The organism is Nocardia sp. CS682 (assembly GCF_004634405.1).
GTDB lineage: Bacteria > Actinomycetota > Actinomycetes > Mycobacteriales > Mycobacteriaceae > Nocardia > Nocardia ninae.
Genome location: NZ_CP029710.1, coordinates 4,920,485 through 5,035,827, shown reverse-complemented (window position 1 = coordinate 5,035,827; position 115,343 = coordinate 4,920,485). Strand labels below are relative to the sequence as shown.

Here is a 115,343-nt window from a genome sequence, read left to right as displayed (position 1 = left end):
GCGCTGACCAACTACCTAGGCCAGTCGCTGATCGGGTTGCTCCTGTTCACCGGCGTCGGGCTCGGTGCGGCGGGCAGCCTGTCTCCGTTGGCCACGCTCGCGGTGGCGCTGCTGGTGTTCGCGGCCCAATTGGCGGTCAGCGCAGCGTGGTTGCGCCACTATCGATACGGGCCCGCGGAGTGGCTGCTGCGCTGGATCACGAATGGCAGTCGCCCCGCCTGGCGAGCGGTCGAAAGCAGCAGGGGGTAACGGACGGGGTCGATTCGGTCGCCCCCGGAATGCATACTGGCTCTGCCGGTCACCCAGCGGCGAATGTGTCTCTGCGGTGGTGGTTTCCGCACAACGGAAAGGCGAAGTCATGAACGCGACCGGCCCGCTCGCCGGCAAGACGGCCCTGATCACCGGTGCGGACGCTGGGATCGGCAGGGCTATCGCCGGCACCCTCGCCAGACAAGGGGCGCAGGTGGTGATCCAGCATCCGCACAGCCCGGAATCCGCCGCCGACGTGGTCAAGGAGATCACCGCAGCCGACGGCTCGGCGCTCGCCCTCGCGGCCGACCTCGGCGATCGCGCCGAGTACGACGAGCTGATCCAGGTCCTGCTCGAGGATTGCGGACATTGGGATTTCCTGGTGCACACCGGGTCCACGGCCCTCACCACGCCGCTGCGGGAGCTCTCCGAGGAAGAGTTCGAGCTCGGTTTCGCGGCGCCTGCCAAAGCCCTCGTCAACGGCGTACGGCTCGCCGCCGCGCATCTCGCCGACGGCGGGCGCATCATCACCGTCGCTGCGGCCACCGCGCCGGGCAACGCCGTCGACAACGCCGCCACCGGAGCCATCGCGGAGTTCACCCGCCTGCTCGCCACCGATTTCGCGGCGCGGGGCATCACTGTCAACGCGGTCACCTCGGCCGCGAATTCGGACGCCCGCGCGGAGAGCGACGACCAGGACAAGCGCGAGCACGAGCCGAGTTACGCACCGGGGGCCGGCGTGCTCGATCGACTCGGCGCGGCGACCGAGATCACCGATGTGGTGGCCTTACTGGCGAGCGCGGACGCCGCAGCGGTGACGGCACAGCACATTCGGGTCGGCGCCGGGACCGCGGGCAGCTGACCCGCAGGTGAGGCAAATTATTCGCAAATGTGCGGCAACTGGAGTGCACGTACGATGGGAAGTAGCAGTATCGCAGGATGGCGCGGCGGCGCGGCGCGGGGAGGCCTAAACTACCTCGATGCGGATCGCGCGAGCCGGGTTCACCTCGACCGGCCGAGCAAACGCCTACGCTGTGGTTTATGACCCGTGTTACCGCGCAAGGGAGCACATTGGACATCGCGACGACGAAAATCGCGACGACGTCACCGACGCCCGTGTATCGGATTGCCGCGCTGTCCGATCTGGACGGCGTCGCCGCGATCGAGACCGAACGCTTCGGCGATCAGTCATACCCGTACTTCGCGCTGCGTCAGCTCTTCGACCTGCACGGGGCCAACTGGCTGATCGTCGAGGTCGACGGCATCGTCCTCGGCCATGTGCTGGTGGCCCTGCTGCCGGATCGGCGCGCGTGGCTGCTCAGCCTCGCGGTTACTCAGGAAAGCTGCGGACGCGGCTACGGGTCGACCCTGCTGACCGAAGCGATCAAGCTGTGCCGCAAGCAGAAGATGCGCAGCGTGCTCATCACCGTGCGCCCGACCAACCAGTCGGCATACAACCTCTACCGCCGCATCGGCTTTCAATGGACCGGACACCATGAAGAGCGCTATTTCGGTGCAGGCGAGCCACGGGACGTGTTGGAGTACAAGCTGTCCAACGCCTGATCAAGGGCTCCAGAAACTCCCTCGAACTCGGTAATCTGGATCAGGCGCGTCCCAGGCGGGTGCCCGAGCCCCCGGGGGAGCTGAATGACCGAGCAGGAACCGCGTTCGGAGTTCGTCGAATCGACCACGACTCGAATCCTGCGCCGGGCAGCCAAATACGCCGACGAGAACTACCGCGACAGCGCACCCGGCGAGTACGCGCTGCTCGACGGGCTCAATGCCGACGTCGAAGCGGTGCTCGGCAGGTACCACCCGCCGAGTCCGTGGCGGCGCGGCGACAGCCTGGTGTTCGCACACCTCTACGCCGACGTCCCGGACACCACGGTCTCGACCGACGAGGACGGACGCGGAGTCGTGGACGTGATCGCCGCGCTGCTCGCCGCCGAGGTCGAGTTCCGCGGGCCGCTGCGGCTCAGCCATACCCAGAACACCCTTCTCGCCCAGGTATACGAGCGACTCGGCGCCCGACTGCGCCCGCTCGGGCTGCCCGCGCACGCCGTCCAGTCCTTCGGCCGGGCGGCCACCCTGCACCGCCTGAACGAGGACATGGACGCGGTGGACCGGTGCGGACTGCAGCAGGCGCGGGCGCGGTGCCAGACGAAGCCACGCGGCTTGCCGCGCGTGGGTTCGCTGCTGTCGGACCTGCTGTGCGGCTACGGATACAAGCCGTTCCGGCTGCTCGGCTGGATCGCGGTGCAGCTGGCCGTGTTCAGTGTCGCGCTGCTGCTGCTGAGTCAGGAGCCGCTCGGTGACACGCTGTATCTGAGTATGACCAGTTATCTGAATCCGATGGGGCTCGGGGATACCAGCACGCTGGCCGATGGTGGACGGGCGTTGCTGGCCACCGAGTCCTGGGTGGGCACGGTGTCGCTGTCGGTGTTCTTCGCGCTGCTGGTTCGCCGCTGGTTCCGTCTATAAAACTGTGCTGCAACGGAATTCGATGTTGCGCCGGAAGCATTCTTGTGAATGCTCCTGTGCACGATCACCACTCGGTGGTGCTCACCTGGATACGACGGGAAAGGTTGTTCCACTGCGCCACTCGCAGCCGATCCCGTACCTGCCCGATCAGCGCGGTCCACTGGCGGGAGAATCCCGGATCGGATTGCAGATCCTTCCACAGGCTGCGCAGGGTGGGCGGGGTATGCGCGCCAGGCATCCACAGGTGCGCGAGGTGCTCCAGCACCGCGGCCAGGATCTCCATCTGTTCCCTACTGGACGGGGGGAACCGATCGGCCTCCTCGATCGCGGTGTCACCGACCGTCAGCAACCAGTCGTGCGCCGCCAGATCCTCGCAGAACCGCTGTGCCGCATCGAGATCCGACTCGCTCCGGACGATGATCCAGGCCGAGCGCACCGAGTCGTCGTCCAGCCGCAGCCGCACCTTCGGCCCCACCGAGCCGCCCACCTTCGCCGTCCAGCGCAGCCGCGTGGTCGCCGCTTGCAGCGGCGCCTGCTGGTCCAGCCTCGGGTCGGCGCGTAATCGGGCGAGCAGGCGTTCGCTGATCGAGGCGAGGTCGAGGGTGTCCGGTGCGGGGCGGCCGTCCAGATAGCCGTCCGCCAGTGCGTCGCAGGCCGTCTCCCGGTCGCCGATCCGGTCGATCACCTCGGTCACGCCGACCCGGCTCAGGTAGTGCGACCAGGTCTGGCGCCGCCGCTCCCCCGCCCGGATCACCTGGGTGCGCACCGAACTCTGCAGCACCCGCCCGCCCGTCACGACCGCCCGACCCGCGACCGTGCCGACCACGCGCACCGGCGCGGCGTCGGGCAGCAACAGCTTGCAGTCCACCCCGACCGGTGTGGTCGGCGAAACGGCCAGCGTGCAGGGCCGTTGCCGCCACAACACCCGCCGACCCGGCACCAGGGCGAGCAGCTCGCCGGCTTCGGCACGATGCAGAGTGGCGGACGCGGGGACCAGGCAGGTGCGCACCTCGCCGAGGGCGATCAACGGAGTGGTCGACGGCCCCATCACTCAGGATCCGTCGAGTAATAGGTGGGATAGACGTTCGGTGACCTTGCGCGACACCGTCACCGGCACCTCGTCGTAGACGCCGCACCGGATGATCTGATCGACCACATCGCCGTCCAGGTCGATGTGGTCGAGGATGAGCCGTACCGAATGTTCTATGGCCAGATAGCGTTTCGGCAACATCGACAGCGCCTTGTAGGCCGCGAACGGGGTGGCGTCCGGATTCAGCTGCACCACAGCGGGAATCTCGCGCCACCGGCCCGGCCAGCCGTCGCCTGCCCGCCACGGCTGCGGCACCACGACCGCCGCGCCGTCATAGCGCAGCATGCCGAGCCGCAGCAGATGCCACACCGAGGCGAGGAACGCGCACGACCATTTGGTGTGAATCTCGTTGCGCCCGTTGACCACCTCCGGTCGCTTACTCCACAACTGCACGTCCAGGAAGATCGAGTGCTCGCGCCTGCCGAACTCCTCCGGCGGCCGATACGGCTGTACCCGCATGGCCTGCGCCGGTTCGTCCAGCGAGGACCGCCGCCCGTTGCACAGCCAGCCGGATTCGGCGGTCGGCGGCCGACGACCGGTCGATGACGAAATCTCCGGCTCGGCCACGATTCTGGCCGCGACCATCTCGGCCAGCCGGATCGGCTCGTCCAACGGCACTCCGTCGACGAACGGATCCGCCTCCCAGCAGCCGGACTCGCGCGCCAGATAGTCGATGCGCAAACCGGTTTCGTCCGCGGCGGTGAGCAGCTTGCCGAGGATCTCGCGCGGATCGGTGTCCGGCTGGAAGTAGTCGTCGATCAGATAGCAGGTACTCACCCGGGCCCGCGGGCCGAACTGCACCCTGGCCGAGGCGATGAAGGCCTCGACCAGCGGCACGATCCGGCGGAACTCGCGGACCACCTGATCCATGTCGTTGGCGATCTCGTTCATGTAGAAGTGCCCGACCTCGATCGACAGATGCGACAGCGGCACCCGATCGATCCGCGCCCGTTCGGTCTCTTCGCTGTACCCCACGGAGTCCCGCACGGCGGATCAGAACCTTTCCCAGGTCGCGGCGTCCAGCAGGCGCCTGGCCAGGTCGGCATACGCCGCCGTGGTCGACGGGTTGGCGATCTTCGCGTCCACGTCCATATCCATGATCACCTGCTCACGCCACTGCAATACCGGCTCCATCGGTGTCTCGCCGAGCAGCGCGCTCGCGCCGAGCTGATTCGCCGACGCCAGCCGCTTGAGCGCGGCATTCTGCTCCATCAACCAGGCCGTCTGGGCGGGCCTGCGGTCCACCGAGCCGGGCAGCGTCGGCGCGGGCACCGCGGTGCGCACGTAGCGGACCGACTCGAGCAGCTCCACCGGATCGTGCCCGCACTCCTTGCCCGTCTGCTTCAATCCGTGCGGCCCGTGCACCAGCCCGCTCGCCGCCAGAATGTGCTGGCGGGTCCACCGGTGAAAGATCAACCAGCGGGCGGTGAACGAACGCAGCTGCGGCAGCGCGGTGGCCTTCAACACCAACTCCAGCGCGACCGAGCGGCCCGCGCTCAGATCGACCAGCACCACCTTGAACTCCTGCTCCAGCGCGAGCAGCAGTTCCGCGCACCGCGCGACGACCGCGTCGTCGGCCGTGAGGAATTCGGCGCCGCCCTCGTCACCCGGCAACAGCAGCAGCTTGCCCGCCCGCGGCCCCAACCGGCGCAACGCGGGCCGGTCCGACGCGGTGCGCACATCGATCCTGGCGGCAACGCCCGTCTCCCCAAGCAGGAACGAGTGCACGCCGTCCTGATGGGGCGTACCGCGTTCCACCGCACTGATTTCGAACAACGCGCCCGCGGTCGGTGACCCGAAATCGAAGTCGACGTAGGCGACATTGCGACCGCTCGTACACAGTCGATACGCGAGGTTGCAGCTGGTCACCGAGCGACCGGTGCCACCCTTGTCCGAAGTCGAGAACACCAGCATGGGTCAGGCCCTCGTCGCATCGCGGCGCGCGTAGGCCAACTCGTACAACTGCTGCAGCGCCTGCCCGGCCAGGATGAATGCGGTCGCAGGCTGCTCGTTCGACAGCCGCCGCGCCTCGTCGAGCTGCTGCTCGATCCGCGAGAGCATGACCTGCGAGACGTCCGGATCGCCGACCTCCAGCATTTCCTGATTGAGCAGATGCTCGGCCTCACTGCGCATTTCGACGGCGCGCGTGATCATCGACCGCATGGCCAGCGGTGGCTCACGGAAATTACGATCGGCCGAGACCAAGCATTCGACGACACGTTCGGTCAGGTACCAGGAGGGTTGCACCGCAACGTCTTCGGACTCCGACTCGAACTCGGGCTCGACCGCCGTCTTCGCCAGACCGGGCCGCTGGCTACCCGCCACCCGCTCGGCGTCGTCCCAGAGGCCCGTCGCCGGGCCGGTCGAGATCTGGCGCCTGCCGAGGTGATCCATGGTGAGTTCGGCCAGCGACATCAGCCGGTCGCGCATGGCCACGTCGCCGGACAGCTGCCAGGCCTGCAGGGACCGTTTCAGCAACAGCGTCGCGAAGTCCGGCACCACCCACACCAGCGGCGGACCGCCACCGATGCCCTCGCTGCCCGGCAGCGCCATCTGCACGCCGGGGTAGTGCAGCGCCGCGGCCGGATCGCCCGCGGTGAGCCTGCTGATGATGCGCCCGCGCCTGGCGAGCTGGTCGAAAACGGCCACCAGCACCGGTAATTCCTCGGTGGTCTGCCGGTTGGCGAAGTCTTTCAGCACCATGGTCGCGACGGCGAGGGTGTAGTAGTCGGACTCCTCGCCATCGGAGGTGCGCCAGGGAATGTCCTCGAGCGGCCAGCGGCCGGGGCCGTAGCGCGCGGCGGTGGACCAGTAGCGCTGGGTCAGATCCCAGCGCAGCTCCAGTGCGTCCGCGAGTTGGCGTTGCTCGTCGTTGAGCAGGTCCATTTCCCGGGTGCGGCGCCAGGTGAGATCGTCGATGCCGTCCAGCGCGACGATGGTGAAATACAAGTCGGGGCGCGAGACGGCGTAACCCGGCTGGTTGCCGATCCGGCCCGACACGAAGTCGATCGGCGAGGCCTTCTGATCGATGCCCCAGCTCCAGCCGCACTCGAACAGCAGCAGATCGTCCTCGAGATCGATGTCGGGGGTCTGCCCCAGTTTGACGTCGTTGGCCATCTGCACGCGGACCCGGTCGAGCCGGCGCGCAATACCCGCTATCACCGCGTCCTCCGGCGCGCCGGTCTGGTTGAGCATGCCCAGGATCGCTTGTCCCTGATCGGATTTCGGGCTCGGGGTGTGCACGACGAAGCTGCGCACCAGACCCGTCATCGCGGCGGTGAGGCGGGTGCTGACCCGCGGCATCAATACCCGGATCCGGGCCGAGAGTTCCCTGGCCTCGCGCCGCACCTCTTTGTCCACGAACCGCTGGAAGACCCGCAGGAAGCGCAACGACGAGATGCACAGGGTGAGCGACATCGAGTATGCGTCGACCACTTCCAGGCCGTGCTGCTCGGCGCTCGGTTCGCGTTCGTCGGTGGTGCGCAGATAGCTGCCCGCCGCGAAGATCGGTTCCCCGTCGGGCGCGGTGTAGCGGGTGAAATAGTCCTCGAGCACCCCGACCAGCGCGCCGCCGATCCGCGTTTCCTCCCCCAGCGGAATAAGCACCGAACGAATGTCGTCGGACATATCGTCGGGTTGATCCAGTGCGAATGCCTGGATCTCGGTGGCCGGATACAACAAACAAAGCAACTGCTCGGTATCGCTGATCGAGTTCGCCCCGTCGCGCCCACCCCAATGCCACGCCCCTTTGTCGTAGCAAGCGGAAAGCAACGACCGCCACACTTCCAAAAGCTGCTGCCGCGGCTGGATCCTCATCAGCCCCCCGTTCTCGCTACGAACACTGACTGCCTAAAGTGTCCCCCCGTTCCGAGTATTTACCAAGGGTATTGACCGACAACACGATCTACGCACGGTGTAGTAATCGGATATTCGGCGAGGTCACCGCAGTGTTGAAAACCGTTCGAGAGCACCTAGGCACTCATCTCAGCAAGGCAGAACACTGATTCAACAGCCTTCCCTCACGCCGCTCCCGTACCTTCCGGCCCATTTCTCCCCTCCATTCTCGAGCTGGTTCCCATTGCGAAAGACGAAGCATGGTTCAGCCGAGTGAATGTCCCGATGTCTCCAATCCGGAGACAAAAGTCGTGTGCTGGCCCAAGTTTGGTGACATCAGGCCATCGCGGCGACCAAGAGGCAACTAAACGGCAACGCCGAGTTCGGTGAGTAGGTGTTCCACTCGGGTGCGGATGGTGTTGCGGATGGGGCGGATTTGGTGGAGGGGGAGGCCGGCGGGGTCGTCGATGAACCATTCTTCGTAGCGGGGGCCGGGGACGAGGGGGCAGGTGTCGCCGCAGCCCATGGTGACGATGACGTCGGCGGCGCGGATGATTTCGTCGGTCCAGGGTTTGGGGTATTCGTCGGCGATGTCGACGCCTATCTCGGCCATGGCGGCCACCGCGGCGGGGTTGAGGGTCTGCCCGGGGTCGGAGCCGCCGGACCAGGCGACGGCGCGGCCCTTGGCGAGGTGGGCGAAGAAGCCGAGGGCCATCTGGGAGCGGCCCGCGTTGTGCGTGCAGAGGAACAGCACGGTGGGGCGCGGGCGGGCGACCTTGCCCTGAATCTTGGCCAGTGCCTGCAGCCGCTGCCTGCCGAAGCGCTCGGCGAGCAGCGGGAGGTAGCGCGTTACCGTTGCGCGCGAAGCGAATTCGTCGTATGACGAATGCAGGTAGTGGTGGATGGTGGCGAGGTCGAACATGGTCGCGAACTCTTCGCGCAGCCGAGCTTCGGCATGCTCGAGCGCCGTCTCGTGATCGAGGGAGAGCAGGCGGTATGCGGGTGTCGCGGAGCTTTCGGTCGTACCCGACTTTTCAGGCTGAGACACCCACCCAGGGTCTCAGGCGGGCACTGACCTGGGCAAACGAACACCCTGTAAACCACGTCACACCGAGGTGAACGCGGCACCGCGACGAGACGATCCGGCGGTCGGTGAGCAGGCCCTTACACCTCGCTAACCTGTCGTCATCTCGCCGAAACGCAAGGTCCATAGCGTATACATCCATGTCGACACGGTTGGCCACACTCGAAGATGCCGCGGGCCGACCGCTGCGCGATGTGGTGTACGCGGCGCTGCGCCGCGAGTTGATGAACGGGGACATCAAGTTCGGCGAGCGACTCACCGAACCGAAACTGTCGGCGCGCTTCGGGATTTCCCGCACGCCGATCCGCGAAGCGTTGACGGTGCTGTGCGCCGACGGGCTGCTGCAACGCGAAGACTACGGTTTCAGCCCGGTACGCCCGAGCGTGCCGTTGATCCGTGACCTCTACGAACTGCGAATCACGTTGGAGCTCGGCGGAATCCAGCGTGCGATGACCAATCCGGCGGTGTCCCACGACCGCGCGCTGCTCGAGGTCGAGCGCGCCGCCTGGCTGGCATTGCGCGCCGACCCACCCGCGCAGGAACCGGGATTCGTGGTGCGCGACGAGGAATTTCACGTCACCTTGCTCACCGCCGCGGGCAACGCCGAAATGGTGCGGGCGCTGCGCGCGGTGAACTCGCGGATCAGGCACGTCCGCATGTACGACTTCATGGTCAACAACCGCATCGAGACCACCATCGCCGAACACCTCGGCATCCTGGAAGCCGTACTGGCCGAGAACCTTCCGCTCGCCTATCGGTTGCTGCACACCCACATCGGCGAATCCCTCGATGTCGTGCTCGACCGGGTCACCCGCGCCATCGCCGCGATGGCCGCCGAATAACGCCCACCGCAAGAAGCCGGAATTCGCAGCTCCGGGTCGCGCGAATGCCAAGGTAGAACTGCGAACCGTCAAGCAATGATCGGAGTCGACCCATGTCTGCCGACAGCTCAGGCAACAGCCCATCACCCACCGAGCGAGTGCGGGCCGCGTATCGGCGGATCGCCGAGGTGGATCGGCCCGAAGTGTGGATCACTCTGCGACCCGAGCACGAGGTCGCCGCCGACGCGGCGGCGGTCGAGCAGCAACTCGCCGGAGGTGCGTCGCTCGCGCTGGCCGGCGTGCTGCTGGCGGTCAAGGACAACATCGACGTCGCCGGGCTGCCGACCACCGCGGCCTGCCCGGAATTCGCCTACACCCCCGACGTCACCGCGTCCGCGATCGAGCGACTGGTCGCGGCGGGCGCGATCGTGCTCGGCAAGACCAACCTCGACCAGTTCGCCACCGGCCTGGTCGGCGCCCGCAGTCCGTACGGCGCCGTGCGCAACGCGCACGATCCCACGCTGATTTCCGGCGGTTCCAGCTCCGGTTCGGCGGCGGCGGTGGCGCTGGGCATCGCCGATATCGGAATCGGCACCGACACAGCGGGTTCCGGCCGAATCCCGGCGGCGTTGCACGGAATCATCGGTCTCAAAGCCACTTTGGGCATCATCCCGGCCCACGGTGTCGTGCCCGCCTGCGCGGACTACGACGCGGTCACCGTATTCGCCACCGACCTCGCCGACGCGGTGACGGCCGCCGCGATCATGTCCGGACCGGAACCGCGTGATCCGCGCAGCCGCGGCTGGCCCGCCGATGTCCGGTTGGCGGCACCGCAGGCACCGCGCATCGCGATCCCCCGCGCCGCGGACCTCACCGCGTTGAGCGGGCCGTACCGGGACGCCTTCGCTCGAACTGCCGCTGCCGCAGCGGCATCCGGCGCGAAGCTCGACGAGATCGACATCTCCGGCCTGCTCGACGCCGCACTGCTGCTCTACGACGGCGCGATCGTCGCCGAGCGGCACGCCTCGGTCGGCGCTTTCCTGGCTACGGCACCCGCAGGCGCCGATCCCACGGTGGCCGCCATCATCGAAGCGGCGGGGAGGACAACGGGTCCCGAGTTCGCCGCCGATCTCGACGCACTGGCCCGTGCCCGGGCCGCAGCGGCGGTCCTCCTCGCGGGATTCGACGCGCTCTTGTTGCCGACGACCACCGAGCATCCGAGTATCGCTGCGGTACAGGCGGATCCGCTAGGTATCAACAAGAGGCTCGGTACCTACACCAACTTCGGCAACCTGCTCGACCTGGCGGCGATCGCGATCCCCGGCCGACCCACCGCCGACGGTGCGCCGTTCGGCGTCATGCTGGTGACGCCGGCCTTCGCCGATCAGGTCGGCGTCGATCTCGCCGCCCGCCTGCTCGGTGCCGAGTCCACGCCGCTGCTGGTCGAGCGCGGTGTCGAGCTGGCCGTTTTCGGCGCGCACCTGCGTGGCCAGCCCTTGCACTGGCAGCTCGAACAGCTCGGCGCCCGCTTCGCCGGAGACATCCACACCACCGACGCCTACCGCCTGATCGCCCTGGCCACCACGCCGCCGAAACCGGGACTCGTGCGCCACGGCGACGGCCTCGGCGCCCCCATCGCCGGTGAGTTGTTCCGCGTCGCCGAGGCAGGACTCGGCGGGTTTCTCGCCGCCCTGCCCGCCCCCATGGCGCTGACCAGCATCGAATTGTCCGACGGCCGTTCGGTCATCGGCTTCGCCTGCACCTACGAGGCCGCGGCCACCGCGACCGACATCACCGCCTTCGGCGGCTGGAAGGCCTATCTCGAACAGCGCCCGTAGGTAGCACATCAGCGTCGGCCGAGCAGTCTCGCTGCGTCTCGACCTTGGCTACACATTCGTCTTACACATATGTACTAGACATTTGTGCAAGAAGTCTGTAGACATACGTCCAAGACATTCGAGTCGAGCAAGGGAACAGATCATGAGCGCCACCAACACCCAGCCCCGCGTCCTCATCGCCGGCGGCGGCATCGGCGGCAATGCGGTTGCGCTGCAACTACTTCGGGCGGGCATCCGGGCCACCGTGGTGGAGCGCGCCGCGGCGCCGCGGCCGGGCGGCCAGGCGGTCGACCTGAGGGGCCCCAGTGGTGCGGTCGCGGAGCGGATGGGGCTGATGCCCGGGATCCGCAAGTACCAGCTCGACGAGCGTGGCTTGAAGTTCGTGGACGCCGCGGGCCGCGACCTGGTGCGCATGCCCACCGAGCTGTTCGACGGCAAGGGCGGCGTCGCCGAAATCGAGATCACACGAGGCGATCTCAACCAGGTGCTACTCGACGCGCTAGCCGAGGCGGGCGGCGCGGACTACCGCTACAACGAGTGGATCACCGCTATCGGGCAGGACGAGACCGACGTCGAGGTCACCTTCGCCTCCGGCGCGCAGCAGCGCTTCGACCTCGTCATCGGCGCCGACGGCCTGCACTCCGGTACCCGCCGCATGGTGTTCGGCCCGGAAGAGCAGTTCTCCACCTACCTCGGCGGTTACATGTCCTTCTTCACGCTGCCGTCCCCCGACGACGTGGAGCACCACTGGTTCACCATGCACTCGCTGGTCGGCGCGACCAGTATCGGGCTGCGCCCCGACGCCGACCCGGCGACCGCCAAGGCCCTGATCACCATCCGTACCGACGCCGACCCGGCACTTCGCCGCGATGTCGCGGCCCAGCAGGACCTGATCCGGCAGCGGCTGGCCGGTGGCGGCTGGGAGTCGGCCAGGATCGCAGCCGCGATGGGCGAGGCGACCGACTTCTACTTCGACGAGCTGGCCAGGATCGACATGCCGAGCTGGTCGAAGGGCCGGGTCGTGCTGCTGGGCGACGCCGGGTACTGCGGTTCACCACTCACCGGCAACGGCACCGCGATGGCAATGATCGGGGCGTACGTGCTCGCCGGTGAAATCGCCGGGCACGCAGACGATCTCGCGCAGGCGCTGGTCCGCTACGAGGAAGTGCTGCGCCCGTTCATCGCCGCGGCGCAGGAACTCCCGCCGGGCGGGCTGAAGGCCATGACCCCCAAGACCAGCTTCGGCATCCGCGCGGGCCAGACGCTCAGCAGGCTGATGACCACGAAGGCGCTGCGGCCGCTCATGCTGAAGATGCTCGCCAAGACCGAGTCCTATGAACTGCCCGACTACACCACTCAGACCGTCGGCCGGTAGCTCGAAACGCGACGACCGCAGCCGCTCCCGGGCTTCGGTCGTCGCGCACAGCCGTTACTCGATCGTCGTCCGCTGGTCGAGCAGGAACGGCAGCGCGAAGTTGCGAAGCATTGCTCGCTCGTCGTCTTCGGTCGCACCGGGCAAGGTCAGCAGCGACACCATCACGCGCACGAACCATTGGCCGAGTCGGCGGGCCGCCCGCGCGGGGAGGTCCGGCCGGAAGCCGCTGACGAAATCGGTCGCGAGGGCGTCCACCACGTCCGACGAATTCGACAGCTGCGCAACGATTCCCGCGTTGGCCGGCGCGAACCATACGGCCAGATGTGGGGTTTTGCGTACCTCGGCGAGCAGCGCGGTGAGACCGTCGAGCAGTTGCTCACCCGGGTCGGTGGCGGCGGAGACGGCCGGATCGCGCCATACCCGCTCGACCACCTGGCGGGCCTCGCGTCCGGCGAAGGCGACGTACAGTGCCTGCCGGTTGTCGAAGTAGCGGTAGAGCGTCGCCCTGGAACAGCCTGCAGCCTGGGCGACTTCGGCCATGCCGACGCCGCTGACCCCCTTGTCGAGGAACAGCGCGCGGACCGCATCCAGGATGCGCTCGCTCGCCAGCTCGGCGCGGCCGTCCGCCAACCAGTCGCCGGTCATCCGGCACACCGGAACGGAACCGTGGTCGGCCTGCGCACGTACGGCCCGGGTGCGTATTCGACGGCGTCGATATCCACCGCGAAGTTCGGGAAACGATCGAGCAGCTCCGCCAAGGCCACCCTGGCTTGCATCCGGGCCGCGGCCGCGCCGAGGCAATGGTGCGGTCCGTGCCCGAAAGTGAGGATTCGCTGCGGGTTCCGGTCGATGTCCAGCGCTGCCGCGTCGGCACCGAAGGCGCGTTCGTCACGATTGGCGGAGCCGAACACGAGCAGGACCTTGCGCCCCGCGGGAATCGTCTTGCCGCCCAACTCGACCGTGCGCGTCGTCGTGCGCGCCAGACACTGCACCGGCGCCGTCAGCCGCGCGAATTCCTCTACGGCCGTGCGGATCCGGTCCTTGTCGGCGACCAACGCGGCGCGCTGCTCCGGATGTTGTTGCAGCAGTTGCACCGCACCACCGAGCAGGCCCGTCGTTGTGTCGTTGCCGCCGGCGACCATCGTCCAGGTGTAGGCCAGAATCTGCACCAGGCCCCGCACATCCGCGTCGTCCGCCGCCAGGCCGGCCTGCACCAGCAGCGACACCGTGTCCGTCCCCGGGTCGGTGCGCCGCCGCTTGATGAGTTCGGCGAAGTAGCCCATCATCGCCATCGAGGCGGGCAAGGCTTCGGTGCTCGCGCGATCAGTACTGCCCGCGACGACCGCGTCGGTCCACCCGTCGAACCGATCTCGATCCTCGGCGGGTACCCCGAGGTAGTAGGCCACCACCATGCTCGGCAGCGGCTTGAACAGCTGCTTGACGATGTCGCCGCCGCCGTCCGCGGCGATCCGGTCGAGGCGTTCGCGGACGAAGGCGCGCACCACCGGTTCCACCTCGGCGACCTGCCGTGGCGTGAACCCGCGGGCGACGAGCTTGCGAAAGTCGGTGTGCTCCGGCGGATCCTGCATGACCAGCGGCGGATTGTCGGCCAGCCCGATCTGTTCCAGCTCGCCGTACTCCACGGTCAGTCCGTCGCGCGAGGAGAAGGTCTCGCTGTCCCTGGCCGCCGCGTACACGTCCTCGTGCCGGGTGAGCACCCAGTAGTCGTGGTCGGGACGGGTCGGCGGCACCACGTGCTGCACCGGATCGTGTTCGCGCAGTGCGGCATACATCTCCCACGGCGAGGTCCAAGTGGCGCCCGAGCGGAGCTCGAAGACGGGAGCGGGCCGATACGCATCGATCACCATGTAGTGACGGTAAGACAGATACCAGATTATGTCTAGAACGAGTTCTACTTCGGTGGCGCCGGGCCGATCACCCTCCGAAACCGGTCCGGCTGCCCTCCCGAGTCGGGACCGTGCCGCGCACCCGCGGTTACCTTCGGCAGTGGCAACACGGTGATCGTTGCCGGTCAGCTCCCGGAAGAGCCTGCGAAAACGTGTCCGGTACCCGAGTGGCCTGCCAGGCCGGTCACCCCTCGAAGACCGGCCCGGCAAGCACTCTCCCCGAGGCCCGACCTGTCAACCCCTCGAAGACAGGTCGGGCCCCGTTCCCCACCCCCGGCGGTGGATCCAACACCGCCACCGGGCTCCCCCACCCGGCTCCCCGTCCGGGTTTCCCACCCCCGGTGGCGGTGTTGACACAAACAATGCACGGGCGGGCTTAGCACGCACTTAAGAACACCTTGCAGGCGGAAAGTCGCTGATGATGCGGCCATCTGGGCGGCGGATGTGCCGAGCCTGTAGCACCGAGCCTCGGATGGCGGATGATAGAGACGAGTGGCCGAGGAGATTGGGAGCGACGATGGAAACCGCAGTGGTCTGGGTGCTGGCCTGCCTGCTTTATTGGTGGGGCCTGCTGTAGTCATGCTCGACAGCCTGGCCGTAACCGGCCAGGTCTACTACACTCGGTCGTAGAGCTGTCGGCGTCGTAGTCGCCTTCGTCTCTCCTCCGATGGGAGTTACCATGGCTCACCCCGCCGCAGCCACGCCGGATCGCGGCATCGGTCCCGAATTCACCCGATTACGTTGGGCCACCGCCCTGTTCGCGGTCGCCTTACTCACTCACGGCGCTGATCACCTGCGCCGGGGCATGGACACCATTTCCAGCACCATCATGGTGCTCGGTACGGTGCAATTCGTCCTGGCCGTCGGCACCATCGCGCTGGTGTTCGCCGGTCATCGATGGGCGGCGCTCGCGGCCGTCGCCATCGGCTTCGTCAGCGCGGCCGGGTTCGTCCTCGTGCACCTTTTCCCGGACTGGTTCGGCCCGTTCAGCGACAGCTTCATCAATCCGCCCGCCTCGGCGAAGGTCAACGGATTCTCCTGGTTCGCAGCGATTTTCGAGATCATCGCCGACCTGCTCATCGGTGTGGCCGGACTGCGCGCCCGGCGTGCGGTGGCCTGATCGCTCCGGTTGCGTCAGCACCGGATGTCGACGACGGCCGGCAGGCTAACGATTCGCGGGCAAACGGACTGCGGTACATCGCAACAGCAGGTGCGCACCCGAACGGGTGCGCACCTGCTGATTACCTATATAACGTCGGTCAGCCCTGCGAAGGCGGCGGCGTCGGGGCACCGTCGAGCCCGGCGCGGACGCCTTCCTCGACGCGCTTGCCCAGGTCGGGATCCACGTTCGTCCAGTACTCGAAGACGCGGCTCAGCACCGGCTCCCGCACACCGCCGAGCACGTGCCCGACGATATTGCTCACCAGCCGGTCGCGCTGATCATCGTTGAGCACCTCGCGGACCAGCGTGCCCGCCTGGGTGAAGTCGCCGTCCTCGGCGTGCTCGACGTAGCCGGCCCGCACCATCGTCGGGTCGAACTCCCAGAGTCCGCCGTCGGGCGCCAGCGCCGGATCGGCGTGCGGACCGCCGAAGGAGTTGGGCGCGTACACCGGCACGCTCGCGTCGTTGTAGAAGTACCGCATAGCGCCCTCCTTGGAGTAGGAGTTCACCTCAGCGGCCCGCGGCAGGTTCGGCGGCAGCTGCGCGTAGTTGGTGCCGATCCGGTAGCGGTGCGCGTCGGCGTAGGCGAAGACGCGTCCGAGCAGCATCTTGTCCGGCGAGAAGCCGATGCCGGGAACCACATTCGAGGGCTCGAAGGCGGCCTGCTCGATGTCGACGAAGTAGTTGGCGGGGTTGCGGTTCAGCGTCCACTTGCCGACCTCGATCAGCGGGTAGTCCTTGTGCGACCACACCTTGGTCAGGTCGAACGGGTTGAACCGGTAGCCCTCGGCCTCGGCGACCGGCATCACCTGCACGTGCACCGTCCAGCTCGGGAACTCGCCGCGCTCGATCGCGTCCCACAGATCCTTGCGGTGGTAGTCGGCGTTCTCGCCCGCGATCCGATCCGCGTCGGCCTGGGTGAGGTAGTCGACGCCCTGATCGGTCTTGAAGTGGTACTTCACCCAGAAGCGCTCGCCCGCCGCGTTGATCCACTGGTAGGTGTGCGATCCGTAACCGTTCATGTGCCGGTAGGTCTTCGGGATGCCGCGATCACCCATCAGCCAGGTCACCTGGTGCGCCGTCTCCGGGCGCAGGGTCCAGAAATCCCACTGCATGTTGTGGTCGCGAAGTCCGTTGCCGGGCAGGCGTTTCTGCGACCGGATGAAGTCGGGGAACTTGATCGGGTCCTTGATGAAGAAGACCGGGGTGTTGTTGCCGACGAGGTCGTAGTTGCCGTCCTCGGTGTAGAACTTCACCGCGAAACCCCGTGGGTCACGCCAGGTGTCGGGGCTGCCCTGCTCACCGGCGACGGTGGAGAACCGAACCAGCGACTCGGTCCGCGCACCCGGCTGGAACAGCTTGGCCTTGGTATAGCGGCTGACGTCGTTGGTCACCACCAGCTCGCCGTAGGCGCCCGCGCCCTTGGCGTGCACGATCCGCTCCGGCACCCGCTCCCGGTTGAACTGCGCGAGCTTCTCGATGAGGTAGTGGTCGTGTAGCAGGATCGGGCCCTGAGTGCCCGCGGTGAGCGATTCGTTGTCGCTCTCCACCGGCGTTCCGGTGTTGGTGGTTGTCGGCTTGGTCATCGTCGAAGCCTCCTCGGCTGGTGAACAACGTCCCGGGTGGGCTGACCCGGGCTGGTCAGAGATGGCTGCCGCTACGCCGAACGGCAGGTCGGGCACAGCCCCCAGAAGACGACCTCGGCCTCGTCGACCGAGAACCCGTGCGCGTCATCGGGTTCCAAGCAGGGGGCGCTGCCCACGACACAGTCGACATCGACGACCGTGCCGCAGTTCCGGCACACCAGGTGGTGATGGTTGTCCCCGGTCCTGGCCTCGTACCGCGCGGCCGAACCGGCGGGCTCGATGCGCCGCAGCAGGCCGGCGTGCACGCAGGCGTGCAACACGTCGTACACGGCCTGGGTGGACACCGAACCCAACGCTTCGCGCACGGTGGCGGCCACCCGATCCGCATCGGCGTGCGGGGTGGCGGCGACCGCCTCCAGCACCGCGACCCGCGGGGCGGTGACCCGCAGACCGGCCGCGCGCAGCTGCGCCTTGGCGTCGGTGTGGTTGGTGTGCATGCCTCCGATACTCCTCCTTTTCTGGAATTAGTCAAGAAAAGGCGGGCGGCCACCCGCATGGCGCAGATCACATTCGATCGCGCGGAATACATCCGGGCGGATGGTCGTTGATGCTCACTGTCGGCGTCCGGACAGCCCCGGGCCTCACCCCTTTGTCGCTACGAGCGACCACCCGCCGAGAGGCGCTTGTGGGACGTCGACCTCGAGTCGTGACGCTGGCGTGGCGTCCGGCGACTCAGCGCCGCCAGGTTTTGCGACCTGGCGGCGTTTGTGATTTCCGGCCCGGCTCGCCGCTCGGTGGCCGGGGTTGGCCGAGCGACCGCGATAGCCTCGTGCGCATGGGGCGATTCGGTGGGTTTCTCGTCGTGCTCGCTGCGTTATCGCTGGTGGCGGGCAATATGTCCACCAGTAAGGCGCAGGCGGTACCCCATCGCGCACCCGATGAGGTGCGCTGCACGCCGCAGTCCGGGCGCGAGTTCGCGCGGGCGAAGCCGGAGCAGGTCGGCCTCGACAGCGAGCGCCTCGCGGCGGCGTTGGCCTTCGCCAGCACCCGCAACCGGCTGAATGTGCAGGTATTCCGGCACAACTGCCTGATCGGCGAGGGCCCGACGAACGACCAGACCGGCAACGTCGCCTGGAACATCTGGAGTTCCACCAAGAGTGTCGTCTCGCTGGTCGCCGGTATCGCCTGGGACCAGGGCAAGCTCGACCTCGCCGCACCGATCGACCGGTACCTGCCCGCCGAGCTCGGCGACGCCGAGCATCGCTCGATTACCGTGCAGAACCTGCTCACCGAGTCCTCGGGACTGAAGATCGGCGCCCTCACCGAGGGCATCACCGGGGTGGTCCCGATCGATCCGAACAGTGCCGTGCAAGCGCTGGGCATGCCGCTGGAGAATCCACCGGGTATCGAGTTCAGCTACAGCCAGCGCAACGTCGACCTGCTCACCTATGTACTCGAATTGGCCGTCGGTGAGCCGCTGCAACAATTCGCGCAGCGCGAGCTGTTCGACCCGCTCGGTATCCAGCGCGACGACTACTACTGGGCCCGCGATCGGGCCGGGCACACCTACGGTTACGCCCATCTGATGATCCCGCCGAACGATTTCGCCAAACTCGGGCTCCTCGTCAGCAATGCCGGCCGCTGGGGCACGGAGCAAGTCATCTCGGCGCAGTATCTGCGGCAAGCACTGACGCCCTCCTCCGCCAACGACTGCTACGGGTATCTGTTCTGGGTCGGACCCGAGTGCGCGGCAACCCTGTACAACGTGCCGCCCGACCTGTTCATGATGGACGGCCTCGGCATGCAGAACGTCTTCGGCATTCCGAGCCTGGACCTCACGGTGGTGTGGACCGGATTCTTCGGCAATCGCAGCAGCAAGGGCCTGACCGGCACCCTGCAGAACCAGGCCGAGCTGCCGTATGAGTTCTTCCGCAAATTGTTCGCCGCATTCCACCAGCGGCCGCTGCCCGATCCGGGCCCGTTCGTCGAACCGCAGGTGGAATTGGACCCGAACCAGTTCGTCGACCCGAACATCCTGCTCGCCGTATTCGGTATCGGGCCGGATACCTATCCCGGCTGCAATGTCTTCTCCTGCCTGGATTACCCGCTGGCCCCGCCCTTTTGGGATACGGCGCCGGGTTGCGCGATCCTGGTGTGCCTCGGCCCCGGCGCCCCGGGCATCCACTGATCCCCGGCGCACCACAACACGCCATTCGCCGGTCCACGGCGACCTCGCGCGATAGCCTCGTGCACATGGGGCGATTCAGTGGGTTCCTGGTCGGGTTCGCTGCGTTATCGCTGGTGGCGGGCAACGTCTTCATTGGGAGTGCGCAGGCCGCCACCGACCCGGTGTCCTGCGAAGTGCGCTCCGACCGCGAATTCGCCCGCGCGCTGCCTGAGCAGGTGGGCATCGACAGCGCGGGGCTCGCGGACGCGCTAGCTTTCGCCGCCACCCGAAATCGGATCAATGCCCAGGTATTTCGGCACAACTGCCTGATCGGCGAGGGCCCGACGAACGCGCAGACCGGCAATGTGGCGTGGAATATCTGGAGTGCCACCAAGAGTGTCGTCTCCCTGCTCGCAGGGATAGCTTGGGATCAGGGCAAACTCGATATCGCCGCGCCGATCGACCAGTACCTGCCGCCGGGACTCGGTGACTCCGTGCATCGGTCGATCACCGTGCAGAATCTGCTTACCGAAACCTCGGGCATGAAGGTCGGTGTCTTGACCGAGGGCGCCACCGCGGTCGTGCCGATCGATCCGAACAGCGCGGTGCAGGCACTCGGTGTGCCGCTGGACAATCCGCCGGGCACGGTATTCAGCTATAGCCAGCGCAATGTCGACCTGCTCAGCTATGTGCTCGAATTGGCGGTCGGCGAACCCCTTCAGCAATTCGCACAACGGGAACTGTTCGATCCGCTCGGTATCGAACGCGGCGACTACTACTGGGCGCGCGACCGGGCCGGGCACACCTACGGTTATGCGCATCTGCTGATCCCGCCGAACGATTTCGCCAAACTGGGGCTGCTGGTCAGCAATGAAGGGCGTTGGAGCACACAGCAAATCGTGTCGACCCGTTACCTGCGGCAGGCACGTCAACCCTCGCAGGCCAACCGGTGCTACGGATATCTGTTCTGGCTCGGGCCGGGCTGCGCGGAATCCGCGACCAACCTGCCGCCCGACACCTACATGATGGCCGGGCTCGGCTTGCAGAACGTCTTCGTCATGCCGAGCCTGGATCTGACGGTGGTGTGGACCGGGTTCTACGGCAATGTCAGCCGGTACGGACTGACCGGCACCATCCAGAACATCGCGGAGCTGCCGTACGAGTTCTTCCGCAAGCTCTTCGCGGCGTTCCACGAGCAGCCCGTTCCCGATCCCGGCCCGTACGTCGAACCACCGGTGCGACTGAACCCGAGCCAGTTCGTCGACCTGAACTTCGTGCTCGCGGTATTCGGCGCCGGACCGTACGCCTACCCGGGCTGTGATGTGCTGTCCTGCTTGCACTATCCCCTCGCGCCGCCCTTCGCGGATACCGCGCCGGGGTGCACGATCGTGATCTGTCTCGGCCCCGGCGCACCCGGCATCCGCTGAATCACACGCCGAGGAAAGGCAATTCGCCGTCTTCGGCGCCGTGGGCGCGGAAATGATCCGGCGAGACCACGATGAACAGCGCGTCGGCCTCGGCGATGAGCTCGCCGTCGAGTTCGAGCCGGGCGTAGATGTGCAGCTTGCGGGTGCCCTCGCGGCGATCCAGGTGCGCGGACACCGTCATCGGGCGGTGCAGCGGAGCGGGTTTGACGTAGTTCACCGTGATTTTCGCGGTCACCGCAGGGATTCCGGCGCCGGTCGGGACGCTGCCGCAGGCCTCGTCCAGCACTGCGGCGACTACTCCGCCGTGTGCCAGACCTGGTGCGCCCTGATGCTTTCGGTCGAAGGTGCAGCTACCGGTGAGGCGGCCGTCCACCAGCGTGGACACCATCGCGACACCGGCTCGATTGCGCGGACCGCAGCCGAAGCAGTGGTCGCCGTGCGGGGACAACGCATCGCCTGCGGCGCGCGGTGCGTCGTGCAGGCCGCGATCGGACGCTTCGGCAAGTCCGGTCATCCGCACTCCTCAATCGGGAATCAACTGTCTCCGGATTGAAGCTAGATTTAGGAAACATCCGTGTCAAGATGGCGTTGTGGCGAAGCAAGCACGAACCTACGGCGGTGTATCCGCCGATCAGCGCCGCGCCACCCGGCGTGAGCAGCTGCTGGAGGCGGCGTTCGAGGTGCTGGCGCTGGACGGGCCGGGCGGGCTGACCATCCGGGCCGTCGCGAAGCAGGCGGGGCTGTCCACCCGATTCGTCTACGAGAGTTTCACCGATCTCGACGACCTGGTGGTTGCGGCGTTCGAGCTGGCGTTCCGGCAGATGGCGGCGGCGGTCGACGCGGCGGTCGCGGCCGCGGGACCGGACCGCCGTGCTCAGGTCACGGCGCTGGTCGAGGCGCTGGCCGACTTCTTCCTGAGCGCGCCCGCCAAGGGAAAGCTGCTGTCCACCAAGGCTTATGGGCATCCGGCCGTGGCGGCGCGCCGACTCGCGCGGTCCGAGGACGTGTCGCGGACCTACGGAGCGCTGCTGCACGGGCTGCTGCCGGACCGCCCGGCCGACGATCCTGCCATCGATCTCACCGCACGATTCCTGGTCGGCGGCTTCGGCGAAACCAGCACCGCGTGGATCCAGCAGTCGCTGCCCTACCCGCGGGACGAATTCGTGCACGACAATGTCGAGCTCTTCCTCGCGGCCATTGCCGCCCTGGAACGGTTGTAGGGCCGAGCACCTCGTCGGCGATGACCTGAGCCGGTCCGAGAACACACGCAACTACGCTCGACCCGTGACGCAGGAACAACGCGGTGGGCGTGCGGGGCAGGCGGATCGGCGCCGAGCGGAGATCCTCGATGCCGCGCGGGAGGTGATCGCGGAGCGCGGGTATCGGGGGGCGTCACTGGGGGCGGTTGCCGAGCGAGTGGGGCTGACGCAGCCTGGGTTGTTGCACTACTTTCCGAGCAAAGAGCACCTGCTGGTCGCGGTGCTCGAGGAGCGGGATCGGTGGGATACCGCGGCATTTCTGGCTGGGCCGTCGGAAAGTTGGCGGTTGTCGCATCTCGAGCAGCTGGTCGAGTACAACGCGATGCGGCCGGGGGTCGTGCAGACGTTCACCGCGTTGGCGGGGGAAAGCGTGACCGGCGGGCATCCGGCTCGGGAGTATTTCATCGAGCGGTACGCGCAGGCCAGGGCGCGGCTGGCCGAGCTGCTGCGAGCGGAGTTCGGGGAGCGCTTGGCCGGTGGACGGACGCCGGAACAGGTGGCGCCGTTGCTGATCGCGGTGCTGGATGGTTTGCAGACGCAGTGGTTGCTCGACCCGGAGGCGGTCGATATGAGTGCGGCGTTCCGGGACTTCGTTGCCCTGCTCGAACCGAGTGCCGACGCCTAACAAAATAACGAGCCGATAACGACACCTACCATTGATTAGGTGAGTGCGGTGGAAGCTGCGGACACCCGCCCGGACTCATGGCACGCGTCAACCCGGTCCGCAACGACATCGGCCGAAAAGGAGTTCTCATGAGTCCAGGCGACGTAACCCGCGAAGCAGCGGTGACGGCGGCCCTCGGCAAGCTCGACCTGACCGCCAAAGCTCGACTGCTGATGGGCCAGGACATGTGGTCACTGCCCGCGCTGCCCGAAATCGGGTTGCGATCGCTGGTGATGTCCGACGGTCCGATCGGGGTGCGCGGGGTGCGGTGGACCGCCGACGACCCGTCCATCGCGCTGCCCTCGCCGACCGCGCTGGCCGCGACGTGGGATCCGGAACTGGCCAGGCGGGCCGGACGGCTGCTCGCACAGGAAGCGCGGCGCAAAGGCGTGCACGTACTGCTCGCGCCGACCGTCAATCTGCATCGATCACCGCTGGGCGGCAGGCATTTCGAGAGCTACTCCGAAGATCCGTACCTGACCGGCCGCATCGGCACCGGCTATGTGAGCGGCGTGCAAGACGGCGGAATCGGCACCACCGTCAAGCATTTCGTCGCAAACGACGCCGAGACCGAACGCTTCACCGTGAACAATGTGGTCTCCGCACGCGCGCTGCGCGAGCTGTATCTCGCGCCCTTCGAGGCAATGGTGCGCGACGCCCGGCCGTGGGGCGTGATGGCCGCCTACAACCAGGTCAACGGCGCCACGATGACCGAGCACGGCGAGCTGCTGAACGGAGTACTGCGCGGGGAATGGGGTTTCGACGGCATCGTGGTCTCCGACTGGATGGCCGCGAGGTCGACGGTCGCGGCGATCACCGCCGGGCTGGATGTCGCGATGCCGGGGCCGCGCGGCGTCTACGGCGACGCACTCGTCGCGGCGGTGCGCAACGGCGAGGTCGACGAGTCCGTGGTCGACGCGGCGGTGCGCAATGTGCTGCGGCTCGCGGCGCGCGCCGGCCTGCTGGAAGGTGCCGAACCCACGGTGACCACGCCGCCGGAACAGCTCGACGGAGTCGCGTTGGCGCGCGAGATCGCCTCGCGCGCTTTCGTTCTGGTGCGCAACGAGACGATCGGCGAACGCCCCGCCCTCCCCCTCGACGGGAAACGAACGAAGGTGGCGCTCAGCGGTCTGGCCGCCCGGGATGCCCGCATTCTCGGCGGCGGTTCGGCCACCGTCTTCCCCGAATCCGTGGTGTCACCGCTCGACGGTCTCACCGCCGCGCTGCCGGAGGGCGCACTGAGCTACGCCATCGGCGCCGCCCCGAGTGACGTCCTCGGCGCCGCGGACCGCGGATTCGACCTGCACGCCCGCGTTTTCGACGCCGGCGGCTCCCTGCTGGGCGAGAGCTCACTGCCCAACGGCATGGTCAACTGGCTCGGCGAACTACCCGAAGGCATCGACTACGACGCACTGCACACCGTCGAGGTGCGCGGCACCTTCACTCCGGTGGAGACCGGCGCGCACGCGTTCGGCACCAAGGGGGTCGGTGATTTCCGGCTCGTCGTCGACGGCACCGTACTGTTCGAGGGCGCCGAAACCCTCACCGGCACAGACCCGTTCGAGGCTTTCTTCGGTACACCGACCGAACGTGGCACGGTCGAGCTGACCGCGGGCACGACGGTCGAGGTGGCGATGACGCATACGCCGATGAAGTTCGCGGACATGCCGATCCAGGCGATCCTGTTCACCCTCGCCCACGGCGACCCCCGCCGTGATCCGGACGAGCTGATCGACGAGGCGGTCGAAGCGGCGCGCGCCGCCGACGTGGCGGTGGTCGTCGTCGCCACCACCGAACAGGTGGAGTCCGAGGGCTTCGATCGCACGAGCCTGAAACTGCCCGGTCGCCAGGACGAACTGGTCAGCCGGGTGGCCGCGGCCAATCCGAACACTGTTGTGGTCGTGAATGCCGGTTCGCCGGTGGAGATGCCCTGGCGGGACGAGGTGGCCGCGATCCTGTTGAGCTGGTTCCCCGGCCAGCAGGGCGGCGCAGCTCTCGCCGAGGTACTGCTAGGCGACGCGGAGCCCGGCGGCCGATTGCCGACCACCTGGCCGGTCGCGCTGGCCGACTGCCCGGTCTCGGAGGTGACCCCGACCGACGGCGAACTGGTCTACCAGGAAGATCTGTTCATCGGCTATCGCGCGTGGGAGCGGGCGGGCACCGCGCCGGCCTTCCCGTTCGGGCATGGATTCGGTTACACCACTTGGGATTACGAGTCGATCGAGCGCACCGGGACAACGGTGACCGTACGGCTGCGCAACACCGGCTCGCGCCGAGGCGCCGAAGTCGTGCAGATCTACCTTGCCCCCGTAGCGGATTCGGTGCTCCGCCCGGCCCGCTGGCTGGCCGGCTTCGCGCGCGTCGCGGCCGATCCGGGTGAGCTGGTCACCGCCGAGATCCGAATCCCGCAGCGCGCCTTCGAGATCTGGGACGACAACGCTTGGCGCTCGGTGCCCGGCTCCTACGAGATCCAGGCCGGATCTTCCTACGCCGACCGCCCATTGACCATCGGGTACGAAGCGGAATAGACGACGACGGCCGTGGATCCGCTCGGGATCCACGGCCGTGTCGACGACGGCTCAGCGATTGCTGAGCAGCACCTCGGCGATTTGAATGGTGTTGAGGGCGGCACCTTTTCGCAGGTTGTCACCGGAGATGAAGAGCGCGAGCCCCCGGCCGTCCGGCACGCCCGGATCCTGGCGGATCCGGCCGACGAGCGAATCGTCGGCACCGGCCGCCTGCAGCGGCGTCGGCACGTCGACCAGCTTGACACCGGGCGCCTTGGCCAGGATCTCCTTGGCCTGCTCGACCGACAGCGGCTCGTCGAACTCGGCGTTCACCGACAGCGAGTGACCGGTGAACACCGGAACGCGCACGCAGGTGCCGCTGACCAGCAGGTCGGGCAAGCCGAGAATCTTGCGGCTCTCGTTGCGCAGCTTCTGATCCTCGTCGGTCTCGCCGGAGCCGTCGTCGACCAGCGAACCGGCCAGCGGCAGCACGTTGAACGCGATCGGCGCGACGTACTTGTTCGGCGCGGGGAAGTCGACGGCGCTGCCGTCGTGGGTGAGCTTCTCCACCTCGTCGATCACCGCACGCGCCTGTGTCGCAAGCTCTTCCACACCGGCCAGGCCGCTACCGGACACCGCCTGGTAGCTGGACACGATGAGGCGGCGCAGCCCGGCGAGGTCGTGCAGCGGCTGCAGCACCGGCATGGCGGCCATGGTGGTGCAGTTCGGGTTGGCGATGATGCCCTTGACCAGGTTGCGGGTCTGCTCGGGATTGACCTCGCTGACCACCAGCGGGACATCGGGGTCCTTGCGCCAGGCCGAGGAGTTGTCGATCACCGTGACGCCCGCCGCGGCGAAGCGCGGGGCCTGCACCCGGGACATGGTGGCACCGGCCGAGAACAGGGCGATGTCCAGGCCGGCCGGGTCGGCGAGCTCGGTGTCCTCCACGACGATCTCGCCGCCGCGCCACGGCAGCGTTGTGCCCGCCGAGCGCGACGAGGCGAAGAAACGCACCTCGTCGGCCGGGAAGTTGCGCTCCTCCAGCAGTTTCCGCATGACGGCGCCGACCTGTCCGGTCGCGCCGACGACGCCTACTCGAATGCCCATGGTTTAACGCCCCGTTCCCGCGTGCACCACGGCGACCTCGTCGCCGCCCAGCTCGAAGGCCCGGTGCAGCACCTTGACGGCCTCGTCGAGCTCGGTGTCCTTGACCAGCACCGAGATCCGGATCTCGGAGGTGGAGATGAGATCGATGTTGACGCCCGCCTCGGCCAGCGCCTCACAGAACTTGGCGGTCACTCCGGGATGGCTCTTCATGCCCGCGCCCACCAGCGACACCTTGCCGATGTGGTCGTCGTAGAGCACCTGGGAGAAGCCGATCTCGTCCTGCTGCTTGGTCAGCATCTCGACGGCGCGCGCGCCGTCGGTCTTGGGCAGGGTGAAGGTGATGTCGGTCTTGCCGGTATCGATCTTGGAGATGTTCTGCAGCACCATGTCGATATTGATCTCGGCATCGGCGACCGCGCGGAACACCTTGGCGGCGTAGCCGGGCACGTCGGGCAGCCCGACCACGGTCACCTTGGCCTCGCTGCGGTCGTGCGCGACGCCCGTGAGGATTGCTTGCTCCAAGGGGATGTCCTCCATCGATCCGTAAACGTAGGTGCCCGGCTTGTCGGTATAGGACGAGCGCACATGCACAGGCACGTTGTACCGGCGCGCGTATTCGACGCAGCGCAGCATCAGCACCTTCGCGCCGCAGGCCGCCAGTTCCAGCATCTCCTCGTAGGAGACCTGCTCGAGCCGCTGCGCGTCCGGCACGATCCGCGGGTCGGCGGTGAAGACGCCGTCCACGTCGGTGTAGATCTCGCAGACGTCGGCCTCCAGCGCCGCGGCCAGCGCGACCGCGGTGGTGTCGGAGCCGCCGCGCCCGAGCGTGGTGACGTCCTTGCTGTCCTGGCTGACGCCCTGGAAGCCGGCGACCAGCACGATCTGCCCGTCGTCGAGCGCCTGACGCAGCCGGCCCGGGGTGACGTCGATGATCTTGGCGTTGCCGTGTGCACCGGTGGTGATCACCCCGGCCTGCGAACCGGTGAACGAGCGGGCCTCGGCGCCGAGCGAGTGGATGGCCATGGCGACCAGCGCGTTGGAGATGCGCTCACCCGAGGTGAGCAGCATGTCCATTTCCCGCGCGGGCGGCGCGGGCGCTACCTGCTGGGCCAGGTCGAGCAGTTCGTCGGTGGTGTCGCCCATGGCCGAGCAGACGACCACCACGTCGTGGCCCGCCTTCTTGGTCTCGACGATCCGTTCAGCGACGCGCCGGATGCGCTCGGCGGTAGCCACCGAGGATCCTCCGTACTTCTGAACAACGAGAGCCACGACAGGGTCCTCCAAGATCGACTACCAGCTGCTAACAGCCACCCAGCGTACCGGCCGTGGTCCAGCGGATTCCCCCTGCCTCCTCAGGCGACCGGTGCCGAGGACCTGCCGCGCAGGTCGGACTTGGTGGCGAACTTCGCGAAGAGCCAGTGGTACTTGGTGTTCTGGAACGCCGAGATCTGCCACTCGCCGTTGGTGCGAACAACCACGGTGGTCTGCACTTTGGTGTTGCGGCGGTTACGGCGACGCTTGCCCTTGAGTACCGCGCCCTCGGCGTGCACCAATGCCACGTCGGGGGTGAGGAAGCGGAGGCCGGTGATCTCGCCGTCGAGGCGGGTGTTCTTCAGGTACTTCCCGAGGAGCGGGAGGTGGGTCTCGTAGATCTGCCGGCGCCCCCTGGTGTGGGTGCCGAACCAGGTGACGTAGTCGGCGTCCTCGGTGAACAGTGCGGCGAAGGCAGCTGCGTCACCTGCGTTCCACGCCTGGGCTTGGCGCTCGAACAGATCGCGGATGGCGGCTTCGTCGACGTGCTGGGCGGTGGTCATGGTTACCCCTCGGTGAAAGTTGACTCGATCATCAACTGCATCAGTAAATAGTTGATTGAGTAAAATATTGTCCGAGTGAGGCTAAGGTGTCAAGTCATGTCGAAGAAGGGCGAATCCCGGCGGGTGGAGTTGGGTGCGGCGCTGACGCTCGCAGCGCAGCGCAGCGCCACCGACGCGGTGATGATGCACCAGGCCGTGGCGGATCGCCTGGACCTGCACGTGACCGATCTGCGCTGCTTGAACATGCTGCGCCTGGGCGGGCCCGCCACCGCGGGCGAACTGGCCGCGGCCGCCGGGCTGACCACCGGCGCCATCACCCGGATGATCGACCGGCTACTGAAGGCCGGTTACGTGCGCCGCGAACACGACGGGCAGGACCGGCGGCGGGTGATCATCTCCCCAGTGCAGGAGCGGATCGACGAGATCGCGCCGCACTACGAGCTGCTGGCACAGGAATTCGGCACGGTAGCCGCCGACTACACCGAGGATCAGCTGGAGCTGATCCTGGAGTTGTTCAACCGGCTGCACGAGACATCACTTCGGGTGACCCGGGCATTGCGCGCCGACGAAACCGAGTGAATGACGCACCATGGGGTCATGAAGAGCACGGTAATCACGGTGACCACCGGACGGACCGAGGTCGTGCAGGACATCACCGGGCAGTGCGCGTCCTTCGTGCGCGAGGCCTCCGGTGGCGGTGACGGACTACTGAACGTCTTCGTCCCGCACGCGACGGCCGGCCTGGCGGTGATGGAACTGGGCGCGCGCAGCGACGACGATCTGCTCGCCGCACTGCGGGACCTGCTGCCCGCCGACGATCGCTGGCGGCACGCGCACGGGTCGCGCGGGCACGGGCGCTCCCATGTGATGCCCGCGATGATCGCTCCGTACGCGACGATCCCGGTGATCGGCGGCGAGCTGGCGCTGGGGACTTGGCAGTCCGTCGCCTTCGTCGATCTCAATGTGGACAACCCCGATCGCCAGGTGCGGTTGTCGTTTCTGCGCGAGGACTGAGTTACCCGCGACTGTCGCGCCGAAGCCGACTCGGTGAGACGGCGACAGCCCAGCGGCGAGTACCGCTGGGCCGTCTGTGGATTCGGGTCAGGCGCGGGTGAGCCAGGTGACCTGGTTGCCGTTGCTGAATTCCCGGCGCTCGGTCAGGGTGAACAGGGTCGGGCGGAACTCCCCGGCGAAAGCGGGGATACCGGTGCCCGCGACGACCGGGTAGCTCTTGATCACCAGCTCGTCGATCTCACTCAGCAGGGCGGCGGCCAGCTTTCCGCCGCCTGCCAGCCAGATATCCAGGCCCTCTTCCTTTTTCAGCTGTTGCACCAGGGCAAGCGGGTCTCGCTCGACCAGCTCGACGGCCGGGTCATCGATCCGGCCGAGCGTGGTCGACACCACGTACTGGCGCATATGCGCGTACGGGCTGGTCACCCCGATGGCCAGGCCGGGTTCGTAAGTCCCCCGGCCCATTACCAAAGTGTCGAACTTCTGATTCGGCGCGTCCGCCGCGACGCCGAAATATGAACGAGCGTGGGTGGGCAGGTTTCCGGGTAATCCTGTCCGATCCAGCCCGTGAAATCTTCGGGCAGCGGATAGAAATCGATCCCGCCGTCGGGTCCGGCGATGTAACCGTCGAGCGACATACCGACGAAGTAAACGAGTTTTCGCATAGCAGAGCCTCTTTCGTACGGGGTTTGATCAGGCGCGGGTGAACCAGGTGACCTGTGCACCGTTGTCGAATTCTTTGCGCCGAGTGGGGGTGAACATGGTCGGCCGGAACTCTCCGGCGAAGGCGGAGATGCCGCTGCCCGCGACGACGGGGTAGCTCTTGATGATCATCTCGTCGATCTCGCCGAGCAGCGCGGCGGCCAAGGTGCCGCCGCCGCACAACCAGATGTCGAGGCCCTCTTCCTGCTTCAGCCGCTGCACCAGGCCGACCGGGTCGGACTGCACCAGTTCGACGGCCGGGTCATCGACGCTGCCGAGCGTGCTGGACACCACGTACTGGCGCATGTGCGCGTACGGGTTGCTCACGCCGACGGCGTAGGTCGCGCGGCCCATGAGCACCGTGTCGCAGCGCGTGTTCGGCGTATCCAGGGCCATTCCCACCTGCGGCCGGAACTCCGTCGGGACGAAGTCCGGGTACTGCGCGTTCAGCCAAGTAAGCATCTTTTCGTCGTAGGGGTAGAAGTCGAACTCGCCCGCCGGACCTGCGATGTATCCGTCGAGTGATACGGCGACGTAGTAGACAAGCTTTCGCATTCCGGGACCGCCCAACCTGTTGTACTCTGATCGAAGTGGTTGAAATGTAGTACTACGGATGGAGTGGTGTCAAGTGCGGACCAACCCTGAACGTCGACAGGCGCTGCTCGACGCCGCGATCGAGGTCCTGGCCAGCGACGGAGCCCGCGGACTGACCTTTCGCGCGGTGGACAAAGAGGCGGGCGTGCCCGCGGGGACGGCGTCGAACTACTTCGCGAACCGCGACGACCTGCTGACCCAGGCGGGCGGCCGCTTCTACGAGCGGTTGCGGCCGAGCGAGGCGACCATGGCCAAGTTGGCCGAGGGCCCGCAGACCAGGGCGCACATCCTCGAACTGATGAAGGAGACCGTCGGCCGCATCGAGGCGTTCCGCACGGGCTACCTCGCGCTGCTGGAACTGCGCCTGGAGGCGACCCGGCGACCGGAACTGCGGGCGGTGCTGACCGATCGGGTGCGCGCCGACATCGACTTCAATGTGCGCAACCATCTCGACGCGGGCCTGCCCGGCGACGAAAAATCCGTACTCCTGCTCTATCTGGCGTTGAACTGGCTGATCGTCGACCGGCTCACGCTGCCGGATGTGTTCACCGAACAGCAGAGTCAGGAACTGATCGAGGCGGCGGTCGATCGCGTGATCGGCCGGGAAGACCGGGCGGTCTCCACACCGGAAACCTTGTGACCCCTGTCACTCCCGTCCGATAATGGGTCGATGATGGCGAATGTCGGAGATCGACTGCTCGTGCACGGACACGTTGTGGGCCAAGGTGATCGCCAAGCAGAGATCATCGAGGTCCGCGGACCGGAAGGATCGCCGCCCTACCTCGTGCGCTACGCCGACGGACACGAGTCGCTGGTGTACCCGGGGCCGGACGCGATCGTCGAACCGGCGGGCTGACAGCCAGCCTGCCGGCCCGACCAGGCCCGCCGGGGGCGGAATGGCAGTGCCCGCACGGCAACGTGCCAGTGCCCGCGGTACCACGCGGCGGCGTCCGCACGGCGATTCAGCAAGGGACGCCGCACACCTGGCTTTTCGATGACAACTCGCCCGAACACCACCACGATGTTGTCCCAAACCATTCCACCTGCAAGTTGTTCACCGTTCTCCCGAGCTACGTTCTGGACACATACGTCCATGTCGGCCCCTCGACCGACCATTGACCAGGACGTCGAGGTTGACGAATCAGATAACCGATAGAGAGAATCGGGCTGAGTTGTCCATCGGGGGTCGGAAGGTTTTACATGCGCACGAGAACCGATATTCGATTCGTCGTCGACGCCGATTCCGCGCAGGTGATGGATGCGTTGGCAGCTGTCGAAATGCTCCCGGAATGGTCGCCCGGATATACCGATGCCCGCGTCGCCTCCCGCGACAACCAAGGAAGGCCCGTTCGCGTTTTCGTCAAGGCCGAACTGATGAACGGCTCGGATCTGCAAGTGCTGGAATACGATTGGACCGACGTCCGCTCGTCCTGGCAGGTCACCGACAGCACCAGGGGCGTCAAGGGCGGCGGCTGGTTCGAGGTCTCCGAGGGCCGGGAAGGCACCGACGTCTGGTTCCACACCGAGATCTACCTACCCATCCCGGTGCCCGGGCTACTACTCAAGCGCACCGTGCGGAAGCAGAACGAGATCGCGGTGCAGAATTTCATCGAGTTCGCCGAGGGATTTCCCGACCCGGAAACAATCAAGCCGTATAGCTATAACGAATAACAAACGGTAGGCCTACGCGCAGCGCGAAATCGGGCGACGCGGGGCGCGGCTGCCACGCGCCGGGCCGGTCGGGGTGCGACTATGTGCACCATGATGGGTTCCAAACGGGTTCGGCTCCAGCCGGTGGCCGAAGGCGCGTCGGTGACGCAGCTCGAGCTGTTCTTCGACCTCGTCCTCGTTTTCGCGTTCACCATGGTCACCGACCTGGCGGCGGAAGAGACCAGCGCCAAGAACATGCTGCGTGCGGTCCTCGTGCTCGCCCTGATGTGGTGGCTGTGGATCGCCTACTCCTGGCTCGGCAACGTGATCCGCGCCGACGAGGGCTTCGCCAGGGTGGCGATGTTCACCGCGATGGGTGGCGCTTTTCTGGCCGCCCTCACCATTCCCGAAGCGTTCCACGACCTGCCCGGCGGCTGGTACGGGCCGCTGGTCTTCGCGATCGCCTACCTGGTGGTCCGGCTGGTCCACGTCATCATGTTCTGGCTCGCCAGCACGGAGGACGCCCAGTTACGCAACCAGGTGCTGCGCTGGGCCCTCGGGTCGATCACCATCGGCACCACCCTGCTGGTGATCGCCGCGATGACCTCCGGCACGCTGCAGATCGGCTTGTGGATCGCCGCGATCGCAGGCGACTACCTGTGGACCCTGCTCGCGGGCACCGATTGGCGGCTGAATTCGGCGACCCATTTCGCCGAACGCTACGGGCTGATCATCATTGTGGCGCTGGGCGAGTCGATCGTCTCGATCGGTATCGGCGTGGCCGGACTGCCGATTTCGTGGCCGATCACCGTCGGCGCCCTGCTCGGGCTCGCGGTCTCCGGACTGCTGTGGTGGACCTATTTCGATGTCGCCGCGCTGTCGATCGAGCACGAGCTGAAACACGCCGACGGCGCGAAGCAGATCAAGATCGCGCGGGGCGCGTATACCTTTTGGCATTTTCCGATGATCGTCGGGATCATCGGGCTCTCACTGGGTTTGAAAAAAGTTCTCTACTACGTCGGTGACTCTTCCCATCACACGTTGAACGACGCGCTGTACGGAATTCCGTTGTTCGCGTTGTACGGCGGGGTCGTGCTGTATCTGATCGCGTTGGTCGGTGCGAAACACTATGCGACAGGGATGATCAGCGTGCCCCGCGTGGTCACGATCGTGCTGCTGCTCGCCTTGATCCCCCTGGCGGCCGCGCTGCCCGCGCTGGCGTCACTTGCCCTGCTGTGCGCCGTGCTCGGCGCGCTGATCGTCTGGGAGACAATCAAATTGGCGCAGCCGCGCGACGAGATCAGGCACGGGGTATCCGGCTGAGGTGATGGCGCACGCCGTGTTCGTCGGCCGTCGGCCCGTACGCGGACGGCGGCACCCGAATGTCGTGCTGCACCGCCAGCCGGATCTGATCGATGTTCTCCCGCAACACATCCGAGACCAGTTCGTCGGTGCGCGGATCCTCCAGCACCTGGAACAGGATCCGGAAGGTGGTGTCGGCGATCAGCCGGATGATGTCGTCGTGGAACGGGATGTAGCGCACCCGGCCCGCCTGCGGGTCCTTCTTGATCAGCTCCAGGATCATCTCGTCGAGCTCGGACCGGTTCTCCTGCAGCGCCGCCGCGATATTGCGGGTGTAGTGGCCGGTGCGCATCACCTTGGCGACCTCGTCCATCACCGCGATGGTCATCGGCCGCTTGATCGTCTCGACGATCGTCGAGACGAACCGGTTGACCAGCGCGGCGGTCACCCGATCGCCGAAGACGCGGTCGGCGACGCGGCCGAGCCGGACCACGATCACCACGATCCGCAGCAGCCGGAACCCGCGGAAGAACGGGCTGGTCACCGGGATCATGCCGAGGACCTCGTACCAGTAGACGAACGGGAACGTCCACGGCCAGCCCGCCCGGCGCCAGCGCCAGAGGAACTCGACGGCGAACACCGCGCACACCGCCCAGTCGACGATCACGATCGTGCGATAGGTCTGGTCGGACACCGTGAAGAAGGTGATCCAGCCGACCAGCACCACCGAAACGATCGCCAGCGCCAACATCACGAAATCGGTCCACAGGGTGGGCGGCTTACGCGGGTAATCGCCCTCCGGGAGTTCATCGCTCACCGCAGTGGTGCTCGCAGCCATCACCTGGGTTCCCTTCAACGCCGAACGGTCAGGCCGAGGGTAGTCGGCACAACCCCACAGCGGCTGGAGGTCTACTTTCCGGTGCGGATGATCGCCTCGATATTGCGCTCGGCGAGTGCGGCGATGGTCAGCGACGGGTTCACGGTTCCGGTGCTACCCGGAATGGCGGCTCCGTCCATCACATACAGCCCCGGATGTCCGTGCACCCGCCCGTAGCCGTCGGTCGCTTTGCCGAGCACCGCGCCGCCCAGCGGGTGTGCGGTGAACAAGGCGTTCGCGTCGTAGCCGAGGGCGCCGTAATCGAGGACGGCATCGGCGCGTTCGGCGATCCGGTGGTCGACCGCGCGGGCCGCGGCCACCATCTCGTCCCGGTTCTTGCTCGGCCAGGACAGCCCGACCCGGTTGGCCGCCGCGTCGTAGCCGAACCGGGTGCGGGCGGGGTCGAGCACCATGCCGAGCGAGGCCAGCGCACCCGTCTCGAACGGGATGCCGGGGATGTACCAGCTTTCCAGGCTGAGCGGCAGCCCGGACTCGTCGAAGATCCGGCTGGCGCTGGGCACGCCCTGGCCGAGGCCGGCCAGCGCGCTCGCACCGCGGCCGAGGACCACATCACCGTTGGTGCCCCAGCCGTCGCCGATGTGCTCGTTCAGGTTCGGCAGCGCGCCGGTCGCCTGGGCCCGGACCAGCAGCTCCGAGGTGCCCACCGAGCCTGCGCCGAGGAAGAGCCGGTCGCAGGTGAGGGTGCGGGTGCCGAGCACCTCGCCGGTCGGCGCCAGCTTCGTCACCCGGACCGAATACCGGCCGCCCGGCTCCTGGGCGATGGACTCGACCTGGTGACCCGGGAAGATCGCGGACCGGCCGGTGCCCTCCGCGTACTTCAGATAGTTCTGGTTCAGGTCGAACTTGGCGCCGTTGGAGTTGCCGAGGTTGCTGCGGGCGGCGGTGGCCGAGGCCCTGGTGGTGCCCGCCAGCTCGCCGCGCAGGATGTCCCAGTTGAAGATCGAGTCGTTGGGCATCGGCTGGTAGCCGGCCTTGCGGACCTGATCGTCCCAGGCTCGGGAGTGGGTGAACGGCTTGGCGGCGTAGATGTCGCCGGGCATCGAGCTGAGCCGCAGCATCTCCCGCACCCGCGGGTAGTAGACGCGGTCCAGCTCGCCGTACTCGACGGTGCCGCCGAAGAGGTGGTCGAAGAAGCGCCGCTCCGGGGCGACCATCGCGCCGGTGAAGATCACCGAGCCGCCGCCGACCGCGGCCGCGCGCCACACGTCGATGCCGGGGTATTCGGTGCAGTCCAGGACGCCGCCGAAGCTGGCGAACCGCATCGGCACCTTGCTGACACCGGTGAAGCTGGTGCGATGCCAGAAGCCGCGGCCGTCCGGCAGGTCGTCGCCGGTGAAGATCTCCCGCCACGGATCGTTGGGCCAGCGCGACCCGCGCTCCAGCACCGTGTTGGCGATGCCCGCCTCGGCCAGTCGCAACGCGGTGACCGCGGCGCCGAAGCCGGAGCCGATCACGATCGCGGGCGAGTGTTCGGGCGGATCGGGCAGTGGCGCAAAGATTTCCGGCACCCACGACTGGAACAGCAGGTTCCAGGCCGGATCGGCGGACGCCGGTCGGGCGGGCAGCGACGTGCTCGCGGCAGCACCGAACAGCGCGGCTGCACCAACAGCTTTGAAGAAGGCGCGTCTACGCACCCAGCCACCTCCCTCATCACGCATGGCCGAGCGCAGATTACCGGTATTCCTGGCGGCTGAACAGTCGTCGCCCGCCCGTCATCCGTTGTCCCCCTTCCGTTGTCCCGCCGGATGAGCCCGCGGGACCGCCGGGCGGCGGGAACGGCAGGGTGACGAGCAGGCCACGAAACGCCGCGGCAAGTGGACGCCAGGGGCCGGCGGCTCAGTCCGCGAACGGCGGTCGATCGGCTTCGCAGGTCGCGCCGGGGGCGGGAAGTTGCTGGTCGATGAGGTAACGCTCCTGCAGCCGCCGGGTGCAGTCGACGGTGGTGTCGTGCCCGTAGCCGCCGTCGACGACCACCAAGCGCGCGTTGACCAGGGCCTGCTGGGCCTTGCGCGCGGCGGTCAGCGGCGTCGCCGGATCGAACCGGTTGTTGAACAGCAGCGCGGGTACGTCCGAGCGCAGGATCCACGGACCGGCGTAGCGCTGCGGGTAGCCACCCGGCGGGGACGGCCACGCGGCGCACGGTTGCCGCAGGTACAGCCAGAACGCGGCGAACGTGGGCCCCTCCGCGCCCAATTCCGCTGCCAGCGCGGGCCACTGCTCCGGGTCGCGGGGAACGGTGTTGTCCGCGCACGAGATCGCGGTGAACGAGTCGAGGAATGCGGGCGGCAGCGTGCTCTCGCCGAGGATCGCGCGCACGACATCGGGGTTGCCTGCGGCTCCGCGCTCCAGTTCGGCCAGCAGCTGGGCCAAGGCGGGCCAGCCGTCCGCTGCGTCATACAGCAGCAGCGCGTGCGCGGGCATGACCTCGGCGTAGGTGACAGGCCAGGCCCGCTCTCCTTCGCCGACCACTACCGCCCCCTGCCGCAACCGCTCCAGCAGAGCGGTGTCGCGGGCCCGCAAATCCTCACCGCCCCTGGGCTTCTGGTCGCTGCGAATCTGCTCGATCGGGTCAGCGGACGCTTTACCGCCCGCCGCGAAAGCACAGCGCGGCTGGCCGGCCTGAGCGCAGAGCCGGAAGAATTCGGACAGCACCTCCTCGGTGCCCGCCGCCGCGTCGGCGATTTCGGTGCGGGTGTCGGAGGTATACGCATCCGGGTCGATCATCGAGCTGAGGCTCAGCGCGCGCACCCGGTCACCGAACACGGCGCCGTACACCTCGCCGAGATAACTGGCGTAGGAACCACCTTCGTAGGTCAACCGCTTGTCGCCGACGGCACGGCGCAGCAGATCCAGATCGCGCGCGGCATCCACGGTGGTGAGATGCGGCAGCAAGGCGGGACTGTGCGCGGCGCACCCGGCCGCCAGGTCCCGGCTGGCGCGTGCCTGTGCGGCTGCCTGCTCGGCTCCCACCGGCGGCAACCGCACGTCAGACCAGAATCGTTGCGCCGCTTCGCTATCGGCGAAGCAGCGGACCGGCGAGCTGCGGCCGAGACCGCGCTGATCGAAGGTCACCACGTCGAACCGGCGCGCGATCTCCCCCGGGAACATCTCGCCTTTGCTCGCCCAGTCGATGCCGGAGGCGCCGGGTCCGCCCGCCGCAGTGAAGAGAGTGCCGATGCGGCGCGACTGATCGGTCGCGGGTTGACGGACCAGCGCGAGCCCGAGTGTCGGGCCCGCGGGCTGCGCGTAGTCGACCGGCACCGCCGCCGTCGCGCATTGCAGCTTGCTCAGGGCCTTCTCCTGGCACGGCACCCAGTCCAGCCGCGGGGTCGGCGCGGCATCGGCCTGGGCGACCAGGTCGGCCACGGCCTGTTCGTGTTTGGCGGGCGTGCCGCAACCGCTCACTGCCAGCGCCGCGGCCAGTGCGGCAACGACGACGATCCTCCACCCACGCATACCGATCATCTTGTGCCGCAACGGCGCGGCAGTCGTCCGTCGTAGGGATGAATTGCACCCTGAGAATGCCGGTGCCCCCGGCCCTGAGCCCACCACTGCGCCGCAGCCTTGCCCAGACCGCGGTTCCTCGACCCCACGCGCCACCTCCTAAGTCATCAACAATCGGACCACCGCGATGAGGCCGACCACGACGATGACCGCGCGCAACGCGGTCGGCGGCATCCGCCTGCCCATCTTCGCACCGAGTTGGCCACCGATGATCGAGCCGAGCGCGATCAGCAGCACCGCCCGCCAGTCCACGTCGGCGATCACGATGAAGATGACCGCGGCCACCCCGTTGACCAGCATCGCGAGCACATTCTTGATGCCGTTGAGGCGCTGCATGTCCTCGTGCACGAACACCCCGAGCAGCCCCATCAGCAACACGCCCTGCGCCGCGCCGAAGTAACCGCCGTAGATACCGGTGGCGAAGATCGCCACGAACAGAATCGGACCGCCGTGCTTCGGCGCCGGGCTGTCGCCGTTCTCCCGCCGCAGCTTCACCCAGCGCGAGAGCCGCGGCTGCACCACGACCAGCACCAGCGCCGCGATGATCAGCACCGGCACGATCGCCTTGAACGCGCCGGGGGGCAGGGTGAGCAGCAGTATCGCACCGGTGATGCCGCCGAGCAGCGACGCGGTGCCGAAGCGGAGCAGCCGCTCACGCTGCCCGGCGAGTTCCCGGCGATAGCCGTGCACGCCGCTGATCGAGCCGGGGACGAGGCCGATCGTGTTCGACACATTCGCGGTCACCGGCGGCAGCCCGAAGGCGAGCAGTACCGGGAAGGTGATCAGGGTGCCCGACCCCACGATCGTGTTGATGCCGCCCGCGGCGATGCCCGCACCGAAGACCGCCAGTTGTTCTAACCAAGTCATGCCCGAGTCCGTTCGACGTCCCGTCGGATCGCCAGATCCGTACAAGCGTTTGCTTCCGGCGCGAACGCTAGCCGCAACGTCGGATTACCCGACGACGGGACCGGGGTTCCGCAGGTGTATTGCCACACGGTAAACTCGCCGCATCATGCAGCGGGCACTTCTTCTCAGCCGCCGCGACGGGGTCTGATCGGACCGGCTCCCGCCGCGGGGTTTTGCCGCGCCGGTCGACCCACCCTTTGGGAAACACCACACCCTCGGAGAAATCGCCATGTCCCCTGCTGACGCTTTCGTATCCGGCGCGCGCACCATCACGCCGCCGTCCAAGCCTGCCCCCGGCGACCAGCCCGCCTGGAACACGCAGAAGAACTCCTCGATGCCGACCTTCCGGTACCGGCCCTTCGCCGAGGAGGTCGAGCCGATCACGCTGCCCGACCGCAGCTGGCCCGACAAGATCATCGACGTCGCGCCGGGCTGGTGCGCCGTCGACCTGCGCGACGGCAACCAGGCCCTGATCGACCCGATGAGCCCGGCCCGCAAGCGCCGCATGTTCGACCTGCTGGTGCGGATGGGCTACAAGGAGATCGAGGTCGGCTTCCCGTCGGCCAGCCAGACCGACTTCGACTTCGTCCGCGAGATCATCGAGGACGGCGCGATCCCCGACGACGTCACCATCCAGGTGCTGACCCAGTGTCGCGCCGAGCTGATCGAGCGCACCTTCGAGGCCTGCGCGGGCGCCCAGAACGTGATCGTCCACTTCTACAACTCCACCTCGATCCTGCAGCGGAAAGTGGTATTCCGCGCGGACCGGGCCGCGGTCAAGAAGATCGCCACCGACGCCGCGACGCTGTGCCTGGAGATCGAGCAGCGCTACCCCGACACCAACTGGCGCTATGAATACAGCCCGGAGTCCTACACCGGCACCGAGCTGGCGTACGCCAAGGAGGTCTGCGACGCGGTCTCGGAGATCATCGCGCCGACCCCGGCCAAGCCGCTGATCATCAACCTGCCCGCGACCGTCGAGATGGCCACGCCGAACGTCTACGCCGACTCGATCGAGTGGATGAGCCGCAACTTGGCCCGCCGCGACTCGATCGTGCTGTCGCTGCACCCGCACAACGACCGCGGCACCGCCGTGGCCGCCGCCGAACTGGGCTACCAGGCCGGCGCGGACCGGATCGAGGGCTGTCTGTTCGGCAACGGTGAGCGCACCGGCAACGTCTGCCTGGTCACCCTGGGCATGAATCTGTTCTCCCGCGGCGTCGACCCGCAGATCAACTTCTCCGACATCGACGAGATCCGCCGCACCGTCGAGTACTGCAACCAGCTGCCGGTCGCCGAGCGCCACCCGTACGGCGGCGACCTGGTCTACACCGCGTTCTCCGGCAGCCACCAGGACGCCATCAACAAGGGCTTGGACGCGATGAAGGTCGCCGCCGACGACGCGGACGCCGACGTGGACGACATCACCTGGGCGGTGCCGTACCTGCCGATCGACCCGAAGGACGTCGGCCGCACCTATGAAGCCGTCATCCGGGTCAACTCGCAGTCCGGCAAGGGCGGCGTCGCCTACATCATGAAGACCGATCACGGCCTGGCGCTGCCGCGCAGGTTGCAGATCGAGTTCTCCCAGGCGGTCCAGCGGATCACCGACGGCGAGGGTGGCGAGGTCACTCCCAAGGAGATGTGGGACGTCTTCGCCGACGAGTACCTGAGCCCGATCCGGCCGCTGGAGCGGATCCGGCAGAAGGTCACCGCGTCCGAAACCGACGGCGGCACCGACACCATCGCGGCGGTGGTGAAGGTCGACGGCGCCGAGCAGGAGATCACCGGCACCGGTAACGGCCCGCTCGCCGCGTTCGTGGACGCGATCGCGACCGTCGGCTTCGACGTCCGCGTGCTGGACTACTCCGAGCACGCCATGTCCGCCGGTGACGACGCGCAAGCGGCCGCGTACGTGGAGTGCGCGATCGGCGACAAGGTGGTGTGGGGCGTCGGCATCGCCACCTCCATCACCACGGCGTCGTTGCGCGCGGTGGTCTCCGCGGTGAACCGCGCACACCGGTAGCAACCGCATCGGCGCGCGGTGGGCCTCCTCGGTCAACCGCGCCCGCCGATAGCGCAGGTCGAGTACGGTAGAGCCGGATGCGGAGGTCGTTGATCGGCCCGGCATCCGGCTCTCGATCTTGCTGTCGGAGACCAGAAATCGGCGGTGTGTCATCCGGGGCGGCCTCGCGCATTCGCGCTCGCGAGCGCTCCTGCGCCCGCTCTGCATACCGTGACGCGAGCCCGCGAACCCCGTGCTAGCGTTGGTTTCGCACTCAAGCGCCGAGCTCTCTGCTCGTAGTCCCGAGCAGATGGGGGAACTGTGACAACAAACGACCACAACCCGACCTCACCGCCCTGGCTGCAGAGTCAAGCGGTGGACACGGCCGACGCGAAAGAGTCGGAGCCCGCCGCCGATCCGTCGGCGGAGCAGTCCGGCGACGTGGAAGTGACCGAGTCCGAGCCGGCCGAGGCGTCGGCGCAGCCGGAGCAGGAGCCGGCCGAGCCCGACTTCAGCGGCTCGACCGACCAGACGGTGTCCTACCCGCACGCGATGTCGCAGCAGTCCTACGGCCCGCCCGAGGGATTCGCGCCGCCTGCCCAGGCCGAGCAGCAGTACGGCGGCTACGCACCGCCGAACGCCGGACCGTTCGCGCCACCCGGCGCATATGAGCCGTACCAGACCGGCCAGTACCAGCCGGCCGCCGCGCACAGCGGTAGTCACCAGATCGCGCCCGAGCCACAGAACCCGGGCTACGGCGAATACCGCCAGGAGATCGGCCCCGACGGGCTGGTCCGGCGGGTGCCGCAGGAACACTCCGAAGCCGCTGCGCCGCAAGCCGAACAACCGGCCGCGCCCATCTACAGCTGGGCGCCGCCGCCACCGCCGGTGACCCACCAGCCGCCGCCGCAGCCCACCTACCAGCAGCCGCCCGCGCCGATGGGTCAGCAGCAGCCGCCGGCGATGGGACAGGTGCCCCCGCCGAGCTGGCAGGGCGGACCGAACCCGCACCAGCCCGCGCAGCCGTTCCAGCCGCAGCATGTGCCCGCGCCGGGGCAGCCCGGTCATTCGGTCAACGACCTGAACCTGCTCAAGCGGGCCCGCCGGGCACCGCGCAGCGGGTGGCGGCGCGCGGTGCACAAGGCCACCGGTGGTGTGCTCAATCCGGGCGAGTCCGCGGCCGACGTCGTCTACCGCGACCTCGTCGACCGGGTGAATCAGCCGGTGCGTGGCGACTACCGGATCGCGATCCTGTCGCTCAAGGGTGGCGTCGGCAAGACCACCACCACGGTCGGCCTCGGCTCCACGTTCGCGTCGCTGCGCGGTGACCGTGTCATCGCGATCGACGCCAACCCCGACCTCGGCACACTGGCGCACCGGGTGCCCCGGCAGACCCGGTCCACCGTGCGCAACCTGCTCGAAGATCAGCACATCAGCAGGTACTCGGACGTGCGCGCGCACACCTCACAGGCGCCGAGCCGCCTGGAAGTGCTTGCCAGCGAACAGGATCCGGCGGTCTCCGAGGCGTTCAGCGAGGCCGATTACCGCAAGGCCATCGGCATCCTGCAGTCGTTCTACAACATCATCCTGACCGACTGCGGCACCGGCCTGATGCACTCGGCCATGGCAGGCGTGCTGGACATGGCCAGCTCCCTCGTGCTGGTCACCTCGCCCGCCATCGACGGCGCGCGCAGCGCCTCGGCCACGCTGGACTGGCTGGACCACCACGGCTACGGCAAGCTCGTCGAGCGCACCGTCGTCGTGGTCAACGCCTCCCGCCGCGGCGCCTCCACCGTCGACCTGGACCAGCTGCGCAAGCTCTTCCTGGACCGCACCCGCGCGGTCCAGGTGGTGCCCTTCGACGACCACCTCGCCGAAGGCGCGGAGATCGACCTGGAACTGGTGAGCAAGCCGACCCGGCGCGCCCTGCTGGAACTGGCCGCGATGGTCGCCGACGACTTCGGTTACGTCGGCGCGCAGCAGTACCACCACCCCGGACCGATGGGTCACTGAACGACCGAAAGATGCTGCGGCCCCGATGTATTCACATCGGGGCCGCACTCTTTTCGCTAGTACTTCCCGAACAACACGGCGGCATTGTGGCCGCCGAAGCCGTACGAGTTGTTCATCACGTACCGGATGTCGGCGTAACGCGCTGCGCCGCTGACGATGTCGAGATCGATGTCGGCGTCCTGGTTTTCCAGGTTCAGGGTCGGCGGTATCACCCCGTCGCGCAGGGTCAGCACCGAGATGGCCGCCTCCAGCGCACCGACCGCGCCTGCCGAGTGGCCGAGCGCCGATTTGGGCGCGTAGACGGCGGGATGCTTGCCGATCGCGGCGGCGATTCCCTTGGCCTCGGCCAGATCTCCGAACGGCGTTCCGGTGGCGTGCGCGTTGACATGGTCGACCTCGGCGCCGTCGACGCCCGCGGTCTGCAGCGCACGGCGCATGGCGCGGGCGTTGCCGCGGCCCTCGGGATCCGGGGCGACCAGGTGGTATCCGTCGGCGGTCAAGCCCGCCCCGAGCAACCTGGCCAGCGGCCGGGCACCACGCGCCAGGGCGTGCTCCTCGGACTCCAGCACGAGCAGGGCCGCGGATTCACCGAAGACGAAACCGTCCCGGTCGCGGTCGAACGGGCGCGACGCGCGCTCCGGCTCGGCCACCCGCGAACTCAGGGCGCGCATATTCGTAAAGCCCGCCAGCGCAAGGGCATCGATCCGACCCTCGACGCCACCGGCGACAATGATGTCGGCCTCACCGAGGATGATCGACCGCCACGCGTGCACCAGCGCTTCACAGCCCGACGAGCAGGCCGACACCGGCGTGACCACACTCGCTCGCGCGCCGAGTTCCAGCCCGACCACCGCGGCGGGACCGTTCGGCATGGCCATCGGGATGGCGAACGGTGAGACCTTGCGATAACTCTGGTCCCGCAGCAGGTCGTTCGAGTCGACGATGACTTCGGCGCCGCCGATACCGGTGCCGATCGAGATGCCGAGCCGATCCTGGTCCACCTCGGGCGCGCCCAGGGTTTCCCAGACGCGCTTGCCCATCACGTAGGCGACCTGCTGGACATAGGACATGCGCCGCTTCTTGATCCGATCGAGCTCGGCGGTCGGATCGCTCTTGAACTGCGCGCCGATAGTGATCGGCAGTTGCCTGCTCTCGATCTCCGCGTCGTCGAGCCCCCGGACACCACTTTCCCCTGCCACCAACCCCTTCCAGGTGGACTCCGCATCGGCGCCGAGGGCGGAGGACACCTCGACCGCGGTCACCACCACGCTTCGGAATCCGCCGTTGCGGGTGGAGAACTCGGAGATATCACGCATCGTGTCGAAAATCCTTCATCGGTTCGGCTGGACTGTCCTGCAATCTATTTGGCCGTCGCGCGGTCGGGGCATGTGCGGAACTCTCACAGAGCGGGCTCGGATGTTGTGAGAATGTGCCAACGACGCAACGGGATTCAGACCCTAAGCTCTACGACCGACGGCCGTACCAGTGCTTTCGTGCGCCGGCCCGTCGGGTGTCGCAAGTCCGACTGTAGATACTCGACAATGACCTCGGCGGCGAATTATTGCCCGTTCGGCCCGGATTCGGCAGTAACGCCGGCCGCAGCGTTACGGAAGGCCGCGATCACCGCGGCGATGGCGGGGCTGCTTTCGGCGCGGGGGCGGATCGCCAGCTCGAACAGGCGGGCTGCACGGACGCCGGTGAGCAGCAGCACCGAGAGCTCGGGGTGGGCCACCGAATAGCGGGGCATCAACGCGACACCGTACCCACTGGCGACCAGGTTTTCGATGACGCGGAAGTCGTTGAGTCGCTGAGCTATTCGTGGTTGCACCCCGGTCAGGGTGGCGATCGAGCGCTGCACGTCGTCGATCGGGAAGCCGCCACGAACGCTCAGCCAGGTCTCGTCGGCCAGCTCCTCGGGGGTCACCGCGGTACGACCCGCCAGCCGATGGGTCGGCGCGACAACCACATCGATGGGTTCGCGCATGAGCAGGTGCACGGTGACCCGGGGGTCGGCGATCGGCGCGGCGCGCTCGTCCCGATGGGTCAGCACCACGTCGTAATCGGCGAGCAGCCGCGGCACCTCGCTCGGCGGCAGGTCGACATCGCTCGCGACGAGGTCGACACCGCTGTCCGCCATGGCGGACAGCACCGTGGGCAGCAGCAGCGCGCCACCGGAGGGGAAGACCGCGACGCGCACGCGGCCGCGCGGCGAACCGCGGTAGTGCGCCATCTCGGCCACCGCGCGATCCAGCGCGGCCAGCACCTCGTCGGCGCGCACCACCAGCGCGCGGCCCGCATCGGTCAGGCGGACCCGGCGGCCGTCGCGTTCCAGCAGTGCCACGCCCGCCTCCATGGCCAGCACCTTGAGCTGCTGGGAGACGGCCGAGGGCGTCATGGACAGCGCGGCGGCCACCGCGGCGATGGTGCCGCGATCGGCGAATTCGCGCAGCACGCGCAGCCGATCCACCGACAGTGACGGTGCCACGTCAATGCCGGACATCACGCGCTGCGATCATGAAGCAAAACTACCGCAATACTCCACTTCAATTCGATTGTCCTGAACGTTCGTGACGCTAACGATGGACCGCGTGAACACTCGTGACCGCCTGCTCGGGCTGACCGTCGTCCTGCTCTGGGGACTGAACTTCCTCGCCATCCGAGTGGGGCTCGATCACTTCCCGCCCTTCTTCTTCGCCGCGCTGCGCTTCGCGGTCATCGCGGTGCCGGTCCTGCTGTTCGTCCCGCGCCCGAAGGTGCGGATGCGCTGGATCCTGCTGTACGGCACCGGCTTCGGCATCCTGCAGTTCGCCTTCCTGTTCACCGCGATGCGGATCGGCATGCCGACCGGGCTCGCCTCCCTGGTGCTGCAGTCGTCGGCACCGTTCACCGTGCTGCTCGGCACGCTGTTCCTGCGCGAGCGGATCCGGCCGGTGCAGGTCGCAGGCATCGTGGTCGCGATGGCGGGCATGGCGGTGATCGGCTGGGACCGCCTCGAACACGCCAGCTTGCTGCCGGTGCTGCTGACGCTGGCGGGCGGCCTGGGCTGGGCCTTCGGCAATATCGGTGCGCGCCGGGCCACCCTCGAATCGCCGGGGCTGAACACTCTGCACCTGACGCTGTGGATCGCCGTGATTCCGCCGCTGCCGCTGTTCGCACTGTCCGCTGCCACCGAAGGGCCGACCGTCGGACTGCGCGCCGTGGCCGACTCGTTCTCCGCGGCAGGCTGGCCCGCCCTGGTGGCGCTGGCCTACATCGCGGTGCTGGCGACCGTGGTGGGCAGCAGCCTGTGGACCTACCTGATGAGCCGCTACCCCGCGGGCATCGTCGCGCCGTTGACGCTGCTGGTTCCGGTCGTCGGGATCGCCGCGGCCTGGATGTTCCTCGACGAGACACCGACACCGCTGGCACTGGCCGGTGGCGTCATCGTCATCGCGGGTGCATTCGCCGCAACCTCGGGCAACCGTCCGGCGGTGGCCGCCGATCAAGCGGTAGAGCTCGATGCCGCCGCCGGGCGCCGCCCTCCCACAACGCAACTCGTGCAGACCTGAGACTCCCGTCGACAACGTCGCGCGCCTTGTCCACGCGGGGCCGGCCCGGCGACTACCCGCCATGCCGAACACCAAAACAGCGCAGATATTTATGTGTGCCAACGGGTTCGAGAAACCGTCATCACAGGTTCGCCTATCCGAACCCGAATATCGCTATGCTCACATCCGCCGTCCGAATCAGCCTTCACCTCGGGCCAGGCACGGGGCGGGTACGCCGGTGCGGACCTGCCGCTTTACAGTAGTGACAACGTGTAACAAAGGTCCCGAGGCTAGGCACAGTGCGGCGCATGGCAGATGATCGGTGGACCGTATCGCGGAGGACAGTGCTTCGCGGAACGGCTACAGCGGGGGTAGCGACAGCGGGGGCACTGCTGACCGGTGCGCTGAGATCGGGGCCTGCCGCCGGTAGTCCGAGCGGTCGGCGAGTCGCGGTACTCGGCGGTGGCGTAGCGGGCTTGACCGCGGCGCACGAATTGATCGAACGCGGTTTCCAGGTAACGATTTTCGAGCGCCGCGCCTGGGGCGGCAAGGCGCGCAGCGTGCCGGTGCCGGGCACCGCCTCCGGCGGCAGGCCGGAGTTGCCCGGCGAGCACGGTTTCCGGTTCTTCCCCGGCTTCTATCAACACGTGCCGGACACCATGCGCCGGATCCCGTTCGCGGACAACCCCGATGGCGTGTGGAACAACCTGGTCGCGGTGCCGGAGGCGCGCTTCGCCCGGCGCGACGGCGACGATTTCCGGCTGCCGCTGGGCCCACGAGCCCGAATGGCGTTCAACCCGGACAGTTTCCGGGAAACCCTCGGCGCCGCCCTCGCCACCACCCTCAAAATGCCTGGCAGCGAAGGTGTCTACTTCGCCAATCGGCTGCTGGTGTTCAACAGCAGCTGCGATGCCCGCCGCCTCGGCCAGTGGGAACACACCTCCTGGCGCGACTATGTCGGCGGCCACGTGCGCTCCCACGAATTCCGCGCGCTGCTCTCGCGCACGCTGACCAGCATCATGGTCGCCGCGAAGGAGGACGTCGCCAGCGTCCGCACCATCGGCAACATGGGCGAACAGTTCCTGGGCAATCCGGCCGAGATCGGCAACGACGGCGGACTCGACCGAGTGCTGAACGGGCCGACCAACGCCGTCTGGATCGACCCGTGGCTGCAGCGGATGCGCGAGCTCGGCGTGCAGTTCGAGCTCGGCGCCGAGGTGCGCGGGCTCGAGGTGCGCGACCGCCGGATCGCCGCGGCCCGCATCGTGGACCGCACCGGCACCCAGCGCACCATCGACGCCGACTATTTCGTGGTCGCCGTGCCCGCCGAGCAGGCCCGCGCCCTCTGGTCGCCCGACGTGCTGGCCGTGCGGCCCGAATTGGCCGCGATGGACCGGCTTTTCAGCGACTGGATGAACGGCATCCAGTTCTATCTGCGCACCCCCGCCGACATCTCCCGCGGCCACACCGCCTACATCGACGCACCGTGGGCGCTCACCTCGATCAACCAGAACCAGGTGTGGGCCCGCAAATTCAGCGAGTTCGGCGACGGCACGGTGCAGGACTGCCTGTCGGTCGACATCTCCGACTGGAACACACCGGGCATCCTTTTCGGCAAGCCCGCCAAGGAGTGCACGCACGAGGAGATAGCCCGCGAGGTCTGGGCGCAGCTGACCGCACACCTGGACGACCGCGGCGACCTGCTGCGCGAGGCCGACCTGCACTCGTGGTTCCTCGACCCCGGCATCACCTGGCTGCCGGACCAGCGGCGCAACACCAACGCCGACCCGCTGCTGATCAATACCGCAGGCTCGTGGGAGTTCCGGCCGGAACCACACGGCGCGCTCGAAAACCTGTTCCTCGCCGGCGATTACGTGCGCACCAATGTTGACCTGGCCACCATGGAGGGTGCCAACGAGTCCGCCCGAGCGGCGGTGAACGCGCTGCTGGACGTGGCGGGCTCGAACGCGCAGCGTTGCCGGATGTTCACGCTCTACCGGGCAACCGAACTCGAACCGCTGCGCCGCATGGACGCCGACCGCTACGCCGCGGGCCAGCCCAACATGTTCGACCTCCAGCTCTGAGGCGACCGATCGACCCACCGCAGCACCGGATTCGGCACGACGATGCTTGAATCGGGTATGCGTGCGATCACCGACCCGGCCGAACTGCGACAACTGCTCGGCGAGGTGCCACCCCGCGCCGCGAACAAGGAGCGGGTCGCGCTGCACCCCAGGGACCGCGACTGGATCGCCGCCAGCCCGTTCCTGGTGATGAGCACCAGCGACGCAGCGGGCAACTGCGACGCCTCACCGAAGGGCGATCCGGCCGGCTTCGTGCGGGTGCTCGACGACCGCACCCTCGCGATTCCCGAGCGTCCGGGCAACCGGCGGGCCGACGGGTACCTCAACATCCTCAGCAATCCACACGTCGGCCTGATGTTCGTCATTCCGGGCCGCAGCCAGACCCTGCGGATCAACGGCCGCGCCGAGCTCGTCGGTGACGCCCCCTACTTCGACGACATGGTGGTGCGCGGCCACCGCCCGATTCTCGCCGTGCAGGTCGAGATCGAGCAGATTTTCTTCCACTGCGCGAAGGCCTTCCTGCGCAGCCACCTCTGGGAACCGAAGCAGTGGCCCGAGGACGGGTTGCCCTCGTGGGCCCACCTGGTCAAGGAAGTCCAGACCGACACCACCGAGAGCATCGAGGAGCTCGAACACCACTACGCGCCCGCCAACTACAACGCCAAGCTCTACCAGGGCTGAGCGGCCCGGGTGGGCTACGCCACTGGACCGGGCCGCGCCGGGAACCGGCGCCGAACATAGACTCGCGGCGTGGCAGACATTTCGGTGCGTGGGCGTATTGCACTGCGGGCGGCGGCGGCAGCGTCGTGGGCCTCGCAGAAGGCGGGGCGCGGCAAGGGATCGATGATCGGCGGGCTCATCGCCCTGCAGATCGACAAGACGATCATGGGCCAGCTCGGCCGTGGCAAGCGCACGGTGCTGATCACCGGCACCAACGGCAAGTCGACCACGACCAGGATGACCACCGCGGCGCTGAGCACGCTCGGCGTGGTCGCCACCCAGGCCGACGGCGCCAATATGGACGCGGGCATCGTGGCCGCGCTCAGCGTGCATCGGGACGCGCCGCTCGCGGCGATCGAGGTGGACGAGCTGCACCTGCCGCACGTCACCGACGCGCTCGACCCGGCCGCCGTCGTGCTGCTGAACCTGAGCCGCGACCAGCTGGACCGGGTCGGCGAGATCAACATGATCGAGCGCAAGCTGCGCGCGGGCCTGGCTCGGCACCCGAACACCGTGGTGATCGCCAACTGCGACGACGTGCTGGTGACCTCGATCGCCTACGACCACCCGAACGTGGTGTGGGTGGCCGCGGGCAGCGGCTGGTCGATGGACGCGACCAGCTGCCCGCGCAGTGGTGAGCCGATCCTCTGGGAAGGCGCACACTGGCGCAGTACGGGTGCGGATTTCGAACGGCCCGAACCTGATTGGTGGCTGGACGGGGACGACCTGGTCGGCCCCGACGGCCAGCGGTTCCCGCTGAAGCTGGCGCTGCCCGGCCGGGCCAACCGGGGCAATGCCGCACAGGCGGTGGCCGCGGCGATCGCGCTCGGCGCCGATCCGGCGGCCGCGGTCACCGCGACCGGCACGGTGCGCGAGATCGCGGGACGGTATCGGACGGTGCAGGTCGGCGAGCATGCGGCACGGCTGCTGCTGGCGAAGAACCCGGCGGGCTGGCAGGAGGCGCTGTCGATGATCGAGCCCGCCTCGGCCGGGCTGGTGATCGCGGTGAACGGGCAGGTGCCCGACGGCGAGGACCTGTCCTGGCTGTGGGACGTGCGGTTCGAGCACTTCGAGGGCGTGCAGGTGGTCGCCTCCGGTGAGCGGGCCACCGATCTCGCGGTGCGCCTCACCTACGCCGGCGTCGAGCACACCACGGTGCCGAACCCGTTGCGCGCCATCGCCTCCTGCCCGGCGGGCCACGTCGAGGTGCTGGCAAACTACACCGCATTCCGGGATCTCAATCGCGACCTCGAGGCGAAGTAATGACTGAATCGACCGTCCGCATCGGTCTCGTACTGCCCGATGTGATGGGCACCTACGGTGACGGCGGAAACGCGCTGGTGCTGCGGCAGCGGTTGCGGCTGCGCGGCTACGACGCCGAGGTCGTCGAGATCACGCTGGCCGACCCGGTTCCCGACTCGCTGGACATCTACACCCTTGGCGGTGCGGAAGATTCGGCGCAGCGGCTGGCGACCCGGCACCTGCAGCGCTACCCGGGCCTGCAGCAGGCGGCCGCGAAAGGCACTCCGGTGCTGGCCATCTGCGCCGCCATCCAGGTGCTCGGCCAGTGGTACGAGACGTCCACCGGCGAGCGGGTCGACGGCGTCGGCATGATCGACGTCACCACCGCGCCGCAGGCCAAGCGCGCGATCGGCGAGGTGACCACCGCTCCCCTGCTCACCGGGCTCAGCGCGGCGCTGACCGGTTTCGAAAACCACCGGGGTGGCACGAAACTCGGCGGTGACGCGACCGGGCTGGCCCGGGTGACCCGCGGGGTCGGCAACGGCGTCGGTGACGGGCTCGAAGGCGTGGTGCAGGGTTCGGTGATCGGCACCTACATGCACGGCCCCGCATTGGCCCGCAATCCCGAACTCGCCGACTTGTTGCTGGCGCGTGCGCTCGGCGTCGCGGAATTGGCGCCGCTGCCGATGCCGGAGGTCGAGCAATTGCGCCGCGAACGCTTGCGCGCGTAGGTTACTCCGCCCGCGGGCAGCACAATGCCAGGTCGCGTCGTGATTGATCGACAAACGCGACTCGACCGATAGGCTCCGGTGTCTGCGGCTATTTGCACGCTACGCTCCCCGCTATGACGACGATCACGCCGGGGTCACCTGCCGAATCAATGACGCAGCCGGTAATGCCACGCCGTCCACCGATTTGGGTCCGCTGGCGCAGCCTGCTATGGCCGCGTCCGTTGTATCTGTCGCTGATCGTTTCCTCGGTAGTGGCGCTCAAGGCGTTCGAGATGTCTTTTGCCGCACTGCACCATCTGGCCGTTCGCAACCTGGTGGAACCCGAACTGGCGGCGAATGTGCCGATCGCCATCGACGGTCTCGTTGTCGGCTCCATCGTCGCCACCGCGTCATTTCCCAAACGCAGCGCGGGATGGTGGTATGCGACGGGGCTTTTCGTGGTCTCGACGCTGGTTTCGGTCGCCGGAAATATCGAATACGCGCGGGAAATCGGCGGCGGGCCGGTGTCGTTGATCATCTATGCCGGAATGCCACTGACCCTGCTCTTCGCAGTGCACCTGACCCTCATCCTGCTGGCACGCAACAGTGCGACACGACGCGCCACCGTCGTCGCGGAATCCGAGCAACTCGCGGTTGACGATGCACCGGAGCTGGTGACGTCGCCGCAGCTCAACGGCCATACCCCGAGCAACGGGCAGGCAACGGCCAACGGGCACGCGCAGAGCAACGGACACGCACAGAGCAACGGCAACGACCATCCGCAGACCGGGCCCGCGGCGCCCTTCGCCACCGGGCCGAACACCCCGATGCGTTTCAACACCTTCGACGCCGACGGCCGAAAGCTGGTCAACCACCGATAATCACGCCGCGACGTCCGGGTAGTTATTCACTCACGCTCGACTACTTCGATGGAGAAAACAATGTCTCTAACAGTCTGGCAGGACCAGGACGTCGATCAGTTCCGTGAAGTAGCAAGCAGACTCGCCTCGGTGATCCAGAGCAGCGTGGATCGTTCGGGTGCGCTGAGCCAGCTCACCGAGGCGGTGGAAAGCGGGGACGCGTTCACCGACCTGTTGATCGAATTCGCCGGTCGCTGGTTCCACGAGACCGGCGGGCAGTCGGTGTTGATCGGGCCGGAATTGTTCTGGCTGCTGTCGGAACCGAACCTCCGCAAAGGCATCAGCAGTGCGCTGCGCGGCCCGGAAGCCGCGCCCGATCTGGAGTACTCGGTGAGCAGGCGCAGTCGAAAACTGTTGCTCATCTGCGTTTTCGAGACATTGGCGCAGAACCAGTGGCTGGCGGGCAACATCGGCGAGCACGTCGGCATGAATGGCAGCGTCAACGGAATAGGGTGATCGGCACCTCGCGGACCCGCCGCGACCCATTAAGTTCACGGCGTTTCTAACTCTCCCCTCGGCACCCTCGCCACCGATAGCGTCGAGGTTTGCCGAGTGTTGAGGAGAGTGCCGTGTCCGAGGTGGGCCTGTGTCGGCGTGGACCGTCACCGAGCGCCGCATGACCGCGATCAGCACCCCGGACACCCAGCCGGTCCAGGCGGACAAGCCTGCCGTCGCACCGCGGCGAGCGCGCGACTATCGCCGTCTGCTGGCTCCGGCGCTGACGCGGGTCGCGGCGCTGGCGCTCGTGCTCGGGCTGTGGGCGGCGATCACCGCGGCTGGATTGGTCGATCCGCTGTATCTGCCGTCGCCGCGGGCGGTGTGGGACGCGTTCATACGGGCCAACTCTCGGCATCCGATCGCGCCGGGCGTGGACCGCACGGTGATCGGCGAGCAGAACTACTACCTGTGGGAGCATCTGCTCGCCAGCTTGCAGCGGATCGCCGCCGGTGTCGGTATCGCGATCGTGGTCGGGCCGCCGGTCGGCTTCGTGATGGGGATGCTCACCCCGGTGCGGCTGGTCACCGAGCCGATCCTGAACTTCCTGCGTTCGCTGCCGCCGCTGGGCTATATCGGGCTGTTGATCGTCTGGTTCGGCATCGGTGATCTGTCGAAGGTCTGGCTGCTGTTCCTCGCCGCGTTCCCGCCGATCGCCATCGCGACGCTGAGCGGGGTCACGGGGGTCAAGCAGGACTATCTCCATGCCGCCCGCTCGCTGGGTGCCGGTCGCGCCCAGGTCATCTCGCGCGTGGTGCTGCCCGCGACGCTGCCCGAGGTGATCGGCGGCATCCGGATCGCCACCGCGTTCGCCTGGACCACCGTGGTCGCCGCGGAGCTCAACAACGGCATACCCGGCATCGGCAGCCTCGCGTATATCGCGGGCACACAGCTGAATACACCGCTGACCATCGCCTGCATCATCGTGATCGGCTGCGCGGCGCTCGTCCTCGACTCGGTCATCAAATTTCTTGGTACCAAAGCAGTTCCGTGGAAAGGCATAGCATGAATGCCGCAGTCCGTCGCATGGTCACGACCGGCCTCGCCGTGGCCGCCGTCGTTGCGACGACCGCCGGGTGCGTCGAGTCCGGCCGCGGCGACACCGGAGTCGACGGGGCGCAGGCGAGTTGTCCGTTCGCCGCGGATGCCAGCGTTACCACGCAGGCGCGGATCGGATTCCAAGCCATCCCCAATGCCGATCTGCTCGTGAAAGATCGCGGCCTGCTGGCCGCCTGCCTGCCGAACGCGAAAGTCACCTGGAGCCAGTTCTCCTCCGGGGCCGACGTGGTCCAGGCGTTCGGTGCAGGCAGCCTCGACATCGGCACCATGGGGTCGAGCCCGGCGACCAAGGCGCTGTCCGCGCCGTTGCGGCTACCGGTGCGGGTGCTGTGGATCCACGATGTGATCGGCAAGTCGGAATCGCTGGTCGCCAAGGACAAGTCGGTCAGTACGCTGGCCGGACTGCGCGGCAAGCGCATCGCGACACCGTTCGGCAGCACCGCGCACTACAGTCTGCTGGCCGCGCTCGGCAAGGCCGGTCTGGCCGCTGACGTGCAGGTGATCAACATGGCGCCCGATGCGATTCCCGGTGCCTGGAACGGCGATCAGATCGACGCGGCCTGGGTGTGGGATCCGACGCTGTCGAAGCTCATCGAGGCAGGCGGTCATCTCGTCACGTCCAGCGCCGATACCGCGGCCGCGGGCGCGCCGACCTTCGATCTGGCGGTCGCGAGCACGAAGTTCCTCGACGAGAACGCGCGCTTCGCGGTGGTGTGGGCGAAACTGCAGGACTACGCGGTGACCCAGTTGCGGAGCAAACCGGAGGAAGCGACCGTGTCGATCGGCGCACAGCTCGGCATCGCGCCCACGCTGGTCGGGCCACAACTGGCCGGATATACCTACCTCGGCGCGGCCGAGCAGGCCGACGCGAAATACCTGGGCGGCGGATTCGCCGCCGATCTGCGCAAGACGGCCGAATTCCTGCTGACCCAGGGCGGCATCGACTCGGTCGGCGACGAAAATGCCTACCGCAGTGGTATTTACGCTGACGCGGCCAAGGGTGCGTCCGCGTGACCGCGCCGGATGCGCACCGGGTCGTCCTCACCGGCGTGAGCAAGAGCTACCGAGGTGCCGACGGTCCGACGCAGGTGCTCGCGCCGACCGACCTGACCATCGAGAGCGGCGAATTCGTCTGCGTCGTAGGGCCTTCCGGCTGCGGCAAGTCGACCCTGCTGAACCTTCTCGCCGGATTCCTGGAGCCGACCGAAGGCACGGTACGGGTCGGCGGCCGCCCGGTCACCGGCCCCTCGCCCGACCGCGGCGTCGTCTTCCAGCAGCCCAACCTCTACCCCTGGCTGTCGGTCCGGCAAAACGTCGAGTTCGGCCCCAAAGTCCGTGGCGTACCGCGCGATGAGCGCCGCACCGAAGCCGAACGCATGCTCGCCCTGGTCGGCCTCGACCACCTCGGCAACCGCCGCCCCTACGAACTCTCCGGCGGCCAGCAACAACGCGCCCAAATCGCCCGCGTACTCGTCAACGATCCCCAAATCATCCTGATGGACGAACCTTTCGGCGCCCTGGACGCCCTGACCCGCGAAAACCTCCAGGACGAACTCCGCACCCTCTGGCGCGACCGCAGAAAAACCGTCCTCTTCGTCACCCACAGCATCGACGAGGCCCTCCTGCTCGGCACCCGAGTCCTCGTCATGGGCACCCGCCCCGGCCGCATCATCTACGACAACCCCACCCCCACCCAAACCCGCACCCACCCCGCCTTCACCCACATGCGCGACGAAGTCTCCGCCCACATCTACGCCGCCCACGCGTAGCAGGGCACTGCGTCACGCGGCGAGAATCGGGACCTCGTACTTCTGGCACCACGTGTCATGGGTGACCAGCGTCAGACCTTCACATTGCGCCTGCGCCACCAACATTCGGTCGAATGGATCGCGGTGGATCAACGGCAGCCGACCGGCCAGCGTCGCATGCTCGGCGCTGATGGGCAGCGGAAGGAACCCGCTGCCCATGACGTGCTCGGGCAGGTCGATCGGCCCGGTCAGTTTCCCCAGGGCTTGTTTGATGGCGACTTCCCACACCGTCGCCGCGCTGACGTAGATATCCGGATCGTGTTCGATCCGCTCCTTGAGATCATCGGACAGCGCGGGATCGTCGGTCAGCCACCACACGATCACGTGGGTGTCCAGCAGGAGTCTCATACCGTCGTGCCGAAGTCGTCGGCGATCTGTGCGTTGGTCGCGTCGGAGTCCCAGTCGGCAGCGAGCACGAGTCGCCCGCGCAGTGAGCCGCGGCCGACCCGGTTGACTCGCCGGACCAACGGGACCACTTTCGCGACGGGGTGACCGGCGCGGCTGATGACGATCTCCTCACCGTGTTCGACCCGCTCGATGATGCGCGACAGATTCGTCTTCGCCTCGTGGATATTGAACTGCTCAGCTGCGCTGCCCGACATGATCCACCTCCTTAGCTAAGAGGTTAGTCCGGCAAGGTCCTGAGTGCAACGGACTTGCCCGTAACCATGGCCTGACCGGGGGCTCGGCGGCGCAACGGTCGTGGGCGACGAGCGCACGCGGATCAACTCGGTACCGGGGAGACGTCTACCGAGACGGTGATGGTGCTGTGTTTGGCGTCGGTGTAGATGATGCCGCGTAGCGGGGGGACGTCGGCGTAGTCGCGGCCCCAGGCGACGGTGACGTAGCGCTCGTCGCCGAATTGGTTGTTGGTGGGGTCGAAGTCGATCCAGTGGCCGGTTCGGTCGTGCTCGTCGGTGCCGGGGACCCAGACGGCGGCCCAGGCGTGGGTGGCGTCGGCGCCGATCATGCGGTCGCGGCCGGGGGGTGGGTCGGTGGCGAGGTAGCCGGAGACATAGCGGCCGGCCAGGCCGTGGGAACGCAAGCAGGCCAGGGCTGTTCGGGCGAAGTCCTGGCAGACTCCCGCGCGGGCGGCGAAGACGTCGGCGACTTTGGTGGAGACGGTGGTCGAGCCGGACTGATAGGTGAAGTCGGCGTGGATGCGGCTGGTGAGTTCGGCCACCGCGTCGAGCAGCGGGCGGCCGGGGGTCAGTGATTCGGCCGCGTATGCCCTTACCTCGGTGGTGATTTCGGGCGGGTGCAGATCGAGGGTGAACTCCACGGCGAGCGGGCCCGTCGCACCGGTCGGGCGGGCCAGTTCCCACGGGCGGCCCGCCGGACCGTCCGCGGCGTGGTCGCGGTGATCGACCTCGACCAGCGAGTCGCCGGTGACCACCAGCGTGCGATGGGGTGCGGTCACGTGGAAGTAGGAGGTGGTGTTGCCGTACACATCTGGGCCGATCGACTGGTCCGAGGGTGCCGGGTCGATCGAGATATCGTGCGAAAGCAGCTGCTGCCCGGGGAATTCGCGCGGCGTCAGGTAGGCACGCCCGTAGGAACTGGCGACCTCGTCGGAGTAGCAGTACGTGGTGCGGTGTGCGACCCGGTAGCGCCGGACCGAACCGACGCGGTCGGTCATCCGACCACCCGCGTGCTACCCCACAGCGGCTGGAAGCCCGCGGGCAGCGACAGTGTCGAGGTCTCGAACGAGTCGGACAGCTTGCGCAGCCGCAGATGCACACCCTCGAGCAGCTCGAGCAGCTCGGTGCGGGTGCCGTCCTCGTCGGTGACGTCGAGGTCGTCCGGGTCGACCCGGCGCAGCATGCGTTGCGCGTCGGCCAGCAGGCGTTGCGGCCGAGACGATCCCGAGGCACCGGGCAGGGTTTGCAGGTCGGCCTCGAGCCGATCCAGCTGGTAGGCCAGCGAACGTGGATTGGCGGTATCGAAGAGCAGCAGTCCGGCGACCGCGGAGATACGTACCGAATCACCGTGGCGCCGACGGTAACTCACCTGCGACTCGGCGGCCCGCAGCACCGACGTGGTGACCACCCGTTCGGCCTCGTCCGGGAACTCCTGCGTCAGTGCGGCCGACATCAGCGCGGTGAGCGCGAGCCCGCGCTCGATCCGTTTGCCGATATCCATGACGTACCAACCGGAGTCGCGCACCAGCGATTCGGCGCCGATGCCGGACAGCGACAGCAGCGCGGCCAGGGTCAGCGAATGCACCGCCGACAACGCGGCCTCGCGGTCGCCCTGGGTGCTCCGGTACTCCGTGAGCGCCCGATCCACGGCGCTCAGAATCATCCACGTGTCGGCGGACAGCTGATCGCGCACGGCCCGCGCGGCGTTCTCGTACCGATCGATGGCGAAGGCCAGCGAACCGGGCAGCTCACGGTCGATTGTCAACGCCGCCAGGTATTCGTAACCCTCCCGGGAGGCACCGGCCGTCGGCGGCGGGCCCAGCGACCCTGGCGCCGGAATACCCTGCTCCTGCGCCGCATTCGCCGCGGCAACGATCGCTCGCTGCAACACTCCCGGCCGGATCGGCACATGCGTTTCGTCGGCGGTATCCGCGTCCGCGACATCCGCCGCGTCGGATTCCGCCGAAACCGGTTTGCTCCCAACCGAATTCGGCGCACCCTCGTCGTCTGCGGGCAGCGGGCGGTCCGAAGACTGCGCCGCAACACCCGGCGAATCCTTTTCTACCGCACCACTATCAGCGTCCTCTTCGGCATCGCCCACCACCGCCGCCGGAGCAACGGTCGAGGTGGCGCGACCCAGCGCAGCCATCAACACCGGCATCGCCTCGGCCCCCTCCAACCACGGCCGGTAGCGGAAGTCCTGATACCGGTCGTGCGTGGCCATGAGCAGCCGGGCGGCCGACTCGGCCCGCTCCCCGTACCGCCCCATCCAGAACAGATCGTTGAGCACACGCGGAGAACTGACGGCCGCCACCACCGGGGCAGCACGCCGCTCGCGTTCCTCGTGCGGCGCCTCCGTACCGACCGCGGGCACCGGACTCGGCGCCGCCCTGACCCAAATGTCTTTGGCGGCAACCCTGATCACCGCGCGATCGGGCAACGTGCGCTGATGCAGCCGCCCCAGGCCGCCCGCCATCGCGGTGTACCCGCTGCGGCGCGCCATCGAGAACAGCCGCATGCCGACCGGCGCAGGCGCCAAGCCACCGTAACCCTCGACCGCGGGCGCCACCGAGAACTGCGCGGGTTCCTGCCCGACCCACTGCCAGCCGGTCTCCTCGATCCGGTCCCGCAGATCAGCACGCTGCCGGATCGACAATTCCGGCCCGAAGAGGGTGGCACCGTCGACCGCGGACCGAATGATCAACCGGTGCAGATTCTTGATCAGCTGCGCGCGTTCCTTATCGTCACCGCCCCAATAGGTCGGCGCGCTCTCCAATTGCAGGTCTTCCCCCAGCAGCGCCCGGGACAGGCGCGGCAGGAATCCGGTGAGCGCCGGATTCTCCAGCAGTCCACTGCCCAGCGTGTTCACCACGGTGACTGCGCCCCTGCGCAACACCTCGACCAGCCCGACCACGCCGAGCCGCGAATCCGGCCGCAGATCAAGCGGATCGGCGAACTCGGCGTCCACCCGGCGCAGCACCACATCGACCCGGCGCAGCGTGCCGAGCGAGCGCATCCACAGCGCGCCGTCGCGCACCACCAGATCCGCGCTCTCCACCAAGGCGAAGCCGAGCATCGAGGCGAGGTTGGCCTGATCGAACGCCGTCGCGGAGTGCACGCCGGGGCTCAGCACCACCACGAACGGATCGTCGGCCTCCCCCTGCGCCGATTCGATCAGCATCAACCGCATCGCCCGGGCGAACGGCGTCAGCGGGCGCGGATTGGAATGCTCGAACGCCTCCGGGATCGCGGTGGACACCACCCGCCGATCGGCCAGCGCGTACCCGGCGCCGGACGGGGCCTGCGCCCAGTCGGCGCTCACCCGGAACTGCCCGTCGCTCCACCGGCTGATATCGCAGGCGTGCAGGAACAGCTGGTGCCGACCCGGCACCGTAATGCCATGGGCGGCACGGACATAGCCGCGGTAGCCGAAGATCACCTCGGGCGGCAGCAGCCCGCCGGTGAGCGTGCGGCGCGGTCCGTAGACATCGGTGAGCACCTCGTCGAGCACCCGCGAGCGCTGCACCAAGCCCGCCTCCAACCGGGTCCAGTCGTCCGCGGAGATCAGCAGCGGGATCGGATCGAGCCGCCACGGCGTGGCCACCGCCTGCTCGCCCGGACCGAGCACCTCGGTGTAGGTGATGCCGTCGTCCTCGATCAGCCTGCGCACCCGGTTGTCCAGCCTGCCGAGGCCGGTGGTGCCGAGCTCGACGAAGTCGGCGGACAGCTCCGACCACATCCGGCGCACCTTGCCGTCCGCGTCGACCAGCTCGTCGTAGTAGCCCGCGGTGGGCCTGCCGCATTCGTCGTAGGGAGCGGTCTCGACGCCGCCGGTGCGGTACCGCGCGAACTGCTCGGCCACTTGCTCGCGCAGACCGGTCGCCGCGTCCGTCTCCCGCAGAGCGTCCTCGCGCATCGTCACCGCGCCGACCTCACTTCCGCTGCCAGACGTGCCTAACGGTTCGCTGACCGATCCCTGGACGGTCCACGCCCGCGCAGACCGAGCATGCCTTGTGCGCCGCCGACCCAACGATCTTGTTGTCATTTTTGCACGTAGCTCACCGCGATCCAGCCGTATCGCGATGAGCCCGGTCGCCTCGGAGCGCCGGTTGCGCGATGATTGCGCGACCACCGCACCGAACGGGGGCCGGCGCACCCGGTTGCGCCACGCGATAGTCGCGGTCGCCGCATCGACCGGAGGCTCGACATAGGCGTGCAGCCCGGGGTGCGCCACGCCCGGCCCGCAACACACATCGCCGACTTCCCCCGGCGTGGCTCCCGGAAGTGGTAGACAAAGATAACGAACCGATCACGTCTGGAGGTCACATGCGTGCGCCGGATTGTTCGTCCTGCGAATCCGCCGTCGACCACTGCCACGGCACCCTCATCGTCCATGCGGGCAGGCTCACCGAATGCACCGAAAACGACTGTGTCGACCTGGATTACGTCCGGCACACCTTCGTCGTGGACTGCGCCGACGTAGCGGGCGGCTGCGCCTGTGCCGAGCCCGGCACGGCCCGTCGCCTGGCCTGAACCGCGCCGTACGTACCCTGTGCGGGTGAGCTATGACCACGTCTTGCTGCCATCAGGTGTCGCGTCATCGATCGCCGAGGTGGACGCTTACCTCAGCACCCAGCAGGGACTCCCGGAGGCGGGCATGGTCGCGCAGATCGCGGCCGAACTGAACAAGGCCAATGCCGAGGTTCCCGAGGACGACAGCTTCCTCAGCGTGCACCCCATCGGCGGCGTCGCGACCGGCGCGGCGCTACAGGTGCCGTGCCCGTACGACGCGATCGGCTTCGTCCGCCAGCTGCTGTTCGCGATCGCGACGCCGCTGAACTACGCGGTCTACGATCCGCAGTTGGCCTGGCTGATCGATCCGGCCGGGCACGTGCCCGCGACGGTCACCCACGGCGGCGCAGGCGAGTTCCCCTACCTGACCAAGCCACTTGCCGATCAATGGGTTGCCGAGCTGGCCCCGCCGAATCCGTATCTGGTGGTGGAACGCGACGATCAGGTCTACATGCAGACCTATCGAGAGAAGACCGGCGCGTTCACCCTCGAGTATCGAGATGGCTCCCCGGACAAGCACTTCGGCACCACCGTGCTCGATGCGCCGACGGTGTCCGCGGTCATCTGGGACTGGGCCACCGACGACCGCAGCCGCATGCAGACGCTGCCGTGGTCGCGCGTCGAACTCTGAGTCGCGTTGCCGCCTACTGGTTTTGCAGCGCGAGGCGCCCGGCCAGCGCGATGAAGGAGACGCCGAACACCCGGCGCATCCAGGTCACCACCGTGGGCCGCGAGATGACGTGGCTGCGGACGGCCGCCGCGCACACGCCGTAGATCGCGAACACCACGAAGGTGGCGAGCATGAAGATCGCGCTCAGTTCGAGCATGCGCGCCAACGCGTTCGGTGAACCGGTGGGCACGAACTGCGGCAAAAACGCGAAGAAGAAGATGGTCAGCTTCGGGTTGAGGATATTGAGCAGCACCGCCGAGGTGATCACCTTGCGGGCCGAATAGGTGCTCTGCTCGCTGCCCTCCGGCACGGTCAGCGCGCCCTTGTCCCGGAAGGTGCTCCACGCCATGTAGATCAGGTAGGCGACACCGAGATACTTGAGGGTCTGGAAGGCGACCGCGCTGGTGTGCAGCAGCGCGGCAAGGCCGGTGATCGCCGCGAGCATGTGCGGGACGGTGCCCAGTGTGCAGCCGAACGCCGCGATCACGCTGGCCTTCGTCCCCCTGGAAAGACCGGCCGCCAGGGTGAACAGCGCGCCGGTGCCGGGGGTGGCGACGATGACGAGCGTGGTCAGCATGAATTCGATGCTCATCCCCGACACAGTAACCAGCGCGGGAGGCCCCGCAACCCCCCGAGATCAGGGGCAGGAGTCAGAGCGCGCGGCGGCCGGACAGCGCGCGACCCAACGTCAACTCGTCCGCGAATTCCAGATCGCCGCCCATCGGCAGCCCCGAGGCCAGCCTGGTCACGCTGAGGCCGGGGAAATCGCGCAGCATCCGGACCAGGTAGGTGGCCGTCGCCTCGCCCTCGGTGTTCGGGTCGGTCGCGATGATCACCTCGGTGACATCGATGCCGTCGGACTGATTTCCGATGCGCGCCAGCAATTCCCGGATCCGCAGCTGGTCCGGCCCGACGCCGCTGAGCGGGTCGAGCGCGCCGCCGAGCACGTGGTAGCGACCACGGAACTCCCTGGTGCGCTCGATCGCCTGCACGTCCTTGGGCTCCTCGACCACACAGATCATGGTGCGGTCGCGGCGCGCGTCGGCACAGATCCGGCACATCTCACCGTCGGAGACGGTGCCGCAGACCACGCAGAACTGCACGCCGTCGCGCACCTTCTGCAGCGCGGCCTGCAACCGGTCGATCTCCGGCGGCTCCACCTGGAGGAGATGAAAAGCGATGCGCTGCGCGCTCTTCGGACCGACGCCGGGCAGCTTGCCCAGCTCGTCGATCAGATCCTGAACCGGACCCTCGTACAACGGCTATGTCCCCGTGGCTCTCAGAAGCCCGGCAGCCCGGGCAGCGAACCGCCGCCGAGCCCACCCGAGAGCGGGCCGAGCCGCTCGGCCGCCACCTGCTGTGCGTTGGCCATCGCGTCGTTGACCGCGCCGATCACCAGGTCCTGCAGCGTCTCCACGTCCTCCGGGTCGACCGCCTTGGGATCGATGGTCAGCGAAACAACCTCACCGGACGCCTTGATGGTGACCTTGACCAGCCCGCCGCCGGCCTGGCCCTCCACCTCGGCCGCGGCGATCTCGGCCTGGGCCTCCATCACCGCCTGTTGCATCTGCTGGGCTTGGGCGAGCAATTGCTGCATGTCGAACTGACCACCGGGCTGCACGGCATATTCCTCTCTGGGGAAAGTGTCAACGATCAGCCTAGTCCTCGAGCTGGGGGCGGAACGCTTGGCCGGTAACAGGTTGGGTAAGTCCAGCTTCAGAACATCAAGATCGACCTAACATCAGTAGATAGGTCGGGAGACCGTGCGGCAGTTCTGGAGTACCGATATGAGCACGATGAGGGCACGTTTCCTGAGCACCATGGTGCTTTCCCTGGGGGTTCCCGGCATTTTTCTCGGCGTGGCCGCCCCGGCGGCGACCGCCGATGCGGGTGTCACCAACGCGGCCGCCGATTACGGCGGCGGCTGCCTCCTCGACCCGGACAACCGAGCGGTCACGATCGACTCGCTGCGGTTCCGATGCGGACCCGAGCAGCAGGACGCGATCTTCCGCGACGCCGAACGCGGCGCGGTACCGATGGGCGTGAAGAACGGCTGGGTGACCAGGCCGCCGACGATGCAGGGCGTCGCGCCCGCCTTCTGGATCGGCAAGACCTTCTATACCGGGCCCGACGGTGGCTATCTGATGAACCGGGTCACCGGCGCCGGCTACGAGGCCTGGCCCGCGAACGTCTACACCGCGCCCGCGCTGCTCGACGGCAGGCCGACCTGGGCACTGAACTACGACCCGTCCCCGACACCGCCGGTCTACGACGAGATCAGGGAGATCACCCCGGGTGTCTGGTTCGGCTACTCGTGGTGGCGGGGCGCGTTCCAGCACACCATGCTGCTGACCTTCGTGCTCGCCTGATCGACTTCGCCGAAAGTTGACTCTCCCCTGGCTGGAGGGTGTTCGCTGGATGGCATGACCGCGACTGTCTCCATCGGGGAGTTCGCCAGGCTGACCTACCTGACCGTGAAAACGCTCCGGTACTACCACGACATCGAACTGCTCGAACCGGTCGAGGTCGACGTCGGCTCCGGTTACCGGCGGTACTCGACCGATCAAGTGGCGCAGGCGCATCTGATCCGGCGCCTGCGTCAGCTCGATATGCCGCTGCCCGAGATCAAGGCCGTGCTCGCCGCGCCCGACGACGACGTTCGCAACGCCGCCTTGCGCGCCCACCTGGAGCGGATGGAGGCGGAGCTGGCCCGAACCCGAGCGGTCGTGGCCTCGCTGCGGTCGCTGCTCACCCAGGCCGCGCCGATCGCCGTCGAATACCGCTCGATGCCGTCCTTCCCCGCACTGGCGCTGGCCGAGGTGGTCAGCAGGGCCGATATCGGACCATGGTGCGCGGCGGCGTTTCCGCTGCTGCACTGGACGCTGGGCGCCGCAGGCCTGGAACCCGCAGGCGTCGACGGCGCCACCTACGCCATGGAGTTCTTCGAGAACGACATCGGCGAGGTGGTCGCCTACGTGCCGATCCCACCGGCCGCTCGAATCGAACCCGTCGGCCGGGCCTCGGTCATCGAACTACCGGCGCGCCGCTTCGCCATCGCGCTGCACGAGGGGGATTTCGAGGATTTCGACCGCACCTACGGCGCGCTCGGCAGCCACGTCGCCGAGCATGGCGGCGCGCTCGCCGAACCGGTCCGGGAGCGCTATCTGCTCAGCCCCGGCGACACCGACGACCCGAACACCTACCGCACCGAAGTCTGCTGGCCGATCGGCCTGCTCTGAGAAAGGGGAGAACCCCATGCCACTGTCGCTCGCGCACGTCACCGTCGACTGCCACGACGCCGCCGCCCTCGCCGGATTCTGGTCCGAATTCCTGGATCTGGCGGTAGATGAGGGCGCGTCCGAACACTTCGCCACCGTCGGCCACGCGGCCGGGGCCTCGCCGGTGCTGATGTTCATCCAGGTACCCGACAAGAATCCGGGGAAGAACGTGATCCACCTCGACTTCCACGCCGAGGAGTGGCATCAGTACGTCGAGCGCGCGATCAGCTTGGGTGCCAAGCGGATCGGCGACTTCAGCGAGTACGGCGGGCAGTGGACCACGCTGGCCGACCCGGAAGGCAACCTCTTCGACATCGGCGCGAAGTAGCCCACCGTGCGGCCCGGCACCTGGTGCCGGGCCGCACGCTGCGTCATGACCTGCGGGTCAGGCGAGTTCGCGCTGCAGGTTGCCGAGCACCTCGGCCTGGATCTTCTTCAGGCCGAGCGGCGCGAAGATGCCCTCGAAGATGCCGGCGACACCGCCCGCACCCTGCCAGGTGGTGCGCAGGGTGACCTGCGAGCCCGCGCCGTCCGGCGTGACGGTCCAGGTGTTCACCATGGTGGAGTTCGAATCACGCTCGGTGACAACCGAATCCGACACGGTGACGACGGCGTGCACGTTGCGCGAGCGCTTCTCGGTGGCCTGCAGCGTCCACTCCGCCACGGTGCCCGCACCCTTGCCGCCCTCGACCACCTTGTAGTCGCGGTAGTGCGCGGAGAGAATGCGCGGCCGCACCGTCTGGTAGTCCGCGATGGCGTCGAGGGTGCGCTGCGGATCCGCCGCCACGGCGATCGAACTGCTGGCGCTGACCTGTCCCACAATGAGCTCCTTGTCCGGGTACGGTATGTCGACCGGTGTCCATCCTGCCCTGCGGCGGGCGCCATACCGCATACCGGTCGAGTCGTGTGGCGAACTTCTCCGAGTCGGCCGATATTCCGGTTCGCAACATCTGCGTGACATTTCTCCCGAGACCCCGCCCTCGTGGTGGTCTCCGAATGCGGTGCGTACTAGCGTCGAAGGGTGGCAGTGAGTCTGTTGGGGAAGGCCGGACGCGCACCGGCCGCACAGGAATCCGGATTCGCCGCGCATCGGGCCGGTGTGGACCGACTGCTGGCGAGTTATCGCGCTATTCCCGCGAGCGCCAATGTGCGGCTGGCGAAGAAGACCTCGAACTTGTTCCGGGCCAGGGCGAAAAACCCCGCGCCCGGCCTCGACGTCTCCGGGCTGACCCAGGTGATCGCGGTGGACCCGGTGGCCAAGACCGCCGACGTGGCCGGGATGACCACCTACGAGAACCTGGTCGCCGCCACCCTGCCCTACGGCCTCGCGCCGCTGGTGGTGCCGCAGCTCAAGACGATCACCCTGGGCGGCGCGGTGACCGGTCTCGGCATCGAGTCGACCTCGTTCCGCAACGGCCTGCCGCACGAGTCGGTGCTGGAGATGGACCTCCTGACCGGCGCGGGCGAGATCATCACCGCCACCCCGGACAACGAGCACGCCGATCTGTTCCGCGGCTTCCCGAACTCCTACGGCACCCTCGGCTACTCGGTCCGGCTGAAGATCGAGCTGGAGACCGTGCAGCCCTACGTGGCCATGCGCCACCTGCGCTTCCACGACCTGCGCGAGCTGGAGCGGACCCTCGCCACCATCGTCGACGAGAAGACCTACGACGGTGAGCGAGTGGATTATCTCGACGGCGTGGTCTTCACCGCCGACGAGAGCTATCTGACCCTCGGCAGGCAGACCGACGAGCCCGGCCCGGTCAGCGACTACACCGGCATGGACATCTTCTACCGGTCCATCCAGCACGACGCCGACCGGCCCAAGCGCGACCGGCTCACCATCCACGACTACCTGTGGCGCTGGGACACCGACTGGTTCTGGTGCTCACGCGCGTTCGGCACGCAGAACCCGAAGATCCGCCGGTTCTGGCCGAAGCGGTACCGGCGCAGCAGCTTCTACTGGAAGCTCATCGCGCTGGACCACAAATACAACATCGCCGACAAGCTGGAGGCCAGGCAGGGCAACCCGCCGCGCGAGCGGGTGGTGCAGGACATCGAGGTGCCGGTGGAGCGCACCGCCGACTTCGTCGAATGGTTCCTGCGCGAGATCCCGATCGAACCGATCTGGCTGTGCCCGCTGCGGTTGCGCGAGACCGGCGCGCCCGCGACGACCGAGCGCACCTGGCCGCTGTACCCCCTCGAGCCGACCCGGACCTACGTCAATGTCGGGTTCTGGTCGGCCGTCCCTACTGTGCCAGGACAGCAGGAAGGAGCGGCCAACCGGGCGATCGAGCGCACCGTGACCGACTTCGACGGGCATAAGTCGCTGTACTCGGATTCCTACTACGACGAAGATGAGTTCGCGGCGCTGTACGGCGGCAATACCTACACCGATTTGAAGAAACGCTACGACCCAGACCAGCGGCTGCTGGATTTGTATTCGAAGGCGGTGCAACGCAAATGACGACATTCAAGGACCGTTCCGACGTCTTAGCTGACCTCGGAACCAAACTCAGCATTGCCGAGATCTTCGAGACGCTGATCGACGGCGAGGTACCGATCCGGCTGACCGCCTACGACGGCAGCACGACCGGTCCCGAGGACTCGAAGTACGGGCTGGAGATCAAGACGCCGCGTGGCATCAACTACCTGGCGACCGCCCCCGGCGACCTCGGCATGGCGCGTGCCTACATCGCGGGCGACATGACCGCCAGCGGCGTCCACCCCGGCGACCCCTACGACATCTTGAAGGCGATGGAAGGGTTGAAGTTCCATCGCCCGTCCGCGCTCGCACTGGTCACCATCGCCCGCTCGCTGGGCTGGGAGCGGCTCAAGCCGGTCGCACCGCCGCCGCAGGAGACACTGCCGCGCTGGCGCCGGATCGCGCTGGAAGGCTTGCGGCACTCCAAGACCCGTGACGCCGAGGCGATCCATCATCACTACGACGTCTCCAACAAGTTCTACGAGTACGTGCTCGGCCCGTCGATGACCTACACCTGTGCGTGTTACGGCGACGAGAACTGGACGCTGGAGCAGGCGCAGGAGAACAAGTACCGGCTGGTCTTCGAGAAGCTGCGGCTGAAAGAAGGCGACCGGCTGCTCGACATCGGCTGCGGCTGGGGCGGCATGGTCCGCTACGCGGCCAAGCGCGGCGTCAAGGTGATCGGCGCGACGCTGTCGGCCGAGCAGGCCGAGTGGGCCCAGCAGAAGATCGCCGAGCAGGGCCTGTCCGAGCTGGCCGAGGTGCGCCACTCCGACTACCGCGACATCCCCGAGGGCAACTTCGACGCGGTGTCCTCGATCGGGCTGACCGAGCACATCGGCGTGCACAACTACCCCTACTACTTCGAGTTCATGAAGGGCAAGCTGCGCGACGGCGGCCTGTTCCTGAACCACTGCATCACCCGCCCGGACAACACCAGGACCACCAAGGCCGGTGACTTCATCGACCGCTACGTGTTCCCCGACGGCGAGCTGATCGGGTCCGGCCGGATCATCTCCGAGATCCAGAACGTCGGACTCGAGGTGCTGCACGAGGAGAACCTGCGCGAGCACTACGCGCTCACCCTGCACGAATGGTGCAAGAACCTGGTGGAGAACTGGGACGCGTGCGTCGCCGAGGTCGGCGAGGGCACCGCGAAGGTGTGGGGCCTGTACATGGCGGGCTGCCGGCTCGGCTTCCAGCGCAACGTGGTTCAGCTGCACCAGGTGCTCGGCGTGAAGCTCCCGGAGGACGGTGACTGGACGGTGCCGCTGCGTCCGTGGTGGCAGCCGTAGTTGTCGCTTACTGCCCGTCCTGATCCAGGAGCTCCTCCAGGAACAGGGCGGGCAGTTCTATGTCTCCGGTATGCGCGGCGGCCGAGGGCATTTCGGCGCGCAGCACGCGCAGGATGGAGACGACGCCGGGGCCCGCGTCGAGCAGTGGCCTGGTCCAGCCGAGCCGGGCGCAGGTCGCGGCCGACGGCAACAGCAGGCCGGTGGCCTCGCCGACCCAGCCCGAGGCGGCCAGGCATTCGGCGAGCAGCAGCGAGGCGTCCAATTGTGCCCGGGGGCGGCGCTTTTCCAGCATCCGGCCGTGTAATGCGCGGGACCGGCGGACCGCCCGGTCGTCGGAGCCGAGCCTGCCGTGGGCCAGCAGCTCCCGGATCGCGGCGACCTCCTCGGCCTCCGCGGCCAGCACGGCGGCGCCGGTCATCCGATGCCCCGCGTGCAGCGGCGCCGACGGCGACTCGGGGCCGGCGAACTGATCGTCCGACTCGTCCAGCGGCAAGCCGAGCCGCAGCCGTTCGGCGCGGATGTGCGCGGCCAGCCGGAACAGCCGGTTGTCGTTCGCGATGCGCGCGCCCTCGGCGAGCCTGGTTGCGGCCGTGAACAAGTCGCCGCGTACCGCTTTGACCCGCGCACCGATGACGAATGTCGAGATCAGGAAGTCCACCGGGCCGACCCGGGCGGCCAGCTGATGGCTCTCGTCGAGCAGCCGGTCGGCGGTGTCGAGATCGCCGCGGCGGTAGTTCAATTCGCCGAGCATCGCCGAGGCCACCCGGACGGCATGCGAGCGTGGACCCGATCGCGACTTGGCGACCTCCCACGCCTGCTGGAAACACGCTGTCGCGGTAGGGATGTCGAGCTGTTCATAGGCGGCGGCACCACGGCCACACAACCCGAAGACCTCGCCGAGCGGATCCTTGGACCGGGCATGATATTCCGCCGCCCAGTCCTGGATCTCGCGAGCGCCGTCGAAGTCGAACTCGCACAGCCGCACGAACGAGGTCAGGTTCGCCGCCGTGGACACGGTCCAGGCGGGCAGCTCGTCCGGCTTCTGCAGGCAGTCCGCAACCCGATCCAGCACGCCTTCGGTGTGGTCGCGGGCGATCTGGTCGGCGGCGCCGAGCACGGCGGCCTGGCAGCGTTGCTGATCGACGTCCTCGTCGGTGGACGAGCCGCGGGCCAGGATGTTGGAGAGCCTGCCGAGTGCCGTGCGTGCCGCGCCGGATTGCTGCAGGTTCACGTTGGCCCTGGCCACCGCCATCAGCAGCTTGGATCGCGAAGCCACCTGCTGCATCGGCAGTTTCGATACCGTGCCGAGCAGCGTCGCCAGCCGGGACCGGTCGATCAGGTCCATGCCGCCGGTCTCCAGCAGATCCAGCGCCATCTTGAAGTCGGTGGCCGCCAGCGCGTGGTCGACCGATTTGCGCAGCAGCTGATGTTCGGCGTACCAGCGGGCAGCCTTGCGGTGCAGCGACTTCAACCGACCAGGCTGGGCACGTTCGAGCCGGGCCCGCAGGTGTTCGGCGAACAGTGGCTGCATCCGGAACCACTCCGGGTCGTGCACGATCCGGCGCACGAACAGCTCGCGCTGCTCGGCCTGCTCCAGCAGTTGCTCGGCGTCCGCGTCCTCGGACAGCGCCGCGGCCAGCGAACCGCACACCCGCTCGGTCACCGAGATCGACATCAGGAAGTCGAGCATCCTGGGTTCCAGTGTGTCCAAGACGTTTTCGGCGAGATACTCGCGGATGCCGTGGTTGCCCTCCGACAGATTCGCGATCAGCTGGGCGGGATCGGCATTGCCGCGCAGCGACAGGCTGACCAGCTGGATGGCGGCCGGCCAGCCGTCGGTCGCCGTGTGGATCTGCTCCACCTGGATGTCGGTGAGCGGAAATCCGTGGTGGCGCACCAGGATCTCTTTGGTCTCCTCGGTGGTCAGGCGCAGTGCCGACGAGCCGATCTCGACCAGTTCGTCGTGCACCCGCATCCGGCTGGTCGGCAGGCCGGCCTGCTCCCGGCTGGTCACCACGAAGCGCAGGTGGTGACATCCGTTGTCCAGCAATGATTCCATCGCATGCTGCGCACCCGGGTCGGTGACCCGATGCCAGTCGTCCACGACCACCACGATGGTGCTGCCGCTCGCGTGGATCTCATCGATGAGCGTGGAGATCACGAAGGCCGCCGCATCGGCGGGTCGTTCCTCGAGCGCCTGATCCAACCCGGTGCCCACGTCCGGGCGCACCCGGCGGATCGCCTGGATCAGATGGGCGAGGAACCAGATCTCGTTGTCGTCGTCGTGGTCCACGCCGATCCAGGCGACGGGGATGCCGCGCTCGGTCAGGTCGGTCCGCCACTGGGCGGCCAGGGTGCTCTTGCCGAAACCGGCGGGGCCGTGGATGACGGCGAGTCTGCGCCGCCCGCCCGCGCGAAGGATGTCCAGCAGGCGGGGGCGCGAAACCGGTTCCCTGGCCGGGGTCGGCGGCCGGAACTTGGTGGCCGCGGTCGGCGGCAGCGTGGTCGCCGAGCCGCCGGCGCCGGTGTGCTGGGATACCGCGGGGCGCAGCGTCAGCGGCCAGCTGCGCCGGGCCGTCACCGCGGGCCGGGACTGGGTCGGCGTCGCGGAGTCGCTGGGGTGGGCCACCGGCTCGGGCGCGGCGATGGTCTCCAGCAGCGCCATCTCGTCGGGCATCTGGTCGTGGTCGCGTTGCACCGCGCGCAACATCTGACCGAAGTCGTAAGCCGACACCGGGCGATCGTCGGGGTCGGTGGCCATGGCCTGCTGGATCACGTCGGCCACATCCGGCGGAATATCGTGCTCGCGCAGATCCGGTACCGGCTGGGTAGTGATCCGCAGGAACTGCGCGACCACCTTCTCCCCCGCCTGCCGCTCGAACGCGGCGTGCCCGGTGAGCAGCGCGAACAGCGTCGCACCGAGGCCGTACACATCGGAGCGGATGGTCGGGTCGTCGCCCTTGAGCACCTCGGGCGCGGTGAAGGCGGGCGAACCGGTGATCATGCTGCTCGAGGTCTGGAAGCCGCCGGGAATTCTGGCGATGCCGAAGTCGGTGAGCTGCGGCTCGCCGTAGCCGCTGAGCAGGACGTTCGCCGGTTTCACGTCGCGGTGCAGGATCTGGGCGCGGTGCGCGCTCTCGATCGCACCCGCCAGCTTCACCCCGGCGCGCAGCGAGTCGCTCCAGGTGAGCGGGCCCTGATCACGGATCACCTGTTCCAGCGAGCCACGGGTGCAGTAGGGCATCACGATGAACGGCAGACCGCTCATCGTCACGTCGACCTGCAGGATGTCCACGATATTCGGATGGCCGGACAGCCTGCCCATGGCCTGTTCCTCGCGCAGGAAGCGTTCGCGGCTCTCCACCTCGATCTCCGAGGAGAGCACCTTCACCGCGACAACCCGGTCCAGGGTCCGCTGGATGCAGCGATAGACCACGCCGAAGCCACCCCGGCCGATTTCCTTCGCCTCGGACAGCCCCATCGCGTCCAGCTCATCGGCGATCCCGATGAGCGGGTGGCGCTGGGTGTCCGAGTCGGCCGGGGTCGAGTCGGGACCGACCTTGCCCGACCGCGTCCGTGGATTCACGTGACCACCTCGAACTCACATCGAATCGGCGTCACCGGCAACCAACAAGCACGCTGACATGCGGACATCATCGAAATCCCCGCGCGATGTCCGATATGTCTGCGCATACTCCAACGTAGCGCGGGCACGGCACCTGGTGGTAAAAGTTTCGAAAGAGGATGTTTTCCACCTCGACCACCCCCTCATTGTCCCTGCTCAGCGCGCCGCCGCCGGCCTGGTCGCCGGTGCGCCCAGGAACGAGATTCGCTCTATTCCATTCTGACGCGTGGCGGGGCGGAAGGACGCAATTTCCCAGCGACCGGAAATTGTGGATCTTGTCCAGTGACCGGGACGCGCGGCGGGGCGAGCGGGCGACATTCCACATTCCGCACTGCGGAGGGTGCGCGACATGTGCAGGTCTTGCCCAGCAATGGGTAGGCGCCGCCGAGCTGGATGGCCGAGGTGACGTACCGGGAGTCTATCGGTGCTGTCTGCGCATGGTCAGTTCGTGCCTGGCGGCTAGCGGACCGCGAGGGCAATGAACTGGGTGATCTGGTTGGCGGCGAAGTTGTTGTCGCTCACCAAGATCAGCGTGCGTTCACCGGAAGGCAGGCGTGGGCCCCAGGTCATGCCTTCGACGTTGTCGATCTTCGCGAGGCCGACATCGTCCAGATCGACCAGCAGGCGCTTGGTAGCGGGGCGGGCGTTGCCGAGCGGGGCGTCCAGCACGTTGGTGGCGCCGCTCAGATCCGCCTGATAGATCCTGATCTTGTTACCCACGCCGACGACGAAAGAGCGTTCCAGGACAAGGACTTTCGTCGGGTCGACCGGGTCGGCGGCCAGGATCGAGGCGATGCCGTTCCCGCCGAGACCGGGCTGCGGGCGCGACTCGGCGAACACCGGCTCCAACGGGTACGCATACTGGGCGAACACCGGGCCGAATCGGGCCTGGACGGTGATCCGCGCGGTCGCGCCCGCCGTTGTCGTCGCGACCGGGCCATCCTGCAGCAGTGGATCTTCCACCGACGTCATGAACAACGAGCCGCCGGCGGCGAACGTCGCGCCCTCCAGGGCCGCATTCTGCCGTGGACCCGAATCCGGGCGCATCCGTTCGTTGTTCGGAATAGGCAGCTCACCCGCGAACGTGCCGTCGGGGCGGGTGACGCGGACCGAGGGGTCGGCGAGCACCGTCTCGGTGCGCTCACCCTCCTGCGTCCAGAAGTAGTTGCCGGACCACGGGTCGACCCGAATCTCCTCCGGGTCCACCGACTTCGGGCCGTAGGCAGTGCCCGCGGCGGTCAGCAACGGCCGGGATCCGGTGAAAGTCACCGGGCCCGCGCCACTTTCGCCGACCGGGAAGCGCGCGGTGTAGAACCGCGCCGGGTTGCGTTCCGAGCGGTCGTCGCTGATGAGCACGTAATCGCCGGTGCGGGAATCGAAGTCGATCCCGGACAGCCCGCCGACCGTGGTGCCCTGGAATTCCTGCGCATGCGGCACGATCTGCTCGCCGAGCAGCCGGACCGCGGGGCCCGATTCCGGCGCCGCGGCGGCGGGTGCGACACCCAGCGCCACCGCGATGGTCGCGACCAACAGGGCTTGTCCACAGCGCGGGTATCCACGTCTCACCGGAACCACGTTATCCACAATGCGGTACCGGCGGGTGAACATCACCCAAATCACCCACGCTGAAAACGGCGAAAGCCCGCCACCGCGAAACGCGATGGCGGGCTTTACCGTTGGTGACTACTTACGCAGCGAGGCCGGAACCTCGAAGCGATCGCCGTAGGTCTTGGCAAGGTAGTCGGCGCGCTCGACGAACGCCGCCTGCCCGCCCGGGTAACCGACGATGAACTGGTGCACACCACCGGTCCAGGCCGGGAAGCCGATGCCGAAGATCGAGCCGATGTTGGCGTCGGCGGTGGTCTCCAGCACACCCTCGTCGAAACACTTCTGGGTCTCGATCGCCTCCGCGAACAGCATGCGGTCGATCAGATCCTGCAGCGGCACCGTGAAATCCGCTGTGGTCTTGAAGTGCTCACGCAGGCCGGGCCACAGACCGGTGCGCTTGCCGTTCTCGTCGTACTCGTAGAAGCCCGCCTTCTCGAGGCGACCCGGACGACCCTCACCGACCATGTAGTCGATGACGTCCTGCGCCGGGTGGCGCTTCTTGCCCATCGTGGTGTCGCCCGCCTGGGCGGCCTCGATGGTCTCCTTGGCGATCTTCTGCATGAGCTTCATGTTCAGCTCATCGGAGAGCTGCAGCGGCGCGGCCGGGTAGCCCGCCTGCAGACCGGCCTGCTCGATGGTCGCGGGCTCGATGCCCTCGGTGAGCATGGCGATCGCCTCGTTGACGAAGGTGCCGATCACGCGCGAGGTGAAGAAGCCACGGCTGTCGTTGACGACGATCGGGGTCTTCTTGATCGCGAGGGTGTAGTCGAACACCCGAGCCAGCGCCTCGGGCGAGGTCTTCTCACCCTTGATGATCTCCACCAGCGGCATCTTGTCGACCGGCGAGAAGAAGTGGATGCCGATGAAGTCTTCCTGGCGCTTCACCCCGGCGGCGAGGCCGGTGATCGGCAGGGTGGAGGTGTTGGAGCCGAGCAGCGCGTCCGGGGTGACGATGTCCTCGATCTCCTGGAACACCTTGTGCTTGAGCTCGGTGTTCTCGAAGACCGCCTCGATCACGAAGTCCACGCCGTCGAAATCCTTGGCGTCGGCGGACGGAGTGATCCGGTCCAGCAGCGCCTTGGACTTCTCCTCGGTGGTCTTGCCCCGGGACAGGGCCTTGGCCTCGATCTTCTCGGAGTAGTTCTTGCCGCGCTCGGCCGCCTCGATGGTGACGTCCTTGAGCACGACCTGGTAGCCCGCCTTGGCGGAGACGTACGCGATGCCCGCGCCCATCATGCCCGCGCCGAGCACGCCGATCTTCTTGATGTCCTTCTTCGGCACGTCCTTCGGCCGCGAGCCACCGTTGTTGATGGCCTGCAGGTCGAAGAAGAACGCCTGGATCATGTTCTTCGCGACCGGCCCGGTGAGCAGGTGCACGAAGTAGCGCGACTCGATCAGCGACGCGTTGTCGATGTCGACCTGCGAGCCCTCGACCGCGGCGGCCATGATGGCCCGCGGGGCAGGCATGTTGGTGCCCTTGAGCTGCTTACGCAGGTTGGCCGGGAACGCGGGCAGGTTCGCCGCGAAGGCCGGGGTGGACGGGGTGCCACCGGGGATCTTGTAGCCCTTCTTGTCCCACGGCTGCACGCCACCCTCGGGGTTGGCCTTGATCCACGCCTTGGCGGCGGGCACCAGTTCCTCGACCGAGCCGACGACCTCGTTGATCAGGCCGATCTCCTTGGCCTTCGCGGGGCGGTACTTGTTGCCCTGCAGCAGCACCTGCATGAGCGCGTTCTGCAGGCCGAGCATGCGCACGGTGCGGGTGACACCGCCACCGGCGGGCAGCAGGCCCAGGCTCACCTCGGGCAGACCGAGCTGCACGCCCGGTACGTCGGCGGCGATCCGGTAGTGGGTCGCCAGGGTGATCTCCAGGCCACCGCCGAGCGCGGCGCCGTTGATGGCGGAGACGACCGGCTTGCCCAGGGTCTCCAGGCGACGCAGCGCGTCCTTGATGGCGAAGAGCTCATCCATCAGGCCCTGGCCGTCTTCCGGGCCGACCTTCATCATGTTCTTCAGGTCGCCACCGGCGAAGAAGGTCTTCTTCGCCGAGGTCAGCACCACGCCGGTGATGCTGTCCTTCTCGGCCTCGAGCCGCTCGACCGTCGCGGTCATCGACGCCTTGTACAGCTCGTTCATCGTGTTGGCGCCCTGGTTCGGGTCGTCCATCGTCAGCGTGACGATGCCGTCCGAATCCTGCTCCCAACCGATCATGTTGGTTTCGCTCACAGCTCTGTGTCTCCTTGAATTCTCAGCTGCCGGTTGGGGTTTAGACGCGCTCGATGATGGTCGCCACGCCCATGCCGCCGCCGATGCACAGGGTGATCAGCGCGTAGCGGCCGTTGCGGCGCTCCAGCTCGTCGACCATGGTGCCGGTGATCATCGCGCCGGTGGCACCCAGCGGGTGGCCCATGGCGATCGCGCCACCGTTGACGTTCAGCTTCTCGTCCGGGATGTTCAGGTCCTTCTGGAACTTGAGCACCACCGAGGCGAACGCCTCGTTGATCTCGACGAGGTCCATGTCCTCGATCGACAGGCCCGCCTTGGCCAGCGCCTTCTTGGCGGCCGGGGTGGGACCGGTCAGCATGATGGTGGAGTCGGCGCCGCTGGTGGCGGTCGCGACGACGCGCGCACGCGGGGTCAGGCCGGACGCCTTGCCCGCCTCTTCGGTGCCGACGAGCACCAGCGCGGCACCGTCGACGATGCCCGAGCTGTTGCCACCGTGGTGCACGTGGTTGATCTTCTCGACGAAGTAGTACTTCTGCAGCGCCACGGCGTCGAAGCCGCCCATCTCACCGATCACGGCGAAGGACGGGTTGAGCTTGGCCAGGTCCTCGGCGGTGGTGCCGGGACGCATGTGCTCGTCCTTGTCCAGCACGACGATGCCGTTCTGGTCCTTGACCGGGACGACCGACTTGGCGAAGTAGCCGCCGGTGGTGGCCTTGGCGGCCAGCTCCTGCGAGCGCACCGCGTAGGCGTCGACGTCATCGCGGCTGAAGCCCTCGATGGTGGCGATCAGGTCGGCCGAAACACCCTGCGGCACAAAGTAGGTGTCGTAGTTGGTCGCCGGGTCGAGCGCCCACGCGCCGCCGTCGGAGCCCATCGCCACGCGGGACATGGACTCGACGCCACCGGCGATGACCAGGTCGTCGAAGCCGGAGCGCACCTTCTGCGCGGCCAGGTTGACGGCCTCGAGGCCGGAGGCACAGAATCGGTTGAGCTGGAAGCCGCCGACGGTGTCGGGCAGGCCCGCCACGGTCACCGCGGTGCGGGCGATATCCATGCCCTGGTCGCCGACGGGGCTGACGACACCGAGGATCAGATCCGAGATCCGGTCTTCGTCGAGGTTCGGGAAGCGGCCGCGCAGCTCCTGGATCAGACCAACAGTCAAGTCGATCGGCTTGACCGAATGCAGCGAGCCGTTCTTCTTGCCGCGGCCGCGCGGAGTGCGGATGGCCTCGTAAATGTAGGCCTCTGTGGTCATATCGGAGTGTTCCTTCCTTAAAGGTGCGGCGGCCGGACGTCGTCCGTCCGAGCGCTCTGTGCGGCTACTCCACGCGATGCGGAACAGCTGCGGGTAACCTCGCCGACCGGTCCTGCGACCGACCGTGCCGTATTGAATTTGCACAACTCTCTGGGCCTACGTGGTTACGCAAGCTTGCTCCTTCGGCCCTGACGCTCGCCGTGCATACGCTGTACAAAACGCGGCATGCGATGGCGGACGCAGGTTCCGATCGCCCGTACGCCTGGGCATACCATAGAACCTCGTCGTACCGGAGCTCACGGCCACCCGTTCATACTACCGTGGTGTGCGAACTCCGGTTAACTTAACGTCGTGACGGCGGTGGTTGTCAACCACTCAGCTGTGTGGCCCCCAGCTCACTCTTCAGCAATTCGAGGGCGACCTCGTCGGGGTCGCGCCGATCCTCCGGCGCCACCGGGACGGCCGCGGCGCGGATCATCTCCTCCTCGTCCTCCGCGGTGGAGGCGGGCACCACCCCGTCGGCGGGCAGGCCGCCGCCGTTGACCTCACTACCGACCTGGGGCTGCGCCGACTCGGGCGGCGCTGCGTCAAAAGGGCCGGGATCATCCGGTAGATCCGGGAAATCGGGCGGGGGAATGTCGTCGTCGCCCCACGCGCGCGGTTTGTTCGCGGCGGGCTTATCCGCTGCGGCGCTCTTGGCTTGGCTCGGCCGCGAGAAACGCGGCGGGGCAGGGGCATCCGTACCGCTCCCGGCCGCGTTGCCGGATTCACGCCCCGCAGGCTGTCCGGCACCGCGCTGCGGTTTCGCCTGCGCGCCGGCCCGCGCCGCCGCGGGTCGCTGCGCCGCGCCGCCCGCCTCCCACCGCACGTCGTGCTCACGCCCGAGCACGGCACGAACCGCCGAACGCACTGCGTCCAGGTTGCGCGGGTCGGAGAGCCGCTGCGCCAACGGCGCGTGCTGATGGGCGAACACGATCGTGTTGCCGTCGATACGCGAGACCGAGGCACCGGCCAGCATCGCCTGCACGGCCGCGCCGAACTCCCGCACCTTGGTGCGGATATCCGCCCAGGCGCCCTCGACCTCACGCAGCAGGTCCGCATTCGACCCGGCCTGAGCCGGCTCTGGTTGCGCGGCTACGGCGGCCTCCACAGTTGACGCAGTCGCGGCAGTCGGCGCGGTCGCGGCGTCGGGCGCTGCGCCAGTGTTCGGCGCGGTCGCCGCGGTTGGCGCTGCGCCAGCGTTCGGTGCGGTCGCCGCGGTTGGCGCTGCCGCAGTGTTCGACGCTGCCGCAGTGTTCGACGCTGCGGCGGTGGTTGGCGCTGCGGCGGTGGTTGGCGCTGCGGCGGTGGTTGGCGCTGCGGCGGTGGTTGGCGCGGTTGCTGCGTTCGGCGTGATCGCGGCGTCCGGCGCTGCTGCGGCGTCCGGCGCTGCTGCGATGTTCGACGCTGCTGCGATGTTCGACGCTGCGTCGGTGTTCGTTGCTGCGTCGGCGACCAACGCGGTCGCGGCAGTTGGCGCGGCTTCGGCGGTCATCGGCGCAGACTGCGACGGCGCGGGTTGCCCTGCGGCGGGCACCTGTCCGCCACCGGCATCCGTCGGCGAGACCGCCTGTTCGCCTTGGTGTTGCGCTGGGGACGAGAGCTGTCCATCCGGATCCACCGGCCCGGCCTCCGCACCGACAGCCGTGTTGTCCACAGGACCTTCCCCGCCGGTCTCCTGACCACGGGCAGCTGAACTCGCACCCAGCCCGGCCCCGGACCTGGCGGACACATCTCGGTCCGGCCCCGGCGCGGCGCTCGCGCTGTCCGACGCGGGCGCACCCGCCGTCTCGCGGCGAATGGCGGCGAGCGCCTCGGCACCGCGTCGGCGGTTCGATTCGGCAGGGGAAGCATTGACGGGCGCCGGTCGCGCAGCGGGGGCAGCGGTCGCCGAACTCGGTGCGGCGGGCGCGGCGGGAACCGCGCCACCGGCGAACCCGCGTTCGAGGCGTTCCAAGCGCTGCAGCGTGGCGGACTCCGCATCGGACACCGACGGCAGCAGCATGCGCGCGCAGACCACTTCCAGCAGCAGGCGTGGCGACGTGGCGCCACGCATCTCGCCGAGTGCCGCGTGCAGCAGTTCGGCGTAGCGAGCCAAGGTGGCCGGGCCGATGCGCCCGGCTTGGTCGCGCATGCGGTCGAGGACGTCGCCGGGGCCGGACACCAGGCCGCGGTCGATGGCGTCGGGGACCGCGCGCATCAGGATCAGGTCACGCAACCGCTCGAGCAGGTCGACGGCGAAGCGGCGCGGATCGTGACCCGCCTCCATCACGCGGTCGACGGTGCCGAACAGGGCGGCGCCGTCGTTGTCGGCCAGCGCGAGGACCGCGTCATCGATCAACGCGACATCGGTGACACCGAGCAGCGAGACCGCTCGGGAGTAGGTAACGCCCTCCGGACCGGCACCGGCCAGCAGCTGGTCGAGCACGCTGAGGCTGTCGCGCGGCGAACCACCGCCCGCGCGAATCACCAAGGGGTACACCGCCTCTTCGACGGTCACCTGCTCCTGGTCGCAGATCTTGCCGAGCAGTCCGCGCATAGTGGCGGGCGGCAGCAGCCGGAACGGGTAGTGGTGGGTGCGCGAACGGATGGTCGGCAGCACCTTGTCCGGCTCGGTAGTGGCGAAGATGAAGATCAGGTGCGCCGGCGGCTCCTCGACGATCTTCAGCAGCGCGTTGAAGCCCGCCGTGGTGACCATGTGCGCCTCGTCGACGATGAACACCCGGTAGCGGGATTCGGCGGGGGCGTAGAAGGCGCGGTCGCGCAGTTCGCGAGTGTCGTCGACGCCGCCGTGACTCGCGGCGTCGAGCTCGATCACGTCTAGATTGCCCGGCCCGCCCGGGCCGAGCGCGATACAGGAGGGGCACACACCACACGGCGTCGAGGTCGGCCCCTGCACACAGTTCAGCGACCGCGCGAGGATGCGCGCCGAGGAGGTCTTGCCGCAGCCACGCGGGCCGGAGAACAGGTAGGCATGACTGATCCGGCCGGTGTCCAGGGCGATGCTCAGTGGGTCGGTGACGTGCTCCTGACCCACTACCTCAGCGAACGTTGCCGGTCGGTACTTCCGGTACAGAGCCACGGCCAGAGGTTACCGGCGCGCACCGACAAAGAACACTCGCGCTGACCGCCGGGCCAGGCGCGGCGAAACCCCGCCGCCGACGGTCATCGTTATGTGATCCAAATCACAGGATTCCACAGGCCTTCTTAACGCCCGCTGACCGATAACAACAGCGGCAACGCATGAGCTATCGCTGACGAGGCACCGGTCGAACGCGGGAAAATACCGCTCAATTCCCCCTTGTAGACCGGAAAATATGTACTCACGCCCCGATTTACCGCAGGTTTGTGGAGATAACGAAAGCGTCAACGCACGTGACACCGACGCAATCCGCTGGCTACCGTGGCAAACGGCAACTTCGGTAGCCAAACCTTCATCAGGTTGGTTGCCCCGGCCGGTCCCTCATCCCGACCGGGGCACAACCAAAGTTCCCGCACAACCAAAGTTCCAGCGCAGCCGAGTGCCACTTCCATCGGAGGAACTTCTCACCGTGCCGTCGCCTGATGACATCGCCACCGCGTTGCTTTCCAGCACCGACTTCGCCGGCGACCGCTCTGCGGTCGATCTGCTGAGCCGCGCGATCAGCCCCCAGGACTTCGCGATCAAACGCGACTCGCTCCCGGTGGCCGCCGCGGCCGACCCCGCTACCTCCGCCGCCATCCTCGAGCTGCTCGAGCGCGGCCAGGTGCCCACTATGGCCGCGATCCGCACCCTCACCGCGCAGAACGAGATGCGCCGCGAGGCCGAACGCATCGAGCGCCTCGGCCGCCGCGCCCAACGCAGCATCGACGACTTCGGCCGCGCGCTCGCCACCCTCGCCGACGCGCACTGGACCGCACACGGCATCGGCCCGACCCGGCGCGACGTGCTGTCCTCCGACGAGGTCATGTCCCTGATCCGGACCCGCATCGGCGACATCGCCCCGTCCGCGGTGAAGCACCTCTGGCTGATCGAACGCGCCCAGCGCGCGGGCTGGATCGCCTCCAACGCCAACGCCGGATCGCTGTGCGCCGGACGGCGGTTCTACTCCGACCAGTACGGCAACCGCGTCTCGCTGCGTCCGGTGAACACGATCGGCACCGCGGTGGCGGCCTACCTCGCCGACTACCAGGCCGAGCACGGCCGCGCCCCGCGCTGGTCCACCGTCGCCCAAGAGCTGCGTGACGATCGCGGCCGCCGGGTCTTCCACAACACCGCCGACGCCCGCGTCCAGGAACGGTGGCTGACCACCGCCGAATGGGTCGCCATCCAGGACGATCTCCCGGTGCCCGGCAAGCGCGGTCAGCGCGCGATAGCCCGCAAATCCCGCGTCTGATCGCACCCGATTTCACGGCTCCCGAGGGCAAACATCCCATGTCCGAAGTGGCGCGCAACTCCTAGACCAGCGCAAATCCGGGAATGAGCATTCGGTAATTTCCTTGCAACGCACCCCGCGTGGAAGGAGTTACCTTGTCCACAACCCTGGATCCCGCGGCCACCGCCTGGCTGCTCATCAGCACAGCCCTGGTGCTGCTGATGACCCCGGCGCTCGCGCTGTTCTACGGCGGGATGGTGCGCTCGACCGGCGTGCTCAACATGCTGATGATGAACTTCATCGCGATCCCGCTGGTGACCGTCGCCTGGCTGCTGTTCGGCTACAGCCTGGCCTTCAGCGACGACGCGGGCGGCGGGTTGATCGGCAACCTCGACCATGTCGGCATGGCCGGCATCGATCCGACCACGCTGCGCGGCGCGGTACCGGAGCTACTGTTCGCCACCTTCCAGCTGACCTTCGCGATCCTGACCGCGGCCCTGGTCAGCGGCGCCATCGCGGACCGCGCGAAATTCGCCGCCTGGATGATCTTCGTGCCGCTCTGGGCGCTGGCGGTCTACGCGCCGATCGCGCACTGGGTCTGGGGGCCGGACGGCTGGCTCGCCTCGTTCGGCGCGCTGGACTATGCGGGTGGCCTCGTCGTCGAGATCGCTTCCGGCGCTTCGGCACTCGCGCTCGCGCTGGTACTCGGCCCGCGCATCGGATTCAAGATCGACGCGATGCGCCCGCACAATCTCCCCTTCGTGCTGCTCGGTGCGGGCCTGCTGTGGTTCGGCTGGTTCGGCTTCAATGCCGGATCCGCGTTGTCCGCGAATGGTGTTGCGGCGGCGGTCTTTCTGAACACGCTGGTGGCAGGCTGCCTCGGCATGCTCGGCTGGCTCGCGGTCGAGCAGATCCGCGACGGCAGGCCGACCACCTTCGGTGCGGCGTCCGGCGTGGTGGCCGGCCTGGTGGCGATCACGCCGTCCTGCGGGTCGGTGAATACGTTCGGCGCGCTGATCGTCGGGCTCGCGGCCGGCGTGGTGTGCTCGTTCGCGGTGGGCTGGAAATTCAAAGCGGGCTATGACGACTCGCTCGACGTGGTCGGCGTGCACTTCGTCGGCGGCATCGTCGGGACGGTCTTGATCGGGCTGCTCGCCACCCAGGTGATGACCGGTGGCGTCGAAGGATTGTTCTTCGGCGGCGGATTGGCGCAGCTCGGCAAGCAGGTGGTCGGTGTGCTCGTCGTCGCGGCGTACGCATTCGCGGTGAGCTTCGCGCTCGGCAAGCTGATCGATCGCACCATCGGCTTCCGGGTGAGCCCCGAGGACGAGACGGCGGGCATCGACTTCGCACTGCACGCCGAGACCGCCTACGCCGAGGGTGTGCACGGACACTCGCCGCGCCGGTTCGGTGAAGGCCACTTCGGCCAGGGAAGCGCCGGTGATCGGGATCACTGAACGAGCGAAAGTGCGCTCTATCGTTGGGTCGTTAACGGCGTTACGCTAACGCCGTTAACCTACTGCGCCGAGCAAGGGAGCCGCGCGTGCTGATTCGGATTGCTCAGATCGCCACCCGATATCCACGGGCGATCCTGCTCGCCGCGGCCGCCCTGGCGATCCTGTGCGGGGTGTTCGGCGCGACGGCGGCGTCGCATCTGAAGTCGGCGGGCTTCACCTCGCCCGATGCGGAGTCGTCCGAGGTCGCGCGGCTACTCGCGGACAATTTCGAGGGTGCCTCGCCCAACTACGTGCTGCTGGTCAGCTCGGCGGCGGGTGCCGACGCACCGGCCACCCGCGCGGCGGGCATCCACCTGGTGGACACGCTGCGCGCCCGCGCCGACGTCAAGGGCGTGCAGTCGTATTGGACCGCCCAGCCCGCGGTGGCCTCCGCGCTGCGCAGCACCAGCGGTAAGGATGCGCTGGTGCTGGCGTACCTGACCGGCGACGAGACCGACGCGCAGCGGACCGCGGGCGAGCTCACCGAGCAACTCACCGGGACCACCGACGGCGTCACCGTCCGGCAGAGCGGCATCGCCGCCGTCTATCACGATGTGAACGAACAGATCACCCACGACCTCGCCCTCGCGGAGGGCGTGGCGATACCGATCTCACTGCTCGTGCTCGTGCTGGTGTTCGGCAGTCTGATCGCGGCCGCGCTGCCGCTGACCGTCGGCATCTTCGCCATCCTGGTCACGCTGGCCATTCTGCGGATGTTCACGCTGATCACCGACGTGTCCATCTACGCGCTGAACATGACCACCGCGCTAGGACTCGCGTTGGCGATCGACTACAGCCTGTTCATCGTCAGCCGGTACCGCGAGGAACTCGCCAACGGCCTCGATCCGGTGCCCGCCACCATTCGCGCGGTGCAGACCGCGGGCCGCACGGTGCTGTATTCCGCACTGACCGTGGCGCTTTCGCTGGCCGTGCTGAGCATCTTCGACATCTACTTCCTGCGCTCGTTCGCCTACGCCGGCGTCGCGGTGGTCGCCACGGCCGCTGCGGCGGCGATCGTGATCCTGCCCGCCGCGCTGGCGCTGCTCGGGCACCGGGTGAACGCGCTCGACATCCGAGTTCCGTTGCGCCGCATGTTCGGCCGGTCCGCTCCCGATCCGATGACACCGCTGGTGCCGGAACAGAGCCGCTGGTATCGCACAGTGACCTGGGTGATGGGGCACTCCGTACCGGTCGCGCTGATCCTCGTCGCGGTGTTCCTCGCGCTCGGATCACCGTTCCTCTCGGTGAAATTCGGCTACCCCGACGACCGGGTGCTGCCGACGAGTGCCGCCAGCCGCCAGGTCGGTGACGTGCTGCGGGCCGAGTTCCCGGCGGCCAACTCGGGCAACAACACCACCGTCGTCCTGGACGGCTATCAAGGCGGGCCCGGGCCGGTCGGCGAATACGCCAAGGGACTGTCCCGCACCGACGGGGTGTCGGCGGTGCTGTCCAGCGCCGGTGTCTTCGTCAAGGGTGCGCGAGTGGCAGGCGGTCCGCCCGGAATGGCCAACGACACCGGCGAATACCTCAATGTCGCCACCCGCGTCGACCCGTTCTCGCCTACCGGCGAGGCACAGTTGCGGGATCTGCGGGCGGTGCCCGCACCCTCGTCCGCGCTGTTCGGCGGGGCCGCGGCGGTCAACGCCGATGCCCTCGACTCGCTCGGCAAGCGCATGCCGCTGGCCATCGCGCTGATCGCGCTCGCCACCTTCGTGGTGCTGTTCCTGTTCACCGGCAGTCTGTTGTTGCCGCTCAAAGCCATTGTGCTCAATACTCTTTCGCTGACCGCAGCGTTCGGTGCGATGGTGTGGATATTCCAGGACGGCCACCTGTCCGGACTGCTCGGCTTCACCGCGGTGGGTTACATGACGCCGACGATGCCGATTCTGATGTTCTGCCTCGCGTTCGGGATGTCGATGGACTACGAGGTGTTCCTGCTCTCCCGGGTGCGTGAGGAATGGCTCGCCTCCGGCCGGGTGGTGGACGGCGTCGTGGTGCGCACCGCGAAGGACAACGAGCACGCGCTGGCGGTCGGCGTCGCCAGAACCGGCCGAATCTTCACCGCCGCAGCCATTCTCATGGCAATCGTGATCGGCGCGATGGTGACCTCCAAAGTGTCGTTCATTCAGCTGATGGGCCTCGGCCTCACGCTGACCGTGCTCGCCGACGCCACCCTCGTCCGCACCCTGCTCGCGCCCGCCCTGATGAAGCTGATGGGCACCGCGAACTGGTGGGCGCCCGCTCCGCTGGCCCGCCTGCATGCCCGAATCGGGTTGCGCGAGCACGCCGATGCCGTTCCCGCCGAGCGCATGCCGGCCGGTCGCGAATGATCCGTACCGGCCGATCCCGCTCGGCGCGCGGCAGCGGCGCCCAGCTGCGCACCGAAATCCTCGAGGTGGCAAGGGAATTGCTGGCCCGCACCGGCCATGCCGACGCGGTGTCGATCCGGGAGATCGGCAAGCGGGTCGGGGTGAGCGCGCCCTCGATCTATCGGCACTTCGCCGATAAGGACGAGCTCATCGAGGCGGTGGTCGTGCAGGTCTTCGAGGACCTGGACGCCGCGATAGCGGCCGAGACCGATCTGACGGTGTCCCCGATCACCCGGCTGTATCAGCAGGGGCTGGCGTATGTCCGGTTCGCCAGGGCGCATCCCGAACAGTATCGGCTGGCGACCACGCCGACCGTGGCGGGCGGTGCGGTGGATCAGGTGCTCGGTAGCGGTGCGTTCCAGCGGTTTTCGCAGACGGTGCAGCAATGCATGGACGCGGGCGTGATCACCCCTGGTGACCCGATGCCGGTTGTGCTCGACCTATGGGCGGCCGCGCACGGCATCGCGTCGCTGCTGATCGCCAAGCCGTTCATCCCGTGGGGCGATACCGAGGTGGCGGCGGGCCGGGTGCTGCGCGCGGCGTGCGTCGGCCACGCGATAATCGACATGATCGGCAGCGATGCGGCGCCGGACGAGGCCGCGGACTGGCTCGGCGAGTTGCGCCGCAAGCTCTGAACTTTCGCGCCTCGCATTGGAATCTGGCTGCGTTTTTCCCTCGTTCTCCTGGGCTTTCTCCTCGATGCTTTGCCTCGACAGCACCGTCTAACGAGGGATCGCAGTACATGAGGATGAGGAAGCTTGCCGTGGTCGCGGCGCTGGTGACCATGGCGACCGGAGTCGCCGCCGGCACTTCTGTCGCCACACCACAGACCACCGAGGGCCCGGTGAACTTCACCGCGCGCGCCACCGACAAGTCGTCGATCATCACGACCGATTCCGGGTCGCTGGTCGTCGAGGACGACGCCTTCAAGATCAAGGCGGCCGACGGCACCGTGATCGCCGCGACGCCGTTGCGGCTGCGCATCGATGACTTCGAATTCCCGATCGCGGCCCAGATTTCCCAGCGCACGGCCACGCTCACCCCGCAGATCGACGAGCAGCACGCCACCTACAAGCCGGTCGCGCTGCCCTTCGAGGACAAGGCGCCGTGGAAGTCCGAGTACGACCGTGAGCAGGCCGCGTGGAGTCGGCTGACCAGCACGATCAGTGCGGGCGCGACCATCGGCACACTCGTCGGCGGGCTGGGCGGCGCGGCCGTCGGTTGCGTGCTCGGCGGCATCCTCGGCGCCACCGCCGCCTCGGCCACCATCATCGGCCTGTTCGGCCCGTTCCTCCCCGCCGCTGCGATCGGTTGCCTCGGCGGCATCATCGCCGTGGGTGCCCTCGGCACTGTGGCAGGCCAGATCTTCATCACCGCTCCGGTCGCGATCGGTGCGGCGATCCAGTACTTCACCACGATCAACCAGCCGTTCAACCCGCCGAAGTAGCTCGCGGTCGCCACTGCCGCGACTTGGGCCTGTCGCAACGTCCCCGAAGGCGCCGGACGGGACTTCGCGACAGGCCCCAAGGGACCCGCCCAGCATCCGCTCGCTGGGCGGGACCCTTCGTTTTCGACTGCTTTCCTCGCTCGACCGGCACCTGAAGCCGCCGACATGGCTGCCGCGGCTCGGCGGCGACCTGCGAGAACGGTGTGTGCGACAACACAGCCGCGGATTGAGGCTTGGTGAGTCGTGGGCAGCGGTGTTAATTTCATCTACATGTCTGCCAACCGATCGAGCGCCCTGCGCGTCACCTATGTGACCGCTGCGCTGGGTCTGCGGCTGCCATTGACCCGCGAACTGTGTTGTCGCCCTTGCTGCAGCTGAGCTGCTTTTCCGGCTCGTTTGCTGCCTAGTCGCCCATGTAGGCACGTCCCGCCAGTCGCGGGACCTCGGCAAGGAATCTGCACTATGTCCCTCCCTACCCTCGAACGATCCGTCGCCAGGGTTGGCGGCGGTCGCGTTCGCGTCCAGCGTCCCGTGGTCGCCCCGGAACTGCGCATCGCCGACAACCCGGCGGCCGCGGTGCTCCGCTCCGCCACCGGCGGCCCCGTCTCGCGCGACAACGCCGCGCGCTCAACGGGTTTGAGCATCGCGACGGTCAACCGCCAGGTCTCCGCGCTGCTGGCCGCCGGCCTGCTGCGCGAACGGCCCGACCTGACGGCCTCCGGTGCGGTCGGGCGACCCCGGGTGCCCTTCGAGATCGATCACGAGGCGTACCTGACCCTCGGCATCCACATCGGGGCGGCGGTCACCAAGATCGTGGCGGCCGACCTGCGCGGCCGCATCCTCGGCGGCCTGGCCATCGCCACCCCGCAAACCGGCCAGGAATTCGCCACCACCACCGTCGCACGCAGCGCCAAGGCGTTCCTGCAGCGCTGGCACCGGCGCAAGCCGCTGTGGGCCGGCGTCGCCATCGGCGGGCGGGTCGATCCACTCACCGGCGTGGTCGACCATCCCAAGCTGGACTGGCAGGGCGCGCAGATCGGCGCCGTGCTCGGCGAGGTGCTGGAGCTGCCCGTCTCGGTGGCCCCGCACGTCGAGGCGATGGCGGCCTCGGAGTTGTTGCTGCCGACCATCGAAGCGCGCGACACCGCCAACGGACGCGTCACCGGTCCAGAACGCGGCAGCAGCCTGTACTTCTACGTCCGCGAAACCGCCGGCGTCGCAGTCACTTTGGATGGCCGCGTACACACACCGAGCAACGGACCAGGCTCGATCGCGCACTTGCCGACCGGCTCGGATGTCGAATGCACCTGCGGCAGACGGGGTTGCCTGGAGGTAACCGTCGGCGACCGTTCGTTGCACTCGCGGGCCGTCGGGCGCGGCATCATCCCGGCGTACCACGGCAGCGCGGGCTCCACCATCGTCGACCTCTACCGGGCGGCCGAATCCGGTTCGGAACCGGCCAGGGAACTGCTCGCCGAGCGCGCCACCATCCTCGGCCACACCGTGGCCATGGTCCGGGACATGCTCAACCCCGACCGGGTGATCCTCGGCGGCCAAGCCTTCACCGGCTACCGCCCCGCCGTCGCCCACGTGGCCCGCGCCTTCAACCAGGGCTCCACCCTCCCGCCCACCGACATCCGGATCAGCGGATTCGGCGGCAAGGTCCAGGAATTCGCCGCGGTGGTCACCTCGCTGAGCGTGCTCTACGCGGACCCGCTCGCCGCCATCCGCCGGACCACCCTCGGCGACTGAGCTATAGACCCCGGAGTCGGCCTGAGCGGACAGTTTTCAGGCCGATCCGGGCGAATTCGGTTCTCTTGCATCAATAGTGGGCGCGCAGGCCGCCTCGCATCGCTACCGGCGCGGACCGCAACCCGCCTGCCGACGCGGGGCGCCGTGTATCGCTACCGGGCGGTCGCCCCATACCGCGCCTGTGTGGCGCCATGGGAGCGGTGCCCCGCTCGCCGCCATCTGCCGGACGCCCCTCGGCGACTGAGCGGTACCTCCGGGAGCGGTCTGAGCGGACACTTTTCGTGTCGGTCAGGCCGGACTCGGTTCTCGTGCATCGATAGTGGGCGCGTAGGCCGCCGTACTACCGGTGCGGGTCGCCCGCCGCGGCGAACAGTCCTTCCAATGCCGTGATGAAGAACGGGAAGTGGCCTGCGAAGCGCTGGAGGTTGCGGTCGCGGTCGAAGCTGCCGAACCAGTAGAGGCCGGGTTGGGAGTCGGCGGAGGGGTTCAGGTCGCGGAAGGCGCGGATCCAGTTGTCGGCGCGGCCGCCGATCACCATGAAGGGCAGGGCGCGGGAGAACACGGTCTCCTGGTCGAGCGGCGGAACCTGTTCGCGCCGGGTCGATTCCAGGCCGCGCTGGAGTGCGCGGATCTGTCTGGTCAAGGTGAGTCCGTGCGCGGTGCGCACCGGCAGGTACTTCGGCAGCAGCAGGGTGGCGACACCGGCGAGGGCGATCGCGACGCCGACCAGCGCGTGACCCGAGGTCAACGCAAGCGCGATCGTCGCGGCGACACCGCCGACGAGCAAGGCACCGCCTAGCCAGGTCGCCGGGCCCAGGCCACGGCGATTGCTGAAGGTGCCGCGGGTGACCGCGTCGGCGACGAGGGCGGCGCGCACCGGTCCGGACTGCACCCGGCCCGGCGCACGCAGGTCGGTGATGGTGACGGCGTCGGTGCCATCGGGCAGCAACGCGGCGTAGACGGCCTTCTCATACGCACGCAACTGGTCGTCGGGGGCGTTGACCCGGGTGATCCGCCAATCCGTCTCACCGAGCGGCGTGATCCAGATGTACCGGCGCACAGCGAGATCCACCACGGTGGCGGCGATATCGACCGGGTCGACATGCTCATCGAGCAGCAGCCCCGCCTCGCCGGGCAATACCCCGTCCGGCGAGGTGAACTGCACCCGTTCGCCGTCGCGCACCAGCGGGTCCAGCGTCTCCGATCCCGTTCCGGCAGCGGCATTCTCGCGCCGCGCACGAAGGACGAAGGCGGCCATCCCGGCCAGCGCCAGCAACAGCACGCCGAACGCGATGAGCACCGGTGTGGAGATCGCGAACGGGCCGGAGTCGCTGGTGCCGCGCACGTCGGCGTTGCTCGGCACACTGCCCGGCGGCAGTTGCAGGGTGAGGTCGATCGCCTCGCCCTTCTTCAAATCGGTCTGCTCCAGATGGAGGACGCCGTCGACCTCGGTCATCACATCGGCACACGGCCTGGTGTTGCCGGGCTGGCCGAGTTTGCAGTCCACGATGCCCATTTCGAAGCTCGGGCTGATCAAGGTGGCGCTGATCGAGGCGATATCGGTGCCCATCACGCCGAGCCAGTTGAACACCTGACTGCCGGGCGCATCGTTGACGAGGTTGTGCACCGAGTAGGTGAAGGTCGACTCGCCCGGTTTCGCCTCGATGGTGAATTGATCGTTCGCCACCGTCGCGGTGCCCGCGCCCTTGGTATCCACATCGGTGACCTTGAAATGGCGCTCGACATCGTCGCTCACCTTCAGCCGCAAGGGCAGCGACATCCGGAATGTGCTGTCCTGCGGCACCGTCACCTGCTCGACCACCTCGAGCACACCCTCGCGGCTGAGCTTCAGATCGGCAATGATGGACACACCGGTCGGCGCGGGCTGGGTGTGGGCAATCGGGGCGGTCGCGAGCAATCCCGCGGTGGCGAGCAGCAGCGCGCCCAGGGCGCCCCACCGAAAAGTCAGCATGGCTGCCTACTTTAGACAGCTTGCTATTCTGCGTCATCGGCTGTCGGTGATCATTGAGACGAGGGGGTACGGGGGCGTGACACAACCACCGTACGGAAACGGACCGGTTCCGCCTGGTGGGCGACCTGTTCCGCCTTCGCCCGGATACGGTCAGCCGGGGGGCTCGGGGTACGGACCCCCGCCGACGCACGGCGAACCGGGTCACGGTCAGCAGCCGGCGCAAGGTCAGCCGCTGGCGCACGGCGCGCAGGGGCACGGTCAACAACCCGGTTATGGCCAGCAACCGGGACAAGGCCAGCCGGGCTACGGCCAGCCGCCGAATCAGCAACCCGGATACGGTCAACAGCCGAGTCAGCAGCCGGGCTACGGCCAGCAGCCGGGTTATGGCCAGCCTCCTGGCTACGGTCAACCACCGGGTTACGGCCAACCCCCCGGCTACGGTCAACAACCAGGCTATGGCCAGCCCCCTGGCTACGGCCAGCAACCGGGCTACGGCCAACTCCCCGGCTACGGTCAGCAGCCGAATTACGGCCAACAGCCGGGATACGGTCCGCCACCTGGCTATTCGCCCGGCTACGGCCCCCCGCCCGGTCATCGCGCACCCCCGCCGATGCCGTACGGCCCACCCGGACGCCCCCCACACCAGCCACGCCGCAGGTCCGGTGGCGGCGGCTGGATCGCCATCCTGGTCGTCGTCGTATTCCTGGTCGCAGGCGGCCTGGTCCGCAACGCGATAACAACCGGCAAGGGCGACGCCGACGCATCCGGCCCCGCACCCAGCCTCACCTTCGCCCCCGACGGCAAGACGGGTCCCGCCGAGACCGGCGCCAATCCGCTCCTCGCCGACCCGAACGCGACGCTGATCCCCGCGCGCTGCGCGTACTCGCCGTGGGGCACCCAGGTGGACGCCGCACGCAAGTTCTTCGAGAGCGCCGCCGACTGCCTCGAGGCGGCGTGGAAACCGGTGATGCAGAAGGCGAATCTGCCGTTCCAGAAGCCCGCGCTCAACATCAGTGCGACCACCACCGGCATCACCACCCCGTGCACCGGCTCCACCAGCAACTTCGCCGCCTTCTACTGCCCGGCCAACAAAACCATCTACATGCCGATCAGCCAGTTGCAGACCGACTTCTTCAAAGACAACTGGGTCGTCTACCTGTCCGTCTTCGCCCACGAGTACGGCCACCACATCCAAGCCATGTCCGGCATCCTGCGCAAAGCCAACAGCGACCGTGCCGACGCGGGCCCGCGCAGCGCCCGCGGCCTCGAGCTGTCCCGCCGAGTCGAGTTGCAGGCCAACTGTTTCGACGGCATGTACCTCAACTCCGCCTCCGGCGGCGGCTCGCTGTCGGACTCCCAGCTCAACCTCGCCCGCAAAGACGCCTACGGGCGCGGCGACCAGGCGGGCGACATGCGCGACCACGGCACCTCCGAGAACGGCGGCCAGTGGTTCGAGATCGGGTTGGACAAAAACCGTGCCGCCCAGTGCAACACCTTCACGGCCTCATCCAGCGCCGTGAGTTAGGGCCTGTCGCATAGTCCCTGCGGAGGCGCCGGATAGGACTTTGCGAACGGCCCTAGTCGTCTGCGCACAATGCCGGTCCGCTGCACACACCGGCGCACGAGTCGTCGAATGTGTGCCGCGCCGATCAGTTCCGCGAAGTTCAACGGGGCGGGCGGCTTCACGCCCCGTCGGCAAAAGGGGAGCTCGCGCGGCGCGCGTAGGTGTTCTCCGGCGACACGGTGATCACATCGCACACCTGCACCAGCTCGTCCGGCACATCCCCGCCGAAATGCGCTGTGCTGGGCACGATCACGGCGTCCGTCTCGAGCCGCCGGGCCACCGTGGTCAGCCTGCCGATGACGTCCTCGGTTTCCGCGCCGAACACCACCGTCTTGGCTAGGTCGTACCCGAACCGCTGGGCCAAACTCCGGATCAGCACCTCATCCCACTGCTGCCGAGCCCCGGAAACATCTCGACGCAAATACCCGACTGCCGCTGGACGTCGCCTCATCAGACCACTCCCTTCCGAGACAACGATCCCGGTACAGAGCCGTCCGCAACAACGCCCACCCGCTGCCAGTCCCCCGCCACTTCGCCGAAATCTGTCAGCTCTGTTTCGCCGCCGCCTTCGCCTGCTTCTTGAATTCCCGCACCTGCGCGAGCGATTCGGCGTCGGTCACGTCGGCGACCGAGCGGCGTGAGCCTTCGTCACCGTAGGCGCCCGCGACTTCGCGCCAACCCGCGGGTTGCACGCCGCGCTGCTTACCGAGCAGCGACAGGAAGATCTTGGCCTTCTGTTCGCCGAAACCGGGCAGGGCTTTCAATCGGCGCAGGACTTCTTTTCCATCGGGTTTGTCCTGCTTCCACAGGTTTTCGGTTTTCCCGTCGTAATTCTCGATGATGTAGCGGGCGAGTTCCTGCGCACGCCGGGCCATCGAGCGGCCGTAGCGGTGGATGGCCGGTGGGGTGGAGCAGAGGTCTTCGAATTCTTGTGGGTCGGCCTCGGCGATGCGATGGATATCGAAGCCGCCCATGCGGTCGGCGATCTTCTTCGGGCCGCGAAAAGCGTGCTCCATCGGATACTGCTGGTCGAGCAGCATGCCGAGCAGGGTGGCGAAGTGGTCCTCGGTCAATAGCTCGTCCGCCTCGACGTCCTGCGCCAGGCAAAGCTTGCGACTCATCGCCATTCCTTCCCACCGTGACAAACATGCTCGGACGGATTCGATCATCTCACTTGTCAACACACCATGATGGCGTCCTGGTCATCGCATATTCGGCCGCGTCGTGCCCGCGCTGTGAGCTGTCCCAGTAGGCGCTGCGGCGGCTGGGCGTGGCGCGACGTCGCGTGGTTGGATGGCGGCATGCAAGGGGGGTATGCGGTCGGTCCCGCGGTCGATCGCGTCTTCGCCATGGCGACCGCCGAGGAGTCGCTGTCCCTCGACGGGCTGCTGCAAGCGGTAGCACGGGATCGGGGCCGCCCGTTGACGGTGACCGAGGATCCGCACATGCCGGCCGGGGTGTTCGGGCATTGGATTCGCTTCACCGATCGAGACGAGGTGTCCTACGCGTCCTGGACGCAGACCAGGGACCGGACCATCGCGCACGAGCTCGGCCATATCGTGCTCGGTCATCAGGGTCGACCGGTGCTGGAGGTGGCGCAGGCGGTGCTGCCGACGGACATGCACGACCTGGCGGCGCTGATCCTGCGCCGGGACTGCGCGGACGCGGCCGCCGCCGCGGAGGAGCTGGCCGCGGAGCAATTCGCCAGTCTGCTGCTGAATCGGCTGCGTAGCATCGGCGGCCGGGAGCCGCGACTGCGGTCGCGCTGGGGTGAGGCGCTCGGATGATCGCGATGGTGCTGGCGCCGCTGATGTGGGTAGCGGTGCTGACCCGGGCGTGGCGCTGGTGGTGGTCGCGCGGCTGGGTGCTGGGTTGTATCACCGTCGCGCTGGGTGTTGTGGCTGTGCACTTGAGTCTGAATATCCCTGCGGCGGAACGTCTTCTGCAGACCGTCGCGCCGATGCCGAACTTCTCGACCGGGCTGCGCATGGTGCTGTTCAACCTGATCGCGGCATCGACCGGCGCGCTCACCCTGGCCGTGACGATCGACCCGGCGCGGCTGGCCCGCGGCGTGCGCATCCTCGTGGTGATCGCGGTGGCCGGGTCGGTGGTCGCGTTGGCGATCTTCGTCGGCACACCGCCGGTGCCGCAGGCGGCCGGTGGATTCGAGTTCGATCAGGCCTACAGTCACCTGCCCGGCTATGCCGAGGCGGGGATCGCGGGCGCGTTGTTCCCAGCCCTGCTGTGCCCGGCGTTGATGGTGATGGCCGCCCGGCCCGCGGATTTGCGGACAGTGACCGGTTGGAGTCTCGCGCTGCTGTCGGCGGGTCTGGCGGCGGCGACCGTCTGGGCATGGATCCGGCTGGTGTACTTCGTGGCGGTGCGCTACGGCGGGGCCGCGCCGATGCCCGCGGTGTTCGAGGTGACCCGTGCGGTCTCCGCGGCCGGGGTGTTGGTCATCTTCGTCGGAATGATGCTGTCGCCCATGGTGTCCTGGGTCCGTGCCCGGCGTGTACTGCGCGCGATCGGGCCGATGCACGACGAGTTGGTCGGGCGCTGGCCGGGTGTCCGGCGCCCGTCCCGGCGCGGCAGCAGCGCCGACGAAAAGGCCAGCGACCGGGTGACCGAGCTGCTCGACGCGCTGAGCCTGGAGATCGAGCAGGCAGGCGGATCCGACGGCTCGGTCGCCGAGCAACGGGAAGTGGCTGCGGCGGTGGCGGATTGGTTGATCAGTGGGCACCGCTGCGCGGCACTGAATGGGGAAAGCGTCCGATCGGCGGCGCTGGCGGCGGGCCTGGACCGCCGCTGGGCCGTCACGTTGGCGCAGGCGTATCGGACAAGGCAACGAGAGGTTGTGGCGTGACGGAGACAGCTGTGGTGCAGGCGCGGGCCGCGCGGGTGATCACCGAGCTCGGGGCACCGTGGATGATCAATATCGTCACCTCGGTGATCGCCGGATTCCTGGTGGGCGCGCCCGGCTGGGGGCTGTTCATCGCGACGATCTCGGGAGTGATTCCGATGATGGTCATCCTGCTGGGGGTGCGGCGCGGGATCGCCAGCGATCATCACGTGACCGAGATCGGTGACCGCCACTGGGTGATTCCGGCGATTCTGGCGATCGTGTGCGTGGGACTCATCGTCGAGATCGTGCAGGGTGCGCCGCGCGAGCTGATCGCCTGGACGGTCGCCGCGCTGGTCGTGCTGATCGGGATCGGCGTCGTGACCATGCTCGGCGGCTGGAAGGTCAGCGTGCACACGGCCGTCGGCGCGGGCACCACGGTGCTGTTGGCGATCATCGGTTCCCCGTGGTTCCTGCTCGCACTGCCGCTGACCGGGGTGATCGGCTGGTCGCGCGTCTGGCTCGGCGATCACACCCGCGGTCAGGTGGTCGTCGGGGCGCTGCTCGGCGCGGCACTGGCCGCCGGGGCGTATCTGCTCGCCTCCTGACCTGCCGCACACCCGGTGACCCGCCTCACAGACCTGACGTGCGTGGCTATGACGCCGCGCGTAGGCTCCTGCGCATGCCTCAGCAGACGGCAGTACCTACATCGGCACCCCACGAGGTGGCCACGGCTAGGGATGGACACGGGCCCATGGACACCTACACTTTGCGCCCCGATCGGTTCGATCGAGCAGGTCAGGATCAACTCGTCGACGTGCGCGACTTGCAAGCCGCGCTGCCCGGTATCCGCAGGTTGCGGGACTGGGCACACGACGCGCTCGCGCTGCGCCCCGGCGAACGCGCGGTCGACATCGGCTCCGGCACCGGCACGGAGGTCATGGCCTTCGCCGACGTGGTCGGACCCGACGGCGTGGCGGTCGGGGTCGAACCCGACCCGAACCTGCTCGCCTCCGCGGAACGCCGGGCCGCACAGTCCGGTTCGACGGCCAAGTTCCACTCCGGCGACGCCTACGGCCTGCCGTTCGGCGCGGGCAGTTTCGATGCCGCGCTGTGCGAGCGGGTCTTCCAGCATCTGACCGCGCCCGCCCGCGCCGCCAACGAGATCGCGCGCGTGCTGCGCCCCGGCGGCCGGGTCGTGGTGGTGGACAGCGACTGGGGCACCGCGATTGTGCATCCCGGCGAGCGCCGGGTGGTCCGCGAGGTGGTCGACACATTGATCTCCGCGACCACCAACCCGTTCTCCGGCCGTAAGCTGCCCGGCCAACTGACCAAGGCGGGCCTGGTGATCGACGACATCGGCTCGCACGCGCTGGTGCAGGATCGCACCGTCGGCGTCGGCTCGCTGGTCACCCGCATCTCGGCGATGGCGGTGGCGCGCGGGGTGATCACCGAGCAGGAGCGCGCGCAGCTGGTCGACGACCTCGAGGCGGGCGCGGCCAGCGGCGACATCCACCTCTCGGTGACGATGTTCGCCGTGCTGGCGCACAAGCCGAACTGATCCCTACGCAACACAGCGGGCGCGTACCTTCGGGTACGCGCCCGCTGTCGCGTTACGACGTGCCGAGCAGCTTCTCGGTGGCCGCGAGCAGCACGCAGGTGGCCAAGCCGTCCATCGCCTTCTCCAACTCGGGCAGCTTCGGAAAGCTCGGCGCGATCCGAATGTTCTTGTCCTCCGGGTCATTCCGATACGGGAAGGCCGAGCCGGCCGCGGTGAGCGCGATGCCCGCGTCCTTGGCCAGAGCGATCACCCGTCCCGCGGTGCCCTCCAGGACGTCCAGGCTGATGAAGTAGCCACCCTTCGGCTCCGTCCAGGACGCGACCTTGGACGCACCCAGCCGGTCCTCCAGGATCCGCAGCACGAGCGCGAATTTCGGCTCCAGGATGGCGCGGTGCTTCTGCATGTGTGCGCGCACACCGTCGGCGTCCTTGAAGAACCGCAGATGGCGCAGCTGGTTGATCTTGTCCGGGCCGATGCTCTTCTTGCCCGCGTGGCCCAGGTACCAGTTCAGGTTCTCGGTGGAACCGCCGAGGAAAGAGACGCCCGAACCCGCGAAGGTGATCTTCGAGGTGGAGGCGAACACCAAGGGACGGTTGGGGTTTCCGGCCGCGGCGGCCATCCCCAGCACGTCGTACACCGGGGCGGCGGTGTCGGTCAGCGGGTGCACGGCGTAGGCGTTGTCCCAGATGAGGCGGAAGTCCGGTGCGGCTGCGGGCATCGAAACCAGTTCCCGCACAACCTCTTCGGAGAAGGTGACACCGGACGGGTTGGAGTAGTTCGGCACCACCCACATGCCCTTGATCTGCGGGTCGTTCGCCACCAGCTCGGCGATGGCATGGGTGTCCGGGCCGTCGTGGTGCATCGGCACCGGGATCATCTCGAAGCCGAGCACCTCGGTGATGGAGAAGTGCCGGTCGTAGCCGGGGCTCGGGCACAGGAACTTCAACTTCTCCTCGGCGGCCCATCGGCGCGGGGAGTCGTTGGTGCCGTACAGCATCGCGAAGGCGAGCACGTCGTGCATCAGCTCGAGGCTGGCGTTGTTGCCCGCGATCAGGTTGTCCACCGGAATGCCGAGCAGCTCGCCGAAGATCGCGCGCAGCTCCGGAAGTCCGTGCTGGCCACCGTAATTGCGGCAGTCGGTGCCGGTGCCGTCGCGGTAGTCGCCGTCGCCGGGCAGCGAGAGCAGGCCAAGGGACAGGTCGAGTTGTTCCGGCGAGGGTTTCCCCCGCGTCAGGTCCAGCGTGAGCTTCTCGGTCTTGAGCGTCGCATAGTTCGCGTGCTGAGTCTCGTGTTCGGACACGAGTTCCTCGTGGCTCATCAAACCGATCTGCGTTTGCCGGGGCATCCTGGGCAGCCTTTCGAAGCAGCGGGGACGTGGGTTGTGGCCAGACCGATGTGCGGCGGCCGGACGTTCAGCCCACCGAGCGCATCGGGCGTCGACGGACCATAGTTCACGTTACCCGTGTGTTGCTCGGATTTGGAGGCGTTATTCGACAGCCGGACTTCGGTCCGTGCGGGCCCCTCGAAAATTTAAGGGGACCCCGCGCACCCGGCAGAGCCCATTGACCCTTGCTGCCTTCCGGCCCTGGGGGAGTTCACAGGATGCGCGCCGCGCGGGATCCGTCAGCAAGTGTAGCCGCTCCCCCGCCGATCCCCCTCCTCCGGGTACCCACACCGGGCCCGAAACCGGGCCGAACAGGGACTTTCCTGCTCCGAACGGACCCGTTTGGCGTCCACCCTCCCCCACCCGGTATGCTGCTCCACGGAGGATTCGCCTAGTGGCCTATGGCGCTCGCCTGGAACGCGGGTTGGGTTAACGCCCTCAGGGGTTCAAATCCCCTATCCTCCGCCACGAAAAGGCCCTGATCTCTTGATCAGGGCCTTTTCTGTGTCATGCGGTCCTCGGGTTCGGTGAGCGCGACCCAGGGTGCTGCCGCCTCCGGCGCCATCCGTGAGCCGTGCAACAGATCGCTGCGCCAACTGGAAGCAGGTTGCGACCGGCTCGCGAACACCCCCGCCGCAACGGGGTTCCCTATCATCGCGGCAGGATGGGGATCGGGCTCGGCTCGGCTACGGTCACGAGTACAACAACATCGGCGTAGGGTGCGTCGCCGTGGCCCAAGCGATGAGCGAACCGCGCCACGGGGATTCGCCACTTGTACTTGGCGGCGATCTCCGACTCCACATAGGGCAGGAGCGTGCCTGCGGTCACCAACTGGGCTTGGCCTTGCCGCTGGTGGGAGCCGAGCGCGGGGGTGCCCCGCCGGTCGCCCGGCTGGACGAGCACCCGGCCGTCGCGCGCCAGCTGTTCGGCCTCCTCCGACTGGGACGACACGCGGAAGGCGAGTTGAGTCTCGCCGATCGGGATCACCAGCCGCGGCACCGTCGTCAACTGGCGCGGACCGGTAACCCGGGTCACCAGAACCGTTTTGGCGTCACGCCAGACCTTCGCGTTGTCCGTGCGTCCACCACTCCACCTCTGCGGGCGGACATCCGGGCGCGCAACCTGCCTGCTGTCGACCGTTAGGTCGACGAGGGTATCTGTCATCGCGTTCGATCCTTTCCCCTGAGGAATCCACTGCTCGATCGGGTTCGGGCTGCGGCGAATCGCACGGCCCGCATTCAACGGCCGTACCCCGGCAGCCGTTGCCCAACCCTGTTCGATCACTTCCGATTGTCCGGGTGGTGGCTCAGTGCGCAACAATGAGCAAAGCAGCCAATACCTGCCTGGACTCAGCGAGATATACTGCGGCTCAACGGATCCGCTCGCGCTGATCACCTGATCTACGGAACTCGGTTGAGTTCCAGATCACTTGTACTGGAACTCTGCCGTGCATGGCAGCGTGCGGCTGCCCGGGTTCAGGGGCGCCTTGGTGGCGCTGCGGTTGTTGATCGTCTTGAGCTGTTACAACGGATCGAGCGAGCGATCAATCCTTCAACATGCGAATCATGTCGACGAGTGCTTGCCCACCCGCTCGTATCGTCAGATCATCTCGAGTCGTCTGGTTTTCGGCTGCTCTGAAGTGGAGCTTCCCATCCCAACCGTCGATCGTGGCGGTGAGGATGACGTCAAGCAGGGTGCGGGCGGGATCACCATCATTGAGCGGCGGTTCAGTAGCCGCCTTGACGGTCACACCGTCCACCGTCAATTCCTTGACCGGGTAGTCATCTGTCGGCAAAGGGATTGCGGACAAAGTGTTTCCACTGATGACGCAAAACAGAGATACGTAGCCAGGGTGCGACGGCCATCCGGATCCGTCTGCCGTGTCATAGAAGCACCCGTTGCCTGTGCCGATCTTGTCGGTCAAAGCTGACCCACTGCGTCCAGGACTGAGCTTCAGGTTATCGACACCAGCCCAGGCGGCGAAGAACTGCTTTGTCGAGTCACACAACTCCTGGACAGTATGATTGCTGGTCGGTATCCCATATTTGTCAGTAGGAGCGCTTGGAAACAGGTCGCAGCCCGAAAGCAGCATCGCCAGTGAAGAAATGGACAACAAGGTACGCAACTTCATGTCGCCTGCCATTCGAGCTCGTCGTGATTCAGGTGCAGGGCAGCGACGGGTGGGTCACTTCCATGGGACGCGGGCGAGGATGTCGCGCAGGATCGTCTGGTTACGCGAGCAGAGGTTGTCCGTATCGGTGGGAAGCTGGGTAGCGGGAGTGGTCGGCAAGGTGAGCAGGACGCCGGCGGCGCGCCTTTCGCTGTAACCGACATATGCGGCGCAGTCTTCTACGCCCAGATCGGCCGGATTCTTGCCGTGGCTCAGGTTCGCCCGGCGACCGAGTTGTTCAGCCATCCACAACGACACAGGATCCTGGCCCTGCTCAACTTCGCCGAGGGCTTCGTCTCTGATCTGCAAAGACACACCTACCGGGGAGGTTTCACCAACCATCCAGCTGCAGATGTCGTACTTGCCGACTATCGACATGTCTGGCCGCAGACCTTCGTTGCGTGCTGTGCGCAGATCCGGGCGACCAGCCAATGCGGACGCTTCGGCGGGTGTGATGATCGAGCAAGGGTCGAGGCCTTCGAAGGCGGCGGGTGGCTTGTACCAGTCGGCCGTCGTCGTACCGCTTGCCACGGAAGCAGCGGTGGAGGTGGCGTCGGCCGGCGGGGCTGAGCGGTTGCCGTCGGAGCACCCGGCGGCTGCCGCACCAGCCAGGGCGGTGAGCATCACCACCGACGCCGAAATCCGCCATTGTGGTCGAAACATATTGCGCGTCAACTGATATCACTCCTCGTAGTCGTCAGACGAGAGAGCCGATCACAGAGTTCGGCAGAAATATCCCCTCGTCTGAACACTAGCCGAACGGGTTCGCGAAGGCATTCGCTCAACCCGCCGATGATCGGCAATTGGCGCGACGACCGAACCGATACCCCCGCCGCCGGTCAGATACTTTGACAGACGCAGACGCCCGCCCTATGGTCGTTGCTCGTGAGCGTCGATGCGTGGGGGGCCCAGGACCAGGCTTCCGGTTCGCCGTCCCGATGAGATTTCTCAGGCTTTTCTACCGCCATGGGGTCCTGACCCAATTAGGCAAGATCGTGGCACTGCTGGCCGCGCTCATCATTTTCTTCTGGGTGATCGTCTGGATCGGTAATCCGTATCTCGACGATAAGAAATCCCCGAACAGTGCCGCGCCCGACTGGACAGCTCCGGCGCCGGTCCGGCCGAGCACCACGTTTGTGCCGCCGCCACCAGGATTTCCGTCGATGGAATTCCCGCCACCACTGCCCGAAGTGCGCAAAGGTCAACCCCAGCCCGTTCCCACCCGATTCGGGCTCAGTTATTCCGTGCCATCCGACACCAACTGGCAGCCGAGTAACAGCACGGCCTTGGGGTGGACCGAGGCCAGCTACGGTGCAGGCAGCGTGTATGGGTACCGCTACTGCGACGAAGACAAGAGCTCGAGACTCGCCGTCGTCGGCGTTACCAGTATCAACGGTGTGGACATCGATACGGCCGCCCGTACCGAAGTAAGCCTGGCGGAACAGATCTTTACCGATAAAGCGGGACGTAAGCCGAAGGTAGAGATCCGCGGGCCGTTCGCACTCGACGTGTCCGGCCGACCGGCGGTCCGTTACACCGCAGTCGTCACCGATATCCCTGCGGATGACCGCTGCGACCCGCCGCGCGCACAATTCGACATCGTCGCTACCCCTGCCTATGCGACCGCGGAAGTGATGCTCCTCATGGTCGAACACCACGCGGGGCTGCCGAAATCCTTGTCCGACAACGATGTCGACACCATCATCACGTCGCTGCGAAAAACCGATCAGTAGATAACGGGGAGAAGCAATTGGGCGAGGTATTCCTGGCACGCTCTGACCAGATCGCGGGTCTTGGCAAGCTAGTTGACGATATCGGTGTCGACAGCACAAATATTGCGAAGTTCATCGGCGAACACGGTCAACCGAAGGGCGAGCTGTTCACGGGCCCGATCATCAGGGATCTATTGCAGCCCGTCCGCACCGCCGCCGACATGACTCGCGGGCGGATGCAGGACATGGCGGACCGCACGAGCAGCACCGGCATCGAGTTGAACAAAGCCGCCTGGATGTATCACAACCAGGACCAGAAGAACTATTCGGCGCTCAACGCTCATACCACTGACGTGCCGAGCGCCGCCCCGGCTCAATACGGCCCAGATACCGAGCAGCCCGGGCAAACCGAGGCGTACGGCAATGCAGTCCCCTATCCGAAACCGGAGTCGTTCAAGCTCGATCCGCCGACGGTGAACCAGGAGGACACCGCTGGGCTCATAGGAGAGGTTGCGCCATGGCTGCGCGACGTCAACGAATCCATCAAGAGCGTCACCCGAGCAATCGGCAAGGAAGTGGATCCGCTCGTGTTGGTGCTGCAGCCGATCGAGGGCAACTGGAACGAAGTGCGGCGGATCGGCGAGTCATACAAAGTCGCCGGTAATGCGATGGAGGCGTCCGGGAAGAATCTGGAGAACGGCGTCAAGCTGGTCGGCGGACACTGGGACGGCAAGGCCGCCATCGCTTTCGAAGAGAACTGGGCGCGCCGGCAGATCGCGGCGATGAAATGGGAGGGACCAGTCGGCCGCGTCGTTGCCGACGTCATGGGGATCGTGGCCGATGAGATCCGGCAAGGCATCAAGGACGCCCTCACCAAGCTCAAAGACATGCTCCTCGACTACATAGACGTCAAGAGCGCCAAAGGGATTTTCAAGCAGGCGATCAAGAAAGTCCCCGGAGTGGGCTGGTGTATCGAGGCTGCCGATCTTGCCAACAAAATCTACACAATCGTCACCAAGGTGAAGGAAATCGTAGACAAGATCGAGGAACTGAAGAACAAGCTGAAGGAGCTACTGGCTGCCATCTCGAATCCGGTGGGGACGGCGACGGAGAAGGTGAAGCAGCGCCTGGAGCCCGTGGTCAAACGCGCCGGTGTCGCGGTAGACCTGTCAGAGCTCGTGCAGGTCAACCACACGCTCGAACGACCGAGGGAAGGTTACGAGGTCGGCAGCGGCGGACAACCCTGGGAGAACGGATGATTCACGAACCGAACCTCGACCCCGAGATCGAGGCGGTCGCTCGTCGGGTCATGAACGGTGTCGACGAGTTGAAAACCGTTCGGCTCGAGGTCGAACGCATGGATGTCTCCGCGATCCTGAGCCGGCCCACTGTCGTCACGACCGAGTTCATGTTCGAACTGGCTGCGGCACCGGCTGCGTCGCCCGAACTCCAGGCATACGGCGCGCGCGTCCGCAGCGGCGAATGCTTCTGGCCCGCAATCGAACTGCTTGCCCACCCGCTGCCGCCGGAAGTAATCGACCTGAAGAACTCGCCGCAATTCATCTGGGAGTGGACTCCAGAGCCGCCACCGCCGCCCCAGCCGCCACCGCCGCCGCGGACGAGGCGTGGCGACAACACAGTCGGCCCGAGCGACTGGCCCGACGACTTCGACGAATACCCCGGCCACAAATCCTGGCTCTCCTGAGCAGGAAAACGGCGTAAGGACGTCGGTCACTAACCGGTCTGAGCGACGGCGAACATCAAGCCCGCTACGACGTCCTGCGGCTGGTCGACACGGCGTTCGGCGTGGCCGTCGCATGCATCCCTCAGTTCAGAAGGTGTAAGCCTCGACCTCACCCAGGTAGCGGGCACGGGTGTGCTCGTCGATGAACGAGGCTTCGAAGGAGTTGCGGGCCAGGGTGCGGAGGTGGTCGGGGGTGAGGTTCAGGGCTTCTCGGATGCCGTCGAAGTTCTCTTGGACGTAGCCACCGAAATAGGCTGGGTCGTCGGAGTTCACGGTGGCGACCAGGCCGAGTTCGAGCATTCGGCGCAGGGGGTGGTCGGTCAGTTTGTCGATTACGCGCAAGCGCACGTTGGAGAACGGGCACACGGTCAGGGGGATTCGCTCTCGCACGAGGCGTTGCACGAGCGCGGGATCGTCGAGCACGCGGATGCCGTGGTCGATGCGTTCGACATGCAGCACGTCGAGGGCCTCGGCCACATATGCGGCCGGCCCCTCTTCACCGGCGTGTGCCACGGCGCGCAGCCCGAGCTCGCGAGCGCGCTGGTAGACGGCGGCGAACTTGGCGGGCGGGTGACCGACCTCGGCCGAATCGAGTCCGACCGCGACGATCCGGTCCAGGTAAGGCTCGGCGGCGGTGAGGGTGTCGAGGGCGGATTCGACCGAGAGGTCGCGCAAGAAGCACAGGATGAGCTTGGTGGTGATGCCGTAGCGCCGCTCGCTGTCGTGCAGCGCCTTCCACAGGCCGTCGATGACGGTGGCGAAGGGCACGCCGCGGGCGGTGTGTGCCTGGGGGTCGAAGAAGATCTCCGCGTGCCGGACTCCCGCCGCGGCGGCGCGGGCCAGGTAGGCCTCGGCCAGGTCGGTGAAGTCCTGCTCGACTCGCAGCACGTCGGTGAGCCGGTAGTACAGGTCGAGGAACGACTGCAGGTCCTCGAATCGGTAGGCGTGGTGCAGCTCGTCCACCGAGGCGAACGGCAGTTGGGCGCCGTTGCGTTCGGCCAGCGCGAACGCCAGTTCGGGTTCCAGCGTGCCTTCGATATGCAGATGTAGTTCGGCTTTCGGTACGGGCATTCCGCGGATCCTAGCCGCGGGGCGCTCGAGGCCTGCGTCACTGCCAGGGGGTGCGGGCGAAGATGTCCCGCAGCGTGGTCTGGTTTCGGGAGCAAAGGTTGTCGGTGTCGGTGGGTGCCGCGGTGGCTGCGGTGGCGCGCAGCCGCAGCAGCACGGTGACGGCCCGGTTGCCGCTGTAGCCGACGAAGGCGGCGCAGTCTTCCACGCCCGCTTCGCCGGGATTCTTGCCGAAGCTCAGGTGGGCTGGGTGACCGAGCTGCTCGGCCATCCACTTCGAGGTGGCGTCCTGCCCCTGCTCGACGCCGCCCAGTTGGTCCCGGAGCTGGAACGACACGGCCAGCGGATCGAAGCCGTCGACCAGCCAGCTGCAGGTGTCGATCGTCGCGGCGGCCGACATGTCCGGGTGCATTCCCCCATTGCGGGTGGGGCGCGGGTCGGGTTTGCCGGACAGGGCGGCGGCTTCGGCGGGGGTGGTGATCGAACAGGGGTCGAGGCCTTCGAAGGCGGCGGGTGGCTGGTAGCCGCCTGCGGCGTCGTGGTGATGATCATGATGGTCGCCGGTGTGGGCTGCCGAGCCGTCGTCGCCTGCGCATCCGGTGGCAGCCAGCGCGGCAACGGTGATCAGCAAGCACCCGGTGGTGATGACTCGGTTCATGACTAAATCCGTTCCAGGAGTTGATGTTCGGGGTCAGCTGATGGTGTAGATCCAGATTCCGGGGGTGGTCAGTTGACCGTTGTCCGACCAGCGGTAGGTGCGGGCGAGGCCGGTGCCCTCGTAGCCGCGCAAGTAGGTCAGCAGGTCGGCACGGGTGCGGTGACCTGCGGCGATACCGTTCAACGCGATGGTGGTCAGATCGTAGGCTTCCACCGCGTTCCAGCCTGCCCCTTGGCCGTTCAAGGCGCGAAAGTCGAAGTAGAACTTTCCGGCGACCGGACCGCACGTGCACGTCAGCATCGCGCCTTGCGCCGAATTTCCCGACTGGGCAACGAAATCCACGCTGAGCGCGCCTTCGGTGGCGACGAAAGCGGCGTTGACGCCGCCCTGCTTCAATTGCTGGGCGAAGGCGGCCGCTTCGGCGCTGTAACCGGAGTAGAGCACCGCGTCCGGCGCGGCGGCGGCGACTTTGCCCACCACCCCGGCGAAGTCACGCGCACCCTGCTTGACCTCCACCCGGCAGCCGGGGTCGGCCGCGGCCCCGAGGATGGCGACGACGTCGTGCGCCATGCCCTTGCCGAACCCGCTGTCATCGCGGACGACGCAGATCTTGCGGAAGTGGGCCGTGTCGAGCAGGTACTTCGCCACCGCACGGCGGTAGACGTCGTCGGTGGCCACACCGCGGAAGAAGGTGCGCCAGGCGGTGCTGGTCGGGTCGACGGGAGTGACACCCGGAAAGAGGAACGGTAACCCCGCGTCGCTGAAAACCCCACCGGTGGAACGAACTTCGGACGACAACGGACCGACCAAGGCGATGATCGACGAGTCGTCCACGATCTGCCGTGCGACATCGGCCGCGGTCCGCGGGAACCCACCGGTGTCGAACTCACGCACAGCGACCCGGCAGCCGGGGTTCGCCCTGGTGAACTGGTCGACGGCCAGCTTCACCCCACCGAGCAGGCCGCGGGCGGTCCCGGCATTGTTCCCGGTGAGCGGCGCGGTGGACGCGATGGTCATCGGTGCACAGGTGGCCTTGCCGTCGCCGGCCGGACTCGCCGCGGCACTCGGCCGGGCCACCTCCCGGCCTTCGGCATCGATCTGCCTCATCGCCCGCAAGGGTGCGGGCCCGGTGGTCGTCCCTGGCGCGACGGCACCGGACCAGTCGATCGGCTGCTGCGCAATAGGTCCGGTGCGGACGGCGGTGGTCTTCGTCGTCGCACGGTCGGACTTCACCCACAGCAAGCCGGCCACCAGCGCGATCACCACCCCGAGTACCAGCCCACCGATACGCAGTGACCGCTTCGTGGCAGACCGTGCGTCTTGCTCTTGTGAAATCGCTTGCGGCAGAGTAGATATCAGCGGCACCATCAAAGCTTGCTGCGCCGCGCACGCGAATTCCGTACAGGACGCGAATCTTTCGTCGGGTTGCTTGGCCAGCGCCTTCGCCAGCACGGTGTCCACCTCGGCCGGTAGTTCCGCCCGCAGGCTGCGCACCGACGGCGGTGCGTGCTGCAGATGACCCGCGATGATCGCGGCGGGACTGCCCGCCGCGAACGGCGACGAGCCCGTCAACAACCAGAACAGGCTGCACGCCAACGAGTACTGATCGGAGCGGTGGTCCACCGGAGTGAACGACAACTGCTCCGGCGACGCGTACGCCAGCGTCGCGGCGAGCGCTCCGGTTTCGGTCAACTGGCGGGACTCGTCACGCAGACGGGCAATACCGAAGTCGGTCAGCAGCACCCGCGCACCCTGCCCGGCGGTGGTGCGGGCCAGCAGAATGTTGGCAGGCTTCACATCACGGTGCAGCACTCCGATGGCGTGGGCGTAGTCGAGTGCCTTCGCCGTCTCGACGATGATCTCCGCCGCCCGCTCCGGCGGCACCGTGCGCGGATCGATGTCTGCGGCATCCACACCGTCGACGTATTGCATGGATATCCACAGCAGGCCCTCGTCGAAGCCGCGGTCGTAGACCTGCACGATGTTCGGGTGGTCCAGCCGCGCCACCAGCGCCGCCTCACGCTCGAACCGGGCTCGAATCTCGTTGTCGGCATACAGTTCCGGGTCGAGCAGTTTCAACGCGGTCAGTCGCGGTAAACGCGGGTGCTGCGCCAGGTACACCGCGCCCATGCCGCCGCGACCCAGCCGACGCTTGATCACATATCCGGCGAATACCTCACCAGAGCGCAGCATCCAGCCCCCTCAGGCTTCGAGTCCGCCGAACCGCTCGACCGAGTTCGATGCCGACCGCGGGTCGCACCGACGGGCGGCCGACCGCCGTATCGGTACGGATGCGTCGTCGCCCGTCGCACCAATACTAGCTTCGAGATCATCTGCCGGACTGGGGAATCGACTGTGGCTCTGGTGTAAGGTATGCGTCCGACAAGTTCCGAAACAGCCTGAAGTGCAAGCGAACTCGCTGAACAGTGGCGTTCGGCCACATGTTCGGGTCGCGGTCTTCCACCACCGACAAGGCCACGGTCATCGCAGGTGATCCGGGACTGTCGGGCAGCCCTGACCGCAGGGCTGGCGGATCCATGGGAGGGGATCGCATGCTGGTCGAGTTGGCCGTGGGGGACGCGTACGGCGCCGGGTTCGAGTACGCGGATCCGGGGCTCGTCACCGAACACAACACGCTGGCGGGGTACATCCAACATCCAACACATCTCGGCGTCCGCCCAGGCGCTTACACCGATGACACCCAAATGACCTTGGCGGTAGCGGAACTGCTGGTGTCGGACGAGCCGTGGGAACCGGCACGGCTGGCCGAGCATTTCGTGCAGGCGTATCACCGCGATCCACGCGACGGATACGCCACCCGGTTCCAGCAGTTCCTCGACACCGTGCACACCGGCGCCGACCTGCTGCGCCGCATCGACCCGGCCAGCGACAAGAGCGGCGCCGCGATGCGGGCCGGGCCGATCGGACTGCTGCCGACCGTTCGCGAGGTGATGCAGTACGCGGACGTGCAGGCGCGCGTCACCCACGACACTCCCGCCGGAGTAGCGGCGGCCCAGGCCGCCGCGCTCGCCGTGCACTACTGCCACCGGCAACTCGGGCCGGTGGCCGAACTCCCCCGCTGGATCGGCGATCGGCTCGACCCGAGCTGGACCCAACCGTGGCACGGCGAAGTCGGATCCAAGGGCTGGATGAGTGTGCGTGCCGCGCTCACCGCACTCACCTCGAGCCGAAGTCTCAGCCAAATCCTGCGCACCGCAGTGGCTTTCACCGGCGACGTGGACACCGTCGCGACCATCGCCCTGGCCGCCGGATCCTGTTCGCCGCAGATCGAACAGGATCTACCGAACGAATTGGTGATCGGTCTCGAGAACGGCCCATTCGGCCGCGACTATCTGCGCACGCTGGACGCGCAGTTGCTCGCTACCTTCTCCTGATCCTGAGTGCACGTGGGGTGTCGTCGGACGGCACCCCACCCACAGCGACCTACTTCGTCAAATACACCGGAAGCCGGCGGTGCCCGTTGGAGACGAAGCTGCCGACCGGCTGCAACTCTGCCGGATCCACTGCCAACCTGAGATCCGGAAAACGCGCGAAGAGGGCGGGCAGCGCGATCGCCGCTTCGAGCCGGGCGAGCGGGGCGCCGATGCAGTGGTGCGCGCCGTGGCCGAAGGAGAGATGGTCCTTGTTGGTGCGGTGCACGTCGAACTGGTCGGCGGTCGGACCGTGCAGCTTCGGATCCCGTCCGGCACCGGCGTAGGAGGCAAGAATGGCCGCCCCCTTCGGAATTCGGATATCGCCGACCTCGATGTCGTCGACGGCGTAGCGCAACGGCAGATGCGCGACCGGCGCCTCGTAGCGCAGCGTCTCCTCCACCACATCCGACCAGGGCACCCGGCCCTCGACCACGTCGGCGCGTTGTTCATGGTGGGTCAACAGCGCGAAGATCGCCTGGTCGAGCAGGTTGACCGTGGTCTCGTGGCCCGCGTTGATGACCAGCATCAAGGTGTCGACGAGCTCCTTCTCGGCCAGCTGCGCGCCGTCCTCGTCCCGGGTGGCGATCAGCACGCTGGCGACGTCGTCACCGGGCGTTTCGGTGCGGTAGGCGACGAGCTCGCTGATCAGCCGGTACATCTCGAGATAGTTGGCTTGCGCCTGCTCGGGCGTGAACGAGGTGTCGAAGAATCCGTCTACGCATTTGTGTATGGCGGCGCCCAGATGTTCCGGCACGCCCATCATCTCGGTGATCACCTGGATCGGCACCGGATAGGCGAAACCCGCACGCAGGTCTACCGTTTCGCCAGGCAGGGTGCCCGCCAGCGCGTTCAGCAGATTCTCGGTGATCGCCTCGATCCGCGGCCGCAGCGCCGTGGTGCGGCGGTGCGTGAAGGCGGGCGAGACCAGCTTACGGAGTCGTCGATGGTCGGCACCGTAGGCGGTGAACATATTGTCCACCGCGACCCAGGGCAGCAACGGCCAGGCTTCGGTGATCTCACCGTCGATGAACGCGGACCAGTGCTGCCGTGGATCCTTGGACACACGCGGGTCGGCAAGGAGGCTCTTGAGCACTGCGGCATCGGTGGCCGACCACGCGGGCACGCCGCCGGGTAACTCCACCAGGGCGACGGGCCCGCGCGCACGGATGCGCGCGGACTCACCTTGGATGTCGGCACCGGTCGGGTCCAGCACTATCGGTTGATGCTCCATCGGACGCTCCTTTTACACCATGTTCAACGGAGGGGACTTGGGGAAGACGACCGGCAGTGCCGCGACCGCGCGGTGGAACGGCCCTGGCCGCCAGACCAATTCGTCCACGTCCACGGCCAGTTCCATCTCGGGGAGCGCGTCGAGCAGCTGATCGATGGCGTCCTGCACGACCAGGTAGGCGACGGACTTGGCCGGGCAGGCATGCGGCCCGGCGGCCCACGCCAGGTGCGAGCGGTTGCCGGTGCGATCCCCGCCGCGGATCTCGGGATCGTTGTTGCAGCCCGCGAGGCTGATGAGCACCGGCTGATGCGCGGGCAGCCAGTTGTTGTCGATCAGGATCGGCTGGCGCGGGTAGGAGGTGCAGAAGTTCGCCATCGGCGGGTCGTTGAACAGGACCTCGTCGAGCGCGTCGCGGGTGGACATGCTGCCGCCGAGGACATCGCCGCCGAAGCGGTCGTCGGTGACCATCAGCAACAGGGTGTTGATGATCAGGTTCTGCTGCGGTTCGATGCCCGCGCCGTAGAAGCTGATCAGCTGGCAAAGCATTTCGGTGTCGTCCAGGCCGGCCGGGTGGTGCGCTAGTCGGGAGGTGACGTCGTCGCCGGGGTCCGCGCGCCGCAGGCCGATCAGCTCGAGCAGGGCCTCGCTCAGCATCTGCATGCCCTGGGCTGCGTTGACGGTGTCGAACAGCGCGGCCATACCGGTGGCGACCCGCTGCCCCAGTTCGGCCGAGCAGCCGACCATTTGGTTCAGCACCTCGAACACCAGCGGGAACGCGTACTGGGTCACCAGGTCGGCGGAGCCTTCTTCGCAGAAACTGTTGATCAGCGGGACGGCGATCTTCTCGACGGTGGAATGCAGGGCATGCAGGTCGATTCCGTCGATGGCGGCGGTGTAGGCCTGCCGATAGCGCGCGTGTGCGGCACCGCTGTTGCGCAAGGCGTTCGGGTACCACTCCATCATCGGCTTGACGGGTGAGTCGTCGGGGATCTGCTGCTGCCAGGTCCGTGGGTCAGCCGGAAAGTGCTCGGGGTCGTTGAGGATGCGCAGCGCCGCCTGATAGCCGACGACCAGGGTGGCGGGCACGCCGGGGGCCAGCTCGATCGGCACCAGCGAGCCGTACTTCCGGCGCATGTCGGCGTAGGCGCGATGCGGATCGGCGGCGAACTCCGCGGTGTGCAGCCGCACGCGCGGGCCATCGGTATCGATCGGTGAGCCGTGCTGGACCGGGCAGACCCCGGGTGCGGCGGTATCGGACGCGGTGAAGGGTGGCGTGGTCAAAGACGAGACTCCAGACAATGTGAGCGCGGGCACGTGCCTCGGTCACGTGCATCAGGAAAGGTCGGAGGTGTATCGGGTGCCAACCGACCATAGGTGACCACGGTGACGGGATGCACGTCGAGGACCGGAACGCTATGCGGCGACCGTAGATTCACCGTGTCCCCCTCACAGTCCCTGCAGGACGCGTGATTTCGGCGCGCCAATCCGGCCGTCCTGGCAGCCGTCCGGAACATGACGGCGCACTCACGGTAGCAGCATTGCGACAAAGTCTCTCTCGATGTGGCAAGACGCTACGGCGCGCAAATATGCTGGGCCATCAGGGAATAGACCGGCGCAGTCCGGTGTTTGCGCAGGGCTCCGGTTACCCGCGGCGGGCCGTCTCCGCCCACCGAGGGTTGCGGCCGGTGATCGCGACTATCCGATCGATCGGCGAGGCATTGTCGGATGTCTCGACGGCGGGGCCCCACAGTTCGGGGACGGGAGCGTTCGGCACGAAGTCGGCGACGTGGTCGAAACAGGCGTGCAGTGTCGCCGCGGGCAGGGCGAAGAGGCGGCCGGTGGCCACGGCGAGATCCCAGCCGTGCACCACCATCTCGGTCAGCGCAATCTTGCCCCACAGTTCGTTCGGCAGTTCCAGTCCCGCCCTGAGTTCGGTGGCACCTTGCCAGGCCGCCGGGTCGTCCCACGCTCGGCCGAGCAGGCGGACCGAGTCGGCACCGGTGTGGCGGTGGTCGGCACCGTGATCTGGTGCCGCGGCTTCGCCGGTGTCCTTACGTGCGATGGCGGCGAACGCCTGCGCTACCTCGTCGATGTGGTCGATGAGTTGGGCGACGTTGTACTCGCTGCACGGGGTGGGGCGGGCGAGCTGATCATCGGAGGTGCCGAGCAACAGCTCGATCATGGTGTCGCAAGCCGGCTTCAGGTCGATCATGACGGTCTCCTCTGGTCGCGCACGCATCGTGCGCCTCTCTTATCGAGACGGGGAAGCGGACCCGAATTCATCGGCGCGCCGATATCGGAAATCATTACCTCGTAGGTAATCGCTTCTGGTTGGCGAAGTTTCGATACTTGACGGACTGAGATCGGCTCGGTGCGGAACCAGGAGGCTTCCCGACATGCCCTACATCACCACCGGCGACGATGTTCAGTTGTTCTATATGGATTGGGGTTCAGGTGCGCCGGTGGTGTTCACGCACAGCTGGTCGTTGAGTTCCGCGATGTGGCAGTACCAGATGATTCCGCTCGCCGAGCAGGGGTTGCGGTGCGTGGCATACGACCGGCGCGGGCACGGGCGATCCGATCAGCCCTGGGATGGATACGATTTCGACACACTGGCCGATGACCTCGCGGCCGTGCTGGAACGGCTCGACCTGCACGGTGTCACCCTGGTCGGGCATTCCACCGGGACGCCGGAGATCGTGCGTTACCTGGCGCGGCACGGGTCGGCACGGATCGCCAAGATCGTGCTCGTTTCTTCGGCGCTCCCCTTGCTGATGAAGACGCCGGACAACCCGGACGGTTTCGAGGCCGCCGAGCTCGAGCAGATGCACGCGTTGTGGCCCATCGACTTTCCGCGGTGGGTGCGTGAGGTAGCCGAGCCGTTCTTCGGAGTGGGGCTGCCGGGCAACGAGATCTCCCGTGACCTGCTCGAATGGAGTGTTGCAGACACGCATTCAGTGTCGGTACGAGCCATGATGTGCCTGGCGCACCCGGTGACCGAGACCGATCATCGCGACGATATGCGGCGAATCGATGTGCCGGCGTTGGTGATCCACGGTGCAGCGGATGCGTTCAACCCGGTGGGGTTGTGCGGGCGGCAGACGGCGGCGCTCATTCCGGACAGTCGTTTGAAGGTGTACGACAACGGTCCGCACGGGCTGCACCTGACGCATCGCGATCAGCTCACCGGCGATCTGCTCGAGTTCATCAAGCAGTAAGCCGATTCGCGAAGTCACCCGACTGGTTAATTGACCTTGTAGAGCCAGGTATGGGGAGCGGCGAGTTCGCCGGTGGTGGACCAGCGGTAGGTGCGGGCGAGGCCGGTGCCGTCGTAATCGCGCAGGTAGTCGACCAGGTCGGCGCGGCTCGTGCGACCACCGGCGATTCCCTTCAAGACGATTGTCGTCAGGTCGTAGGCTTCGGCGGAGCTCGGGCCTGGAGTGTGGCCGTTGAGAGCCTGGTAGTCACTGGCGAACTGGGCGACGACCGGGCCGCACGAGCAGGACAGAATCGCGCCTGCCGCCGAATCCCCTGCCTGGGCAACGAAATCCGGGGTGACCGTGCTTTCCGCGGAGACGAAGGGGGCCGTAACGCCTGCTCGCCTCAGCTGCTGGAGAAGCGCGGCCGCCTCTTCGGAGAAGCCGGAGTAGAAGATCGCGTCCGGTTCAGCGGCGATGACATCGGCTGCCACCGTGGTGAAGTCACGGTCTCCCTGTGCGATGTCCGCGGCGCAGTTCGGCGAGGCCGCGGAACCGAGGCTGGATACGGCGCTGCCCGCCAGGCTCCTGCCGTAACCGTTCTTGTCCTGGATGACACAGATCTTGCGAAAGCGAGCCGTGTTGACCAGGTACTTCGCCAGGGCGGTGCCTTGAGCATCGTCGGCGGCCAAACCACGGAAAAACGTGCGCCACCCGTTGGTGGACAAAGCGGGATCGGTGGCCGACGGGGTCAGAAACGGTAGGCCCGCATCGTTGAAAATCTGTCCGGCGGCTTGGGTTTCGGCGGAGAAGACCGGACCGATCAACGCGACGATCGATGGGTCGTTCACGATTTGTGCGGCCACCCCCGCAGCCGCCTGCGCGCCGCCCGCGATATCGAATTCACGCAGTGCGACAGGACATCCCGGGTTCGCCTTCGTGAACTGATCGATGGCCAGCTTCACGCCACCATCAGCACTGCGCCCTGCGCCCGCGTTCGGACCAGTGAAAACGGCTGTCGTGGCGATGGTTACGGGCGCACACCTGGCCTTCCCATCCCCGGCTGGCGTACTGGCGGCACCAGGTTTACCCACCTCCTTCCCGAGCGCATCGATCTGCGTCAGCGGCTCGACGCCTCGCGGAGCACCTGCGGTCCCCGGAGCAATGGCACCTGCCCAGTCGATCGTCTGCGGCACGCCCGGCCCGAACGACGCCGGCGAATTCGACGACGATCCCGCGTTCGCCCAAAGGATCCCCGCCACAATCGCTGCCACGGTAACCACCGCCGCCCCCGCGATCCCGGCATTGCGCGCGGTCCGATCAGGACGCCGGTCAGCGTCGGTGCCCGGCGCGTCCTCGGCCGTTCCCGCCCGCTGGTCGCGGTGGTCCACCGCCGGTGAGATGCGCTCGCCGTACGCCGATTCCGGTCGGGTCTCGGTTCGCTCCTGCTGCCGAGTCCGCTCGCCCTCCGCGAGCCCCGAGGCAAGACCGCTCGACTGTTCTCGCTGGCTGGGCTCGCCCGGCACCGGTTCCTGCGCACCCTCGCTCGGCTTCGCTCGCCGCCCACCCGGCGGTACCCACGGCTGCGGCACGGTAGGTGGGGCGTGGCGGGTCGACGGTTCGCTTTCCGGGCTGGGTTTCGCGCCGGCCACCCCGGTTGCGCCGGTCAACGCTCGGCGCGCTGCGGTGGCGAGTTCCGAACAGGAGCCGAATCGGTCCGCGGGTTGCTTGGCCATGGCCTTTGTCAGTACCGCGGCCATGGCGGGCGGCAAGTTGGGGTTGCGGGTGTGTATCGAGGGCGGGGGTTGATGGAGGTGGCCGGCGATTATTGCCGCCGGGTTGTCGGCGGCGAAGGGTGCGGTGCCGGACAGCAGCCAGAAGAGGGTGCAGGCCAAGGCGTACTGGTCGGAGCGGGGGTCGACAGGAGTGGCGGACAGCTGTTCGGGCGAGGCGTAGGCCAGGGTGGCGGCGAACATTCCGGTTCGGGTGAGCTGGTGTGCGTCGTCGCGCAGACGGGCGATGCCGAAGTCTGTCAACAGGACTCGCTCGTCCTGGCCTGCGGTCGGGTGGGCCAGCAGGATGTTGGCCGGTTTCACGTCACGGTGCAGGACGCCGACGGCGTGCGCGTAGTCGAGGGCTTTGGCCGTCTCGGCGATGATGTCCACCGCGCGTTGC

The 115,343-nt window shown here is 67.5% G+C and carries 101 protein-coding genes, 1 tRNA gene, 1 other RNA gene and 1 pseudogene (2 of these 104 running past the window's edge); 55 read left to right on the top strand and 49 right to left on the bottom strand.

Features of this window, described 5'->3' with window-relative positions; translation table 11 throughout:
- From DMB37_RS22700 to DMB37_RS22685, 4 genes are all read left to right on the top strand, one after another.
- Positions 1-249, top strand: the final stretch of a protein-coding gene (locus DMB37_RS22700; protein ID WP_135234431.1) for a DUF418 domain-containing protein. Its footprint begins 942 nt before the window's first position; only the last 249 of its 1,191 coding nucleotides appear in the window; its start codon lies beyond the left edge, outside the window; its stop codon occupies positions 247-249.
- Between the two features lie 109 nt (positions 250-358).
- Complete coding sequence (locus tag DMB37_RS22695; RefSeq protein ID WP_167768906.1) at positions 359-1,111, top strand: SDR family oxidoreductase; 753 nt, start codon at positions 359-361, stop codon at positions 1,109-1,111.
- Positions 1,112-1,290: 179 nt separating this feature from the next.
- Positions 1,291-1,812, top strand: coding sequence for a GNAT family N-acetyltransferase (locus tag DMB37_RS22690; RefSeq protein ID WP_167768905.1), 522 nt, complete (start codon positions 1,291-1,293; stop codon positions 1,810-1,812).
- 84 nt (positions 1,813-1,896) lie between these two features.
- Entirely contained in the window at positions 1,897-2,730 is an 834-nt protein-coding gene (locus tag DMB37_RS22685) for a hypothetical protein (RefSeq protein WP_135234428.1), read from the top strand.
- A gap of 64 nt (positions 2,731-2,794) precedes the next feature.
- Here DMB37_RS22685 and DMB37_RS22680 read toward each other — a convergent pair whose 3' ends face one another.
- The 5 genes from DMB37_RS22680 to DMB37_RS22660 form a co-directional block, all read right to left on the bottom strand.
- Positions 2,795-3,778, bottom strand: a complete 984-nt coding sequence (locus DMB37_RS22680) for an SCO2521 family protein (protein ID WP_135237765.1) — start codon at positions 3,776-3,778, stop codon at positions 2,795-2,797.
- 3 nt (positions 3,779-3,781) lie between these two features.
- Positions 3,782-4,807 carry an SCO2522 family protein gene (locus tag DMB37_RS22675; RefSeq protein WP_135234427.1) on the bottom strand — a complete coding sequence of 342 codons (1,026 nt, stop codon included), beginning with the start codon at positions 4,805-4,807 and terminating at the stop codon, positions 3,782-3,784.
- A 6-nt stretch (positions 4,808-4,813) separates the two neighbouring features.
- Positions 4,814-5,734 (bottom strand): SCO2523 family variant P-loop protein, encoded by a 921-nt coding sequence (locus tag DMB37_RS22670; RefSeq protein WP_135234426.1) that lies wholly within the window; start codon positions 5,732-5,734, stop codon positions 4,814-4,816.
- Positions 5,735-5,737: 3 nt separating this feature from the next.
- The gene (locus DMB37_RS22665) at positions 5,738-7,636 is read right to left on the bottom strand and encodes an SCO2524 family protein (protein WP_135234425.1); all 1,899 of its coding nucleotides are present in this window, start codon (positions 7,634-7,636) and stop codon (positions 5,738-5,740) included.
- Positions 7,637-8,018: 382 nt separating this feature from the next.
- Entirely contained in the window at positions 8,019-8,702 is a 684-nt protein-coding gene (locus DMB37_RS22660) for an arsenate reductase ArsC (protein WP_240771620.1), read from the bottom strand.
- Between the two features lie 176 nt (positions 8,703-8,878).
- On the opposite strand from DMB37_RS22660, the gene DMB37_RS22655 reads away from it, so the two are divergent.
- The 3 genes from DMB37_RS22655 (at position 8,879) to DMB37_RS22645 (ending at position 12,772) form a co-directional block, all read left to right on the top strand.
- Positions 8,879-9,580 carry a GntR family transcriptional regulator gene (locus DMB37_RS22655; protein WP_135234424.1) on the top strand — a complete coding sequence of 234 codons (702 nt, stop codon included), beginning with the start codon at positions 8,879-8,881 and terminating at the stop codon, positions 9,578-9,580.
- 92 nt (positions 9,581-9,672) lie between these two features.
- Positions 9,673-11,397, top strand: a complete 1,725-nt coding sequence (gene atzF / locus DMB37_RS22650) for an allophanate hydrolase (protein WP_135234423.1) — start codon at positions 9,673-9,675, stop codon at positions 11,395-11,397.
- 142 nt (positions 11,398-11,539) lie between these two features.
- Positions 11,540-12,772 (top strand): FAD-dependent monooxygenase, encoded by a 1,233-nt coding sequence (locus DMB37_RS22645; protein ID WP_135234422.1) that lies wholly within the window; start codon positions 11,540-11,542, stop codon positions 12,770-12,772.
- A gap of 54 nt (positions 12,773-12,826) precedes the next feature.
- Here DMB37_RS22645 and DMB37_RS22640 read toward each other — a convergent pair whose 3' ends face one another.
- Both DMB37_RS22640 and DMB37_RS22635 read right to left on the bottom strand, forming a co-directional pair.
- Positions 12,827-13,417 (bottom strand): TetR/AcrR family transcriptional regulator, encoded by a 591-nt coding sequence (locus DMB37_RS22640; protein ID WP_135234421.1) that lies wholly within the window; start codon positions 13,415-13,417, stop codon positions 12,827-12,829.
- Positions 13,414-14,640, bottom strand: coding sequence for a cytochrome P450 (locus tag DMB37_RS22635; protein ID WP_135234420.1), 1,227 nt, complete (start codon positions 14,638-14,640; stop codon positions 13,414-13,416). Before DMB37_RS22635 ends, DMB37_RS22640 begins: the two co-directional genes overlap by 4 nt.
- Before the next feature lie 718 nt (positions 14,641-15,358).
- Here DMB37_RS22635 and DMB37_RS22630 point away from each other — a divergent pair.
- Positions 15,359-15,799 carry a hypothetical protein gene (locus DMB37_RS22630; protein ID WP_240771619.1) on the top strand — a complete coding sequence of 147 codons (441 nt, stop codon included), beginning with the start codon at positions 15,359-15,361 and terminating at the stop codon, positions 15,797-15,799.
- A 139-nt stretch (positions 15,800-15,938) separates the two neighbouring features.
- On the opposite strand, the gene DMB37_RS22625 is transcribed toward DMB37_RS22630, so the two are convergent.
- Together DMB37_RS22625 and DMB37_RS22620 are read right to left on the bottom strand one after the other, a co-directional pair.
- Positions 15,939-17,426, bottom strand: a complete 1,488-nt coding sequence (locus tag DMB37_RS22625; protein ID WP_135234419.1) for a catalase — start codon at positions 17,424-17,426, stop codon at positions 15,939-15,941.
- 71 nt (positions 17,427-17,497) lie between these two features.
- Complete coding sequence (locus tag DMB37_RS22620) at positions 17,498-17,923, bottom strand: Fur family transcriptional regulator (RefSeq protein WP_135234418.1); 426 nt, start codon at positions 17,921-17,923, stop codon at positions 17,498-17,500.
- 338 nt (positions 17,924-18,261) lie between these two features.
- Here DMB37_RS22620 and DMB37_RS22615 point away from each other — a divergent pair, with 338 nt between their 5' ends.
- Entirely contained in the window at positions 18,262-19,614 is a 1,353-nt protein-coding gene (locus DMB37_RS22615) for a serine hydrolase (RefSeq protein WP_135234417.1), read from the top strand.
- A 65-nt stretch (positions 19,615-19,679) separates the two neighbouring features.
- Positions 19,680-21,020, top strand: a complete 1,341-nt coding sequence (locus tag DMB37_RS22610) for a serine hydrolase (RefSeq protein ID WP_135234416.1) — start codon at positions 19,680-19,682, stop codon at positions 21,018-21,020.
- A 1-nt stretch (position 21,021) separates the two neighbouring features.
- Here DMB37_RS22610 and DMB37_RS22605 read toward each other — a convergent pair whose 3' ends face one another.
- Positions 21,022-21,534, bottom strand: a complete 513-nt coding sequence (locus DMB37_RS22605) for a PaaI family thioesterase (RefSeq protein ID WP_135234415.1) — start codon at positions 21,532-21,534, stop codon at positions 21,022-21,024.
- Between the two features lie 76 nt (positions 21,535-21,610).
- Here DMB37_RS22605 and DMB37_RS22600 point away from each other — a divergent pair, with 76 nt between their 5' ends.
- The 3 genes from DMB37_RS22600 (at position 21,611) to DMB37_RS22590 (ending at position 25,471) form a co-directional block, all read left to right on the top strand.
- On the top strand, positions 21,611-22,240 hold the full coding sequence (locus DMB37_RS22600; protein ID WP_167768904.1) for a TetR/AcrR family transcriptional regulator: 630 nt from the start codon (positions 21,611-21,613) through the stop codon (positions 22,238-22,240).
- A gap of 64 nt (positions 22,241-22,304) precedes the next feature.
- On the top strand, positions 22,305-22,904 hold the full coding sequence (locus DMB37_RS22595; RefSeq protein WP_240771618.1) for a TetR/AcrR family transcriptional regulator: 600 nt from the start codon (positions 22,305-22,307) through the stop codon (positions 22,902-22,904).
- A 128-nt stretch (positions 22,905-23,032) separates the two neighbouring features.
- Positions 23,033-25,471: a glycoside hydrolase family 3 protein gene (locus DMB37_RS22590; RefSeq protein ID WP_135234412.1), complete on the top strand. Its 2,439-nt coding sequence runs from the start codon at positions 23,033-23,035 to the stop codon at positions 25,469-25,471.
- 51 nt (positions 25,472-25,522) lie between these two features.
- Here DMB37_RS22590 and DMB37_RS22585 read toward each other — a convergent pair whose 3' ends face one another.
- The 3 genes from DMB37_RS22585 to DMB37_RS22575 all read right to left on the bottom strand — a co-directional run bounded on the left by DMB37_RS22585 (position 25,523) and on the right by DMB37_RS22575 (position 28,371).
- The gene (locus DMB37_RS22585; RefSeq protein ID WP_135234411.1) at positions 25,523-26,557 is read right to left on the bottom strand and encodes an aspartate-semialdehyde dehydrogenase; all 1,035 of its coding nucleotides are present in this window, start codon (positions 26,555-26,557) and stop codon (positions 25,523-25,525) included.
- A 3-nt stretch (positions 26,558-26,560) separates the two neighbouring features.
- The gene (locus DMB37_RS22580) at positions 26,561-27,826 is read right to left on the bottom strand and encodes an aspartate kinase (protein ID WP_107653739.1); all 1,266 of its coding nucleotides are present in this window, start codon (positions 27,824-27,826) and stop codon (positions 26,561-26,563) included.
- An 83-nt stretch (positions 27,827-27,909) separates the two neighbouring features.
- Positions 27,910-28,371, bottom strand: a complete 462-nt coding sequence (locus tag DMB37_RS22575) for an SgcJ/EcaC family oxidoreductase (protein WP_135234410.1) — start codon at positions 28,369-28,371, stop codon at positions 27,910-27,912.
- Positions 28,372-28,467: 96 nt separating this feature from the next.
- On the opposite strand from DMB37_RS22575, the gene DMB37_RS22570 reads away from it, so the two are divergent.
- Both DMB37_RS22570 and DMB37_RS22565 read left to right on the top strand, forming a co-directional pair.
- Positions 28,468-28,950 carry a MarR family winged helix-turn-helix transcriptional regulator gene (locus tag DMB37_RS22570; RefSeq protein ID WP_206055004.1) on the top strand — a complete coding sequence of 161 codons (483 nt, stop codon included), beginning with the start codon at positions 28,468-28,470 and terminating at the stop codon, positions 28,948-28,950.
- Positions 28,951-28,968: 18 nt separating this feature from the next.
- Positions 28,969-29,385, top strand: coding sequence for a secondary thiamine-phosphate synthase enzyme YjbQ (locus tag DMB37_RS22565; protein WP_135234409.1), 417 nt, complete (start codon positions 28,969-28,971; stop codon positions 29,383-29,385).
- A gap of 87 nt (positions 29,386-29,472) precedes the next feature.
- On the opposite strand, the pseudogene DMB37_RS22560 reads toward DMB37_RS22565, so the two are convergent.
- Positions 29,473-30,047 (bottom strand): annotated as a pseudogene (locus DMB37_RS22560) (dihydrofolate reductase family protein).
- A 28-nt stretch (positions 30,048-30,075) separates the two neighbouring features.
- Positions 30,076-30,639 carry a dihydrofolate reductase family protein gene (locus tag DMB37_RS22555; protein ID WP_135234408.1) on the bottom strand — a complete coding sequence of 188 codons (564 nt, stop codon included), beginning with the start codon at positions 30,637-30,639 and terminating at the stop codon, positions 30,076-30,078.
- A gap of 73 nt (positions 30,640-30,712) precedes the next feature.
- Here DMB37_RS22555 and DMB37_RS22550 point away from each other — a divergent pair, with 73 nt between their 5' ends.
- The 4 genes from DMB37_RS22550 (at position 30,713) to DMB37_RS22535 (ending at position 33,651) form a co-directional block, all read left to right on the top strand.
- Positions 30,713-31,318 (top strand): TetR/AcrR family transcriptional regulator, encoded by a 606-nt coding sequence (locus tag DMB37_RS22550; RefSeq protein WP_370465180.1) that lies wholly within the window; start codon positions 30,713-30,715, stop codon positions 31,316-31,318.
- Between the two features lie 30 nt (positions 31,319-31,348).
- Complete coding sequence (locus DMB37_RS22545) at positions 31,349-31,534, top strand: DUF1918 domain-containing protein (RefSeq protein ID WP_135234406.1); 186 nt, start codon at positions 31,349-31,351, stop codon at positions 31,532-31,534.
- 344 nt (positions 31,535-31,878) lie between these two features.
- Complete coding sequence (locus DMB37_RS22540) at positions 31,879-32,349, top strand: SRPBCC family protein (RefSeq protein ID WP_135234405.1); 471 nt, start codon at positions 31,879-31,881, stop codon at positions 32,347-32,349.
- Between the two features lie 90 nt (positions 32,350-32,439).
- Positions 32,440-33,651, top strand: a complete 1,212-nt coding sequence (locus tag DMB37_RS22535) for a low temperature requirement protein A (RefSeq protein WP_135234404.1) — start codon at positions 32,440-32,442, stop codon at positions 33,649-33,651.
- Here DMB37_RS22535 and DMB37_RS22530 read toward each other — a convergent pair.
- The 4 genes from DMB37_RS22530 to DMB37_RS22515 all read right to left on the bottom strand — a co-directional run bounded on the left by DMB37_RS22530 (position 33,629) and on the right by DMB37_RS22515 (position 38,899).
- Entirely contained in the window at positions 33,629-34,468 is an 840-nt protein-coding gene (locus DMB37_RS22530) for an ion transporter (RefSeq protein ID WP_135234403.1), read from the bottom strand. The two genes, DMB37_RS22535 and DMB37_RS22530, sit on opposite strands and share 23 nt — an antisense overlap.
- 71 nt (positions 34,469-34,539) lie before the next feature.
- A complete protein-coding gene (locus tag DMB37_RS22525; RefSeq protein ID WP_370465179.1) occupies positions 34,540-36,186 on the bottom strand; it encodes a GMC oxidoreductase in 1,647 nt (548 codons plus the stop codon).
- A gap of 178 nt (positions 36,187-36,364) precedes the next feature.
- Positions 36,365-37,984: an alpha/beta hydrolase gene (locus tag DMB37_RS22520; protein ID WP_135234402.1), complete on the bottom strand. Its 1,620-nt coding sequence runs from the start codon at positions 37,982-37,984 to the stop codon at positions 36,365-36,367.
- A 147-nt stretch (positions 37,985-38,131) separates the two neighbouring features.
- Positions 38,132-38,899 carry a sulfite exporter TauE/SafE family protein gene (locus tag DMB37_RS22515; protein ID WP_135234401.1) on the bottom strand — a complete coding sequence of 256 codons (768 nt, stop codon included), beginning with the start codon at positions 38,897-38,899 and terminating at the stop codon, positions 38,132-38,134.
- A 268-nt stretch (positions 38,900-39,167) separates the two neighbouring features.
- On the opposite strand from DMB37_RS22515, the gene leuA reads away from it, so the two are divergent.
- Both leuA and DMB37_RS22505 read left to right on the top strand, forming a co-directional pair.
- Positions 39,168-40,964, top strand: a complete 1,797-nt coding sequence (gene leuA / locus DMB37_RS22510; RefSeq protein WP_135234400.1) for a 2-isopropylmalate synthase — start codon at positions 39,168-39,170, stop codon at positions 40,962-40,964.
- 531 nt (positions 40,965-41,495) lie between these two features.
- Entirely contained in the window at positions 41,496-42,956 is a 1,461-nt protein-coding gene (locus DMB37_RS22505) for a MinD/ParA family protein (protein WP_370465418.1), read from the top strand.
- Between the two features lie 56 nt (positions 42,957-43,012).
- Here DMB37_RS22505 and DMB37_RS22500 read toward each other — a convergent pair whose 3' ends face one another.
- The gene (locus DMB37_RS22500; protein ID WP_135234399.1) at positions 43,013-44,272 is read right to left on the bottom strand and encodes a KasA/KasB family beta-ketoacyl-ACP synthase; all 1,260 of its coding nucleotides are present in this window, start codon (positions 44,270-44,272) and stop codon (positions 43,013-43,015) included.
- Positions 44,273-44,514: 242 nt separating this feature from the next.
- Positions 44,515-45,429: a LysR family transcriptional regulator gene (locus DMB37_RS22495; RefSeq protein ID WP_135237759.1), complete on the bottom strand. Its 915-nt coding sequence runs from the start codon at positions 45,427-45,429 to the stop codon at positions 44,515-44,517.
- Positions 45,430-45,544: 115 nt separating this feature from the next.
- On the opposite strand from DMB37_RS22495, the gene DMB37_RS22490 reads away from it, so the two are divergent.
- The 10 genes from DMB37_RS22490 to DMB37_RS22445 all read left to right on the top strand — a co-directional run bounded on the left by DMB37_RS22490 (position 45,545) and on the right by DMB37_RS22445 (position 55,482).
- Positions 45,545-46,504 (top strand): EamA family transporter, encoded by a 960-nt coding sequence (locus DMB37_RS22490; protein WP_135234398.1) that lies wholly within the window; start codon positions 45,545-45,547, stop codon positions 46,502-46,504.
- 287 nt (positions 46,505-46,791) lie between these two features.
- Positions 46,792-48,567 carry an FAD-dependent oxidoreductase gene (locus tag DMB37_RS22485; RefSeq protein ID WP_135234397.1) on the top strand — a complete coding sequence of 592 codons (1,776 nt, stop codon included), beginning with the start codon at positions 46,792-46,794 and terminating at the stop codon, positions 48,565-48,567.
- A gap of 57 nt (positions 48,568-48,624) precedes the next feature.
- Positions 48,625-49,248, top strand: a complete 624-nt coding sequence (locus tag DMB37_RS22480) for a pyridoxamine 5'-phosphate oxidase family protein (protein ID WP_135234396.1) — start codon at positions 48,625-48,627, stop codon at positions 49,246-49,248.
- Positions 49,249-49,317: 69 nt separating this feature from the next.
- Complete coding sequence (locus DMB37_RS22475; protein ID WP_135234395.1) at positions 49,318-50,550, top strand: MurT ligase domain-containing protein; 1,233 nt, start codon at positions 49,318-49,320, stop codon at positions 50,548-50,550.
- Positions 50,550-51,260, top strand: coding sequence for a type 1 glutamine amidotransferase (locus DMB37_RS22470; protein WP_135234394.1), 711 nt, complete (start codon positions 50,550-50,552; stop codon positions 51,258-51,260). The genes DMB37_RS22475 and DMB37_RS22470 overlap by 1 nt, the downstream gene beginning before the upstream one ends.
- 113 nt (positions 51,261-51,373) lie before the next feature.
- On the top strand, positions 51,374-52,120 hold the full coding sequence (locus DMB37_RS22465) for a DUF2637 domain-containing protein (RefSeq protein WP_135234393.1): 747 nt from the start codon (positions 51,374-51,376) through the stop codon (positions 52,118-52,120).
- Between the two features lie 60 nt (positions 52,121-52,180).
- A complete protein-coding gene (locus DMB37_RS22460; protein WP_135234392.1) occupies positions 52,181-52,615 on the top strand; it encodes a hypothetical protein in 435 nt (144 codons plus the stop codon).
- A gap of 130 nt (positions 52,616-52,745) precedes the next feature.
- Entirely contained in the window at positions 52,746-53,663 is a 918-nt protein-coding gene (locus DMB37_RS22455) for an ABC transporter permease (protein WP_370465177.1), read from the top strand.
- Positions 53,660-54,727 carry an ABC transporter substrate-binding protein gene (locus DMB37_RS22450; protein WP_135234391.1) on the top strand — a complete coding sequence of 356 codons (1,068 nt, stop codon included), beginning with the start codon at positions 53,660-53,662 and terminating at the stop codon, positions 54,725-54,727. The genes DMB37_RS22455 and DMB37_RS22450 overlap by 4 nt, the downstream gene beginning before the upstream one ends.
- On the top strand, positions 54,724-55,482 hold the full coding sequence (locus DMB37_RS22445; RefSeq protein ID WP_135234390.1) for an ABC transporter ATP-binding protein: 759 nt from the start codon (positions 54,724-54,726) through the stop codon (positions 55,480-55,482). The genes DMB37_RS22450 and DMB37_RS22445 overlap by 4 nt, the downstream gene beginning before the upstream one ends.
- A 12-nt stretch (positions 55,483-55,494) precedes the next feature.
- Here DMB37_RS22445 and DMB37_RS22440 read toward each other — a convergent pair whose 3' ends face one another.
- The 4 genes from DMB37_RS22440 to DMB37_RS22425 all read right to left on the bottom strand — a co-directional run bounded on the left by DMB37_RS22440 (position 55,495) and on the right by DMB37_RS22425 (position 60,078).
- Positions 55,495-55,869 carry a type II toxin-antitoxin system VapC family toxin gene (locus DMB37_RS22440; RefSeq protein WP_135234389.1) on the bottom strand — a complete coding sequence of 125 codons (375 nt, stop codon included), beginning with the start codon at positions 55,867-55,869 and terminating at the stop codon, positions 55,495-55,497.
- Entirely contained in the window at positions 55,866-56,123 is a 258-nt protein-coding gene (locus DMB37_RS22435; RefSeq protein ID WP_135234388.1) for a type II toxin-antitoxin system Phd/YefM family antitoxin, read from the bottom strand. Before DMB37_RS22435 ends, DMB37_RS22440 begins: the two co-directional genes overlap by 4 nt.
- A gap of 122 nt (positions 56,124-56,245) precedes the next feature.
- The gene (locus tag DMB37_RS22430) at positions 56,246-57,160 is read right to left on the bottom strand and encodes a transglutaminase family protein (protein ID WP_135234387.1); all 915 of its coding nucleotides are present in this window, start codon (positions 57,158-57,160) and stop codon (positions 56,246-56,248) included.
- Positions 57,157-60,078 carry a circularly permuted type 2 ATP-grasp protein gene (locus DMB37_RS22425; protein ID WP_135237757.1) on the bottom strand — a complete coding sequence of 974 codons (2,922 nt, stop codon included), beginning with the start codon at positions 60,076-60,078 and terminating at the stop codon, positions 57,157-57,159. The genes DMB37_RS22430 and DMB37_RS22425 overlap by 4 nt, the downstream gene beginning before the upstream one ends.
- 410 nt (positions 60,079-60,488) lie before the next feature.
- Here DMB37_RS22425 and DMB37_RS22420 point away from each other — a divergent pair, with 410 nt between their 5' ends.
- Both DMB37_RS22420 and DMB37_RS22415 read left to right on the top strand, forming a co-directional pair.
- Complete coding sequence (locus tag DMB37_RS22420; RefSeq protein ID WP_135234386.1) at positions 60,489-60,695, top strand: hypothetical protein; 207 nt, start codon at positions 60,489-60,491, stop codon at positions 60,693-60,695.
- A gap of 25 nt (positions 60,696-60,720) precedes the next feature.
- On the top strand, positions 60,721-61,365 hold the full coding sequence (locus DMB37_RS22415; protein ID WP_135234385.1) for a hypothetical protein: 645 nt from the start codon (positions 60,721-60,723) through the stop codon (positions 61,363-61,365).
- Between the two features lie 13 nt (positions 61,366-61,378).
- Here the strand turns inward: DMB37_RS22415 and DMB37_RS22410 are convergent, their stop codons facing one another.
- Genes DMB37_RS22410 through DMB37_RS22400 form a run of 3 tightly spaced genes read right to left on the bottom strand, consistent with a single transcriptional unit; the run spans position 61,379 to position 63,025 of the window.
- The gene (locus DMB37_RS22410) at positions 61,379-61,996 is read right to left on the bottom strand and encodes a LysE family translocator (RefSeq protein ID WP_135234384.1); all 618 of its coding nucleotides are present in this window, start codon (positions 61,994-61,996) and stop codon (positions 61,379-61,381) included.
- A gap of 58 nt (positions 61,997-62,054) precedes the next feature.
- Positions 62,055-62,663 carry a recombination mediator RecR gene (recR, locus tag DMB37_RS22405; protein ID WP_135234383.1) on the bottom strand — a complete coding sequence of 203 codons (609 nt, stop codon included), beginning with the start codon at positions 62,661-62,663 and terminating at the stop codon, positions 62,055-62,057.
- Between the two features lie 20 nt (positions 62,664-62,683).
- Positions 62,684-63,025: a YbaB/EbfC family nucleoid-associated protein gene (locus tag DMB37_RS22400; protein ID WP_107653711.1), complete on the bottom strand. Its 342-nt coding sequence runs from the start codon at positions 63,023-63,025 to the stop codon at positions 62,684-62,686.
- 166 nt (positions 63,026-63,191) lie between these two features.
- On the opposite strand from DMB37_RS22400, the gene DMB37_RS22395 reads away from it, so the two are divergent.
- Genes DMB37_RS22395 through DMB37_RS22385 form a run of 3 tightly spaced genes read left to right on the top strand, consistent with a single transcriptional unit; the run spans position 63,192 to position 65,010 of the window.
- Positions 63,192-63,773, top strand: a complete 582-nt coding sequence (locus tag DMB37_RS22395) for a hypothetical protein (protein WP_135234382.1) — start codon at positions 63,192-63,194, stop codon at positions 63,771-63,773.
- A gap of 54 nt (positions 63,774-63,827) precedes the next feature.
- Positions 63,828-64,643, top strand: a complete 816-nt coding sequence (locus DMB37_RS22390; RefSeq protein WP_135234381.1) for a MerR family transcriptional regulator — start codon at positions 63,828-63,830, stop codon at positions 64,641-64,643.
- Positions 64,644-64,659: 16 nt separating this feature from the next.
- A complete protein-coding gene (locus DMB37_RS22385; protein WP_135234380.1) occupies positions 64,660-65,010 on the top strand; it encodes a VOC family protein in 351 nt (116 codons plus the stop codon).
- Positions 65,011-65,067: 57 nt separating this feature from the next.
- Here DMB37_RS22385 and DMB37_RS22380 read toward each other — a convergent pair whose 3' ends face one another.
- Positions 65,068-65,502, bottom strand: a complete 435-nt coding sequence (locus DMB37_RS22380) for an SRPBCC family protein (protein ID WP_135234379.1) — start codon at positions 65,500-65,502, stop codon at positions 65,068-65,070.
- 207 nt (positions 65,503-65,709) lie between these two features.
- On the opposite strand from DMB37_RS22380, the gene DMB37_RS22375 reads away from it, so the two are divergent.
- Positions 65,710-67,149: an FAD-binding oxidoreductase gene (locus tag DMB37_RS22375; RefSeq protein ID WP_135237756.1), complete on the top strand. Its 1,440-nt coding sequence runs from the start codon at positions 65,710-65,712 to the stop codon at positions 67,147-67,149.
- A complete protein-coding gene (locus DMB37_RS22370; protein WP_135234378.1) occupies positions 67,146-68,462 on the top strand; it encodes a class I SAM-dependent methyltransferase in 1,317 nt (438 codons plus the stop codon). The genes DMB37_RS22375 and DMB37_RS22370 overlap by 4 nt, the downstream gene beginning before the upstream one ends.
- Before the next feature lie 7 nt (positions 68,463-68,469).
- On the opposite strand, the gene DMB37_RS22365 is transcribed toward DMB37_RS22370, so the two are convergent.
- From DMB37_RS22365 to DMB37_RS22345, 5 genes are all read right to left on the bottom strand, one after another.
- On the bottom strand, positions 68,470-72,048 hold the full coding sequence (locus DMB37_RS22365; protein WP_135234377.1) for a serine/threonine-protein kinase: 3,579 nt from the start codon (positions 72,046-72,048) through the stop codon (positions 68,470-68,472).
- A gap of 498 nt (positions 72,049-72,546) precedes the next feature.
- On the bottom strand, positions 72,547-73,653 hold the full coding sequence (locus DMB37_RS22360; RefSeq protein WP_240771617.1) for an esterase-like activity of phytase family protein: 1,107 nt from the start codon (positions 73,651-73,653) through the stop codon (positions 72,547-72,549).
- A 117-nt stretch (positions 73,654-73,770) separates the two neighbouring features.
- Entirely contained in the window at positions 73,771-75,921 is a 2,151-nt protein-coding gene (locus DMB37_RS22355; RefSeq protein WP_135234376.1) for a 3-hydroxyacyl-CoA dehydrogenase NAD-binding domain-containing protein, read from the bottom strand.
- Between the two features lie 40 nt (positions 75,922-75,961).
- Positions 75,962-77,176: an acetyl-CoA C-acetyltransferase gene (locus DMB37_RS22350; RefSeq protein WP_107653703.1), complete on the bottom strand. Its 1,215-nt coding sequence runs from the start codon at positions 77,174-77,176 to the stop codon at positions 75,962-75,964.
- Positions 77,177-77,543: 367 nt separating this feature from the next.
- Entirely contained in the window at positions 77,544-80,297 is a 2,754-nt protein-coding gene (locus DMB37_RS22345) for a DNA polymerase III subunit gamma and tau (protein ID WP_135234375.1), read from the bottom strand.
- 469 nt (positions 80,298-80,766) lie between these two features.
- On the opposite strand from DMB37_RS22345, the gene DMB37_RS22340 reads away from it, so the two are divergent.
- The 6 genes from DMB37_RS22340 (at position 80,767) to DMB37_RS22315 (ending at position 88,634) form a co-directional block, all read left to right on the top strand.
- Complete coding sequence (locus tag DMB37_RS22340) at positions 80,767-81,591, top strand: hypothetical protein (RefSeq protein WP_135234374.1); 825 nt, start codon at positions 80,767-80,769, stop codon at positions 81,589-81,591.
- A gap of 134 nt (positions 81,592-81,725) precedes the next feature.
- Positions 81,726-83,027, top strand: coding sequence for an ammonium transporter (locus DMB37_RS22335; protein WP_135234373.1), 1,302 nt, complete (start codon positions 81,726-81,728; stop codon positions 83,025-83,027).
- A gap of 86 nt (positions 83,028-83,113) precedes the next feature.
- Positions 83,114-85,396 carry an MMPL family transporter gene (locus tag DMB37_RS22330; RefSeq protein WP_135234372.1) on the top strand — a complete coding sequence of 761 codons (2,283 nt, stop codon included), beginning with the start codon at positions 83,114-83,116 and terminating at the stop codon, positions 85,394-85,396.
- Positions 85,393-86,070 (top strand): TetR/AcrR family transcriptional regulator, encoded by a 678-nt coding sequence (locus DMB37_RS22325; protein ID WP_135234371.1) that lies wholly within the window; start codon positions 85,393-85,395, stop codon positions 86,068-86,070. Before DMB37_RS22330 ends, DMB37_RS22325 begins: the two co-directional genes overlap by 4 nt.
- A 107-nt stretch (positions 86,071-86,177) precedes the next feature.
- Positions 86,178-86,882, top strand: coding sequence for a hypothetical protein (locus DMB37_RS22320; RefSeq protein ID WP_135234370.1), 705 nt, complete (start codon positions 86,178-86,180; stop codon positions 86,880-86,882).
- A 462-nt stretch (positions 86,883-87,344) separates the two neighbouring features.
- The gene (locus DMB37_RS22315) at positions 87,345-88,634 is read left to right on the top strand and encodes an ROK family transcriptional regulator (protein ID WP_135234369.1); all 1,290 of its coding nucleotides are present in this window, start codon (positions 87,345-87,347) and stop codon (positions 88,632-88,634) included.
- A 340-nt stretch (positions 88,635-88,974) separates the two neighbouring features.
- On the opposite strand, the gene DMB37_RS22310 is transcribed toward DMB37_RS22315, so the two are convergent.
- Positions 88,975-90,606, bottom strand: a complete 1,632-nt coding sequence (locus DMB37_RS22310; protein WP_135234368.1) for a DUF2207 domain-containing protein — start codon at positions 90,604-90,606, stop codon at positions 88,975-88,977.
- A 76-nt stretch (positions 90,607-90,682) separates the two neighbouring features.
- Between DMB37_RS22310 and DMB37_RS41820 the strand changes: the two genes are divergently transcribed.
- Positions 90,683-92,131 (top strand): neutral zinc metallopeptidase, encoded by a 1,449-nt coding sequence (locus DMB37_RS41820; protein WP_305036206.1) that lies wholly within the window; start codon positions 90,683-90,685, stop codon positions 92,129-92,131.
- 157 nt (positions 92,132-92,288) lie between these two features.
- On the opposite strand, the gene DMB37_RS22300 is transcribed toward DMB37_RS41820, so the two are convergent.
- Both DMB37_RS22300 and DMB37_RS22295 read right to left on the bottom strand, forming a co-directional pair.
- Positions 92,289-92,621: a hypothetical protein gene (locus DMB37_RS22300; RefSeq protein WP_107653694.1), complete on the bottom strand. Its 333-nt coding sequence runs from the start codon at positions 92,619-92,621 to the stop codon at positions 92,289-92,291.
- A gap of 94 nt (positions 92,622-92,715) precedes the next feature.
- Entirely contained in the window at positions 92,716-93,291 is a 576-nt protein-coding gene (locus tag DMB37_RS22295) for an HhH-GPD-type base excision DNA repair protein (protein ID WP_135234367.1), read from the bottom strand.
- A gap of 180 nt (positions 93,292-93,471) precedes the next feature.
- On the opposite strand from DMB37_RS22295, the gene DMB37_RS22290 reads away from it, so the two are divergent.
- The 4 genes from DMB37_RS22290 to DMB37_RS22275 all read left to right on the top strand — a co-directional run bounded on the left by DMB37_RS22290 (position 93,472) and on the right by DMB37_RS22275 (position 96,570).
- A complete protein-coding gene (locus tag DMB37_RS22290) occupies positions 93,472-93,957 on the top strand; it encodes an ImmA/IrrE family metallo-endopeptidase (RefSeq protein WP_240771616.1) in 486 nt (161 codons plus the stop codon).
- The gene (locus DMB37_RS22285) at positions 93,954-95,033 is read left to right on the top strand and encodes a hypothetical protein (RefSeq protein ID WP_135234366.1); all 1,080 of its coding nucleotides are present in this window, start codon (positions 93,954-93,956) and stop codon (positions 95,031-95,033) included. Before DMB37_RS22290 ends, DMB37_RS22285 begins: the two co-directional genes overlap by 4 nt.
- A complete protein-coding gene (locus tag DMB37_RS22280; protein ID WP_240771615.1) occupies positions 95,030-95,617 on the top strand; it encodes a phosphatase PAP2 family protein in 588 nt (195 codons plus the stop codon). The genes DMB37_RS22285 and DMB37_RS22280 overlap by 4 nt, the downstream gene beginning before the upstream one ends.
- Positions 95,618-95,763: 146 nt before the next feature.
- Positions 95,764-96,570: a methyltransferase domain-containing protein gene (locus tag DMB37_RS22275; RefSeq protein ID WP_135234365.1), complete on the top strand. Its 807-nt coding sequence runs from the start codon at positions 95,764-95,766 to the stop codon at positions 96,568-96,570.
- Between the two features lie 52 nt (positions 96,571-96,622).
- Here the strand turns inward: DMB37_RS22275 and DMB37_RS22270 are convergent, their stop codons facing one another.
- Entirely contained in the window at positions 96,623-97,915 is a 1,293-nt protein-coding gene (locus DMB37_RS22270; RefSeq protein WP_135234364.1) for an aminotransferase class I/II-fold pyridoxal phosphate-dependent enzyme, read from the bottom strand.
- A 185-nt stretch (positions 97,916-98,100) separates the two neighbouring features.
- Positions 98,101-98,195: signal recognition particle sRNA small type (ffs, locus tag DMB37_RS22265), an RNA gene on the bottom strand.
- A gap of 139 nt (positions 98,196-98,334) precedes the next feature.
- Here ffs and DMB37_RS22260 point away from each other — a divergent pair.
- Positions 98,335-98,422 (top strand) — tRNA-Ser (locus DMB37_RS22260).
- Positions 98,423-98,605: 183 nt separating this feature from the next.
- Here the strand turns inward: DMB37_RS22260 and DMB37_RS22255 are convergent.
- The 3 genes from DMB37_RS22255 to DMB37_RS22245 form a co-directional block, all read right to left on the bottom strand.
- Complete coding sequence (locus DMB37_RS22255) at positions 98,606-99,118, bottom strand: hypothetical protein (RefSeq protein WP_135234363.1); 513 nt, start codon at positions 99,116-99,118, stop codon at positions 98,606-98,608.
- Between the two features lie 379 nt (positions 99,119-99,497).
- A complete protein-coding gene (locus tag DMB37_RS22250) occupies positions 99,498-100,097 on the bottom strand; it encodes a hypothetical protein (RefSeq protein ID WP_135234362.1) in 600 nt (199 codons plus the stop codon).
- Between the two features lie 42 nt (positions 100,098-100,139).
- Positions 100,140-100,799, bottom strand: a complete 660-nt coding sequence (locus tag DMB37_RS22245) for a DUF3558 family protein (protein WP_135234361.1) — start codon at positions 100,797-100,799, stop codon at positions 100,140-100,142.
- Between the two features lie 320 nt (positions 100,800-101,119).
- Here DMB37_RS22245 and DMB37_RS22240 point away from each other — a divergent pair, with 320 nt between their 5' ends.
- The 3 genes from DMB37_RS22240 to DMB37_RS22230 are packed head-to-tail and all read left to right on the top strand — an operon-like array spanning position 101,120 to position 103,541.
- A complete protein-coding gene (locus DMB37_RS22240; RefSeq protein WP_135234360.1) occupies positions 101,120-101,857 on the top strand; it encodes a hypothetical protein in 738 nt (245 codons plus the stop codon).
- 17 nt (positions 101,858-101,874) lie between these two features.
- Positions 101,875-103,095 (top strand): hypothetical protein, encoded by a 1,221-nt coding sequence (locus DMB37_RS22235; RefSeq protein WP_135234359.1) that lies wholly within the window; start codon positions 101,875-101,877, stop codon positions 103,093-103,095.
- A complete protein-coding gene (locus DMB37_RS22230; RefSeq protein WP_135234358.1) occupies positions 103,092-103,541 on the top strand; it encodes a hypothetical protein in 450 nt (149 codons plus the stop codon). Before DMB37_RS22235 ends, DMB37_RS22230 begins: the two co-directional genes overlap by 4 nt.
- Before the next feature lie 126 nt (positions 103,542-103,667).
- On the opposite strand, the gene DMB37_RS22225 is transcribed toward DMB37_RS22230, so the two are convergent.
- From DMB37_RS22225 to DMB37_RS41980, 3 genes are read right to left on the bottom strand one after another with little or no spacing between them, the layout of a single operon-like run.
- Positions 103,668-104,651, bottom strand: a complete 984-nt coding sequence (locus tag DMB37_RS22225; protein ID WP_135234357.1) for an adenosine deaminase — start codon at positions 104,649-104,651, stop codon at positions 103,668-103,670.
- A gap of 37 nt (positions 104,652-104,688) precedes the next feature.
- Entirely contained in the window at positions 104,689-105,306 is a 618-nt protein-coding gene (locus DMB37_RS22220) for a hypothetical protein (RefSeq protein WP_135234356.1), read from the bottom strand.
- 33 nt (positions 105,307-105,339) lie between these two features.
- The gene (locus tag DMB37_RS41980) at positions 105,340-107,499 is read right to left on the bottom strand and encodes a bifunctional serine/threonine-protein kinase/ABC transporter substrate-binding protein (protein ID WP_370465176.1); all 2,160 of its coding nucleotides are present in this window, start codon (positions 107,497-107,499) and stop codon (positions 105,340-105,342) included.
- Positions 107,500-107,858: 359 nt separating this feature from the next.
- Here DMB37_RS41980 and DMB37_RS22205 point away from each other — a divergent pair, with 359 nt between their 5' ends.
- Positions 107,859-108,701: an ADP-ribosylglycohydrolase family protein gene (locus DMB37_RS22205; RefSeq protein WP_135234355.1), complete on the top strand. Its 843-nt coding sequence runs from the start codon at positions 107,859-107,861 to the stop codon at positions 108,699-108,701.
- 49 nt (positions 108,702-108,750) lie between these two features.
- On the opposite strand, the gene DMB37_RS22200 is transcribed toward DMB37_RS22205, so the two are convergent.
- The 3 genes from DMB37_RS22200 to DMB37_RS22190 form a co-directional block, all read right to left on the bottom strand.
- Entirely contained in the window at positions 108,751-109,971 is a 1,221-nt protein-coding gene (locus DMB37_RS22200) for a cytochrome P450 (RefSeq protein WP_135234354.1), read from the bottom strand.
- 12 nt (positions 109,972-109,983) lie between these two features.
- Positions 109,984-111,252, bottom strand: a complete 1,269-nt coding sequence (locus DMB37_RS22195; protein ID WP_135234353.1) for a cytochrome P450 — start codon at positions 111,250-111,252, stop codon at positions 109,984-109,986.
- 361 nt (positions 111,253-111,613) lie between these two features.
- Positions 111,614-112,183 carry a TIGR03086 family metal-binding protein gene (locus DMB37_RS22190; protein ID WP_135234352.1) on the bottom strand — a complete coding sequence of 190 codons (570 nt, stop codon included), beginning with the start codon at positions 112,181-112,183 and terminating at the stop codon, positions 111,614-111,616.
- A 184-nt stretch (positions 112,184-112,367) separates the two neighbouring features.
- Here DMB37_RS22190 and DMB37_RS22185 point away from each other — a divergent pair, with 184 nt between their 5' ends.
- On the top strand, positions 112,368-113,189 hold the full coding sequence (locus DMB37_RS22185; RefSeq protein WP_135234351.1) for an alpha/beta fold hydrolase: 822 nt from the start codon (positions 112,368-112,370) through the stop codon (positions 113,187-113,189).
- A 26-nt stretch (positions 113,190-113,215) separates the two neighbouring features.
- Here the strand turns inward: DMB37_RS22185 and DMB37_RS41410 are convergent, their stop codons facing one another.
- Positions 113,216-115,343, bottom strand: the 3' portion of a protein-coding gene (locus tag DMB37_RS41410; RefSeq protein WP_240771614.1) for a bifunctional serine/threonine-protein kinase/ABC transporter substrate-binding protein. 317 nt of this gene lie beyond the right edge of the window; only the last 2,128 of its 2,445 coding nucleotides appear in the window; the start codon falls outside the window, past its right edge; the stop codon is at positions 113,216-113,218.

Excerpts from the sequence above, each read along its gene's own strand:
- DMB37_RS22570 (WP_206055004.1), top strand. The coding sequence starts at position 28,468 with ATGTCGAAGAAGGGCGAATCCCGGCGGGTGGAGTTGGGTGCGGCGCTG.
- DMB37_RS22545 (WP_135234406.1), top strand. The coding sequence starts at position 31,349 with ATGATGGCGAATGTCGGAGATCGACTGCTCGTGCACGGACACGTTGTG.
- DMB37_RS22470 (WP_135234394.1), top strand. The coding sequence starts at position 50,550 with ATGACTGAATCGACCGTCCGCATCGGTCTCGTACTGCCCGATGTGATG.
- DMB37_RS22530 (WP_135234403.1), bottom strand. The coding sequence starts at position 34,468 with ATGGCTGCGAGCACCACTGCGGTGAGCGATGAACTCCCGGAGGGCGAT.
- DMB37_RS22685 (WP_135234428.1), top strand. The coding sequence starts at position 1,897 with ATGACCGAGCAGGAACCGCGTTCGGAGTTCGTCGAATCGACCACGACT.
- DMB37_RS22185 (WP_135234351.1), top strand. The coding sequence starts at position 112,368 with ATGCCCTACATCACCACCGGCGACGATGTTCAGTTGTTCTATATGGAT.
- DMB37_RS22320 (WP_135234370.1), top strand. The coding sequence starts at position 86,178 with ATGAGGATGAGGAAGCTTGCCGTGGTCGCGGCGCTGGTGACCATGGCG.
- DMB37_RS22505 (WP_370465418.1), top strand. The coding sequence starts at position 41,496 with ATGTCGCAGCAGTCCTACGGCCCGCCCGAGGGATTCGCGCCGCCTGCC.
- DMB37_RS22590 (WP_135234412.1), top strand. The coding sequence starts at position 23,033 with ATGAGTCCAGGCGACGTAACCCGCGAAGCAGCGGTGACGGCGGCCCTC.
- leuA (WP_135234400.1), top strand. The coding sequence starts at position 39,168 with ATGTCCCCTGCTGACGCTTTCGTATCCGGCGCGCGCACCATCACGCCG.
- DMB37_RS22325 (WP_135234371.1), top strand. The coding sequence starts at position 85,393 with ATGATCCGTACCGGCCGATCCCGCTCGGCGCGCGGCAGCGGCGCCCAG.
- DMB37_RS22615 (WP_135234417.1), top strand. The coding sequence starts at position 18,262 with ATGGGGCGATTCGGTGGGTTTCTCGTCGTGCTCGCTGCGTTATCGCTG.
- DMB37_RS22425 (WP_135237757.1), bottom strand. The coding sequence starts at position 60,078 with ATGCGCGAGGACGCTCTGCGGGAGACGGACGCGGCGACCGGTCTGCGC.
- DMB37_RS22315 (WP_135234369.1), top strand. The coding sequence starts at position 87,345 with ATGTCCCTCCCTACCCTCGAACGATCCGTCGCCAGGGTTGGCGGCGGT.
- DMB37_RS22670 (WP_135234426.1), bottom strand. The coding sequence starts at position 5,734 with ATGCTGGTGTTCTCGACTTCGGACAAGGGTGGCACCGGTCGCTCGGTG.
- DMB37_RS22350 (WP_107653703.1), bottom strand. The coding sequence starts at position 77,176 with ATGACCACAGAGGCCTACATTTACGAGGCCATCCGCACTCCGCGCGGC.
- DMB37_RS22575 (WP_135234410.1), bottom strand. The coding sequence starts at position 28,371 with ATGACCACCGCCCAGCACGTCGACGAAGCCGCCATCCGCGATCTGTTC.
- DMB37_RS22625 (WP_135234419.1), bottom strand. The coding sequence starts at position 17,426 with ATGACCAAGCCGACAACCACCAACACCGGAACGCCGGTGGAGAGCGAC.
- DMB37_RS22190 (WP_135234352.1), bottom strand. The coding sequence starts at position 112,183 with ATGATCGACCTGAAGCCGGCTTGCGACACCATGATCGAGCTGTTGCTC.
- DMB37_RS22635 (WP_135234420.1), bottom strand. The coding sequence starts at position 14,640 with ATGGTGATCGATGCGTATCGGCCCGCTCCCGTCTTCGAGCTCCGCTCG.
- DMB37_RS22680 (WP_135237765.1), bottom strand. The coding sequence starts at position 3,778 with ATGGGGCCGTCGACCACTCCGTTGATCGCCCTCGGCGAGGTGCGCACC.
- DMB37_RS22230 (WP_135234358.1), top strand. The coding sequence starts at position 103,092 with ATGATTCACGAACCGAACCTCGACCCCGAGATCGAGGCGGTCGCTCGT.
- DMB37_RS22525 (WP_370465179.1), bottom strand. The coding sequence starts at position 36,186 with ATGCGTGATGAGGGAGGTGGCTGGGTGCGTAGACGCGCCTTCTTCAAA.
- DMB37_RS22410 (WP_135234384.1), bottom strand. The coding sequence starts at position 61,996 with ATGAGCATCGAATTCATGCTGACCACGCTCGTCATCGTCGCCACCCCC.
- DMB37_RS41980 (WP_370465176.1), bottom strand. The coding sequence starts at position 107,499 with ATGCTGCGCTCTGGTGAGGTATTCGCCGGATATGTGATCAAGCGTCGG.
- DMB37_RS22440 (WP_135234389.1), bottom strand. The coding sequence starts at position 55,869 with ATGAGACTCCTGCTGGACACCCACGTGATCGTGTGGTGGCTGACCGAC.
- DMB37_RS22270 (WP_135234364.1), bottom strand. The coding sequence starts at position 97,915 with ATGCCCCGGCAAACGCAGATCGGTTTGATGAGCCACGAGGAACTCGTG.
- DMB37_RS22435 (WP_135234388.1), bottom strand. The coding sequence starts at position 56,123 with ATGTCGGGCAGCGCAGCTGAGCAGTTCAATATCCACGAGGCGAAGACG.
- DMB37_RS22640 (WP_135234421.1), bottom strand. The coding sequence starts at position 13,417 with ATGACCGGCGACTGGTTGGCGGACGGCCGCGCCGAGCTGGCGAGCGAG.
- DMB37_RS22500 (WP_135234399.1), bottom strand. The coding sequence starts at position 44,272 with ATGCGTGATATCTCCGAGTTCTCCACCCGCAACGGCGGATTCCGAAGC.
- DMB37_RS22250 (WP_135234362.1), bottom strand. The coding sequence starts at position 100,097 with ATGGCAGGCGACATGAAGTTGCGTACCTTGTTGTCCATTTCTTCACTG.
- DMB37_RS22275 (WP_135234365.1), top strand. The coding sequence starts at position 95,764 with ATGGACACCTACACTTTGCGCCCCGATCGGTTCGATCGAGCAGGTCAG.
- DMB37_RS22390 (WP_135234381.1), top strand. The coding sequence starts at position 63,828 with ATGACCGCGACTGTCTCCATCGGGGAGTTCGCCAGGCTGACCTACCTG.
- DMB37_RS22310 (WP_135234368.1), bottom strand. The coding sequence starts at position 90,606 with ATGCTGACTTTTCGGTGGGGCGCCCTGGGCGCGCTGCTGCTCGCCACC.
- DMB37_RS22645 (WP_135234422.1), top strand. The coding sequence starts at position 11,540 with ATGAGCGCCACCAACACCCAGCCCCGCGTCCTCATCGCCGGCGGCGGC.
- DMB37_RS22205 (WP_135234355.1), top strand. The coding sequence starts at position 107,859 with ATGCTGGTCGAGTTGGCCGTGGGGGACGCGTACGGCGCCGGGTTCGAG.
- DMB37_RS22520 (WP_135234402.1), bottom strand. The coding sequence starts at position 37,984 with ATGCGTGGGTGGAGGATCGTCGTCGTTGCCGCACTGGCCGCGGCGCTG.
- DMB37_RS22620 (WP_135234418.1), bottom strand. The coding sequence starts at position 17,923 with ATGCACACCAACCACACCGACGCCAAGGCGCAGCTGCGCGCGGCCGGT.
- DMB37_RS22450 (WP_135234391.1), top strand. The coding sequence starts at position 53,660 with ATGAATGCCGCAGTCCGTCGCATGGTCACGACCGGCCTCGCCGTGGCC.
- DMB37_RS22225 (WP_135234357.1), bottom strand. The coding sequence starts at position 104,651 with ATGCCCGTACCGAAAGCCGAACTACATCTGCATATCGAAGGCACGCTG.
- DMB37_RS22540 (WP_135234405.1), top strand. The coding sequence starts at position 31,879 with ATGCGCACGAGAACCGATATTCGATTCGTCGTCGACGCCGATTCCGCG.
- DMB37_RS22430 (WP_135234387.1), bottom strand. The coding sequence starts at position 57,160 with ATGACCGACCGCGTCGGTTCGGTCCGGCGCTACCGGGTCGCACACCGC.
- DMB37_RS22460 (WP_135234392.1), top strand. The coding sequence starts at position 52,181 with ATGTCTCTAACAGTCTGGCAGGACCAGGACGTCGATCAGTTCCGTGAA.
- DMB37_RS22480 (WP_135234396.1), top strand. The coding sequence starts at position 48,625 with ATGCGTGCGATCACCGACCCGGCCGAACTGCGACAACTGCTCGGCGAG.
- atzF (WP_135234423.1), top strand. The coding sequence starts at position 9,673 with ATGTCTGCCGACAGCTCAGGCAACAGCCCATCACCCACCGAGCGAGTG.
- DMB37_RS22465 (WP_135234393.1), top strand. The coding sequence starts at position 51,374 with ATGACGACGATCACGCCGGGGTCACCTGCCGAATCAATGACGCAGCCG.
- DMB37_RS22285 (WP_135234366.1), top strand. The coding sequence starts at position 93,954 with ATGATCGCGATGGTGCTGGCGCCGCTGATGTGGGTAGCGGTGCTGACC.
- DMB37_RS22535 (WP_135234404.1), top strand. The coding sequence starts at position 32,440 with ATGATGGGTTCCAAACGGGTTCGGCTCCAGCCGGTGGCCGAAGGCGCG.
- DMB37_RS22420 (WP_135234386.1), top strand. The coding sequence starts at position 60,489 with ATGCGTGCGCCGGATTGTTCGTCCTGCGAATCCGCCGTCGACCACTGC.
- DMB37_RS22255 (WP_135234363.1), bottom strand. The coding sequence starts at position 99,118 with ATGACAGATACCCTCGTCGACCTAACGGTCGACAGCAGGCAGGTTGCG.
- DMB37_RS22585 (WP_135234411.1), bottom strand. The coding sequence starts at position 26,557 with ATGGGCATTCGAGTAGGCGTCGTCGGCGCGACCGGACAGGTCGGCGCC.
- DMB37_RS22655 (WP_135234424.1), top strand. The coding sequence starts at position 8,879 with ATGTCGACACGGTTGGCCACACTCGAAGATGCCGCGGGCCGACCGCTG.
- DMB37_RS22565 (WP_135234409.1), top strand. The coding sequence starts at position 28,969 with ATGAAGAGCACGGTAATCACGGTGACCACCGGACGGACCGAGGTCGTG.
- DMB37_RS22695 (WP_167768906.1), top strand. The coding sequence starts at position 359 with ATGAACGCGACCGGCCCGCTCGCCGGCAAGACGGCCCTGATCACCGGT.
- DMB37_RS22200 (WP_135234354.1), bottom strand. The coding sequence starts at position 109,971 with ATGGAGCATCAACCGATAGTGCTGGACCCGACCGGTGCCGACATCCAA.
- DMB37_RS22610 (WP_135234416.1), top strand. The coding sequence starts at position 19,680 with ATGGGGCGATTCAGTGGGTTCCTGGTCGGGTTCGCTGCGTTATCGCTG.
- DMB37_RS22290 (WP_240771616.1), top strand. The coding sequence starts at position 93,472 with ATGCAAGGGGGGTATGCGGTCGGTCCCGCGGTCGATCGCGTCTTCGCC.
- DMB37_RS22385 (WP_135234380.1), top strand. The coding sequence starts at position 64,660 with ATGCCACTGTCGCTCGCGCACGTCACCGTCGACTGCCACGACGCCGCC.
- DMB37_RS22555 (WP_135234408.1), bottom strand. The coding sequence starts at position 30,639 with ATGCGAAAGCTTGTCTACTACGTCGCCGTATCACTCGACGGATACATC.
- DMB37_RS22300 (WP_107653694.1), bottom strand. The coding sequence starts at position 92,621 with ATGAGGCGACGTCCAGCGGCAGTCGGGTATTTGCGTCGAGATGTTTCC.
- DMB37_RS22690 (WP_167768905.1), top strand. The coding sequence starts at position 1,291 with ATGACCCGTGTTACCGCGCAAGGGAGCACATTGGACATCGCGACGACG.
- DMB37_RS22395 (WP_135234382.1), top strand. The coding sequence starts at position 63,192 with ATGAGCACGATGAGGGCACGTTTCCTGAGCACCATGGTGCTTTCCCTG.
- DMB37_RS22605 (WP_135234415.1), bottom strand. The coding sequence starts at position 21,534 with ATGACCGGACTTGCCGAAGCGTCCGATCGCGGCCTGCACGACGCACCG.
- DMB37_RS22515 (WP_135234401.1), bottom strand. The coding sequence starts at position 38,899 with ATGACTTGGTTAGAACAACTGGCGGTCTTCGGTGCGGGCATCGCCGCG.
- DMB37_RS22665 (WP_135234425.1), bottom strand. The coding sequence starts at position 7,636 with ATGAGGATCCAGCCGCGGCAGCAGCTTTTGGAAGTGTGGCGGTCGTTG.
- DMB37_RS22370 (WP_135234378.1), top strand. The coding sequence starts at position 67,146 with ATGACGACATTCAAGGACCGTTCCGACGTCTTAGCTGACCTCGGAACC.
- DMB37_RS22220 (WP_135234356.1), bottom strand. The coding sequence starts at position 105,306 with ATGAACCGAGTCATCACCACCGGGTGCTTGCTGATCACCGTTGCCGCG.
- DMB37_RS22295 (WP_135234367.1), bottom strand. The coding sequence starts at position 93,291 with ATGAGTCGCAAGCTTTGCCTGGCGCAGGACGTCGAGGCGGACGAGCTA.
- DMB37_RS22630 (WP_240771619.1), top strand. The coding sequence starts at position 15,359 with ATGGCTCACCCCGCCGCAGCCACGCCGGATCGCGGCATCGGTCCCGAA.
- DMB37_RS22485 (WP_135234397.1), top strand. The coding sequence starts at position 46,792 with ATGGCAGATGATCGGTGGACCGTATCGCGGAGGACAGTGCTTCGCGGA.